General features: G+C 66.8%; 101 protein-coding genes and 3 pseudogenes (2 of these 104 running past the window's edge). 44 read left to right on the plus strand and 60 right to left on the minus strand.

Annotated elements, in window-relative coordinates:
- Window positions 1–619, plus strand: partial view of a 4-hydroxy-3-methylbut-2-enyl diphosphate reductase gene (gene ispH / locus KPB06_RS01045; protein ID WP_059581714.1) — the 3' portion only. It extends 323 nt beyond the left edge of the window; 619 of the gene's 942 nt are visible here — the last part of the coding sequence; its start codon lies beyond the left edge, outside the window; it ends in the stop codon at window positions 617–619.
- A 12-nt stretch (window positions 620–631) separates the two neighbouring features.
- The gene (hpnH, locus tag KPB06_RS01050; protein WP_006480287.1) at window positions 632–1792 is read left to right on the plus strand and encodes an adenosyl-hopene transferase HpnH; all 1161 of its coding nucleotides are present in this window, start codon (window positions 632–634) and stop codon (window positions 1790–1792) included.
- Window positions 1793–1940: 148 nt separating this feature from the next.
- Here the strand turns inward: hpnH and KPB06_RS01055 are convergent, their stop codons facing one another.
- From KPB06_RS01055 to KPB06_RS01070, 4 genes are all read right to left on the minus strand, one after another.
- Window positions 1941–2201 (minus strand): hypothetical protein, encoded by a 261-nt coding sequence (locus KPB06_RS01055; RefSeq protein ID WP_059581711.1) that lies wholly within the window; start codon window positions 2199–2201, stop codon window positions 1941–1943.
- Between the two features lie 182 nt (window positions 2202–2383).
- A complete protein-coding gene (locus tag KPB06_RS01060; protein WP_060011201.1) occupies window positions 2384–2863 on the minus strand; it encodes a hypothetical protein in 480 nt (159 codons plus the stop codon).
- 223 nt (window positions 2864–3086) lie between these two features.
- Window positions 3087–3464, minus strand: coding sequence for a hypothetical protein (locus KPB06_RS01065; protein ID WP_060011197.1), 378 nt, complete (start codon window positions 3462–3464; stop codon window positions 3087–3089).
- 136 nt (window positions 3465–3600) lie between these two features.
- Window positions 3601–3777, minus strand: coding sequence for a hypothetical protein (locus KPB06_RS01070; protein WP_155753852.1), 177 nt, complete (start codon window positions 3775–3777; stop codon window positions 3601–3603).
- A 175-nt stretch (window positions 3778–3952) separates the two neighbouring features.
- Here KPB06_RS01070 and KPB06_RS01075 point away from each other — a divergent pair, with 175 nt between their 5' ends.
- On the plus strand, window positions 3953–4306 hold the full coding sequence (locus KPB06_RS01075; protein WP_059581700.1) for a DOPA 4,5-dioxygenase family protein: 354 nt from the start codon (window positions 3953–3955) through the stop codon (window positions 4304–4306).
- A gap of 120 nt (window positions 4307–4426) precedes the next feature.
- A complete protein-coding gene (locus KPB06_RS01080; RefSeq protein WP_089465865.1) occupies window positions 4427–4852 on the plus strand; it encodes a nuclear transport factor 2 family protein in 426 nt (141 codons plus the stop codon).
- 58 nt (window positions 4853–4910) lie between these two features.
- On the opposite strand, the gene trhA is transcribed toward KPB06_RS01080, so the two are convergent.
- The 3 genes from trhA to KPB06_RS01095 form a co-directional block, all read right to left on the minus strand.
- Window positions 4911–5531, minus strand: coding sequence for a PAQR family membrane homeostasis protein TrhA (gene trhA, locus KPB06_RS01085; RefSeq protein ID WP_050013387.1), 621 nt, complete (start codon window positions 5529–5531; stop codon window positions 4911–4913).
- Window positions 5532–5736: 205 nt separating this feature from the next.
- The gene (locus KPB06_RS01090) at window positions 5737–5943 is read right to left on the minus strand and encodes a YbdD/YjiX family protein (protein ID WP_027781714.1); all 207 of its coding nucleotides are present in this window, start codon (window positions 5941–5943) and stop codon (window positions 5737–5739) included.
- Window positions 5944–5955: 12 nt separating this feature from the next.
- Window positions 5956–8034, minus strand: a complete 2079-nt coding sequence (locus tag KPB06_RS01095; protein ID WP_060011194.1) for a carbon starvation CstA family protein — start codon at window positions 8032–8034, stop codon at window positions 5956–5958.
- Between the two features lie 269 nt (window positions 8035–8303).
- Here KPB06_RS01095 and KPB06_RS01100 point away from each other — a divergent pair.
- The 8 genes and pseudogenes from KPB06_RS01100 to KPB06_RS01135 all read left to right on the plus strand — a co-directional run.
- Window positions 8304–8696, plus strand: a pseudogene (locus tag KPB06_RS01100) (diaminopimelate epimerase); the annotation flags it as partial.
- Between the two features lie 77 nt (window positions 8697–8773).
- Entirely contained in the window at window positions 8774–9658 is an 885-nt protein-coding gene (locus KPB06_RS01105) for an RNA polymerase sigma-70 factor (protein WP_059581688.1), read from the plus strand.
- A 192-nt stretch (window positions 9659–9850) separates the two neighbouring features.
- Window positions 9851–10330 (plus strand): carboxymuconolactone decarboxylase family protein, encoded by a 480-nt coding sequence (locus tag KPB06_RS01110; RefSeq protein ID WP_059581685.1) that lies wholly within the window; start codon window positions 9851–9853, stop codon window positions 10328–10330.
- A 73-nt stretch (window positions 10331–10403) separates the two neighbouring features.
- Window positions 10404–10808: a cupin domain-containing protein gene (locus tag KPB06_RS01115; protein WP_059644407.1), complete on the plus strand. Its 405-nt coding sequence runs from the start codon at window positions 10404–10406 to the stop codon at window positions 10806–10808.
- A gap of 109 nt (window positions 10809–10917) precedes the next feature.
- Window positions 10918–11931 carry a LysR family transcriptional regulator gene (locus KPB06_RS01120; protein WP_099318062.1) on the plus strand — a complete coding sequence of 338 codons (1014 nt, stop codon included), beginning with the start codon at window positions 10918–10920 and terminating at the stop codon, window positions 11929–11931.
- A gap of 205 nt (window positions 11932–12136) precedes the next feature.
- Window positions 12137–12892, plus strand: coding sequence for an SDR family oxidoreductase (locus KPB06_RS01125; RefSeq protein ID WP_104013300.1), 756 nt, complete (start codon window positions 12137–12139; stop codon window positions 12890–12892).
- A gap of 20 nt (window positions 12893–12912) precedes the next feature.
- The gene (locus KPB06_RS01130; RefSeq protein WP_060968205.1) at window positions 12913–13428 is read left to right on the plus strand and encodes an Ohr family peroxiredoxin; all 516 of its coding nucleotides are present in this window, start codon (window positions 12913–12915) and stop codon (window positions 13426–13428) included.
- 40 nt (window positions 13429–13468) lie between these two features.
- Window positions 13469–14221: an SDR family NAD(P)-dependent oxidoreductase gene (locus KPB06_RS01135; RefSeq protein ID WP_104013299.1), complete on the plus strand. Its 753-nt coding sequence runs from the start codon at window positions 13469–13471 to the stop codon at window positions 14219–14221.
- 61 nt (window positions 14222–14282) lie between these two features.
- On the opposite strand, the gene KPB06_RS01140 is transcribed toward KPB06_RS01135, so the two are convergent.
- Window positions 14283–14711 carry a PRC-barrel domain-containing protein gene (locus tag KPB06_RS01140; protein WP_059581669.1) on the minus strand — a complete coding sequence of 143 codons (429 nt, stop codon included), beginning with the start codon at window positions 14709–14711 and terminating at the stop codon, window positions 14283–14285.
- Between the two features lie 388 nt (window positions 14712–15099).
- Window positions 15100–16230 (minus strand): 3-deoxy-7-phosphoheptulonate synthase, encoded by a 1131-nt coding sequence (locus tag KPB06_RS01145; RefSeq protein ID WP_059581668.1) that lies wholly within the window; start codon window positions 16228–16230, stop codon window positions 15100–15102.
- A 352-nt stretch (window positions 16231–16582) separates the two neighbouring features.
- On the opposite strand from KPB06_RS01145, the gene KPB06_RS01150 reads away from it, so the two are divergent.
- A complete protein-coding gene (locus tag KPB06_RS01150) occupies window positions 16583–17137 on the plus strand; it encodes a hypothetical protein (RefSeq protein WP_059581666.1) in 555 nt (184 codons plus the stop codon).
- 158 nt (window positions 17138–17295) lie between these two features.
- On the opposite strand, the gene KPB06_RS01155 is transcribed toward KPB06_RS01150, so the two are convergent.
- Window positions 17296–18003 carry a YceH family protein gene (locus KPB06_RS01155; protein ID WP_059582182.1) on the minus strand — a complete coding sequence of 236 codons (708 nt, stop codon included), beginning with the start codon at window positions 18001–18003 and terminating at the stop codon, window positions 17296–17298.
- 405 nt (window positions 18004–18408) lie between these two features.
- On the opposite strand from KPB06_RS01155, the gene KPB06_RS01160 reads away from it, so the two are divergent.
- Window positions 18409–19170, plus strand: a complete 762-nt coding sequence (locus tag KPB06_RS01160; RefSeq protein WP_059581663.1) for an SDR family oxidoreductase — start codon at window positions 18409–18411, stop codon at window positions 19168–19170.
- Between the two features lie 17 nt (window positions 19171–19187).
- Here the strand turns inward: KPB06_RS01160 and KPB06_RS01165 are convergent, their stop codons facing one another.
- The 3 genes from KPB06_RS01165 to KPB06_RS01175 are packed head-to-tail and all read right to left on the minus strand — an operon-like array spanning window position 19188 to window position 21618.
- The gene (locus tag KPB06_RS01165) at window positions 19188–19892 is read right to left on the minus strand and encodes an MOSC domain-containing protein (protein ID WP_059581660.1); all 705 of its coding nucleotides are present in this window, start codon (window positions 19890–19892) and stop codon (window positions 19188–19190) included.
- Entirely contained in the window at window positions 19889–20785 is an 897-nt protein-coding gene (locus KPB06_RS01170) for a dihydrodipicolinate synthase family protein (RefSeq protein WP_060011192.1), read from the minus strand. The genes KPB06_RS01165 and KPB06_RS01170 overlap by 4 nt, the downstream gene beginning before the upstream one ends.
- Before the next feature lie 50 nt (window positions 20786–20835).
- Window positions 20836–21618 carry an aldolase gene (locus KPB06_RS01175; protein WP_059581648.1) on the minus strand — a complete coding sequence of 261 codons (783 nt, stop codon included), beginning with the start codon at window positions 21616–21618 and terminating at the stop codon, window positions 20836–20838.
- Between the two features lie 145 nt (window positions 21619–21763).
- Here KPB06_RS01175 and KPB06_RS01180 point away from each other — a divergent pair, with 145 nt between their 5' ends.
- Together KPB06_RS01180 and hutC are read left to right on the plus strand one after the other, a co-directional pair.
- Entirely contained in the window at window positions 21764–22306 is a 543-nt protein-coding gene (locus KPB06_RS01180) for a helix-turn-helix domain-containing protein (protein WP_059581646.1), read from the plus strand.
- A gap of 31 nt (window positions 22307–22337) precedes the next feature.
- Window positions 22338–23075 (plus strand): histidine utilization repressor, encoded by a 738-nt coding sequence (hutC, locus tag KPB06_RS01185; protein ID WP_059581643.1) that lies wholly within the window; start codon window positions 22338–22340, stop codon window positions 23073–23075.
- Between the two features lie 66 nt (window positions 23076–23141).
- On the opposite strand, the gene KPB06_RS01190 is transcribed toward hutC, so the two are convergent.
- From KPB06_RS01190 to KPB06_RS01205, 4 genes are all read right to left on the minus strand, one after another.
- Window positions 23142–23999 (minus strand): phytanoyl-CoA dioxygenase family protein, encoded by an 858-nt coding sequence (locus KPB06_RS01190; protein WP_059581640.1) that lies wholly within the window; start codon window positions 23997–23999, stop codon window positions 23142–23144.
- Between the two features lie 549 nt (window positions 24000–24548).
- Window positions 24549–24947: a PIN domain-containing protein gene (locus KPB06_RS01195; RefSeq protein WP_059581638.1), complete on the minus strand. Its 399-nt coding sequence runs from the start codon at window positions 24945–24947 to the stop codon at window positions 24549–24551.
- On the minus strand, window positions 24944–25189 hold the full coding sequence (locus KPB06_RS01200; RefSeq protein WP_059581635.1) for an AbrB/MazE/SpoVT family DNA-binding domain-containing protein: 246 nt from the start codon (window positions 25187–25189) through the stop codon (window positions 24944–24946). The genes KPB06_RS01195 and KPB06_RS01200 overlap by 4 nt, the downstream gene beginning before the upstream one ends.
- Before the next feature lie 25 nt (window positions 25190–25214).
- Window positions 25215–25628, minus strand: a complete 414-nt coding sequence (locus KPB06_RS01205; RefSeq protein ID WP_230951177.1) for a hypothetical protein — start codon at window positions 25626–25628, stop codon at window positions 25215–25217.
- Here KPB06_RS01205 and KPB06_RS01210 point away from each other — a divergent pair.
- The gene (locus KPB06_RS01210) at window positions 25606–26469 is read left to right on the plus strand and encodes a LysR family transcriptional regulator (RefSeq protein WP_059581630.1); all 864 of its coding nucleotides are present in this window, start codon (window positions 25606–25608) and stop codon (window positions 26467–26469) included. The genes KPB06_RS01205 and KPB06_RS01210 overlap by 23 nt on opposite strands.
- Before the next feature lie 328 nt (window positions 26470–26797).
- Here KPB06_RS01210 and KPB06_RS01215 read toward each other — a convergent pair whose 3' ends face one another.
- From KPB06_RS01215 to KPB06_RS01225, 3 genes are all read right to left on the minus strand, one after another.
- A complete protein-coding gene (locus tag KPB06_RS01215; protein ID WP_059581627.1) occupies window positions 26798–27271 on the minus strand; it encodes a nuclear transport factor 2 family protein in 474 nt (157 codons plus the stop codon).
- 54 nt (window positions 27272–27325) lie between these two features.
- On the minus strand, window positions 27326–28510 hold the full coding sequence (locus KPB06_RS01220) for an amidohydrolase family protein (protein ID WP_059581625.1): 1185 nt from the start codon (window positions 28508–28510) through the stop codon (window positions 27326–27328).
- A gap of 67 nt (window positions 28511–28577) precedes the next feature.
- Window positions 28578–29777, minus strand: a complete 1200-nt coding sequence (locus tag KPB06_RS01225) for an amidohydrolase family protein (protein WP_059581622.1) — start codon at window positions 29775–29777, stop codon at window positions 28578–28580.
- A gap of 464 nt (window positions 29778–30241) precedes the next feature.
- Between KPB06_RS01225 and KPB06_RS01230 the strand changes: the two genes are divergently transcribed.
- Entirely contained in the window at window positions 30242–30889 is a 648-nt protein-coding gene (locus KPB06_RS01230; RefSeq protein WP_059581620.1) for an outer membrane lipoprotein, read from the plus strand.
- A gap of 278 nt (window positions 30890–31167) precedes the next feature.
- Window positions 31168–31677, plus strand: a complete 510-nt coding sequence (locus KPB06_RS01235) for a GNAT family N-acetyltransferase (protein ID WP_059582180.1) — start codon at window positions 31168–31170, stop codon at window positions 31675–31677.
- 64 nt (window positions 31678–31741) lie between these two features.
- Here the strand turns inward: KPB06_RS01235 and KPB06_RS01240 are convergent, their stop codons facing one another.
- Both KPB06_RS01240 and KPB06_RS01245 read right to left on the minus strand, forming a co-directional pair.
- Entirely contained in the window at window positions 31742–33739 is a 1998-nt protein-coding gene (locus tag KPB06_RS01240; protein ID WP_059581617.1) for a glycoside hydrolase family 28 protein, read from the minus strand.
- Between the two features lie 261 nt (window positions 33740–34000).
- Window positions 34001–34576 carry a CS1 type fimbrial major subunit gene (locus tag KPB06_RS01245; protein ID WP_059581614.1) on the minus strand — a complete coding sequence of 192 codons (576 nt, stop codon included), beginning with the start codon at window positions 34574–34576 and terminating at the stop codon, window positions 34001–34003.
- Between the two features lie 481 nt (window positions 34577–35057).
- Here KPB06_RS01245 and KPB06_RS01250 point away from each other — a divergent pair, with 481 nt between their 5' ends.
- Window positions 35058–36419, plus strand: a complete 1362-nt coding sequence (locus tag KPB06_RS01250) for an aspartate aminotransferase family protein (RefSeq protein ID WP_059581612.1) — start codon at window positions 35058–35060, stop codon at window positions 36417–36419.
- A 127-nt stretch (window positions 36420–36546) separates the two neighbouring features.
- Here the strand turns inward: KPB06_RS01250 and KPB06_RS01255 are convergent, their stop codons facing one another.
- Together KPB06_RS01255 and KPB06_RS01260 are read right to left on the minus strand one after the other, a co-directional pair.
- Window positions 36547–37731, minus strand: a complete 1185-nt coding sequence (locus tag KPB06_RS01255) for a M20 aminoacylase family protein (protein ID WP_275905271.1) — start codon at window positions 37729–37731, stop codon at window positions 36547–36549.
- Between the two features lie 29 nt (window positions 37732–37760).
- Window positions 37761–38993 (minus strand): diaminopropionate ammonia-lyase, encoded by a 1233-nt coding sequence (locus tag KPB06_RS01260; RefSeq protein ID WP_099318077.1) that lies wholly within the window; start codon window positions 38991–38993, stop codon window positions 37761–37763.
- Between the two features lie 179 nt (window positions 38994–39172).
- On the opposite strand from KPB06_RS01260, the gene KPB06_RS01265 reads away from it, so the two are divergent.
- Complete coding sequence (locus KPB06_RS01265) at window positions 39173–39649, plus strand: Lrp/AsnC family transcriptional regulator (RefSeq protein ID WP_059581607.1); 477 nt, start codon at window positions 39173–39175, stop codon at window positions 39647–39649.
- A gap of 63 nt (window positions 39650–39712) precedes the next feature.
- On the opposite strand, the gene KPB06_RS01270 is transcribed toward KPB06_RS01265, so the two are convergent.
- The 14 genes from KPB06_RS01270 to KPB06_RS01335 form a co-directional block, all read right to left on the minus strand.
- Entirely contained in the window at window positions 39713–41437 is a 1725-nt protein-coding gene (locus KPB06_RS01270; RefSeq protein ID WP_124658171.1) for a tannase/feruloyl esterase family alpha/beta hydrolase, read from the minus strand.
- Window positions 41438–41470: 33 nt separating this feature from the next.
- Window positions 41471–42610, minus strand: coding sequence for a porin (locus tag KPB06_RS01275; RefSeq protein ID WP_060968189.1), 1140 nt, complete (start codon window positions 42608–42610; stop codon window positions 41471–41473).
- Window positions 42611–42678: 68 nt separating this feature from the next.
- Window positions 42679–43884: a 3-(3-hydroxy-phenyl)propionate transporter MhpT gene (gene mhpT, locus KPB06_RS01280; RefSeq protein WP_275905272.1), complete on the minus strand. Its 1206-nt coding sequence runs from the start codon at window positions 43882–43884 to the stop codon at window positions 42679–42681.
- A gap of 215 nt (window positions 43885–44099) precedes the next feature.
- Complete coding sequence (locus KPB06_RS01285; RefSeq protein ID WP_420831918.1) at window positions 44100–46019, minus strand: feruloyl-CoA synthase; 1920 nt, start codon at window positions 46017–46019, stop codon at window positions 44100–44102.
- Window positions 46016–47464 carry an aldehyde dehydrogenase gene (locus KPB06_RS01290; RefSeq protein ID WP_059581596.1) on the minus strand — a complete coding sequence of 483 codons (1449 nt, stop codon included), beginning with the start codon at window positions 47462–47464 and terminating at the stop codon, window positions 46016–46018. Before KPB06_RS01290 ends, KPB06_RS01285 begins: the two co-directional genes overlap by 4 nt.
- 70 nt (window positions 47465–47534) lie before the next feature.
- Entirely contained in the window at window positions 47535–48365 is an 831-nt protein-coding gene (locus KPB06_RS01295; RefSeq protein WP_059581593.1) for a p-hydroxycinnamoyl CoA hydratase/lyase, read from the minus strand.
- Between the two features lie 229 nt (window positions 48366–48594).
- Window positions 48595–49113 carry a MarR family winged helix-turn-helix transcriptional regulator gene (locus KPB06_RS01300; protein WP_059581591.1) on the minus strand — a complete coding sequence of 173 codons (519 nt, stop codon included), beginning with the start codon at window positions 49111–49113 and terminating at the stop codon, window positions 48595–48597.
- A gap of 104 nt (window positions 49114–49217) precedes the next feature.
- Window positions 49218–50126: an SMP-30/gluconolactonase/LRE family protein gene (locus KPB06_RS01305; protein WP_059581589.1), complete on the minus strand. Its 909-nt coding sequence runs from the start codon at window positions 50124–50126 to the stop codon at window positions 49218–49220.
- A gap of 50 nt (window positions 50127–50176) precedes the next feature.
- Window positions 50177–51202 (minus strand): L-arabinose ABC transporter permease AraH, encoded by a 1026-nt coding sequence (araH, locus tag KPB06_RS01310; protein WP_059581586.1) that lies wholly within the window; start codon window positions 51200–51202, stop codon window positions 50177–50179.
- 30 nt (window positions 51203–51232) lie between these two features.
- The gene (araG, locus tag KPB06_RS01315; RefSeq protein WP_275920320.1) at window positions 51233–52768 is read right to left on the minus strand and encodes an L-arabinose ABC transporter ATP-binding protein AraG; all 1536 of its coding nucleotides are present in this window, start codon (window positions 52766–52768) and stop codon (window positions 51233–51235) included.
- A gap of 20 nt (window positions 52769–52788) precedes the next feature.
- The gene (locus KPB06_RS01320) at window positions 52789–53802 is read right to left on the minus strand and encodes an arabinose ABC transporter substrate-binding protein (RefSeq protein ID WP_059581581.1); all 1014 of its coding nucleotides are present in this window, start codon (window positions 53800–53802) and stop codon (window positions 52789–52791) included.
- A 91-nt stretch (window positions 53803–53893) separates the two neighbouring features.
- Window positions 53894–54823 (minus strand): Gfo/Idh/MocA family protein, encoded by a 930-nt coding sequence (locus tag KPB06_RS01325; RefSeq protein WP_060968186.1) that lies wholly within the window; start codon window positions 54821–54823, stop codon window positions 53894–53896.
- Between the two features lie 25 nt (window positions 54824–54848).
- A complete protein-coding gene (locus KPB06_RS01330; protein WP_059581575.1) occupies window positions 54849–55778 on the minus strand; it encodes a dihydrodipicolinate synthase family protein in 930 nt (309 codons plus the stop codon).
- Window positions 55779–55893: 115 nt separating this feature from the next.
- On the minus strand, window positions 55894–57645 hold the full coding sequence (locus tag KPB06_RS01335; RefSeq protein ID WP_059581572.1) for an IlvD/Edd family dehydratase: 1752 nt from the start codon (window positions 57643–57645) through the stop codon (window positions 55894–55896).
- 114 nt (window positions 57646–57759) lie between these two features.
- Here KPB06_RS01335 and KPB06_RS01340 point away from each other — a divergent pair, with 114 nt between their 5' ends.
- Window positions 57760–58710 carry a LysR family transcriptional regulator gene (locus tag KPB06_RS01340; RefSeq protein WP_059581569.1) on the plus strand — a complete coding sequence of 317 codons (951 nt, stop codon included), beginning with the start codon at window positions 57760–57762 and terminating at the stop codon, window positions 58708–58710.
- A gap of 168 nt (window positions 58711–58878) precedes the next feature.
- On the opposite strand, the gene KPB06_RS01345 is transcribed toward KPB06_RS01340, so the two are convergent.
- The 6 genes and pseudogenes from KPB06_RS01345 to KPB06_RS01365 all read right to left on the minus strand — a co-directional run bounded on the left by KPB06_RS01345 (window position 58879) and on the right by KPB06_RS01365 (window position 73009).
- A complete protein-coding gene (locus KPB06_RS01345; RefSeq protein WP_059581566.1) occupies window positions 58879–60618 on the minus strand; it encodes a ShlB/FhaC/HecB family hemolysin secretion/activation protein in 1740 nt (579 codons plus the stop codon).
- Window positions 60619–61158: 540 nt separating this feature from the next.
- On the minus strand, window positions 61159–61503 hold the full coding sequence (locus KPB06_RS01350; protein WP_124658165.1) for a hypothetical protein: 345 nt from the start codon (window positions 61501–61503) through the stop codon (window positions 61159–61161).
- Window positions 61504–61913: 410 nt separating this feature from the next.
- Window positions 61914–62543 (minus strand): annotated as a pseudogene (locus KPB06_RS01355) (polymorphic toxin type 22 domain-containing protein); the annotation flags it as partial.
- Between the two features lie 216 nt (window positions 62544–62759).
- Window positions 62760–71522 carry a hemagglutinin repeat-containing protein gene (locus tag KPB06_RS01360; RefSeq protein WP_420831919.1) on the minus strand — a complete coding sequence of 2921 codons (8763 nt, stop codon included), beginning with the start codon at window positions 71520–71522 and terminating at the stop codon, window positions 62760–62762.
- Between the two features lie 17 nt (window positions 71523–71539).
- Window positions 71540–72094 carry a two-partner secretion domain-containing protein gene (locus KPB06_RS34525; protein ID WP_410469501.1) on the minus strand — a complete coding sequence of 185 codons (555 nt, stop codon included), beginning with the start codon at window positions 72092–72094 and terminating at the stop codon, window positions 71540–71542.
- A gap of 438 nt (window positions 72095–72532) precedes the next feature.
- On the minus strand, window positions 72533–73009 hold the full coding sequence (locus KPB06_RS01365; protein WP_060011291.1) for an OsmC family protein: 477 nt from the start codon (window positions 73007–73009) through the stop codon (window positions 72533–72535).
- A 130-nt stretch (window positions 73010–73139) separates the two neighbouring features.
- Between KPB06_RS01365 and KPB06_RS01370 the strand changes: the two genes are divergently transcribed.
- Window positions 73140–73781, plus strand: a complete 642-nt coding sequence (locus tag KPB06_RS01370; RefSeq protein ID WP_059581559.1) for a GntR family transcriptional regulator — start codon at window positions 73140–73142, stop codon at window positions 73779–73781.
- Window positions 73782–73807: 26 nt separating this feature from the next.
- On the opposite strand, the gene KPB06_RS01375 is transcribed toward KPB06_RS01370, so the two are convergent.
- Window positions 73808–74833, minus strand: a complete 1026-nt coding sequence (locus KPB06_RS01375; RefSeq protein ID WP_060011182.1) for a LacI family DNA-binding transcriptional regulator — start codon at window positions 74831–74833, stop codon at window positions 73808–73810.
- A 189-nt stretch (window positions 74834–75022) separates the two neighbouring features.
- On the opposite strand from KPB06_RS01375, the gene KPB06_RS01380 reads away from it, so the two are divergent.
- The 5 genes from KPB06_RS01380 to KPB06_RS01400 all read left to right on the plus strand — a co-directional run bounded on the left by KPB06_RS01380 (window position 75023) and on the right by KPB06_RS01400 (window position 81378).
- Window positions 75023–76180, plus strand: a complete 1158-nt coding sequence (locus KPB06_RS01380) for an ABC transporter ATP-binding protein (protein WP_060011180.1) — start codon at window positions 75023–75025, stop codon at window positions 76178–76180.
- 8 nt (window positions 76181–76188) lie between these two features.
- A complete protein-coding gene (locus KPB06_RS01385) occupies window positions 76189–78180 on the plus strand; it encodes a beta-galactosidase (protein ID WP_060011178.1) in 1992 nt (663 codons plus the stop codon).
- Between the two features lie 66 nt (window positions 78181–78246).
- Window positions 78247–79506: an ABC transporter substrate-binding protein gene (locus tag KPB06_RS01390; RefSeq protein ID WP_060011175.1), complete on the plus strand. Its 1260-nt coding sequence runs from the start codon at window positions 78247–78249 to the stop codon at window positions 79504–79506.
- Window positions 79507–79560: 54 nt separating this feature from the next.
- Window positions 79561–80505, plus strand: coding sequence for a carbohydrate ABC transporter permease (locus KPB06_RS01395; RefSeq protein ID WP_060011173.1), 945 nt, complete (start codon window positions 79561–79563; stop codon window positions 80503–80505).
- 21 nt (window positions 80506–80526) lie between these two features.
- Window positions 80527–81378: a carbohydrate ABC transporter permease gene (locus KPB06_RS01400; RefSeq protein ID WP_060011171.1), complete on the plus strand. Its 852-nt coding sequence runs from the start codon at window positions 80527–80529 to the stop codon at window positions 81376–81378.
- A 246-nt stretch (window positions 81379–81624) separates the two neighbouring features.
- On the opposite strand, the gene KPB06_RS01405 is transcribed toward KPB06_RS01400, so the two are convergent.
- Entirely contained in the window at window positions 81625–82008 is a 384-nt protein-coding gene (locus tag KPB06_RS01405; RefSeq protein ID WP_060011169.1) for a hypothetical protein, read from the minus strand.
- A 172-nt stretch (window positions 82009–82180) separates the two neighbouring features.
- On the minus strand, window positions 82181–83644 hold the full coding sequence (locus tag KPB06_RS01410) for a DEAD/DEAH box helicase (RefSeq protein WP_060011167.1): 1464 nt from the start codon (window positions 83642–83644) through the stop codon (window positions 82181–82183).
- Between the two features lie 51 nt (window positions 83645–83695).
- Here KPB06_RS01410 and KPB06_RS01415 point away from each other — a divergent pair.
- The 7 genes and pseudogenes from KPB06_RS01415 to KPB06_RS01445 form a co-directional block, all read left to right on the plus strand.
- Window positions 83696–84001, plus strand: a pseudogene (locus KPB06_RS01415) (hypothetical protein); the annotation flags it as partial.
- Between the two features lie 22 nt (window positions 84002–84023).
- A complete protein-coding gene (locus KPB06_RS01420; RefSeq protein WP_059581533.1) occupies window positions 84024–84428 on the plus strand; it encodes a GlcG/HbpS family heme-binding protein in 405 nt (134 codons plus the stop codon).
- A gap of 39 nt (window positions 84429–84467) precedes the next feature.
- Complete coding sequence (locus tag KPB06_RS01425) at window positions 84468–86642, plus strand: malate synthase G (RefSeq protein ID WP_059644537.1); 2175 nt, start codon at window positions 84468–84470, stop codon at window positions 86640–86642.
- A 573-nt stretch (window positions 86643–87215) separates the two neighbouring features.
- Complete coding sequence (locus KPB06_RS01430) at window positions 87216–88784, plus strand: sensor domain-containing diguanylate cyclase (protein WP_059581528.1); 1569 nt, start codon at window positions 87216–87218, stop codon at window positions 88782–88784.
- A 179-nt stretch (window positions 88785–88963) separates the two neighbouring features.
- The gene (locus KPB06_RS01435) at window positions 88964–90349 is read left to right on the plus strand and encodes a cache domain-containing protein (RefSeq protein WP_275905275.1); all 1386 of its coding nucleotides are present in this window, start codon (window positions 88964–88966) and stop codon (window positions 90347–90349) included.
- Window positions 90350–90380: 31 nt separating this feature from the next.
- Window positions 90381–91025 (plus strand): response regulator, encoded by a 645-nt coding sequence (locus KPB06_RS01440; RefSeq protein WP_060011164.1) that lies wholly within the window; start codon window positions 90381–90383, stop codon window positions 91023–91025.
- Between the two features lie 347 nt (window positions 91026–91372).
- Window positions 91373–91591, plus strand: coding sequence for a hypothetical protein (locus KPB06_RS01445; RefSeq protein WP_081059309.1), 219 nt, complete (start codon window positions 91373–91375; stop codon window positions 91589–91591).
- Between the two features lie 253 nt (window positions 91592–91844).
- Here the strand turns inward: KPB06_RS01445 and KPB06_RS01450 are convergent, their stop codons facing one another.
- Complete coding sequence (locus tag KPB06_RS01450) at window positions 91845–92441, minus strand: MlaC/ttg2D family ABC transporter substrate-binding protein (RefSeq protein ID WP_059581520.1); 597 nt, start codon at window positions 92439–92441, stop codon at window positions 91845–91847.
- A 327-nt stretch (window positions 92442–92768) separates the two neighbouring features.
- Here KPB06_RS01450 and hpnN point away from each other — a divergent pair, with 327 nt between their 5' ends.
- Both hpnN and KPB06_RS01460 read left to right on the plus strand, forming a co-directional pair.
- Complete coding sequence (gene hpnN, locus KPB06_RS01455; RefSeq protein ID WP_089465878.1) at window positions 92769–95402, plus strand: hopanoid transporter HpnN; 2634 nt, start codon at window positions 92769–92771, stop codon at window positions 95400–95402.
- Window positions 95395–96399, plus strand: a complete 1005-nt coding sequence (locus tag KPB06_RS01460; RefSeq protein ID WP_060011160.1) for an MlaA family lipoprotein — start codon at window positions 95395–95397, stop codon at window positions 96397–96399. The genes hpnN and KPB06_RS01460 overlap by 8 nt, the downstream gene beginning before the upstream one ends.
- 482 nt (window positions 96400–96881) lie before the next feature.
- Here the strand turns inward: KPB06_RS01460 and KPB06_RS01465 are convergent, their stop codons facing one another.
- From KPB06_RS01465 to KPB06_RS01495, 7 genes are all read right to left on the minus strand, one after another.
- Complete coding sequence (locus tag KPB06_RS01465; protein WP_124659136.1) at window positions 96882–97475, minus strand: peptidoglycan recognition protein family protein; 594 nt, start codon at window positions 97473–97475, stop codon at window positions 96882–96884.
- Between the two features lie 14 nt (window positions 97476–97489).
- Window positions 97490–97972 carry an Hcp family type VI secretion system effector gene (locus tag KPB06_RS01470; protein WP_060011158.1) on the minus strand — a complete coding sequence of 161 codons (483 nt, stop codon included), beginning with the start codon at window positions 97970–97972 and terminating at the stop codon, window positions 97490–97492.
- Window positions 97973–98468: 496 nt separating this feature from the next.
- Window positions 98469–99125 (minus strand): phosphorylase, encoded by a 657-nt coding sequence (locus KPB06_RS01475; RefSeq protein ID WP_059581508.1) that lies wholly within the window; start codon window positions 99123–99125, stop codon window positions 98469–98471.
- A gap of 54 nt (window positions 99126–99179) precedes the next feature.
- Complete coding sequence (gene shc, locus KPB06_RS01480; protein WP_059581505.1) at window positions 99180–101153, minus strand: squalene--hopene cyclase; 1974 nt, start codon at window positions 101151–101153, stop codon at window positions 99180–99182.
- 12 nt (window positions 101154–101165) lie between these two features.
- Window positions 101166–102419, minus strand: a complete 1254-nt coding sequence (hpnE, locus tag KPB06_RS01485) for a hydroxysqualene dehydroxylase HpnE (protein ID WP_059581501.1) — start codon at window positions 102417–102419, stop codon at window positions 101166–101168.
- Window positions 102420–102432: 13 nt separating this feature from the next.
- Entirely contained in the window at window positions 102433–103281 is an 849-nt protein-coding gene (gene hpnD / locus KPB06_RS01490) for a presqualene diphosphate synthase HpnD (protein ID WP_059581498.1), read from the minus strand.
- A gap of 258 nt (window positions 103282–103539) precedes the next feature.
- Window positions 103540–103872: a hypothetical protein gene (locus KPB06_RS01495; protein ID WP_059581495.1), complete on the minus strand. Its 333-nt coding sequence runs from the start codon at window positions 103870–103872 to the stop codon at window positions 103540–103542.
- A 205-nt stretch (window positions 103873–104077) separates the two neighbouring features.
- Between KPB06_RS01495 and KPB06_RS01500 the strand changes: the two genes are divergently transcribed.
- Window positions 104078–104962, plus strand: a complete 885-nt coding sequence (locus KPB06_RS01500; protein ID WP_104013290.1) for an alpha/beta fold hydrolase — start codon at window positions 104078–104080, stop codon at window positions 104960–104962.
- Window positions 104963–104977: 15 nt separating this feature from the next.
- Here the strand turns inward: KPB06_RS01500 and KPB06_RS01505 are convergent, their stop codons facing one another.
- Genes KPB06_RS01505 through KPB06_RS01515 form a run of 3 tightly spaced genes read right to left on the minus strand, consistent with a single transcriptional unit; the run spans window position 104978 to window position 106903 of the window.
- The gene (locus tag KPB06_RS01505; RefSeq protein WP_059581488.1) at window positions 104978–105919 is read right to left on the minus strand and encodes a GGDEF domain-containing protein; all 942 of its coding nucleotides are present in this window, start codon (window positions 105917–105919) and stop codon (window positions 104978–104980) included.
- The gene (locus KPB06_RS01510) at window positions 105916–106542 is read right to left on the minus strand and encodes a chemotaxis protein CheC (protein WP_059581485.1); all 627 of its coding nucleotides are present in this window, start codon (window positions 106540–106542) and stop codon (window positions 105916–105918) included. Before KPB06_RS01510 ends, KPB06_RS01505 begins: the two co-directional genes overlap by 4 nt.
- The gene (locus tag KPB06_RS01515) at window positions 106535–106903 is read right to left on the minus strand and encodes a response regulator (RefSeq protein WP_011548759.1); all 369 of its coding nucleotides are present in this window, start codon (window positions 106901–106903) and stop codon (window positions 106535–106537) included. The genes KPB06_RS01510 and KPB06_RS01515 overlap by 8 nt, the downstream gene beginning before the upstream one ends.
- A 473-nt stretch (window positions 106904–107376) precedes the next feature.
- On the opposite strand from KPB06_RS01515, the gene KPB06_RS01520 reads away from it, so the two are divergent.
- Window positions 107377–109626 carry a hybrid sensor histidine kinase/response regulator gene (locus KPB06_RS01520; protein ID WP_059581483.1) on the plus strand — a complete coding sequence of 750 codons (2250 nt, stop codon included), beginning with the start codon at window positions 107377–107379 and terminating at the stop codon, window positions 109624–109626.
- Window positions 109627–109694: 68 nt separating this feature from the next.
- Here KPB06_RS01520 and KPB06_RS01525 read toward each other — a convergent pair whose 3' ends face one another.
- On the minus strand, window positions 109695–110249 hold the full coding sequence (locus KPB06_RS01525) for an NADPH-dependent FMN reductase (protein WP_059581481.1): 555 nt from the start codon (window positions 110247–110249) through the stop codon (window positions 109695–109697).
- Window positions 110250–110618: 369 nt separating this feature from the next.
- Here KPB06_RS01525 and KPB06_RS01530 point away from each other — a divergent pair, with 369 nt between their 5' ends.
- Entirely contained in the window at window positions 110619–111218 is a 600-nt protein-coding gene (locus KPB06_RS01530; protein ID WP_059581479.1) for an RNA polymerase factor sigma-70, read from the plus strand.
- Window positions 111196–111411 (plus strand): zf-HC2 domain-containing protein, encoded by a 216-nt coding sequence (locus KPB06_RS01535; protein ID WP_081059312.1) that lies wholly within the window; start codon window positions 111196–111198, stop codon window positions 111409–111411. Before KPB06_RS01530 ends, KPB06_RS01535 begins: the two co-directional genes overlap by 23 nt.
- A gap of 148 nt (window positions 111412–111559) precedes the next feature.
- On the opposite strand, the gene arsC is transcribed toward KPB06_RS01535, so the two are convergent.
- Complete coding sequence (gene arsC, locus KPB06_RS01540) at window positions 111560–111916, minus strand: arsenate reductase (glutaredoxin) (protein ID WP_059582173.1); 357 nt, start codon at window positions 111914–111916, stop codon at window positions 111560–111562.
- A 136-nt stretch (window positions 111917–112052) separates the two neighbouring features.
- Between arsC and KPB06_RS01545 the strand changes: the two genes are divergently transcribed.
- From KPB06_RS01545 to KPB06_RS01555, 3 genes are all read left to right on the plus strand, one after another.
- Window positions 112053–112376 (plus strand): hypothetical protein, encoded by a 324-nt coding sequence (locus tag KPB06_RS01545; RefSeq protein WP_146075231.1) that lies wholly within the window; start codon window positions 112053–112055, stop codon window positions 112374–112376.
- A gap of 655 nt (window positions 112377–113031) precedes the next feature.
- Complete coding sequence (gene parA, locus KPB06_RS01550; protein ID WP_059581476.1) at window positions 113032–113694, plus strand: ParA family partition ATPase; 663 nt, start codon at window positions 113032–113034, stop codon at window positions 113692–113694.
- A 23-nt stretch (window positions 113695–113717) separates the two neighbouring features.
- Window positions 113718–114761: the 5' portion of a ParB/RepB/Spo0J family partition protein gene (locus KPB06_RS01555; RefSeq protein ID WP_060317669.1), read on the plus strand. Its footprint extends 18 nt past the window's final position; only the first 1044 of its 1062 coding nucleotides appear in the window; its start codon is at window positions 113718–113720; its stop codon lies off the right edge, out of view.

Genomic DNA, 114761 nt, shown 5'->3' on the forward strand with positions numbered 1-114761 from the left:
GTACGTCGCGGCGGGCCGCCGGCTGATCCTGATCGGCCACGCGGGCCACCCGGAAGTCGAGGGCACGATCGGCCAGATTCCGGCCGAGGTGATCCTCGTGCAGAGCGAGGCCGAAGTCGATACGCTGACGTTGCCCGTCGACACGCCGGTCGCGTACATCACGCAGACCACGCTGTCGGTGGACGACACGCGCGGCATCATCGAAGCGCTGCAGCGCCGGTTCACCGACCTCGTCGGCCCGGACACGCGCGACATCTGCTATGCCACGCAGAATCGCCAGGCCGCCGTGCGCGAGCTGAGCGAACAGGTTGACGTGCTGCTCGTCGTCGGTGCGACGAACAGCTCGAACTCGAACCGCCTGCGCGAGATCGGCACCGAAAGCGGTGTGCCGAGCTATCTCGTCGCCGACGGCTCGGAAGTGAAGGCCGAATGGTTCGCGGGCGTGCAGACGGTCGGCCTGACCGCCGGCGCGTCGGCGCCCGAGGAAATGGTCGAGGATGTAATCGGCGCGCTGCGCGCGCTGGGGCCCGTCGAGGTCGCGACGATGGCGGGCCGTGAAGAAAAAGTCGAATTCAAGTTGCCGGCGAAGCTCACGCAAGCTGTCGCCCGCGAAGTTTAAGGAGGACATCCCTTGTCTATTCCGCTGCTCCAGCAAGTCCGTGTCGGCGCCTACATCGTGCGCCAGCACCTGTCCGGCAACAAACGCTATCCGCTCGCGCTGATGCTCGAGCCGCTGTTCCGCTGCAACCTCGCGTGCAACGGCTGCGGCAAGATCGATTATCCGGATCCGATCCTGAACCAGCGTCTTTCCGTCGAGGAATGCCTGCAGGCCGTCGACGAGTGCGGCGCGCCCGTCGTGTCGATCGCCGGCGGCGAGCCGCTGCTCCACAAGGAGATGCCGGAAATCGTCAAGGGCATCATGAAGCGCAAGAAGTTCGTGTACCTGTGCACGAACGCGCTGCTGATGGAAAAGAAGATGGACGACTACCAGCCGAGCCCGTATTTCGTCTGGTCGGTCCACCTCGACGGCGACAAGGACATGCACGACCATTCCGTGTCGCAGGAAGGCGTGTACGACAAGGCGGTCGCGGCGATCAAGGAAGCGAAGCGCCGCGGCTTCCGCGTGAACATCAACTGCACGCTGTTCAACGATGCGATCCCCGAGCGCGTCGCGAAGTTCTTCGACACGCTGGGCCCGATCGGCGTCGACGGCATCACCGTGTCGCCGGGCTACGCGTACGAGCGCGCGCCGGATCAGCAGCACTTCCTGAACCGCGACAAGACGAAGAACCTGTTCCGCGAAATCCTGAAGCGCGGCGAAGGCGGCAAGCGCTGGTCGTTCAGCCAGTCGTCGCTGTTCCTCGACTTCCTGGCCGGCAACCAGACGTACAAGTGCACGCCGTGGGGCAACCCGGCGCGTACGGTGTTCGGCTGGCAGAAGCCGTGCTACCTGGTCGGCGAAGGTTACGTGAAGACCTTCAAGGAGCTGATGGAAACGACGGAGTGGGACAACTACGGCGTCGGCAACTACGAGAAGTGCGCGGACTGCATGGTCCACTGCGGCTTCGAGGCCACGGCCGTGATGGACACGATCTCGAACCCGCTGAAGGCGCTGCGCGTGAGCCGCAAGGGCATCAAGACCGACGGCCCGTTCGCACCGGACATCTCGATCGCGAAGCAGCGTCCGGCCGAGTACGTGTTCTCGCGCCACGTCGAGATCAAGCTCGAGGAAATCCAGCGCGCCGGCAAGGGCAAGCTGCAGAAGCCGGCGAAGTCGGCAACGGCCGCTTAAGCGCGTTTCGCCGCGCGGCGGTTCGCGCCTTCAGCGGCCACGCATCGAAGCAGCGCCACGGAGTTCGCTCCGTGGCGCTTTTGTTTTGTCGGACGCCGTGTGACGCGTGGCGCTTGCACGTGTACGTGCGGGGACGAACGTCCGTCGCCTAGCTTCGCGACTCCGCTGCGGCGATCAGTTGCCACGCGGTCGGCCCCGGATCGAGCAGCGGATCGGACGGCGGGTCGAGATCGTGCCGATGCGCTTCCTCCGACGGCAATCTCTGTGATTTCGCGATGCCGATTTCGTCGCCGCAGACGGTGCATCGGTAGATGCCCGCCACCGTCACCTCGCTGCCCGGCGGGAGATTCTCGCTGAATGCGCGGCCACTTCCGCACGTGAAGTAGCCGCCGCTCCTGTATAGCGCCATCGCTCCTCCTGACCGAAAACGAATGCGTTCGCGTCGACACGCATGATCGCGGCGTTCGCCGCGAACGTCGCGAACATGGATCGTCGTCGCCCGGCCACACCGGGTTCCAGTCATGTCATTAGACGGCGCGCGGCCGCGCGATGGAATCGGACACGTATGAAACGCGGCCGTCGGCCAGCCGTTCAATGCAGAATGGCCGGCTCCCGCATCTTCGTCGCGGCCTGCGCGACCAACCCCGGCTGTTCGGCGGAAGCGAACGTGCAGACATGACGCCACAGCTCTGCCAGCCGATGCCGCGTGAGCGTCGCGACGCACGCGTCGTTCGCGGCGAGCACGCGTTCGAGCACCGCGCATTCGTGGGCGTGCAGCGTCCATGCACCGCCTTGCGCGGCGCGCGCCGCGCTCGCGTCCAGCACGCGCTCCGCGTCGACGCACAGGGCGATGGTCGCATCGGGGGAGACCGCATCGTCGAGCGCGAGGAAGACCAGATACACGCTCGTGCGCAGCCGCATCAGCAGCGCTTCGCTACCGTGCTCGCCGCGCAGCGCGACCAGCGCCATGTGGCATTTCAGCGAGATGTCGCGTGCATGCGCGAGCGGCAGCGGCAGCAGCCATTCGCGCGTCAACGGCGGATGGCGCCGGCCTTTTCGGGCAACCTTCATGATTCGCCCTCGCTCGCGCATGCGTCGTTCGCCGCCGCCCCCGGCCACGCGCTGCGGCACACGCGCGCGCAGCGGCCCGCGTCGCGCAGGGCGTGCGCCCGACGTCGCACGCCGCGCACATCGGCGCGCCGTCGCGTCGCGCTCGCTTGCGGCAGCCTGCGTATCGCCAGCTCACGCAACACGCCGAACAATCGGTTCGGGCACGCCATGTCCGTCTCCCGCATCAAAACGTGTTGTCGCCCTTCAGGTAGTACGCGGTTTTCACGAAGAACGCCTTCACCGGATGGCCGCTCTGCGCGTCGCGGGCCGCCCGCGCTTCCATCGCGGCCTTCTCGTCGCGCCACCGGTCGGGCATCGGGTTGTTCACGCGCTCGAGCGCACGCTGCATCGCGAGCGGATAGTTCTGGTTGCCGGCCGTCGTCGCGCGATAGCCGGCGCGCGTCATCTGCATGAGCTGCGCATCGGTTTCGGCACGCGCCGCCGACCAGGTCAACGGCGCGGCATTCGGGGTGTCGGCGACGCCGATCGACTGCGCAAAGCTAACGGCCGGCAACGCAGCGAGTGCGCAAGAAAGAACGGCAACGGGAACGAGGGATCGCATAATGGCCTCCAGATGGTTGTCCCCGCATCGATCCAGCATCGATGCGTTGAAATCATCGTATGTCGGGCCGCATCCCGGTTGAATAGCCGAATCCGCAATTGTTATTTTCAGCCGCGCATTCGGCGCATGAGCCGCGTCATTCGCGAATCCATTCGAAACGGAATTTCTTTATTTCATTCAACGACCTGATCGGATTCTTACCGGTGATCCGGCTCGGCGCACATACCGCTCTTTCAATTTCCGAAATGACGTGTTGCCGGCGCGATGCCGGCCGGCGCGCCTGCAGACAAGGCTTTGGCGTGATGTCGCGCATGCGGATACCGCCGAAACGATTTCATCCGATCAGCCGATTCTTCTGATGCAGGACAAATCGTCCGCGTCGGCCTGCCGGATCGGGACACGACGCATGCCGCAAGGACGCGCGATAATCACGCATCGGCCGTTTCACACGGCATCTCAGGTGTTTTCATTTTTAATCGAATCTCTCCATGGTCGCTCTCGACATTACCGCCATCGACAGTTGGCACGCGCACGTCTATTTCGATGCGGCGAGCCGCGACGCGGCCTGGGCGTTTCGCCAGGTCGTCGACGCGCGGTTCGGCGCGGTCATCGAACTCGGCCGCTTTCACGAACGCCTCGTCGGCCCGCATCCGGCGTGGTCGTACCAGATCGCGTTCGGCGCCGCGCGATTCGACGACATCGTGCCCTGGCTCGTGCTGAACCACGGCGCGCTCGACATCTTCGTGCATCCGAATACCGGCGACGACCTGCGCGACCATCGCGATTGCGCGATGTGGATCGGCAAGTCGTATACGCTGAATCTCGACGCGCTGGCCGGCTAACGGCCGGCGCGCCCTGCCGCCTTCGCCGCGGCGAGGCATTCACGTTTCGGGTCGACGTGAAACGTCTGGTGGCGGCGCGCCTCTACAGTGGTTTCCGTGATCGACTTCCGGAAACCCGCGATGACACCCGCAGACACCCACGCCGACGCCCGACGCATCCATGAAGACTGGCACGCCGCCGTCGTCGCCCGCGACCTCGACGCGCTGATGTCGCTGTATGCCGACGACGCGGTGCTCGAAACGCCGCTCGTCGTCGCCACGCGGCCCGCGCACGGCACGGGCGTGCTGCGCGGCAAGGCCGCGATCGGCGCCTTCCTCGCGGCCGGCCTGCGCGATCCCGACAACGGGCTCGGGCGCTGGTACCGGACCGGGCTGTTCTTCTCGAACGGCCGCCAGCTCGTCTGGGAGTACCCGCGCGCAACGCCGGACGGCGACCAGGTGGATCTCGTCGAAGTGATGGATCTGCGCGACGGGCTGATCGCGCATCATCGCGTGTATTGGGGATGGGCCGGGTTCAACGCGCTGCGGGCCGCCTCGCGCCCGTAGCGCATGCTCGGGCCGGCTGGCCACGCGCGGACATCATCTGCCCGACGCTCCATGCCGCTCACGCGACATACATCGCGACACTGACGAACTGGCACAGGCTGCCGGCCAGCACGAAAAGGTGCCAGATACCGTGCCCGTGGCGGATGCGTTCGTCGTTGATGAAGAAGTAGATCCCCGCGCTGTAGATCACGCCACCGGCCACGAGCCACGCGGTGCCCACGGGCGGCAGCGCATGAATCAGCGGACGCACGGCGACGAGCGCGAGCCAGCCCATCAGCACGTACAGGATCATCGACAGCAGGCGCGTGCGGCGCCCGAGCGTCAGCTCCTGCACGATGCCGAACACGGCGAGCCCCCAGCTCACGCCGAACAGCGACCAGCCCCACGGGCCGCGCAGCGTGACCAGCGTGAACGGCGTGTAGCTGCCGGCGATCAGCAGGTAGATCGCGGCATGGTCGCATTTCTGCAGGATCGCCTTCAGGCGCGGGTTGCGCACGCTGTGATACGCCGTCGAGATCGCGTAGAGCAGGATCAGCATCGCGCCGTACACGCTGAAGCTCACGACCTTGTACGGGTCCCCTTCGAGCGCGCCCATCGTCACGAGCGCCACGAGGCCGGCTACCGACAGCACCGCGCCGACGAGATGGGAAATGCTGTTGAAACGCTCACCGACATGCACGACATGTTCTCCTGCGGTCCATCGGGAAAAGAGGGAGCCCTATGATACCGGCGGCCGGATAGCCCGTGCTGCGCCCGGGCAAACGGCGTGCGAGCGCCATGCGCCGCGCGCCGCCGGCCGGCGCAAAAAAAAGCGCCGCGACATCCATCGCGGCGCTTCCGTTTCGTCAACCGGACCGATTCGTCAGGTCATTGCAACGGCCGGTTCAGCAACACTTCCCTGCTCCCGACCCATACCGCGCGTTCTGGCGTTCGCGGAAGAATTCCTCGTAGGTCATCGGCTCGCGGTCCGGATGGGTTTCGCGCATGTGCGCGACGTAGGTGTCGTAGTCGGGCAGGCCGACCATCAGCCGCAACGCCTGCCCGAGGTAACGCCCCGCGCTACGCAGGTCGCTGCCGAGATCGGTAAACATCGCGGCCTCCCGTTATCGTCCGCTGCCGAGCGCCTGCGTGGCCGGCATCGCTTCGTACGGCGTCTCGCGCACGGTCGGCTTCGATTCGCGGCGCGCGCGCAGCACGGCGAGCAGGCCGTACACCGCGATGCTCACGACGACGAAGATGAACAGCCCGGCCAGCGCCGCATCGATGTAGTCGTTGAAGATGATCCGCTTCATCTGCGCGATCGACTTCGCCGGCGCGAGCACCTTGCCTTCGTCCACCGCGGCCTGCAGCTTCGCGGCGTGCGCGAGGAAGCTGACCTTCGGGTTCGCGTCGAAAATCTTCTGCCAGCCGGCCGTCAGCGTGCAGATCAGGAGCCACGCGGTCGGCACGATCGTCACCCACGCATAGCGCTCGCGCTTCATCTTGAACAGCACGACGGTGCCGAGCACCAGCGCGATCGCGGCGAGCATCTGGTTGGAGATGCCGAACAGCGGCCACAGCGTGTTGATGCCGCCGAGCGGATCGACCACGCCCTGGTACAGGAAGTAGCCCCACGCGGCCACGCACAGCCCGGTGGCGACCAGGTTCGCGGGCAGCGACTCGGTGCGCTTGAGCGCCGGGTGGAACGTGCCGAGCAGATCCTGCAGCATGAAGCGGCCCGCACGCGTGCCCGCGTCGACGGCCGTCAGGATGAACAGCGCCTCGAACAGGATCGCGAAGTGATACCAGAACGCCATCATCGCTTCGCCGCCGATCACCTGGTGCAGGATGTGCGCCATGCCGACGGCCAGCGTCGGCGCGCCGCCCGCGCGCGCGATGATCGTCGTTTCGCCGACGGCCTTCGCGGTTTGCGTGAGCATGTCGGGCGTCAGCACGAAGCCCCATTGCGTGACGGTGTTCGCGACCGCTTCCGGCGTCGAGCCGAGCACGGCCGCCGGCGCGTTCATCGCGAAGTAGATGCCCGGCTCAATCACGCACGCGGCGACCAGCGCCATGATCGCGACGAACGATTCCATCAGCATCGCGCCGTAACCGATGAAGCGCGCGTTGGTTTCGTTGTCGATCAGCTTCGGCGTCGTGCCCGACGAGATCAGCGCGTGGAAGCCCGATACGGCGCCGCACGCGATCGTGATGAACAGGAACGGGAACAGGTTGCCCGACCACACCGGGCCCGTGCCGTCGACGAACTTCGTCAGCGCGGGCATCTTCAGTTCCGGTGCGACGACCAGGATGCCGATCGCGAGGCCGAGGATCGTGCCGATCTTCAGGAACGTCGACAGGTAGTCGCGCGGCGCGAGCAGCAGCCACACCGGCAGCACCGATGCGACGAAGCCGTAGCCGATGAGAATCCACGTGAGCTGCGTGCCGCTGAACGTGAACCATGCGGCAACCGTGGGCGAGGCGGCCACGTTCTGGCCGAACGCGATCGCCGCCATCAGCCCGATGAAGCCGATGATCGACACTTCGCCGATGCGGCCCGGGCGGATGTAGCGCGTGTAGACGCCCATGAACAGCGCGATCGGAATCGTCGCGGCGACGGTGAACGTGCCCCACGGCGAATTCGTCAGCGCCTTCACGACGATCAGCGCGAGCACCGCGAGGATGATCACCATGATCAGGAACGCGCCGAACAGCGCGATCACGCCGGGCACCGTGCCGAGTTCCATCTTGACGAGGTCGCCGAGCGAGCGGCCGTCGCGGCGCGTCGAGATGAACAGCACGATGAAGTCCTGCACGGCGCCCGCGAACACGACGCCGGCCAGGATCCACAGCATGCCGGGCGTATAGCCCATCTGCGCGGCGAGCACGGGGCCGACCAGCGGCCCGGCGCCGGCGATCGCGGCGAAGTGATGGCCGAACAGCACGTACTTGTTGGTCGGCACGTAGTCGAGGCCGTCGTTGTACTTGACCGCCGGCGTCATCCGCAGCCCGTCGAGCTGCATGACCTTGCTGGCGATGAAACGGCTGTAGAAGCGATACGCGATCAGATACACGCAGACTGCGGCGATCACGATCCAGAGGGCACTGACGCGCTCGCCGTGCGCGAGTGCGATCGTGCCGAATGCGAACGCGCCGAGCAGCGCGACCGCGATCCAGAGCAGGGTACTGGAAGCCCGATTCATGGCGTCTCCTGGTCTCCAATGTGTTTTTGAGTGGATGCGGCCCGAAAGCCGAACCCGCGTGACGTCGATGCGTCGTGCCGCAGCCTCGCAGAAGCCGCGGCGATGGGCCGTAGTATTCCGCGCGACGGGGGCCGCTTACAAGCGGATAACTACGTATGAGGATCTACGTAGAATTACGTAGTTGCTGTCATATGCCCGCCGTCAGGCCACGATTGCTCCCGGCCGGCGAGCCACGTACAGTATTTGCCTGCCCCCATTCCGGAACCGCCATGCCGATTGCATTTCAGAAGATGAACGCGAATGGCGATGACTTCGTCATCGTCGACCTGCGTGGTCAAGGGCACGATCCCGCGCATCGCGTCGATCGCGACCTCGTGCGACGCATCGGCGGTCGGCATCGCGGCGTCGGCTCCAACCCGCTCGCGGTTGGGTCGGATTGCGACGATGCAGCCGCCCGCGTCGCGTTCCGGAACCCCGACGGCTCGGCGCTCGATACCTGCGGCAGCGCGACGCGCGGTGTCGCGTGGAAAAAGCTGATGCGGGGAACCGGCGCGGCGTCGGTCGTGCTGCGCACGAATCGCGGGCGCCTGCACTGTTCCCACGATACAGACGGGTTGATCGAGGTCGAAATGGGCGCGCCGCGGCTCGGCTGGCAGGACGTGACGGTTCGATGGAACGACGCCGGCAGCGTGTTCCTGAGCGGGCCCGTGACATTCGGGTTCAACGGGGCGTGGCTGTGATGACCGACGACGCACAAACCTTTCACGCGTTGCGCCCGCGCCTGCAGAAGATCGCGTACCGGATGCTCGGCTCGATCGCGGACGCCGAGGACATCGTGCAGGACGTGTGGCTGCGCTGGCACGACGCGGCGCGCGAGCGCATCGAGAACGCCGAGGCCTGGCTCGTCGCGGTCACGACGCGGACGTCGATCGACCGCCTGCGCGCGGCGAAGCTCCGGCGCGAGCACTACACGGGCATCTGGCTGCCCGAGCCGGAGCTCGGCGAATCGCCTGCCACGCCGGAGGAAATGACCGAGCGCGCGAACGACGTATCGGTCGCGTACTTGCTGCTGCTCGAACGGCTGACGCCGGAAGCGCGCGCGGCCTTCCTGCTGCGCGAAGTGTTCGATGCCGACTACGACGAGATTGCCGACGCAATCGGCAAATCCGAAGCCGCGTGCCGGCAGCTCGTCAGCCGCGCGAAGGCCCAGTTGCGCGACGACGACAGGCCGCGCCACGTCGTGCCGCGCGAAAAGCACCGGCAATTGCTGCAGAGCTTTTCGCACGCGCTCGCGCAAGGCGATTTCCCGTCGATCCAGGCGCTCCTCGCCGAAGACGCGATGCTGATCGGCGATGGCGGCGGCAAGGTTCAGAGTTTCCCGAAACCGCTGGTCGGCGGTCGCCGTATCGCTCAACTGTTCTATGCGACGTGGTTGCGCTGCGGCAGCGGTGTCGAGATGCGGCCGGTCGTGCTGAACGGCGAATGGGCGATGCTGCGCTTCATCGCAGGGCAACTCGAAGCGGCGATGTCGTTCGAGACCGACGGCGCGCGCATCGGCCGGATTCTCGTGCAGCGCAACCCCGACAAGCTCGCGCGGATCGCGGCCGCCTGCGCGGCCGGCTGACGCGCGCGTCCCCGCGCCGGAACCGGCCGCGCCCGCCGTCGAGCCCGGATTGATGCAGCGCGCGCAACACGATGCGTCCCTGTGCGTGGCTACCGCGTACCGGCGCACCCTCCTAAGATGATTTCGCGCGGCGCCCTGCCGCCCACGACACCCGCACCACGCGGGCCAGCCTCTTCGTCGCCAGGAGAAATCATGACGCAGCGTCTCAACTACATGCATCAATCGCCCGAGCTGTTCAAGCAGTTCCTCGAACTCAGCAATTTGCTGCGCGGCAGCGCGATCGAGGAATCGATCCGCGATCTCGTGTCGGCCCGTGCGTCGCAGCTCAACGGCTGCGCGTTCTGCCTCGACATGCACGTGAAGGAAGCGCGCCTTCACGGCGAGCGCGAGCTGCGCCTGCACCATCTGGCGACGTGGCGCGAATCGACGCTGTTCTCGCCGCGCGAGCGGGCCGCGCTGGCCTGGACCGAAATACTGACGAAACTCCCCGAGCACGGCGTGCCGGACGATGTCTACGATCGCGTGCGCGGCCAGTTCTCCGAGAAGGAATTGTCGGACCTGACGTTCGAAGTGATGGCGATCAACGGCTGGAACCGCGCGAACGTGGCGTTCCGCACCGCTCCGGGTTCGGCCGACAAGGCTTACGGCCTCGACAAGGCCAATCTCGCCTGACGCCCTCGCCCGGCCGCGGGCGCCCTTCTTCGCCGCCGGCGGCCTGCCGGCGGCGGTCACTGGAATACATCCCATGATTCGCTTGAAACATGCCGTCGCATCCGCGCTCCTGGTCGCGGCCGCCACCGCCGGCGCCGCCCATGCGGCGCCCTCGGCCATCGTCACGACGCTGATGACGAAGCCCCTCGACGACTATCCGGGCAAGGAAGCCCAGATGATCTCGGTCGAATACCCGCCCGGCGCGGTCGACCCGGTTCACCGCCACCACGCCGACGCGTTCGTCTATGTCGTCGAAGGCTCGATCGTGATGCAGGTGAAGGGCGGCGAGCCCGTCACGCTGAAACCGGGCCAGACCTTCTACGAGGGCCCGAACGACCTGCACACGGTCGGACGCAACGCGAGCCAGACCCGGCCCGCGAAGTTCATCGTGCTGCTGTTGAAGGACAAGGGCGCGCCCGTGCTCGTGCCGGAAAAATAGCCGGCTCGCACGCCGCCGCGACCTTTTTGAAAAAATGCGGCGGGCGGTGTCACAGGCGGCAGCGCTGAAACGTCTAGTCGCATACGGACACCACGATTCCAGCGCCACCATGCCCGACACCTCCATCCGCCGCCCCGATGCCGACGACCCGTTCGCGCGCAGCTTCTCGACCTGCTATGCCGGCGTGGTCACGTTCCTGGCCGTCGTCACCGAGGGCAGCTTCGCGCGCGCCGCCGACCGCCTCGGCGTCGGCCGCTCGTCGGTCAGCCGCCACGTGCAGCGGCTCGAGGACCGGCTCGACGCACGCCTGTTCCAGCGCACCACCCGCAGCATGTCGCTGACGCGCGAAGGCGAGCTTTTCTACGAAAACTGCCGGCCCGGCATCGAGCATCTGGCGCAGGCGCTCGAGGACATGCGCGAGCTGCGCAGCGGGCCGCCCAGCGGGCACCTGCGCATCGGCGCGACGCCGGGCTTCGGCCGCAAGGTCATCGCGCCGCTGCTGCGCGACTTCCATGCGCAGTATCCGGACATCACGCTCGAACTGCTGCTGAACGACCGGCCCGTCGATTTCTCCGCCGACCGCATCGACGTCGCGTTTCGCGACGGCCGCATGGAGGACAGCGCGATCGTCGCGCGCCGGCTGATTCCGATGCAGATGATCGTCTGCGCGTCGCCGTCGTACGCGCATCAGCACGGCTTGCCGCGCCACGTCGACGATCTCGAGCGGCATCGCTGCATCAACCTGCGCACCGCATCGGGCCGCGTGACGGAATGGGAATTCAGGATCGACGGCGTGACGCAGCAGCGCCAGATCGCCGCGCATCACACGTTCAACGACATCGATCTCGTCGTGCAGGCGGCGCTCGACGGGCTCGGCATCGCGCAGTTGCCCGCGTACCAGGTGTGCGACCTGCTCGCCGACGGCCGGCTGGTGAGCTGTCTCGGCCAGCACGCGCCGGACGACGGCGGCCACTATCTCTGTTACCTGAGCCGCAAGCACCTGCCCACGCGGATCCGCGTGTTCATCGACTACATGATCGAACAGACGCGTGCGCGCGAGCTGCAGTGCCCGACGACGATGACGACCATGACGACGACGGCGCCGCTGGAGGCGGTCGATTGATGCATTCGCGGCAACATGGTGAGGGCTTGCAGGACACTGGCGGATCGCGCGGCGCATGCCTACGATGCGGGCTGTTCGGCAGGCACGCGCATACGGCGCGGCGCCGCTCGGCAAGGCGGCGGCCCGATCGCGCGAACGCGATCGGCGCCGGTTTCGGCAGGTTCAAGCGGCGCGCATGTCGCGCGCCCGTTCAAGGAGAGCAATCGTGAAGATCGTCGTCATTGGTGGTACCGGCCTCATCGGCAGCAAGGTCGTCAGGAACCTGATCGCACGCGGCCACGACGCGGTGGCGGCAGCGCCGTCGACGGGCGTCGATACGATCACGGGTGCGGGGCTGGACGACGCGCTCGCCGGCGCGGAGGTCGTGGTCGATCTCGCGAATTCGCCGTCGTTCGAGGAAGCGGCCGTGAAGGCATTCTTCGAGGCGTCGGGACGCAACCTGTTCGCCGCGGAGCGTGCGGCCGGCGTGCGCCATCACGTCGCGTTGTCGGTGGTCGGCACCGACCGGTTGCAACAGAGCGCGTATTTCCGCGGCAAGATCGTTCAGGAAAACCTTATCCGCGAAGCGGGCGTGCCGTACACGATCGTGCGCTCGACGCAGTTCTTCGAATTCGTCGGCGCGATCGCGCAGGCTGGCGCGCAAGGCGACACGGTCCGCTTGACCACCGCGCACTTCCAGCCGATCGCGTCGGACGACGTCGCGGCCGCCGTGACCGATTTCGCGCTCGATGCGCCGCGCAACGGCATCGTCGAGATCGGCGGCCCCGAGCGCGTGCGGATCGCCGATCTGGTCGAACGTTTCCTGTCGGCCACGCACGACGCGCGCACGGTGACGCGGGATGCGGGCGCCGGCTACTTCGGCGCGGTGCTGCAGGACGACACGCTCGTGCCGGCGCCCGGCGCGCGCCTCGGCGCGACGACCTTCGACGCGTGGTTCCGGCAGCACGCGCTCGCGCGCTGACCACCGCCGGATCGCACACCATGACGCCACTGCGCCCGCCGCCGCTGTCGCTGCTCGACCGGTATCGCGGCCGAGAACCGCAGACGCTGTACTCGACGACGGTCACCGTCACGGGCGGCGAGGCCGAGCACGGCCGCGCATCGGGCGTCGCGCGTTCCGACGACGGGCGCCTGGATGTCGCGCTGCGCCTGCCGTCCGCGCTGGGCGGGCCCGGCGACGGCCCGAACCCGGAGCAACTGTTCGCCGCGAGCTATGCGGCGTGTTTTCACGGCGCGCTGAGCCTGCTGGCCGCACGGGCGGGCGTAGCGATCGCCGGCGCGTCGGTGTCCGCATCGATCGACTTCTGCCGCGATCCGATGGACGGGTTGTTCATGCTGAACGCGAACATTCGCGTGCGGCTGCCGGGCGTCGAACGCACGTTGGCGGAAGAACTCGTCCGCAATACGGAGCGTTTCTGTCCGTATACGAAGATGGCGCACGAGGGCATCAGCCACATCGTGGCGCTTGCGCCGGCGGACGATGCGCCCGAACGCTAGACGGCGTGAACGTTCCACCCATCGTCTTCACGAGGGAGTCATGCAGTCATTCGACAACAAGGTGGTCCTCATTACCGGCGGCGGCGCCGGCATCGGGCTGGCGGCGGCCGTCGCGTTCGCACGCGAAGGGGCGCGCGTCGTCATCACGGGCCGCCGCGAAGAGGCGCTTTCCGCCGCCGCGCGCAGCGCGCCGGGCATCGACTACGTGGTCGCGGACGCCGGCAATCCGGCCGACGCCACGCGCACGATCGACGAAACGGTCGCACTGGCGGGGCGGCTCGACGTGCTGGTCAACAATGCGGGCGCGGGAGCGATCCTGCCGCTCGAGTCGGCGACCTTCGACGCGATCAGCGCGATCTTCCGCGTCAATACGCTCGGGCCGTCGATGCTCGCGACTGCCGCGCTGCCGCATCTGAAAGCGGCGCGCGGCAGCATCGTCAACGTGTCGAGCACGTTCGGACACAAGGCAGCGGCGCTGTTGTCGCACTATGCGGCGAGCAAGGCCGCGCTCGAGCATCTGACGCGCTGCTGGGCGCTCGAGCTCGCATCGGCGGGCGTGCGCGTGAACGCCGTTGCGGCGGGCCCGACGGAAACGGACTTCCTGTCGGAACGGATGAAGCTGTCGGAAACCGACATCGAAGCGATCAAGGCGCAGGAGCGCGCGCGCATTCCGCTCGGCCGGCGTGGCGAGCCCGCGGACGTCGCGAGCTGGATCGTGTCGCTCGCGTCGCCGCAGGCGGCATGGATGACGGGGCAGGTAATCACGGTCGACGGCGGGCTCGACGCAACCTGACCGTCGCCGGAACGCGCGTCACCCGTCGCGACGGGCGACGCGTGACGCGCGAGATGGAGGATCAGTGCTTTTCGTCGACCTTCTTCGGCTTCGGCGGCGACGGCACCTTCGCGTACTGGAACGCCGGCGTGGCCTTCAGCGCCTCCTTCGTCGCGCCGGGCAGGTAGATGTTGCCGTTGCGCACGTCGAGCGACGCGATCGGCACCGCGACGTCATGCGCGGCCACGCCGAGGAAGCCGCCGGCCGACACGATCGCGGCGGACACCGAGCCGTCCGGCGCGACGATCAGGTCGCGCACCTTGCCGACCTTCTGGTTGTCGTCGTTGTATACGGTCTTGCCGAGCACGCTCTTCTTCACGCTCCAGCCTTCGAGCAGCGCCTGCGACTGCTCGACGGTCACGCTGATCGGCTGCGCGCCCGCGATCTGCGCGTGCGCGCTGACGCTCGAGGCGAGGACGGTTGCTGCGATGAGGGTCTTGTAGAACTTCATGTTTCATGCACTCCGGTGCGGTTGTTGTGGATTCCGGGCGCGAAGCGGGCGCAACGGCTGATCGGTGGGCACCCCGCGGATGGCCGTCCCGCGGATGGCCGTCCCGCGCTTCGTCGGTCGCGTGACGGCCGGCCGCACCGCCACTGCGCGTGTGCGTGGCGGACCGGCGTGGCCGGACTGCGGCGAGCAACACGTCTTTCATGGTAGCGGCATTCGCCGGATCGTGCGTTCACGATGCAACACGGCAGATGGGGCAAGCCGGATCCGGATCAACGATCGTGCGGACAAGTGGAGCGAGCGGCCCCGAAAAATGGCGCCGCGGCCTGCCGATCGGGACAACCTCACGAAACGCATACCCGGCCTTCGCGGCGCATCGGACCACGCGGCGTCACGCATTGCGCGAATACGTTCGCCGGTGCCGCACGGCGTCGGCCAGCACGTCGAGCACAGGCTCCGTCTGCGTCCAGCTCAGGCACGCATCGGTGATCGACACGCCGTACTTGAGCGGCACGCCGGGCTTCAGGTCCTGTCGGCCGGCTTCGAGATGGCTCTCCACCATCACGCCGACGATCCGATGCTCGCCCTGCCCCAACTGCCGCGCGAGATCCTGCGCCACCTCGATCTGCCGCTCGTGCGACTTGTTCGAGTTCGCATGCGAGCAATCGACCATCACCTGTTCGCGCAATCCGGCCTTGCGCAGCACCGCGCAGCTTGCTTCGACGTGCTCGGCGTCGTAGTTCGGCCCGTTCTTGCCGCCGCGCAGGATCACGTGCGCATCGTCGTTGCCGCGCGTCTCGAAGATCGCGGCCATCCCCATCTTCGTCATCCCCATGAACGCATGGCTCGCGGCCGCGGCGACGATCGCGTCCGACGCGACCTGCACGCCGCCGTCGGTGCCGTTCTTGAAACCGATCGGGCAGCTCAGCCCCGACGCCAGCTGACGGTGGCTCTGGCTCTCGGTGGTGCGCGCGCCGATCGCGCCCCACGCGATCAGGTCGGCGATGTACTGCGGGCTCAGCAGGTCGAGGAATTCGGTCGACGCCGGCAGGCCGAGCGCGTTGATGTCGAGCAACAGTTGCCGCGCGGCGCGCAGCCCTTCGTTGATGCGGAAGCTGCCATCCAGGCGCGGATCGTTGATGTAGCCCTTCCAGCCGACCGTCGTGCGCGGCTTCTCGAAGTAGACGCGCATCGTGATCAGCAGGTCGTCCTTCAACGCGTCGGCGGCCGCCTTCAGCCGGCGTGCGTAATCGAGCGCCTGGTCGTGATCGTGGATCGAGCACGGGCCGACGACGAGCAGCAGGCGGTCGTCGCGGCCGTGCAGGATGTCGCCGATCGCGCGGCGCGTGTCTTCGACGAGCGTCTGCGTGGCGGCCGGCACCGGCAGTTCGTCGAGCAGCAGCGCGGGCGAAATCAGCGGGCGCACCGCGCCGATGCGCACGTCGTCGATGCGCGTGGTGTCCTGCGTCGCGTCGGCGCTGCCTACCTCGCGATCGTGGGAAGGATTGTCGAGGTTCTGCATGGTGATTCTCCGGGGGACGTCTGTCTGGAATGATGGGCAGGCTCGATTATGGCACTCGCGCGAAACGGTAGCGGCTTGCGGCAGGGGAAGGCGGGCGAGCGCCGCCGCGGGAATGCGGCCGACGTCAAAACGAGGCAAAAAAGGCGTGTCGCAAGGGTTCGCCCGCGGTTCGCCGCGTTGCGCGGCGTGGTGACCAGCAAGCGGCCCGGCCGTTCGGCCGAGTGTTCGCGTGCGGGCGAAGTACCGTACGATCGCAATTGTCCGGTAGCGAAGCGGCCCGTCGGGTGACGTCCGCCGCTTCGCGTACCACTTGCCTGCGACCACGCGTTCCCTGCCCGACCGACACATCACGATGACCGTTTCCGAATTGCTCCGCGCCATCCGCCAACCCTATGCCGATCTGCTCGCGAAAGCAGCCACGCAACCGGCAGTCGTCGTCGAACCGGCCTACCGGCGGGACGATGGCACGCTGGCCACCGAAGGTCCGCTCGCGCTGCCGTGCCGCGCCGATACCATCGCCGCCGAAGGCGAATCGGCCGGCGAGCCCGCGATGGTCGACTCGGCCACGCAACTGGATTTCGAGCCGTTCGCGTTCGAGCTCGAAACGGCGGCCGTGTCGATCCGCCCGTTCGTCTGGGACTGGGCCGCGGTCGAAGCCGACGGTCTCGACGAAACCGCTGCCAACGATGCCTTCAAGACGTGGTTCCTCGCGTGGTTCGACGGGGACGACGAGAACACGCCAGCCGAGGATGGATTGCACGGTATCGTTCACTACCTGTCGGAACCGGTTCGCACGGAACAGGGCTGGCGCATCCACGCGGATCTCGGTTCCGCGCCGGAGACGGCCGTCGAGGATCTGCTGTTCCGGCTCGTCGATGCCGGCGCGACGCGGATCAGTGTCGGTTGACATGCATCTTCATCATTCACGCACCGTCATGAAAACCATCCTGTTGTCGCCCGTGATGCGCCCGTTGATCCGAAGCGCGTGTCGCTACCTCGTCCCCGGCGTCAAGCTGAAGTAACGCGGCGGTGCGCACGCCCCGCCGTCATCGCATCGGCAGACGATCAGCCTGCGTCGCCCGGCGCGTCGGCGTCGATGCCGAGTTCGCTCGCCATCCGCCGAACCAGCGCATTCAGTCGCGCCACTTCGTCCGCCAGGCGCTTCTGCTCGGCCTTCAGCGCTTCGAATTCGGAAGGCGGCACCGAATCCGCGCCGCCGGCATCCGCGCTCGCGAAGTCGGCCATGTTCACTTCGCCGCACATCAGGTGCATCCAGCGGTTCTCGCGCGCGCCCGGTGCACGCGGCAGGCGGACGACGAGCGGCTGCGCGCGCGCCGCGAGTTCGTCGAGGAACGCCTCGACCGACGAGATATCCGCGAAGCCGTGCAGGCGCGCGCTGTTCAGGCGCAACTCCGCGGCCGTCTGCGGGCCGCGCAGCAGCAGGATCGTCAGCAGCGCGATCGCCTGGCTCGGGATGCCGAGCACGCGGTTCATGTTGTGCTCGAAGCGCGGCACGCGGCTGCTGCTGCCTTCCATCACGAGGCTCAGGTGCTTCAGCCCGTCGAGCGCGGTCGTGACTTCGTCCTCGCTCACGTTCATCACGGGCGAGCGCGCGGTTTTCTGGTTGCAGCCGGCGGTCAGCGCGTTCAGCGACAGCGGATAGGTATCCGGCACCGTGTGCTGTTTCTCGACGAGCACGCCGAGAATGCGGGCCTCGAGGGGCGTGAGTTCGCGAAGGGCGCGGGGCGTGGGCGTATCCGGCGTGGTGTTCATGGGTGGCGTCGCAGCGTGCAGCAGGTGAAGGGAACGGTCGCGGCCCGCGCGGCATCGCGCACGGGCGAGCCATATGATAGCTCGCGGCGCGTGTCCCGGTGCCGCTCGCCGCCCCGGCGTGCGCACTTGCCGCAGCGGGCTTTCGTCGGACGTGGCGGTGCGCCCGATGGCACGCGGCGCCACGCGGCGATGCATGCGCGCGCCGCACCGCCGATTCATCGTCCACGCGCGCCCGGGCGTTTGCGCGATGCACATGCCGGCGCTACGATATGCGTTCATCCCGATACCCGCGGCGCCGCGCGCGACCGTCTTCGCACGCCACACCACGCATGACTCGCCGAACGCGCCGACGCCGTGCCGCGCGCCGCTCGTCACTCCTGCTCACCCCCTCACCGGTTCACCACCATGACTGCATCTTCTTCCGCACACGTGCGCGCCATCGTCACCGGACACACACGCGGCGTCGGCGCGGCGCTCGCCGAACAACTGCTGCAGGAAGGCATCGTCGTGCTCGGCGTGTCGCGCGGCCGTCATCCGTCGCTCGCGTCGCAAGCCGGCGACCGCTTCGCCGAAGTCGAACTCGATCTGTCGGACACGACGGCCGTCGCCACCTGGCTGGCCGGCGACACGCTGCGCGGCTTCGTCGACGGCGCGTCGCTCGTGCTGCTGTTCAACAACGCGGGCATCGTCGATCCGATCGGCCCGCTCGCCGCGCAGGACCCGACGATCGTCGCCCGCGCGGTCGGGCTGAACGTCGCCGCGCCGCTGATGCTGTCGGCCGCGCTCGTGCAAGCCGCATCGGCGTCGACCGAATGCCGGATCGTGCACCTGTCGAGCGGCGCGGCCCGCAACGCGTATGCGGGCTGGAGCGTCTACTGCGCGACCAAGGCCGCGCTCGATCACCATGCGCGCGCCGTCGCGCTCGATGCGAACGGCGCGCTGCGCATCTGCAGCGTCGCGCCGGGCGTCGTCGATACGGGCATGCAGGCCACGATCCGCGCGACCGGCGAAGATCGCTTCCCGATGCGCGGGAAATTCGACCAGTTGAAGTCGAGCGGTGCGCTCGCCACGCCCGAAGCGACCGCCCGACAACTGATCGGCTATGCGCTGAGCGACGCATTCGGTGCCGAGCCGACGGCCGACGTGCGCAACCTGCCGACGACGTAAGCGGCGGACGCGGCCCGTCATCCCTCGAGCCGCTTCGTCCAGTCTTCGACCTGCCGCTCCGTGCGGCGCCTGTCGAGCATCTTGCGCCAGCCGGGCGGCAGCAACGGCACGTCGCACAGCGCATCGAGCGCCGCCATGTCGAGCGTGCGCCGATACAGCACGTCGAGCACCGCCGACAGCGGCCATTGCGGGTAGCGGCGCTCAAGCAGCGCCAGCACATCGCCCGGCGCGACCCAGCCTTCCTGCAGCACGCGGTAATACCAGCCGGTCCGGCCGCTTTGCTGCACGAGCGCCGCCATGCGCGGATGATCGAAGCGCGCGTTGAGCTTCCAGCACGGCTGTCGCGACTGCGAGACCTGAAGCACCGCGCCGCCCAGCGTGAACACGTCGCCGAGACACACGTCGTGCTCGGTGATGCCGCGCGTCGACAGGTTCTCGCCGAACGCACCCGGCCGGGCGAGCACGTCGCGCGCGCCGATCTGCGCGGCCCACCACGCATAGTGATCGTGCGCATAGTGGTGGACGGCCTTGTCGGGGCCGCCGTGATGCCGCGTATCGGCCTGCGCGTCGCCGGCAAACCCGAGCGCGCCCAGCCACAGACGCGCCTCCGTCGGCTGCTTGTCGATCGCGCTCGCGTGCGGTGTGCCGGCAAGCGGCCGGCTCGCGCCGATCCGCACCGCGCCGATGGCGACCGCGATCGCCGGCCGTGCGCCGTCGCTCATGCCGCCACACCGTCCGGCAGCGTCGCGAGCAGGCGCTCGAGCTCGCGCGTGCGTGCCTCGCCGAGCGGCAGCAGCGGCCGCCTCGGTTCGCCCGCGTCGAAGCCGCGCAGCCTCAGCCCGGCCTTCACGGTCACCGGCAACCCGCCGTTGACGATGAACTGCAGCAACGGCAACTGCGCGTGAAAGACCGATCTGGCGCGCGCGAGATCGCCTGCGCGCATCGCATCGAACAACGCGAGCGGCAACGCGGCATTCAGGTTCGGCGCGGCCGTGCACCATCCGGCCGCGCCGGCGGCCAGCGCGGCAAGCGCCATCGGATTGCTGCCGTTGTAGAACGGGATCGTCTCGTCGCTCAATTGCGCGAGCCGATGCATCCGGCCGATGTCGCCGGTGCTTTCCTTGACCATCGTCACGTTGTCGACGGCCCGGCAGATCGTCACGATCAGGTCGGGCGACATGTCGACGCCGCTCGTCGCCGGGTTGTTGTACAGCATGACCGGGATGCCGATTGCGTCGCCGATCGCGCGATAGTGCGCGACGATCTCGTCGTTGCCGAGCTTCCAGTACGACACCGGCAGCACCATCACCGCATCGGCGCCGGCCTGTTCGGCGAAGCGGGCACGGCGCACCGCGCCCGCCGTGGTGAGATCGGAAATCCCGACGACGGTCGGCACGCGCCGGCGCACCGCGTCAATCGACGCGGCGGCGACGGCCTCCCATTCGGCGTCGGACAGGTACGCGCTTTCGCCGGTGCTGCCCAACGGCGCGATCGCGTGAACGCCGTCGGCGATCAGGCGTTCGATCAGCGCGTCGAGCGCTTTGAGATCGACGCCGCCGTCGGCGGAGAACGGCGTGACCGGGTAGGCAATGATGCCTTTCAGCAGGATGGACACGATGGGTATTCCTCAATGATGGTCTGACGGAGTTGAAGCGATGCGCCGATTCACGCGACGCAATCCCGATGCGTACGCAACGCGCGGCGCGCGTAGTAGTCGAACGTCACCGCATCGCGTTTCGGCTTCGAGATCCAGTCGTGCGCTTCACGCGCCAGCGCCGGCGGTACCGGCCTGATCTCGCCGGCCGACATCGCGAGCAGTTGCAGCTTCGCCGCGCGCTCGATCAGCAGCGCGAGGATGCAGGCCTCCTCGATCGTCTTGCCGACCACGAGCTGGCCGTGATGCGCGAGCAGGATCGCGCGCTTGTCGCCCAGCGCGTTCGAGATGATCTCGCCCTCCTCGTTGCCGACCGGCACGCCCGGCCAGTCCTTCAGGAACGCGCAATCGTCGTACAGCGGGCAGGTGTCCATGTGCGACACCACGAGCGGCTGCTCGAGCATAGACAGCGCCGCGACATGCGCCGGGTGCGTGTGGATGATGCAGTTCACGTCCGGGCGCTCGCGATAGATCCACGTATGGAACCGGTTGGCCGGGTTCGGAATGCCTTCGCCGTCGACGACGTCGAGATCCTCGTTGACGCGCAGCAGGTTCGCGGCCGAGATCTCGTCGAAGCCGAGCCCGAGCCGCTGCGTGTAGTACGTGCCGGCCGCGTCCGCGCGGCAGGTGATCTGCCCGGCCAGACCCGAGTCGTGGCCCGCGTCGAACAAGATCCGGCACGTGAGCGCGAGCTTTTGCCGCGCGGACCAGCCGCTGTCGCCCACCTCGTTTTCGAGCCGCCGCTCCGCCAGCGCGACCAGCGCTTCCTTCGTCAAATTCAGCGTTTCCGCCATGTTCGCCTCCTGAATGAACCGGGCCGGCCGCACCGCTCGCGACCGTCTCCCGGGTGTCCCACGCGATACGAATGACACACGATACACCTAATGACACTTTGTGTCATGCGTTACAATCGGTTTTTCGAAGGACACCTGGCGCACCATGACGATTCGCCTGAAACTGCTGAGAAAACAGAAGGGCTGGACGCTCGACGTGCTGGCCGACGAAACCGGTCTCACGAAGAGCTACCTGTCGAAGGTCGAACGCGGCCTGAGCATGCCGTCGATCGCGGTCGCGCTGAAGCTGTCGAAGGCGCTGAACGTCGACGTCGAGCAACTGTTCTCGGAAAGCCGCAACCGCGAGCTGATCACGGTCACGCGCGCCGGCGAGCGCACCGCGATGGGCGCGGCGGCCGACAGCCATGCGCACCGCTTCGAGAGCATCGCGGCCGGCGTCGCGCCGAAGAAGATGCTGCCGTTCGTCGTGCATCCGCCGCACGAATTCGTCGCGTCGACGTTCCGCGAGCACGAAGGCGAGGAATTCCTGTTCGTGCACAAGGGCCGCGTCGAAATCGAATTTCCGAACGAGACGGTGCAACTCAGGGCCGGCGATTCAGTCTATTTCAACGCGCTCATCCCGCACCGCACGCGCAGCCTCGGCACCGCGCAGGCGGAGATCCTGGTCATCGTCAGCCACGACGACTAGCCTCGTCACTTCTTCGCGCAAGGATCTTCCGATGGTCACCAAGGCCACCGCACCGTTCCAGCAGATCAAGACGCTCGTTCGCCAGAACGTCGAGTCCGGGGACTGGCGCCCCGGCGACCGCATTCCGTCCGAGCTCGATCTCGCCGCGCAGTTCGGCGTCGCGCGCATGACGGTCAACCGCGCGCTGCGCGAGCTGACCGAGGAAGGCGTGCTCAAGCGCATCGCGGGCGTCGGCACCTTCGTCGCCGAGGTGAAGCCGCAGTCGAACCTGCTGATGATCGCGCATATCCGCGACGAGATTCGCGCGCGCGGCCACGAGTACCGCTGCCGCGTGCTCAGCCAGTCGCGCGAGCCCGCGTCGTTCGACGTCGCGGCCGCGTTCGGCCTGCCGGTCAACACGCCGGTCTTTCACGTGGTGTGCGTGCACGAGGAAAACGGCCGCCCGATCCAGCTCGAGGACCGCTACGTGAACCCGGCCGCCGCGCCCGGCTTCATCGATCAGGATTTCCAGACCGAGCCGCCGTCCGAGTATCTGTACAACAACGTGTCGCACGACGAATTGGAAATCGAGCACGTCGTCGACGCATCGCTGCCGACCGGCGAACAGGCGCGGCTGCTCGACATGCGCGCCGACGAGCCGTGCCTCACGCTCACGCGCCGCACCTGGACCGACGGGCTGCCCGTCACGTTCGTGCACTTCCTGCATCCGGGCAACCGCTACCGGCTCGGGTCGCGCTTCAAGCCGGGCGCGGGGCGCCACCCGACCTGATCGCTTGTCGCACGCCCCAGACGCACGGCGGCCGTTTCGTCACGAAACGGCCGCCGCGTTCGTTATCTACACTGCTCCGATCGCACCCACCTGCCCCGCGTCGCGCGACCACACGACCGGAAACAACGGGTGATCGAGCGGCGCGCCATCGGCCAGTTGCGCCGCGAGCCCCGGGAAATCGGGCGAGGTTTTCCAGCGGCGCGGCGCGTGACGGATGTCGTCGCCGACGAAGCGCAGTGAAAACGCGCGCCGGCGGTTCTGCGTGCCGCCCGACGCATGCAGCGTGAGCATCCGGAAGCACACCATGTCGCCGGGTTCGAGCGCCCAGCGGCGGATCGGAAAGGCCGCGCGATCGGCTTCGATGTCGGGCAGGTCGGCGAGGCTGCCTTCCGGGAACCACTTCGCCTCCTTGTCCATGAACGTGCGCGGCATCAGCCACGGGCCGCGGTGCGAGCCGGCGACGAATTCCAGCGTCGATTCGAGCGGCACCGGGTCGACCGGAATCCACATGCTGACGTTGTCGTCGCCTTCGATGTTGTAGTACGGCTGATCCTGATGCCACGGCGTGCGCTGCCGCGTGCCGGGCTCCTTCACGAGCAGGTGGTCGTGATGCAGCCGCACGGTGTCCGTGCCCATCAGCGCGGCGGCGACAGACGGGGCCGGCGAGCGCGCGATGAAGTGGCGATACGCGTCGTTGTGCTGCCAGTTGCAGAAATCCTCGAAGAACCAGCCCGGATCGTCGGGCCGGCTCGCGACTTTCGCGCGTTCGCTCGGCTGCGCGAGGTTCGCGTCGATGCCGGCCCGCAGCGCGGCCACTTCGTCGGGGGAAAAGATGCCTTTGATGCAGACCGCGCCTTCCTCGCGGAACGCGGCGATCAGTTCGGGCGTCACGGCTTGCGCGACGCGATCCGGGATACTCGTCATGGTGTGCCTGTCGGTCGAATGAGTTGCGGGGCCACGGTGCCGAAGTCAGTTGCCTTGCGCCGTAGGTGTCGACACGAGCGGCGCGAACGCCGGCGCGGTAACGAGGAGCGTTGCGGTGCGGGTCATGGCGTGTCCTTGAAAGTCTCGACGCGGCGGGCGACGCCGGCGTCCGGTGGAGGCGCTGCGACGGGATGCCGGCGCTGGGCGCGAAAGACAGGGCTTCGATGAAACTGCGATGCAGTCTAGACTGCTCAATTTTCGAGCGCAAGCGGGGAAGAACGGGGGCGAAGCGAACCGAGGGCAAGCAGCGACCGGAGTGGTAGGACGGCGCTCGATCCACAGCGCCAATGCCGGGATATTCGGGTGTTTACCCTGTACCGCGCACGCTCGTCACGGAGATGTCCTTTTCGGATATCCGTGGCGCGGCGATGTCGATACGAATGATCGACGCGAAGGGGGTTCAGCGCGGTATTGACACTGCGCCCTATACCGCCTGGCAGGCCGCTTGGTACGGCCGCAGCGTATTGCGCCTTTCGGCGTGGGCGACGACTACTTGATCAACTGCATTCCGGCGACCTTCGAGGCCGTCACGTCGAATGTAGCCGTATATTCGCACTCGGCTGCGAACCCCGAGCGCTCAATCAGACAATCGGAGAAGTCCGCCTTCGCGGACGCCGCGAAAACACGAAGCGCCTTTCGCACCGTATCGGCACCTTCCACCATGAGTTCCTTCGTGCCGATCATCGAGTCGATGATGTCCCTCATCTGCTCGCGCTCGACGCCGTAGCAGCGCCCGAGCACCCACACGACCTCGACCAAGGCGACCTGTGAAACATACCCCGGCCGCTCAGCCGACAGGGACTCCATCAGCGCCGTCGCTTTCTTCGATTGCACGGCATCGTCCTGAGCGAAGTAGCGGACCAGCACGTTCGTATCCAGTCCGATCATCGCCTGGATGCTCCCTGCTCGGCGATGGCCCGATTCATGTCCTCGATCGACACCGGTTTCGCGGGCTTCTTCACGATTCCTTTGAGCGACGCAAGCGAGTGCGTGGCCGGAATGACTTCATACCGGCCCGTTGCCTCGTTGAAGCTGAATTCGATCCGGTCTCCAGACTTCAAACCAAGCTGATTGCGCACGTCCACGGGAATCGTGACCTGCCCCTTTGAAGTGATCGTTGCTGCCGTCATGATGACACCTCCTTGACTCCTTACTTTACGGTAAGGAAAGTCGCAAAGCAAGGGCCGTGCTGCCGTCTGTCCGCGCGCCGCGCTCGAGCAGCATCCGCCCTTCGCCCGCGTCGCCGCGGTCGGCCGCGCTGCGCATTCGGCCTTCCAGCGCGCCGCCGGCGGCGGCCACCGCCCACGTGAGCGCGGTCAATGCAAACGAGCCGATGATCGCGATCCGTTTGAAAAACATCCGGTTCCCTCCCGACGTGCCGGCGCTCGTCGACGCGCGGCCGATACGATGGGTCGAGCGCCCCGAGAACGCCGCGAAATACCGCGCCCAGGTCGGGCGAAACCGCGATTGCCCGCGCCGTCCGGTCATGTTAAAAATCGTCGCACGCATTTGGAAATGAAATGCTCTTATCCATATAAGTGCAGAAATGAATAGACCCCTGTTCGACATCGATCTGCTGCGCGCGCTCGTGATGGTCGCCGATTGCGGCAGTTTCACGACGGCGTCCGCACGGCTACATTCGACGCAGTCGACGGTCAGCCAGAAGGTGCGCCGGCTCGAGGAGATCGCCGGCCACCGCCTGCTCGACCGCGGCACGCGCGACGTGCGGCCGACCGACGCGGGCGTGACGGTGCTCAGCTACGCGCGGCGCATGCTCGCGCTGAACGACGAGATGCTGGAAGCGCTGTCGGGCGCGACGGTCGCGCTGACGATCCGGCTCGGCGTGCCCGACGATTTCGCGGCGGGCCGCACGACGCACGCGCTCGCGGCGTTCAAGCGCGAGCATCCGCAGGTCAAGCTCGAAGTGACGTGCGGGCTGAGCCGCGACATCAGCGCCGCGTACGATCGCGGGGAACTCGACCTCGTGTTGATCAAGCAGCGGCGCGACAGCCGCGAAGCCGTCGTGCGCTGGCCGGAGAAGCTGCGCTGGATCGACAGCGCGAAGCATCCGTCGATCGATCTCGACCCGGTGCCGCTCGTCGTGTTCCCGCCGCGCGGGCTCTATCGCGACGACATGATCAAGGCGATCGAGGAGCGCGGCCGCCGCTGGCGGATCAGCTTCACGACGTCGAGCCTGAGCGGCATCCAGGCGGCCGTCGCCGACGGGCTCGGCATCAGCGTGCTGCCCGCGCGCGTCGTGACGGACGAGCATGTGGTGCTGACCGCGAAGCAGGGCTTCGCGCCGATCGAGCACATGGACATCGCGATCCTGCACCGACCGACGGCCGACCCGATGGTCGGCGCGCTGACGAAGACGCTCGCGAAGATGCTGGAACTCGAAGGACGCTAGGGTCTGTTTACATACGGAACGCACATGCGAATGCGCGAAATCGCTCGTCCCCCAAGGGGACTTCCTTGCGGGGGCGCAGGCAAGGAGGAAGGAGCGCCGTTTGGCCGAGCCAAACAAGTGACGCGCAACGCCGCCATGCGGGCGATTTCGGGCATTCCCCTGGAATGATTTTTGAATTTGGGGTGGCCACGAGAATGGCCGCTCGCCGCGTTGTGCTCCTTGCGAATACGTCCAGTATTCGCGGCGTCGCACGCCTCGCGAGCGGCCGTTCTCGTGGCAACGCATGTGCGTTCCGTATGTAAACAGACCCTGGGCAACGCGGATCGCGTCAGAACATCGTGTTGCCGTTCGCCGCCTGCTCGGGCACCGGCTGGTTGACGTCCCAGTGTTCAACGATCTTGCCGTGTTCGAGCCGGAAGATGTCGATGATCGCGCTGCCGCGCGTGCCGGGTTCGCGCACCGCGTGCACGTGCAGGATCACGTAATCGCCGTCGACGAACGCGCGCTTGATCTCGCTGTGCGACTGCGGATATGTGTCGCGCAGAAACGCGACGAACTTGCGGAAACCGTCGCGGCCGTCGGCCGCGTTCGGATTGTGCTGCACGTAGCGATCGCCGACGTACGCGAGCGCGGCGTCCGCGTCCTTCTCGTTCAGCCCTTTTTCGTAGAACGCGAGCACCGCGCGCCGGTTGGCTTCCTGCTGCGCGTCGGCCGGGCCGGCCGCCACCGCATGCGCGGCGCTCGCGGCGAACAGGGCCGCCGCCATCCATCGTGCGGCCCGTGCCGCGGTCGTGCGTCGCATCGTGGTCTCCCGAAATCCGGCCGAAAACCCGATCATACCGGCGCGACGCGGCGCTCAGACCAGCGCGCCGTCGCGCGCGACGATCTTCCCGGACGATACGACGAGGCGCCGCACCGGCCGCGCGACGACGGCCTCGGCGAACGTCAGTGCATCGACGAGCACGACGTCCGCGCGATTGCCCGGCTGAAGCCCGTAATCCGCGAAGCCGCAGCCGCGTGCCGCGCCGTGCGTCACGCAGTCCAGCGCGACTTCGAGCGCATCGTCGCGGCGGAAATCGTTGCGCATGCCGATCAGCATCGCGCGTTCGAGCATGTCGGGCGAACCGTACGGCGTCCACGTATCGCGCACGCCGTCGTTGCCGCCGATCACGGTCACGCCCGCCGCACGGCACGCGGCCACTGGCGGCACCGGCACCGCCGCCGGCGCGGTCGTGACGATCGCGACGCCGAGCGCCGCCATCCGCGCGAGCAGCGCATCGCGCTCGCGTCCGGCGATATCGCCAAGGCAAAAGCCATGGCTGATCGCGACCTTCCCGTGCATCCCGTGCGCGGCCGTGCGCTGCAGGATCAGGTCGAGCGAGTACGCGCCCATCGAGCCGCGCTCGTGCAGATGGATATCGAGCCCGCGGCCGTGGCGCGCGGCGATCGCGAACAGCACGTCCACCGCCTCCACCGGATCGCCTTCGATCGCGCACGGATCGAGCCCGCCGAGCACGTCCGCGCCGGCGTCGAGCGCGTCGGACAGCAGCGCATCGGTGCCCGGCCGCTGGAGCACGCCCGATTGCGGAAACGCGACGATCTGGATCTCGACCTGCCCGCGCAGCGTCTCGCGCGTCGCGAGCACGCCGTGCAGATGGCGCAGCCCGGCTTCGGTATCGACGTCGACGTGCGTGCGGATGCGCGTCGTGCCGGCCGCGAGAAACGCGCGCGCCAGCGCCAGCGAGGCGGCGCCCGCGTCGTGGCCGCTCGTCGCGCGATAGTGGCGCTCGTTCTCGATGCGATCGACGAGGCGCGGCCCGACGTGGTTGCGATACCACGGCATCCCCCAGTGGGTCTTGTCGAGGTGCGTGTGGCCTTCGACGAGGCCGGGCAGCGCCAACGCGAGCGCGCCGTCCTCGATCGCGCAGCCGGCGGGCGCGTCGAGCGACGGACCGACGCGCGCGATACGATCGCCTTCGATCAGGATATCGACCGCGGCGTCGGCGCGCGTGCGCACATTGCGGATCAGCAGGTTCGTCATGTCGGCTCCGGTCGGGTCGGTCGGTGCAAGGCGGACACGGCGCGTGCCGCGCCGCCGGTCGGGCGGGTCAATGCGCGAAGCGCAGCGACGGCGTGAGCGGTGCGCCCGTATCGCTTTCGCCGCGGCGGAATACCCAGCGTTCGGCCGGCACGCCCGCGACGGCCGCCGCCGCATTCGGCGCGCGCACCGCGACGAAGCTCGCGTCGCAGCCGACCGCGATTCCGTAGTTCTCCTTTCCGATCACGCGAGCGCCGGCGTGCGTCGCCATGTCGAGCGCGATGCCGAGCGCTTCGTCGGTGTAGAAACCCGACCGGTAGCCGACCATCATCGCGCGCTGCAGCATGTCGCCGTTGCCGTACGGCCACCACGCGTCGCGGATGTTGTCGTTGCCCGCGAACACATGCACGCCCGCGTCGCGCAGCCGTCGCACCGGCGGGAACGCGCAGTCGCCCGGCGCATTCGTCAGGATCGACACGCCGGCTTCGGCCAGTGCCGCGGCGGCGCGTTGCACGTCGTCGTCGCTCACCTGGCCGAGCGCGTACGCATGGCTCACGTTCACGCGCCCGCCGAGCCCGGCCGCGCGCGTGCGCGCCGCGATCCGCAGCAGTTGCGCGATGCCCGTTTCGCCCGGCTCGTGCAGATGGATGTCGATCTTCGCGCCGCGCTTCTCGGCGATGCCGAACACGATGTCGAGCTGGCCGTCCGCGTCGCCGTCGAGCGTCGTCGGGTCGATCCCGCCGACCACGTCCGCGCCTTCGCGCACGGCTGCGTCGAGTATCTCGGCAGTGCCCGGGCACGTGATCACGCCGGCCTGCGGAAACGCGACCAGTTCGATGTCGACGATGCCGCGCCATCGTTCGCGCGCGGCCATCACGGCGTGCAGGTTCGACAGGCCGGTCGTCGCATCGACGTCGACGTGGCTGCGCATCGCGATCGTGCCGAACGCGGCGGCCTGCGCGATCAGCGCGTTCGCACGCTCGACGATCGGCGGCGCGGCCGCGAGCTGGCGCTTCTCGACCGCGAGCCGCTCGCGCAGCGAGCCGACCGGTTCGTGCGGCACCCAGCGATCGCCGACGAAGCTCTTGTCAAGATGGATATGGCCGTCGACGAAACCGGGCAGCACGACGCGGCCGTCGAGGTCGATCGTCTGCGCGCCGGGCGCGGCGGCGCAATCGGCGCCGATCGCGGCGAAGCGGCCGTCACGGACGACGAAGTTGACGGGCTGGCCGCCGGCGTCGACGGCGTTGAGGAAGAGTCGTTCGGTCATGGCTTGATAGGTGGAGCGGTCGCGGCGCGACACCGGCGCGGACAGGGGGAGGAACCGCGGCCGGCGCGGCGCGACCGTTGGCAGGGAATCCGGCCACGATATCGGACGCCGCTGCGCGAGGCCAATTAAATGTCGCGATGCCGCGCATTCGATTTCCCGATGCGCGGCGCGCAGGGCCACCGGGCCGGGCGCGGGACAGGTTACGCCGGCCGTGGAAACGGCTGGAATGTCGGCGGCCGCGCATGGGCCGCATCGCCCACCCACGGGTGCCGGGAAGCCGCGTCGCGCCGTTGCGCGCGGGGGCTTCGACGCGCCGCCCAGCCGGCGATTTACGCGGCAACAGACTTTACACGTTGTTACCCGGCCGCACCGGACGCGCATCCGCCCATTCCTTATACTCACGCCGAGTTCGCCACCCATGACGGGAATCCATCGGCGGACACGTTGCCGATGCAGGAAACATCATGATGCGCATGCCTTCCACGAAGACCGTTCTGTTCGCCTCGCTCGTCGCCGTGGCGGCGCTTCCGCTCACCGCCTGTGTCGCGCCGGGCTACTACGGCGCGCAGCCCGGCTATCCGCAGCAGCAATACGCGACGCCCGGCTATGCGCAGCCCGCGTATTCGCAACCGGGTTACGTGCAGCAGCAACCGGCGTATCCGAATCAGGCGCCGCAACCGTACGATCAATACGGCAACCCGTCGCAGTACGGATCGCAGCCTTACGACCAGTACGGCAATCAGCAACAGCAATACGCGAACCCGTACGGCACGCAGTACGGCACCGTGTCGAACATCCAGCCGGTCAGCAGCTCGGTCGGCCCGTCGGGCGTGGCCGGCACCGTCGTCGGTGCGCTGGTCGGCGGCCTCGTGGGCAACCAGTTCGGCCGCGGTCACGGCCGCGATGCGGCAACCGTGATCGGCGCGCTCGGCGGGGCGGTGGCCGGCAACCAGATCGGCCAGCAGATGGGCGCCGCGCAAGGCCCGAGCAGCTACCGGATCGACGTGCGGGTCAGCGACGGCTCGATGCGCTCGTTCGACGTGCAGTCGCCGGGCAACCTGCGTCCGGGCGACCGCGTGCAGATCAACGGCAATCAGCTGTCGCGCTATTGATGCCGCCGGCGGGCGCGTGAGCCGATCGCGCGCACGTCGTTTGTTTGACGTCGTGCGCCAGACCGGCGCGACGGCGCATGCGCTTGACGCGCGCCCTCCTTGATGGCGGTACGACGTACCGCCATCACTGTCTTGTCCGTTCACGATCGTGCGCGCCACGCGCGCGACGCACCGCACATCGCCACGCGGCATCCGGATTCCTATTAGGATAAGCACGATGCATCCCGCGACCGCGGCAGCGGTGCGCCGGCATGCACGCCCTCGACCGGAACACCCCGATGACGATCACGATCCGCCTGCTTGACGCCGCCGACGCGGCGCAGTTCCAGACCGTCCGCCTGCGTGCGGTCGACACCGCGCCCACGTCCTTCCTGCCGACGCTCGACGAAGAATCGCAGGTGCCGGTCGACGAATTCGCAAAGCGCCTCACGCCGACGCAGGTTCAGGCCGTGTTCGGCGCGTTCGACGGCGACACGCTCGTCGGCATCACCGGCGTACGCCGCGACGCGCGCACGAAGATCGCGCACAAGGCGACGATCTGGGGCGTGTACGTCGACGCCGCGTATCGCGGGCAACGCATCGCGCACGCGCTGCTCGACAGCGCGACCGCGCATGCGGCTCAGGCGTGGGGATGCAGCCAGTTGATGCTGTGCGTGAACGAGGTCAACCGTACCGCGGAGCGACTGTATGCGTCGCAGGGGTTCGTACGGTTCGGCACGGAGCCGCGCTCGATGTTCGTCGATGGACGCTTCTACGACGAGCACTACATGATCAAGACGCTGGCGTAACCTGATGGCGTTCGCGTGCGGGCACCGGCCGGTTGCACGCGAACGCCGCGGCGTGTTGCCTTTCTCACCGCTTGTCGGTGATCGTCGTGTCGACGACTTGCCCGGCGATCGTCACGTTCGTCAGCGCCATGGCGCTCACGTTGAACGCGTAGATCGGCCCCGGCGACGTGACCGTCGGCGTGCCTGACGCCACCGGCGTGCCGAAGTCGCAGTTGCTGATCGTCACGCCGGAAATCGGCTGCACGGCCGGCGCCGGCGGCGTACCGTTGTAGTCGAACGCGACTGGCCCCTGCGCGACGATCGCCTGGAAGCACGATGCGGTCACGCCGTTCAGCGTCACGTTGCTCGCCCTCACGTCGGCGATCGTCACGTTCTGTACGACCGGCGGCCGCGTGCGCACCGCGTCGTTCGCCGGCTGGTAGTCGCAGTCGAACGTGACGATGCCGCCCTGCGCGGCCGACGGGTTGCCGGCCGACGGCGTGACCACGCCGAGCGGCACGCTCGCGTTGATCGGACTGCCGGCGAGTAGCGCACTGCCGTAGCCGCCGCCCTTCAGCGTCACGCCGTTCGGCAGCGCGACGCCCTTCACGTGGAAATCCTTCACGTAGCCGCCGCGGTTCATGTTGGTCTTCACGCGAATCGCGATGTTCAGCGGATTGGTCTGCCAGTTTGCGTTCAGCATTGACAGGTTGGTCGCATAGATCTGCTCGACGCCGCCGCCCATCTCGCTGCCGAGCGTGATCCCGCCGTGCCCGCTGTTCATCGTGCAGTTGCGGATCAGGTGCCGCTTCGCGGGCCCGTATTCGGTGTCGCGGTCCTTGCCCGACTTGATCGCGATGCAGTCGTCGCCGGTGTTGAACGTGCAGTCCTCGCAGAGCACGTCGGTGCATGCATCCGGATCGAAGCCGTCGTTGTTCGGGCCGATGCTGTTGGTCGTCACGCCGCGGATCACGACGTTGCGGCTCGCGGTCGGATGATGCTGCCAGAACGGCGTGTTCTGCGTCTGGTAGTTCGCCATCAGCACGTTCGTGCAGCCGATGAATTCGACCATGCACGGCCGCAGGTAGTGGCCCAGTCCGAAAATCCGCTTCTCCACCGGCACGCCGGCCTCGGACAGCGCGGGCAGGTAGTTCTGGTCCTGCTGCCACGGCGTGACGGGCGACGTCAGCATCGCATAGAGCGCGTCGGGAATCGCGGGCGCGACGATCCGCAGGTCGACGTTGTTCGGGTTCGCGCCGTTCTGGGCCGGCACCGCCGCGCTCGCGCCGTATGCGCCGGACGTACCCTTGTAGGTCCACCAGCAGACGCTGTTCGCGCCGCTGCCGGAGAACGGCGTCATTGCCTGCCCGTTGAGCACCGACGTCGGACCTTCGCCGGTCAGCGCGATGTTCGTCGCGTTGCGTGCGTAGACGGGCGCGCCGTAGTTCAGGCAATCGTTCGCCTGCCAGCGGCTGTAATACAGCCGGCCGTTCGCGCCGCAATCGACAAGGCCGTCCTTCGCGTAGTCGGCCGGGTTCGGGCTGAAATAGATCGTGCAATTCGCGCTCAGGTGGAACGTGACGTTGCTCTGCAGCACGATCGGCCCCGCGCAATACCAGGTGCCCGCCGGCACGACGACCCGGCCGCCGCCTTCGCGCCGGCACGCGTCGATCGCCGCGAGAAACGCCGGGCGCGAATCGAATGCGCCGGGCGCGGTCGTCAGTTCGGAACCGGGGCTGACGGGCGATTTCGCGACCGGCCACGGCGACGTCTGCGCGACCGTCGCGCACGGGCGCGCGCCGTAGTGCGTCACGTCGAAGTCGCGACCGTGCCGCGCGAGCCGCGACACGTGCGCGAGCGACGCGGCGATGCGCGCCGCCGCGCCGTGCTCGCCCCATACGAGATCGACCGCCGACGCATGGGGCGTCGTGCCCGCCGCCAGCGCCCGGGTGGCCGTCAACGGCCCACCGAACATCGCGCCGCTGGCGAGTGCGCCGGTCCAGCCGATGAAGGCGCGGCGCGATACCCGTTTCGGGGCGGATGATCGGACGGGCGAAGACGAACGGCGGCGAGGGGCGGCCATGGGCACTCCTTCAGGGTAAGGGTATCGATGCGCCGGGCGGCGGATCATGATTTATACGTCGTCGTACTACATTGCGCAGTCTAGACGCGATCGATGGAAGACACGTATTTGTCGTTTACCCTGTTTTCTCTGACATTGTGTGCAGTATGTGTGCGCACACTCACCTCGCCTAACCAGCCTTTAGAGATATGTTGTCGTATGTTTATGCGCAACAACTTCAAATGGATCGCGCGGCCGACGATGTGCTCCGAGGCGATTTTCCTACTCGCCAGCTACCGCAGTCGGCGCCGTCGCCGGCTCGCGTCCCGCCGACGCAGCCGGCTCGAACACCAGCATCAGATCGCCGCGATAACTTCCGCGGGCCGGCGGCGCCACGCTCGCGGCCGGCGCTTGCGCGCTGACCTTCAGCATGCGGGTTTCGTCATAGCCGTCAAAGCCGTCGCGCCCCCGCGTCGTCGCCACGAGCGCGTGGGCGGCACCGGGCGCGATTTCCGCGCTGCTCGCCTTGCCCGTCAGCACGACCTTCGCATGGGCCATGTCGTCGCGACCGTTCGAGAACCGCAGCGGCTGCAACAACGTGACGTTGATATCGGGATTCGTCGTGCGTACGCGGATCGGCAGCGCCGCGGCGAACGTCTGCTGCTTGCCGTCCGTGTCGTTCAATTCGACCAGGCCGTATGCGGCATCGTCCGGCTGCGAAACGAACAGGATGTCGCCGATGTGCGCGGTCAGGCGGATTGTCTTGACGACCGCTTGCGGCGACGTCTGGCCCGCATGGGCGACCTCGATCAATGCAATGCTCACGGCGAGTGCGACGAGATGTCTGGAGGTCTTCATGGTGTGGTTTCGCATCCTGATGGTTAAAATCCGATCGTCGAAAAACGGCTCACTTCACGCACCCAACTCCCACCATTACGGAAAAAATCCGGAATTCCTTTATCTCGAAATTAGCCGGCAAGATTGTCGCGGAATTCAATGCACCACCCGTCCGTGCAATCGAACGGGCCGGCCGGTGCCGATCCCGACCGCGCCGAGGCCGCGTCGCCGGGCCCCACGCCTGAATGGCGTCGATGCCGCACTCGGCCTGCAACAACGATAGGTCGGGCGCAGGCGGATAAAAATCCATGCAAACCTTCACAACCCGTATCCGTTTCCGTTCACCAGCGCCATCTCAAAATCAAATGGAAATTGCCCGAAAATCGCGCTGCCGCGCGGGCCGCGTCGCGCCCGTCGCCCACCCGCCTCGGTAATTCCGCCTCTGTTCAGCCCCCCACCGCCCGCGCTATCGTTTCCCATCCCCACAGCCCAGGAGCTGCCTTTGCCTACCCGCCACGGAGTCGACCTCATCCGCGCCCGCGCGCTGTTCGATCGCGAGCGCCGCGCGTTCATCGAAGCCATGCCGGTTTCCCGCGCGCTGTCCGCGGAAGCGTCCGAGCATCTGCTGTTCGGCGTGCCGTTGCACTGGATGCAGGACTGGTCGACCCCGTTCTCGCTATACGTGAAGGAAGCGCGCGGCGCGACGTTCACCGACGTCGACGGCCATCGCTACGTCGATTTCTGCCTCGGCGATACGGGCGCGATGTTCGGCCATGCGCCCGAACCCGTCGCCCGCGCGCTCGTCGAGCAGGCCACGCGCGGCTACACGACGATGCTGCCGAGCGAGGACGCCGCGTGGGTGTCGCGCGAACTCGCGCGCCGCTTCAAGCTGCCGGTGTGGCAATTCGCGTTGAGCGCGAGCGACGCGAACCGCTTCGTGCTGCGCTGGGCGCGCGCGGCGACCGGCCGAAACACGATCGTCGTGTTCAACGGCTGCTATCACGGCACGGTCGACGACGTGTTCGTCGATCTCGTCGACGGCCGCCCGGTGCAGCGCGACAGCCTGCTCGGACAGTCGTACGATCTGCTCGCGAACACGCGCGTCGTCGAATTCAACGATCTGGCCGCGCTCGAAGCGGCGCTGAAGGACGGCGACGTCGCATGCGTGCTCGCCGAGCCCGCGATGACGAACATCGGCATGGTGCTGCCCGACGCGGGCTTCTGGGAGGCCGCGCGCGAACTGACGCGCCGCCACGGCACGCTGCTCGTGATCGACGAGACGCACACGATCAGCAGCGGCCCCGGCGGCTACGCGGTCGCGCACGGTCTCGAACCCGACATGCTGGTGGTCGGCAAGCCGATCGCGGGCGGCGTGCCGTGCGCGGTGTACGGGTTCAGCGCCGAATTCGCGGAGCGCGCGAAAGCGGCGAAGCTGAACGCGCCGCCCGGCCATTCGGGCATCGGCACGACGCTCACCGCGAACATGCTCGCGATGCACGCGATGCGCGCGACGCTCGCCGAAGTGGCGACCGACGCCGCGTATGCGCACATGTTCGCACTCGCCGCGCGGCTCGCGACGGGCCTCGAACAGGCGATCGCGAAACACGGGCTGCCGTGGTGCGTGACGCGCATCGGCGCGCGCACCGAGTTTCAGTTCGCGCCCGTGCCGCCGCGCAACGGCACGCTGGCCGGCGCGCAGCTCGACAGCGAACTCGAGCACATCGTGCACCTGTACCTGCTCAATCGCGGCGTGCTGATCACGCCGTTCCACAACATGATGCTCGTGTGCCCGCAAACGACGGCGGACGATGTCGACCGGCTCGTCGCGCAATTCGATGCGTGCCTGGGCGAACTGGCCGGTTGATCGAATACGACGACGGAGGATTCTCGGCGCGCCGGCAAGCCGGTGCGCTCGAGCATCGAGGTGTCGTCGATGACGAAGGGGTGCCGCACGCAGCGAACCGAATACGCAGCGACCCGCACCCGCCCCGCTACGCGGCCCGCAACGCGCGCCGCGCCACTTCCGCGAAATACCGCGCACCGATCGGCAAAATCTCGTCGTTGAAATCGTACGCCGCGTTGTGCAGCGGCACGCCGCCCTGCCCGGCCGCCTCGCCGTTGCCGATGAACACGAAGTTGCCCGGCACCGCCTGCAGGAACGCGCCGAAATCCTCCGAGATCATCATCGGCTGCACGTTGGCGTTCACCGCGTCGGCGCCCGCGACGTGCGCGGCGGCCCGCACGGCCGTGTCGACCCATTCCGGCGAGTTCACCGTCGGCGCGAACTCGTGCGTGTACTCGAACGTGCAGGCCGCGCCGTGCGTGCGGCAGATCCCTTCGGCGATCTCGGCCATCCGCGTCTCCAGCAGCGCCTGCACGTCGCGCGAATAGCTGCGCGTGTCGCCCTTGATCGTCACGGTCGACGGCAGCACGTTGCGCAGCCCGTCGGTGATGAATTCCGTGCACGACACCACCGCCTGCTGGCCCGGGTCGAGATTGCGCGACACGATCGTCTGCAGCGCGAGCACGATCTGCGCGCCGATCACGATCGGATCGATGCCCATGTGCGGCCGCGCCGCATGCGTGCCGCGCCCGTCGATCCGGATCACGAAATTGTCTTCGCTCGCCATGATGCCGCCCGCACGTGTCGAGAACGTGCCCGCGCGCATGCCCGGCATATTGTGTGCGCCGAAGATCGCGTCGACCGGAAAGCGTTCGAACAGCCCGTCGGCCATCATCGCCTTCGCGCCGCGGCCATGCTCTTCCGCCGGCTGGAAAATGAAGCGCACCGTGCCGTCGAAATCCTTGCGCTCGGCCAGCAGCCGCGCGGCGCCGAGCACCATCGACATGTGGCCGTCGTGACCGCACGCATGCATCTTGCCCGGCGTGCGCGATACGTGTTCGCGGCCCGGCGCGTGCTCGGCGATGTTCAGTGCGTCCATGTCCGCGCGGATGCCGATCGCGCGCCGGCCCGTGCCGGCCGTCAGGTTCGCGACGAGCCCCGTGCCGCCGATTCCGCGATGCACGGCGAGCCCGAGCGTCGTCAGGATCCGCGCGACGTAGTCCGACGTGTTCACTTCCTCGAATCCCGTCTCGGGATACTGGTGCAGATGGCGGCGCCACGTCTTCAATTGGCCCTGCAGCGTGCTTTCGTCGATTGTGTCGATCGTGTCCATTGCGTTCGCCTCGTCGGTCGTCATGTCGTTCAGGCCGCCACCGCCGCGCGGCTCAGCCAGTCGCGCTGGCGCGCGAGCACCGCGTCGGCCGTCTCGCCGACGCAATGCCGGTACACGGACGGCGCGGTCGCCCCTTCCGTGTTGATCGCCAGCACGCGCGCGCTCGCATCAAGCCCGACCTGCCGCGCGCGCGCCGGGTCGCGCATCAGCACGGCCAGCCCCGCGACGCCGGCCGCGCCCGACTCGCCGGCGACGAGCGGCACGTCGCGTTCGCTGCCGGCCGCGAGGGCGCGCATTGCCTGCACCGCGTCTTCGTCGTCGATCAGCATGAAGTGGTCGATGCACATCTCGAGGAAATCCCACGCGAGCGGCGATGCCTCGCCGCACGCGAGCCCCGCCATCACCGAATCGACGCTGCCGGTCGCCTTCGTCGCGCGCCCGGCCAGCGCGCTCTGGTACAGGCAATCGGCCTGGCGCGGCTCGACGACGACGAAGCGCGGCCGCTGCACGCCGTCGCGCTCCCACAGGTAGCTCGCGACGCCCGCGGCGAGGCCGCCCACGCCGCCCTGCAGGAACACGTGCGTGAACGGCCGCCCGTCGTCCTCCGCCGCCTGCGCGGCGGCTTCGGCGGCGATCACGCCGTAGCCCTGCATCACGTCGCGCGGAATCGCTTCGTAGCCGTCGTATGACGTATCCGACACGACGTACCAGCCGTTCGCCTGCGCGAGCTGCGCCGCGCAGACGACCGATTCGTCGTAGTTCCCGGCGATGCGCACGATCCGCGCGCCGTAGGCCGAGATCGCGCGTTCGCGCTCGGCGTCGACGTTCGCGTGCAACACGATCACGCAGCCGCAGCCGATCGCGCGCGCGGCGGCGGCCAGCGCGCGGCCGTGATTGCCGTCGGTCGCGCTGATCACCGTCAGGTCGGCCAGCTCGGACGCGTAGCGGCCCGTGACAAGCCCCTGCGGATCGAGCGCCTGCGTGCGCCGCAGCCGCTTCACGAGCCGCACCAGCGCGATCGGCGCACCGAGCGCCTTGAAGCTGCCGAGCGGCGAACGGCACGACTCGTCCTTCACGCTGACGCTCGCGACGCCGAGCCGCGCGGCGAGATCGGGCAGCGCACGCAACGGCGTGCGCGCATTGCCGACGAGCGGCCAGTGCGCGAGCCACGCACCGCTTTCGTCGGCCGACGCGATGTTCATCACGCGGCGCAGCGCGTTCGGGTAGGCGGTGCGCGACGCGCGCGGGTTGGCGATGAGCATGACGGAAGGCTCCGGATCGGGACCGCGCGGGCGGCGGTCGGGTGGGTCGGATCGGGCAGGCGCGAGTTGCGCTTGCGGTCGGTTGGGAAAATAATATTGCGCACGCCGGTCAACAAAATCGCCAAATCGACGGCGTCGACGCAAAAATTTCTCATTCTTTCGAGGCTTCACGCGCCATCATGACGACCCCTCTCGATGCGTTCGATCGCAAGCTGCTGATGGAAGTCCAGCGCGACGCGCAGACGCCGCAGGCCGAGCTCGGCGCGCGCGTCAACCTGTCGACCGCCGCCGTGAACCGGCGGCTGCGGCGCCTCGCGGAAGCCGGCGTGATCGAGCGCTATACGGCCGTCGTCGCGCCGGACAAGGTCGATCATCCGCTGACGATCGTCGTGAACGTGGAGGTCGAAAGCGAGCAGATCGACCAGCTCGACGCGATGAAGCGCGCGTTCGAGCGTTGCCCGCAGATCCAGCAGTGCTACTACGTGACGGGGGAATGGGATTTCGTGCTGATCCTCGCGGTGCGCAACATGGATCAGTACAACGCGCTCACGCGCGAGCTGTTCTTCGCGAACAACAACGTGAAGCGGTTCAAGACGCTCGTGAGCATGAGCCGCGTGAAGGTCGGGCTCGACGTGCCGGTCGATGCCGGCGAGTGAACGCAACGATGAAGCGGCCGGCGCGCGACTGCATGCACCGGCCGCTTCCCGTCGACGGCTACGTCAACGACAACTGAAGCTCGCCGCCGAATTCACGTCGCCCGCGCCGTTGTAGCGCGCGACCTGCGGATACGGACACAGCGGCCGCGTGCGCCCCGCGCCCCACGATGCGGGCACTTCCGCGTTCGGCACCGCGTTCGTCGCGTCGCGCGCGGTCGCCACGATCGCCGCCGGCGCCTGCCCTTGCTCGACCCATGCGACGAGCGGGGTCAGCATGTCGAACTGGTCGGCCGCCGGCCCGCCCGAGCAGTGGTTCATCCCCGGCACCGGATAGAAGCGTGCAAAGCTCGATGCGTCACCGCCGTTCGCCTGCGCGACCTGCGTGTACCAGTCGCGCGTGTCGTTGAACGAGAACACCGGGTCGCCCGTGCCGTGATAGACGAGCAACTTCGCGCCGCGCGCCTTCAGCGCGGCGAGGTTCGTCTCGTCGGGCGGCGTCATGAACGACCATGACGATTGCGTGTACGTGCCGTTCGTCGCGAAGATCGCCGGCGCGTCGTTGTCCATGTCGAAACCGAGCGCGAAGCCGGCGAGGTTCGCGAGCGTCGCGGCGGTTTTCGGCGGCGTCATGAACGTGAACGCCATCGCGGCCGGATCGAGCGCGATCGAATTCGACTGCTTCCACGCGGCCCAGCCGCTGCCGGCCACGCCCGGATCGTACGGAAAGCTCGCGTACAGCGCCGTGCCCGCGCTGTTGCGCGCGCCGGCGAACACGTTCGCCAGCGCGGTTTTCTGCGCGGGCGTCAGGCAGGCGCCCGTGCGCGTGCCGTTCGCGCAGGTCGGGATATCGGCGTCGATGCTGAAGTGCGCCTGGCACGCGGCGACGTCCTGCACCATCCCGTCGGCCGCGCCGTCGAGCGCGTCGCATTTGTCGAGGATCTTCGCGCCGACGAACTGGCGCTCCGCATCGTTGAAACCGCTGCGGATATCCGGCAACCCGTTCGAGCCCGTCGCCGACGCGATCTTCGCGAACTGCTGCGCGCCGTACATCTCGCCGATCGCCGCCTTCGGCAGATGGAAGCCCGGGTCGCCCGCGATGATGCCGTCGTAGTCGGCCGGGTTGCGCACCGCCGTGACCATCGCGTGGCGGCCGCCGTTCGAGCAGCCACCGAAATAGCTGCGATCGGGCGCCTTGCCGTACGCGAGCCGGATCACCTGCTTCGCCATCGGCGTGAGCGCATCGACGGCGCCGTAGCCGTAGTCGATCCGCGCCTGCGGATCGAGGCCGAACAGCGGATTCTGCGCGGCGCTGTGCCCGGAATCCGAGCTGATCACCGCGAAGCCCTGGTTCAGCGCATTGGTCAGCGGCCCGCCGCCGCCGATCTCGCCGGTCGCGGTCACGACGTTGCCGTCGAGCCCGCCGTTCGCCTGGTAGAAGAAGCGGCCGTTCCATGCTTTCGGCAGACGCATCTCGAAGCCGATCGCATAGGTGTTGCCGTCCACCGCGCTCACGCGCTGATTCATCTTGCCGGCGATCACGCAGTGCTCGGCGACCGGCTTGCCGGCCACCGTCAGCGCGCCGGCCGCCGCGGTCGTCACCGACGTGAACGACGTGTTCGCATACGCGAGCTTCGCGACGAGCGCGTCGCACGTTTGCGTCATCGCGGCCGGCGTCGCGGCGCTCAGGTGCGTGGGCGCGGCGCCGATCGAATCGTCGCCGCCGCACCCGGCGAGCATCGCGGCGGCGGACAGCGGCGCAATACAGAGGAATGCAGATTTCGTGTTCAAGATAACTCCCGTTCGGTTCGTCACGCCGGTGAATCAGAACATGTGCCGCACGCCGACCATCGCGCCGAGCTGCCCCATCCCCGCGCCGGGCGTCGTGCCGGGCCCGCCGCCGCTGACCGAGTAGCGCGCATGCGCGCTGTTCCACAGATACGACGACTGCGCGTAGACGGCCGTGCGCTTGGTGAACAGATAGGTCGCGCGCAGCGTGGCCATCGTCGCGCGCGTGTCGTGCGCGGTGTTGACGATCCGGTAGCCTTCGCCGTCGACGATGAAATCGGGCTTCACCGCATACGACGCGCCGACGAAGAACAGGTCCGAATGCGCACCGGGCGCGGCCGGCGAACCGGTCGACACGCGCCGCCCGATCCAGCCCGCGCCGATCTTCGCGCCGGCCGCTTGCGCATACGCGCTCACGTGCGTGCGCGCATCCTTGCCGCCGCTGCTCGTGAACGGGACGGGCGCCACGCCGTCGAAGAAGTTGGCGGCCGCGCCGGTGCCGCCGCGCTGTTCCTCGTACGATGCCGCCGCGCCGAAATACGCGCTGTCGTACTTGAGCATCACCGACCAGTTGCGACACTGCACCGCGTCGCCGGGCACCTGCCCCGCGCACGTGCCCTGCCCCGGCGAATTGCCGGTGCCCGCGCCGTCGCGGCCGAACGAATACGCGGCGCCGAGCGTCACGCCGCGATACGTGCCGACGTAGGTCACCGCGTTGTCGGCGCGGCCGTTCGGCACGTATGCGTCGAACGAGCCGAGCCCGTAGATGTCGGGGCCGATGATGTCCGCACCCTGCAGCGCGAGATAGGTCATCGTGTACTGGCGGCCGAACGCGAGCGTGCCGAAGCCGCTCTTCAGCCCGACGAACGCCTGCCGCCCGAACAGCCGGCCGCCCTGCCCGAGATCGCCGCCGCGCACGTTGAAGCCGCTTTCGAGCGTGAACACCGCCTGGTAGCCGCCGCCGAGATCCTCGGTGCCGCGCAGCCCCCAGCGCGACGGCAGTTCGCCCGTCACGCCCGGCATCCGCACCACGTGATCGCCGGCCGCATTCGCGTGCGACACGAACTCGACGCCCGTGTCGATGATCCCGTACAGCGTCACGCTCGACTGGGCGTGCGCGCCGGTCGCGGCCAGCGCGCATGCGCCGGCTGCCAGCAAGGCTTTGGTGTGCTTCATGATGAATGTCTCCAGACCTGTGTCGATATCGCGCTCTGTCGGCGCTGGTGGGTTGAAAGCAACGGAACTCAGTCGTGCGCCTGCGGCCGCCGGATCAGCACCAGCGCGGCGACGGCGGCGACCAGCGTGACGGGGATGCTCGCGCCGATCACGACGGGCGCGCTGCGGCCCGCGGCCAGCAGCGTCGCGGCCGCGAGCGGCCCGACGACGGAGCCGAGCCGGCCGACGGCGACCGCGGAGCCGACGCCGGTGCCGCGCATCGCGGTCGGGTAGTACATCGCCGCAAGCGCGTACAGCACCGACTGCCCGCCGACGACGAACATCCCGGCGGCGAACGCGGCCGCCGCGAGCGACGCGAAGCCGGGCGCGGCCGCGAGCGCGGCGAGCGACAGCACGATCCCGACGTACATGCCGCCGACCACGCGCGACGCGCGCATCCGGTCGAGCGCCGCGCCGATGCCGAGCGCGCCGAGCCCCGCGCCGACGTTGAACGCGATCTGCACGAGGCCGACGTGCGCGCGATCGAGCCCGCGCGCGGCCATCAGCGACGGCAGCCAGTTCAGCAGGAAGTACAGGACGATCAGCGTGCAGAAGTAGCTGACCCACAGCGCGACCGTCGACGTCGTGCGGCCGTCGCCGAACAGCGTGCGTGCGACGCTGATGCGCGCGGCCTGCGTGCCGGCGACGTCGAGATACGCGCGCGATTCCGGCAGGCACCACACGAGCAGCGGCACGAGCAGCAGCGGCCCCGCCCCGCCGACGTAGAAGATGTGCCGCCATTCGGTGTCGCCGGCGAGCAGCACGCCGATCAGCGATGCGATCACGCCGCCGAACGGAATCCCGCAGTACATCGTCGCGACCGCGCTGCTGCGCGAGCGCGGCTCGACCGCTTCGGACGACAGCGCGATCAGGTTCGGCATCGCGCCGCCGAGGCCGATGCCGGTCAGCACGCGCACGACGACGAGCATCGCGAACGTCGAGACCTGCGCGGTCGCGATCGACAGCAGCCCGAACAGCACGACCGATGCGATCAGCACGCGCTTGCGGCCGATCCGGTCGGCGAGCCGCCCGCCGAGCATCGCGCCCGGCAGCAGCCCGAAGGTGCCCGCGCTGAACGCGATACCCATCTGCGACACGCTCAATCCGAATTCGCGCGCCATCCGCGGCGCGGCGACGCCGACCGACTGCAGGTCGAGCCCTTCGAGAAGGGCGATCGCGAAACACAGCGCGAGCGTGGTCGCGACCGTGGATTTTTCGGCAACGTAAGTGTTCATGTCTCCATTCCCATGTCTTTGTGGTCGGTCGGCCCGGCAACGGCCGCCGCGCGCCGCCGCCGGCCAGTGGCGGTTCGGCGCGCGAGGTGTCGTATGAACGGCCGCCTTTATCAGGCAGCCTGATTCACTGGCCGCGAAAGTGCCTGCCGGTGTCGTGGCCGGCCGGTCGTTGTACCTGCGTGCTGCTTACCGCTGTAACTGCTCGCGCGTGCTGCTTACGCGTAAATCACGTCGGGATCGCGCCGCGCCGGGTCGTACAGCGCGTCGATCGTCGCCGCGCGATGCTTCTGCACGGCCGCCTGGTTCAGCGATCCCTTGTCGGTCACTTCGCCGAGATCGAGCGACGGCGGCGTGTCGATCAACCGAATCCTCGCGACGAACGTCGAACCGCCGCTCGCGTTCCGGTTCAGCGTGGCCAGCCACGCCGCGAACGCCGCACGCACGGCCGGCGCGCGCAGCACGTCGGTCACGGACGCATCGGCGGCGAGCCCCGCCAGCGCACGGCATGCATCGACGCGCGGAAACACCAGCAAGCCGATGTCGTCGCGATTGATTCCCGTCACGACCACGTCCTGCACGTACGGCGCGCCGCTCGACACCGCGTTCGCGCGCAACGGCCCGACGCTGACGAACGTGCCGCTGCTCAGCTTGAAATCCTCGGTCAGCCGCCCGTCGAACATCAGCCCGAGCTCCGGCCGCTCCGGATCGGCAAACACGCCCGCGTCGCCGCTGCGGTAGTAGCCTTCTTCGTCGAACACGTCGCGCGGATCGACATCGGCATGCCAGTAGCCGCGCATCACGTTCGGCCCCTTGAAGCGCAGTTCGTGCTTGCCGCCGCACGGCACGAGCTTCGCGTCGCAGCCGGGCGCGGGCAGCCCGATATAGCCCGCGCGCATCAGCGGCCCGGTCGTGAACAGGCACGACGGCGACGCCTCCGTCATCCCGAGGCCGGCCATGATCCGGATGCGCTCGCCGCAATGCGTTTCGGTCACGCGGTCGAGCCGGTCCCACGCGGCCTGCGACAGCCCCGCGCCGCCGAAGAAATACAGCTTCACGCGCGAGAAGAACGTGTCGCGCAGTTCGGCGTCGCGTTCGAGCGCGGTGGTCAGCTCCTCCCAGCCCTTCGGCACGTTGAAGTAGATCGTCGGCGCGATCTCGCGCAGGTTGCGCACGGTTTCGTCGAAGCGGCCGGGCATCGGGCGGCCATCGTCGATGTAGAGCGTGCCGCCGTTGTACAGCGCGATACCGAGGTTGTGACTGCCGCCGAACGTGTGATTCCACGGCAGCCAGTCGACCAGCACCGGCGGCTCGCGCGTGAGCTCGGGCATCGTCTGGCGCAGCATCTGCTGGTTGCTGCACAGCATCCGGTGCGTGGTCGGCACGGCCTTCGGCAGCTTCGTCGAGCCGGACGTGAACAGGATCTTCGCGAGATGGTCGGGGCCGACCGCCTCGTGGATCGCGTCGATCGTGCGCGGGACGGTGGCGAGCAGGCGCGACAGCGGCACCGCGCGGGCCTTTCCGTCCGCATCGGCATCGGCATCGGCATCGGCATCGCGCGCGACGATCAGCACCGCATCGGCCGGCAACGTCGCGTCGAGCGCACGCGCGAACGGCGCGCGTTCGGCGACGAACACGGCGCCCGGCTTCAGCACGCCGAGCGTGTGACGCAGCTTGCCGTAATCGGTCGACACCAGCGAATACGCGGGCGAGATCGGCGAGTACGGCACGCCGGCCAGCATCGCCGCGAACATCAGTTGCAGATGCTCGAGATCGTTGCCGGACAGCACCGCGAGCGGACGCTCGGCCGACAGCCCGAGATCGACGAGGCCCTGGCCGAGCGCGCGCGCGCGTTCGAGCATCCGCGCGTAGGTGATCTCGATCCAGTGCCCGTCGGCGCCGCGCCGCGCGGCCAGCACGCGGTCGGGGTGCGCCTGCGCGCCGCGCACGAGGCAGTCGGTGATGCGCGTCGGGTAATCGCCGAGCGGCTCGCGCGAGCGCAGGTACCAGGTGCCGTCGTCGGCGCGGCGAATCTCGGCCGCGCCGACCGCGACGGCGGCCGCGCGATAGCGTACGCCGCCAGCGTGTTGGCCAGCCTGAAGCGGCGCCTTCTCTGCATTCATCGTCGGCTCGCTCATATCGGATAGTGGCGCGGCGTGGTCTGCACGGTGATCCAGCGCAGCTCGGTGAATTCGGCGATCGACGCGCGGCTGCCGAAGCGGCCGTAGCCGCTCGCCTTCGTGCCGCCGAACGGCATCTGCGCCTCGTCGTGCACGGTCGGCCCGTTGACGTGGCAGATCCCCGATTCGATCCGGCGCGCGACCGCCATCGCGCGGGCGATATCGCGGCTGAACACGCTCGCCGACAAGCCGAACTCGCTGTCGTTCGCGAGCTCGACCGCTTCGTCGTCGCTGTCCGCGCGCAGGATCGCCACCACCGGCGCGAACGATTCCTCGCGATACAGGCGCATGTCGCGCGTGACGCCATCGACGATCGCGGGCTGCATCGTCGCGCCTTCCACGCGGCAGCCGAGCGGCAATTGCGCGCCCAGTGCACGCGCATCCTCGACCAGCGACGCCGCGCGCGCGGCGGCCGACGCATCGACCATCGTGCCGAGCGGATGGCCGGCCCGCGGATCGCCGGCAACCAGCGTGCGCGCCTTCGCGGCGAGCCGCTCGACGAGTGCATCGGCGATCGGCCGCGCGGCGATCACGCGCTCCGTCGACATGCAGATCTGCCCCTGGTTGAAGAATGCGCCGAATGCGATCGCGTCGACCGCCGCATCGAGATCGGCATCGTCGAGCACCAGCACCGGCGCCTTGCCGCCGAGTTCGAGCAGCACCGGTTTCAGGTGCGCGGCCGCGTGGCGCGCGATGATCCGGCCGACGTGCGTCGATCCGGTGAAGTTGATCCGCTTCACATGCGGATGCGCGATCATCCGCTCGACGAGCTCGGGCGCGTCGGCCGCCGCGTGCGTGATCACGTTCACCACGCCCGCGCCGAGCCCCGCTTCGTCCAGCACCGCGCCGATCAGCGCGTGCACGCCCGGGCACGCCTCGGACGCCTTCAGCACGACCGTGTTGCCGCACGCGAGCGGCATTGCGAGCGCTCGCGTGCCGAGGATCACCGGCGCGTTCCACGGCGCGATGCCGAGCACCACGCCGCACGGCACGCGCATCGCGAGCGCGAGATTGCCCGGTACGTCGGACGGGATCACGTCGCCGGCGATCTGCGTCGTCATCGACGCGGCCTCGCGCAGCATGTTCGCCGCGAGCGTCACGTTGAAGCCGATCCAGCCGGGCGTCGCGCCGGTTTCGGCCACGCCGGCCGCGACGAACGCGTCGATGCGCGCGTCCATCAGGTCGGCCGCCTTCAGCAGCAGCCGGCGGCGCTCGGTCGGCGCGAGCGCCGCCCATGCGGGGAACGCGCGGTGCGCGGCGTCGATCGCCGCGTCGGCATCGGCCAGGCCGGCCGCCGGTGCGCGCGATGCGAGCGCGCCCGTCGCGGGGTTGAAGCGGTCGAAGGTGCGGCCGTCGCGAGCGTTGCACCACTCGCCGCCGATCAGCATCCGTCTGTCGGTCATGTCGTCTCCTGCCCTGCCTGTCTCTTGCGGTTACGTCCGCGGTTATATCGGCGGCTGCGTTCGCGCCGTATCAACGCTTGTATGCCTGCAGGCCCGGCTTGATCGTCTTGTCGTCGAGGAACTGCTTCAGCCCCTGTTCACGGCCGCGCTCCGGGTCGCGCAACTGCGCCTGGTCGAGCTTCGCATACAGGTAATCCTCGCACTGCTCCCACGTGAGCTCGCGCGAACGCTTGAAGCCGTGTTTCGCCGCGCGCAGCACGACCGGGTTCTTGTCCATCAGCCGCGCGGCGAGCGCGATCGTCGCGTCGCGCAGCCCGGCGAGCGGCACGCTGCTGTTCACGAGGCCCATCTCGGCCGCTTCCGCGCCGGTGAACGTGTCGCCGGTCATGATGTAGTGCAGCGCGCGGCGATGCCCGACGGTGTCCGCCATCGCCTTGCTGACGAGGTTGCCCGGCGGGATGCCCCAGTTGATCTCCGACAGCCCGAACACCGCTTCGTCGGCCGCGATCGCGAGATCGCACGCGACGAGCGGCGAGAATCCGCCGCCGAAACACCAGCCGTTCACCATCGCGATCGTCGGCTTGTTGTACATCCGCAGGCGGCGCCACTGCCATTCCGACGCGTCGCGGCGCACTTTTTCCTGCAGCGCGTCGGAGCCGCCGTCGATCTCGCGGAAGTATTCCTTCAGATCCATGCCGGCCGTCCACGCGGCGCCCGCGCCGGTCAGCACCAGCACCTTCGCTTCGTCGTCGAATTCGACCGCGTCGAGGACTTCCAGCATCTCCCGGTTCAACGTCGGGCTCATGGCGTTGCGCTTCTCCGGGCGGTTCAGCGTCACCCACGCGATGCCGGCCTCCACTTTCAGTTCAACGGTCTGCCAGCGGTTGTCGTACTTGCTCATGTCTGTTCCTGTCGTTCGTTCCTGTGCGATTCGGTGCGCAGCATTCCTGCTGCGGACGACTTCATTTAATATCAGGCTACCTGATATTGCAAGCGGCACGAGCGCCGGTGTAAACCCGGAGCGGAAAGCGGGAAAACGGAGGAATCGGGGAACGGTCAGCCGCCGGGAGGCGGGGCAGCGAAGCGGACGCGCGCCGCCCGGGCCGCGCGTCGTGAAGGATCGGAGCCGATCAGCCGCGCAGGTTGCGCGAGAACAGTTCGAGCGCGCGCTGCACGTGCGCGGCGTCGTCGGCCGAAATGTCGCCGAGCATGCGCATTTCGAGCGGGCGCAGCACGGCTTCGCATTCACGCAGCATCGCCGCGCCGGCGTCGGTCAGCTTCAGCAGGATGATGCGGCCGTGCGACGGGTCGGCTTCACGCGTGACGAAGCCGCGGGCGGCCATCACGCTCATCACCTCGTTCGCCGATTGCGGCGTGATCCACGAACGTTCGGCCAGTTGCGCGTTCGACGATGCGCCGCGCGCCTCGAGCACCGACAGCGCCGTGTATTGCGCGAGCGTGATGCCGAGCGGTGCGAGCGCGTCGGTCATGTGACGGCGCAGCAGCCGGTCGAGGCCGCCGATCACGTAGGTCAGGCGCTGCTGCACGCGCGGCTTCGGCTTGTCGCCCGGGGCGCGGGCGGCGTCGTTCTTCGCGGCGGCTTTTGCAGCGGTTTTCGGGTTCGCGGGCTTGGTCGGGGTGGAACTCATGGTGCGGGCGGGATGGAATTGCGGGCCATCTTACCAGCACGCGAAACGTCGCTCTGTCCGGTTGTATGCGACACGCGCCCGGTACGCGCGGTCAGCCGCGACGGTCAGCCGTCCGACGGGCGCGTGCCCGCAAACCGCGTCGTCGGCAACCCCGCATAGCGCGTCTGCGCGACGAACACACCACCCGCGTGCGCATCGCCGGCCAGCGCGTCATCGCTCAGGTCAACACGCGCACTCGTCACATACAGCCTGCCTTCCCCATCGATCGCCACACAGCTCGGCTGCGCAGTCGGCACCGCCACGCGGTCCGTCTCGACACCGTCGGCCCCATAACGCACCACCCTTCGCCCGCCCCACTGCGCATTCCAAAGCCCGCCGTCGCGATCGACGATCGACCCGTCCGGATCGCCATCGGCATCGGTCAGCCGCGCGAACGGTCTCACGTTCGCGACATCGCCGCCCGCCCGGTAATCGCACACGAAAATCTCGCGCACCAGCGAATCGCAGAAATACATCTTCGTGCCGTCCGGCGAGAACCCGATGCTGTTCGCGATCGCGGCCGGCGGCAGCGCAAGCCGCTCCAGCGCGAGATCGGCATTGAGCCGATAAAACCCGCCGACCGCGCGCGGCGGATCGCCCCCCTCATCCTTCATCCCGAACACGAACGCGCCGAACGGATCGCAGCGTCCGTCGTTCAGCCGCGTCGGCAGTTCGGGCTCGACGTCGACGATCCGCGTGAACGTGCCGCTGCGCAGATCGAAGAACGCAAGATGCGTCGCGAGCCCGACGAGCAGCACATCCGGATCGTCGGTCAGCGCGAAGCACGCGAGCCGTTCGGGCATCGCCCATTGCACGAGGTCCGAACCGTCCGCGCGGCAGCACCACAGCTGCGCGCCTTCGATGTCCACCCAGTACAGCGCGTGCGTCCTGTCGCACCACGTCGCGCCTTCGCCGAGCGTGTTGCGGCTGTCGGCCAGCAGCGTCGCCGACGCGGCCGGATGAGTCTGTTGCATGCCGTCTCCCGATATTCGTCGTATTTGCAGGCGGCCGCGCGTGGTCGACATCAGATCTTCATCGCGCGCCGCTGGTTGCGACGATACTGGTCGAACAGCACCGCGAGCAACAGAATTCCGCCGCGTATCAGATATTGGTAAAAGGTCGGCACGTTCAACAGGCTCATCGCGTCCTGCACCGAGCCCATGATCAGCACGCCGACCAGCACGCCGGAGATCGTCGCGACGCCGCCCGTCAGCGACACGCCGCCGAGCACGCACGCGGAGATCACGCCGAGCTCGAGGCCGACCGACGTCTTCGGATCGCCGAGGCTCATCCGCGACGCAAGCATCACGCCCGCGAAGCCGGTCACGAGCCCCTGCAGCACGAACACCGTGATCTTGATGCGCATCACCGGCAGCCCCGCGAGCAGCGCGGCCTCGCCGTTGCCGCCGACGGCCAGCACGTTCTTGCCGAACACCGTCTTGCGCAGCAGGAAGCCGAACACGACGAAGCCGACGATGTTGCTCCAGATCGGAAACGAGATGCCGAGGAACGACCCACCGCCGAGATCGAAGAAGCGCTCCTCGGAGATCATCACCGCGTCGCCGTTCGACGTGATGAATGCGAGGCCGCGCACGACTTCCATCATCGCGAGCGTGACGATCAGCGAGTTGATCCGCCAGCGCGCGATCAGCACGCCGTTCACGAGCCCGACCGCGCCGCCGGCGAGCACGCCGGCCGCGATGCCGAGCACGACGCTGTGCGTCGCGGTGATCAGCGTCGACGCGACGACGCCGGAAAACGCGACGATCGACGCGACCGACAGGTCGACCTCGCCTAACGCGAGCACGAACATCATCGTCACCGCGATCGAGCCGATCAGCGTGACCGACAGCAGCAGGCCCTGGATGTTGCGCGGCGTGAGAAAGTCCGGCACGGTCAGCGACAGCACCGCGAACAGCACGAGAAACACCATCACGATGCCGGAACGGTTGATCAGCTGCCACACGCCGCCGCGCGGACGCGCGGGCGTGGCCGCGGCGGCGGCATCCGGGGATGGGGAGGTACGTTGGGGTTGCATTGCCTGGCTCATATCAGTTGCTTTCCGGTTGACTGCTCGCCGCTAGCGCGGCAGCGCGAGCTTGATCAGCGCGTCGGGCGTCGCGTGCGCCTTGTCGACCTCGCCCGCGATCCGTCCTTCCTTCATCACGATGATGCGGTCCGACACGCCGATCACCTCGGCCAGATCGCTCGACACGAGGATCACCGTGCGGCCCGCTTCCGCGAGTTCGTAGAACAGGTTGTAGATTTCCGCGCGCGCGCCGACGTCGATGCCGCGCGTCGGCTCGTCCATCAGGAACACGTCGATGCGCTCGGCCAGCCAGCGCGCGATCACGACCTTCTGCTGGTTGCCGCCCGACAGCGCGCCGATCGGCGTGTCGCCGTCGCGGGTCTTGATCGCGAGGCGTTCGATGTATTTCTGCGCGAGCTCGCGTTCCCGCCGCCCGTCGAGCAGCACGCGCGCCGGGCTGAAATGACGGCGCACGCTGATGTTCAGGTTGTCGGCCACCGACGCGATCGCGACGATGCCCTCCTGTTTCCGGTCTTCCGGGCACAGCGCGATGCCGGCGCGCACCGCGTCGCGCGGGCTGCCGAACGCGACCCGCTTGCCGTTCAGCTCGACGTGCCCCGCGCTCGGGCGCGCGGCGCCGTACAGCAGCTTCATCAGTTCCGAGCGGCCCGCGCCGACGAGCCCGAAGAAGCCGACGATCTCGCCGCGCCGCGCGGTGAACGACACGGGCTCGGCGAGCCCCGGCCCCGTCAACCCTTTCGCCTCGATCAGCACGTCGCCGGCCGTGCGAGGCCGGTAGCCGTACACGTCCTCGATCGAGCGGCCGACCATGCAGCCGATCAACCGGTCGCGGTCGAGATCGGCGACGGAATCGAACGTGTCGATGCGGCGGCCGTCGCGAAACACGGTCACGCGGTCGCACAGTTCGTACACTTCCTCCATCCGGTGCGTGACGTAGATGATCGCGCGGCCTTCCGCGCGCAGCGCGCGGATGATCCGGAACAGTTGCGTGGTCTCGCGCGCGGACAGCGAGCTCGTCGGCTCGTCGAACGCGATCACGCGTGCGTCGCGCATCAGCGCCTTGCCGATCTCGATCATCTGGCGCTGGCCGATCGACAGATACTTCACCGGAATACCCGGATCGATATGCTCGCCCAGCCGCTCCAGCGCATCGAGCGCGCGCGCGGCGAGCGCGCGCTCGTCGACCACGCCGGCCCGGCTCGGCAATTGTCCGAGCATCAGGTTCTCCGCGACCGTCAGTTCGGGCACCAGATGCAGCTCCTGGTAGATGATCGCGATACCGGCCTCGAGCGCCGCGCGGGTCGACGCGAAGCGCTGCACCGTGCCGTTCAGCGTCAGCGTGCCGGCCTGCGGCTGGTTCACGCCGGACAGCACCTTCAGCAGCGTCGATTTCCCCGCGCCGTTCTCGCCCATCAGCCCGTGCACTTCGCCCGCGCGCACCGACAGCGACACCGTGTCGAGCGCACGCACGCCCGGAAACGTCACGGTGATGCCGTCGAGCGCGAGCAGCGCGCCGCTCGGCGGCGTGCCCGCTTCGGCACCGTGGCCGGCGGACGCGGCCGTCATCGCGTTCTCGCCTCGCCCGCTCAGATGCCGAGCTCGGCGCGCACGGCCTGCCAGTTCGTGCGCGTCATCAGCTTGCCGCTCGTCTGCGTGTCGGCCGGCGGCACCTTGCCGTTGCGGATCCAGTCGACGAGGTTCTGCGTGCTGTCCTTGCCGTGGTTCGTCGAGCTGACCGCGATCGTCCCGTAGAAGCCGGTCGGCTCCTTCTTCTGGAATTCAGCGAACGCCTCGCCCGCACCGTTGATGCCGACGCCGATCACGTCGGCCGCCGGGATGTGCAGCTGTTCCGTCGCGCGCACCGCGCCGAGCACGGTTTCCTCGTTCAGCGCGTAGATCACCCATTTCTTCACGTTCGGATGGCGGGCGAGCACGGGTGCCGCCGCGCTGAAGCCGCCTTCGTCGTCGGTCGTCTTCTGCGGCGCGTCGAAGATGTTCTCCTTGCGGAAGCCGTTCGCGAGCAGCGCCTGCGTCGCGCCGTCGGTGCGCAGCTTCGCGGTCGGCAACTCGTAATTGGTGATCCGCAGCGCGCCGACTTCCTCGGGCTTCCAGCCGCGCCGCTTCATTTCGTCGGAGATCGCCTGGCCGACCTGGTTGCCGATCTTGGTCGCCGACATCCCGAGGTGCGGCACGTTCGGCAGCGGCTTGCCGCTCGAATCGACGAGCTGGTCGTCGACGGTCACGAACTTCATGTTGTAGCGCTTCGCGCGCGACGCGATCGCCGGCCCGAGGCGCACGTCCGGCGCGCAGATCACGAAGCCCTGGGCACCTTGCGAACCGAGATTGTCGATCGCGGCCAGCACCTTCTCGCCGTCCGGCGTGCCGATCTTCACGACCGAGAAGTTCTCCTTCTGGCCGAGCGCGGACGCCGCGTTCTGCTCGTTGATGAACCACGCCTGCTCGGGCATCTTCACGAGGAAGCCGATCTTCAGCGGCGCGTCGGCGTGCGCGGCGCCCTGCATGCCGAGCGGCGCGATGCACAGCGCGGCCAGCAGCGCGCGCAGGGTATGTCGACGGATCGTGTGAGTCGTGCGGTTCATGTGGTGTCTCCTTTGTGTCGGCCGATGCCGTGATGTGTGTCCGTAATCAATCGTTCGTCGTGCGCGCCCGAGGCCGCGCGCGCACGCAGGTTCAGCGGCCGAACGCGTCGGTCTGCACGCGTCGGCCGAACAGGAAGGCGTCGGCGACGAGCCGCAGCGGCCGCACGTCGACGTCGCTTTCGCCACGCGCGATCAGCGCACGAAAGTGCGCATACAGCGCCGGATACTCGCGTTCGGGCCCGATCTCGACCGGCTCGCCCGCGATCGACAATTGCGCGCCGCCGCGACTGATCGCGAGCACGCCGTCGGCCGTGTCGACCGCGATCTCCCATTGCTCGACCGGGCCGTGCCGCCAGTCGAATTCCGCGCGCACCGGCACGCCGTCGGTATCCGCGCAATCGAGTTCGGCCGCGATCGGCGTCTGCACGTCGCTCGGCACGATGAGCGTCGCCTCGCGCAGCACGAGCTCGCGCGGCAGGATCCGCGTGACGATCGACAGCGCGTTGATGCCCGGATCGAACACGCCGAGGCCGCCCGGTTCCCAGATCCACTGCTGCCCCGGATGCCAGCGCCGCACGTCTTCCTTCCAGCGCACCTGCACCGCGCGGATCGTGCGTGACGCAAGCCACGCACGCGCCGGTTCCACCGCGCTCGCGCAGCGCGAATGCCAGGTCGCGAACAGCGTGAGGCCGCGCTCGCGCGCCAGCGCGTCCAGCGCGGCCACTTCGCCGAGCGTCGCGCCCGGCGGCTTCTCGAGCATCACGTGCTTGCCGGCCTCGAGCGCGGCGCGCGCCTGCGCGTAGCGCACCTGCGGCGGCGCGCACAGCGACACGGCGTCGAGCTCGGGCTCGGCGGCGAGCAGCGCGTTCAGATCCGGATAATTGCGCACGCCGTTGACTTCCGCGTGACGGCTCGCGCAGGCAGTCAACGCGAAGCCCGGTTCGGCGGCGATCGCCGGCAAATGCTGGTCACGGGCGATCTTGCCGATCCCGATCACACCCAGCGAAATTGGATTGCTCATCGTGCGTCTCTCCTTCGCGAATCGCTCAGCGCGCCCAGCGCAGCACGAGCGGATCGAGCCGGCGCGCGATCGCGAGCAGCTCCGCGCGCGTGTCCGGGTGCAGTTCCGGCATCGGATGCCGCGGCCGCTCGCACGCGATCACGCCGCCGGCGCGCATCAGCGCCTTCGCGGTGAGGATCCCGGACTGGCGGTTCTCGTGATTGATCAGCGGCAGCCACGTCTGGTAATGCGCGAACGCATCGTCGTGCCGGCCTTCGCGGAACGCTTCGAGGATCGGCCGGATGCCGTCCGGAAAGCCGCCGCCCGTCATCGCGCCGGTCGCGCCCGCATGGAGATCGGCGAGCAGCGTGATCGCTTCCTCGCCGTCCCACGGCCCCTCGATCGCGTCGCCGCCGAGCCGGATCAGCTCGCGCAGCTTGTTCGCGGCGCCCGGCGTCTCGATCTTGAAGTACGCGACCTGTTCGATCTCGCGCGCCATCCGCGCGAGGAACGGCGCGGACAGCGGCGTGCCGCTCGCGGGCGCGTCCTGGATCATGATCGGGATGTCGATCGCATCCGACACGCGCGCATAGAACTCGAAGATCTGCGCCTCCGGCACGCGGAACGTCGCGCCGTGATACGGCGGCATCGCCATCACCATCGCCGCGCCGAGCTGCTGCGCGCGCAGACTGCGCGCCGCGCACACCTGCGTGCCGTAGTGCGACGTCGTGACGATCACCGGCACGCGGCCGGCGACGTGTTCGAGGATCGTGCGCGTGAGCACGTCGCGTTCGTCGTCGGTGATCGCGAACTGCTCGGAGAAGTTCGCGAGGATGCACAGGCCGTCCGACCCCGCATCGATCATGAAGTCGACCGCGCGCTTCTGGCTCGCGAGGTCGAGCTCGCCGGTGTCGGTAAACGTCGTCGGGACGACGGGGAAGATGCCGCGATAGCGCGGCGTGCTGCTCGATGTCATGGTTCGCGTCCTGCTTCGGCCCGGTTGTCGCCGGCCGTCATGCGTTCATGGTTTCATGAAGCGCGGGCCGGGAAGGCCCGCCATCGGCGGCGGCGCACGTCGCGCCGCCCGCCGCTCAATGCGAATGGCTCGGCACGTCCGCGCCGCGCGTGCCGACCAGGAAGTCGAGGTCGCACCCCTCGTCGGCCTGCAGCACGTGATCGATATACAGCCGCGCATAGCCGCCCTTGCCGAGCTGGCCGGCCACGCCGGGCGCCGCGGTCGGATCGACGTCCGACAGGCGGCGCTGCAGTTCTTCATCCGTGATGTCGAGATGCAGCGTGCCGGCCTCGCAGTCGAGCTCGATCCAGTCGCCGTTGCGCACGGCCGCGAGCGGGCCGCCCGCGGCCGCTTCCGGTGCGACGTGCAGCACGACCGTGCCGTACGCGGTGCCGCTCATCCGCGCATCCGAGATCCGCACCATGTCCTTCACGCCCTGGCGCAGCAGCTTCGGCGGCAGCCCCATGTTGCCGACCTCGGCCATGCCCGGATACCCGCGCGGCCCGCAATTCTTCAGCACCATCACCGAGCTCGCGTCGATGTCGAGCGCTTCGTCGTTGATCGTCGCCTTGTAGTGGTCGAGGTTCTCGAACACCACCGCGCGGCCGCGATGCTTGAGCAGTTCGGGGCTCGCCGCCGACGGCTTCAGCACCGCGCCGCGCGGCGCGAGATTGCCGCGCAGGATGCGGATGCCGCCGTCCTCGATCAGCGGCCGGTCGAGCGGGCGGATCACTTCTTCGTCGTAGTTCGGCGCTTCGCGCACGTTGTCCCACAGCGACTTGCCGTTGACCGTCAGCGCGTCCGGGTGCGGCAGCAGCCCGCCTTCGCCGAGCCGGCGCAGCACGGCCGGCAGCCCGCCCGCGTAATAGAACTCCTCCATCAGGAAGCGCCCCGACGGCATCAGGTCGACGATCGTCGGCGTGTCGCGGCCGATGCGCATCCAGTCTTCCAGCTCGAGCGGCACGCCGATGCGGCCGGCGATCGCCTTCAGGTGGATCACGGCGTTGGTCGAGCCGCCGATCGCCGCGTTCGTGCGGATCGCGTTCTCGAACGCCGCGCGCGTCAGGATCTTCGACAGCACGAGCCCTTCGAGCGCCATCTCGACGATCCGGATGCCCGACATGTGCGCGAGCACGTAGCGGCGCGAATCGACGGCCGGAATCGCCGCGTTGTGCGGCAGCGCGACGCCGAGCGCCTCGGCCATGCACGCCATCGTCGACGCGGTGCCCATCGTGTTGCAGGTGCCGGCCGAGCGCGACATGCCGGCTTCGGCGGACAGGAAGTGATGCACGTCGATCTCGCCGGCCTTCAGCGCTTCGTGCAACTGCCACACGGCCGTGCCCGAACCGATGTTCTTGCCTTCGAGCTTGCCGTTCAGCATCGGGCCGCCCGACACGACGATCGCCGGCACGTCGCAGCTCGCCGCGCCCATCAGCAGCGCGGGCGTCGTCTTGTCGCAGCCGGCGAGCAGCACGACCGCGTCGATCGGGTTGCCGCGGATCGCTTCCTCGACGTCCATCGATGCAAGATTGCGCGTGAGCATCGCCGACGGCCGCAGGTTCGATTCACCGTTCGAGAACACCGGGAACTCGACCGGGAAGCCGCCCGCTTCCGAGATCCCGCGCTTCACGTGCTCGGCGAGCTTGCGGAAGTGCGCGTTGCATGGCGTCAGTTCGGACCACGTGTTGCAGATGCCGATGATCGGCCGGCCGTCGAATTCGTGATCGGGAATGCCCTGGTTCTTCATCCAGCTTCGGTACATGAAGCCGTTCTTGTCGTTCGTGCCGAACCATTGAGCGGAGCGCAGCCTGGGTTTTGTTGCCGACATCGTCAGTCCTGTGGTGACGGGATACCGGCGCAGTCTAGGCAGAATTTTGATAACTGGCTAATGACGATTTAGGCGATTACGATATCGATTCCGATATCGATATAAACCCGTACGATGACCGAAGCCAGCCCGTGGGGCAACCGCGCCCGCCTGAAGACGCGCCAGTTGCTGCTGCTCGTCGCGCTCGCAGACGAAGGCAGCATTCACCGCGCGGCGGCCGCGCTGAACATGACGCAGCCGGCCGCGTCGAAGCTGCTGCGCGAGCTCGAGGAATCGATCGGCGCGGTGCTGTTCGAGCGCCTGCCGCGCGGGATGCGGCCGACGCTGTACGGCGACGCGCTGATCCGCCACGCGCGCGCGGCGCTCGGCAGCCTCGATCAGGCGCGCGAGGAACTGGCCGCGCTGAAGGCCGGCCATCTGGGCCACGTGGCGGTGGGCGCGATCACGTCGCCGGGCCTGCGGCTCGTGCCGCCGGCCGTGGCGGCGGTAAAGGGGACGCATGCGGGCCTGCACGTGTCGGTCGAGATCGATACCAGCAACGTGCTGCTCGAACACCTCGCGCAGGAAAAGATCGACATCGTGCTCGGCCGGCTGTCCGCCGAACACGACAAGCTGCGCCTGCGCTACGAGCCGCTGACCGGCGAGTCGGTGGCCGCCGTCGTGCGGCCCGGCCACCCGCTGCTCGCGCACGCGCCGCTGGCGCTCGCCGACGTGCAACGCGCCGCGTGGGTCGTGCCGCCGGCCGGCAGCGTGCTGCGCCACCGCTTCGAGCTCGTGTTCCAGCGCGCGAGCCTCGCGCCGCCGGCGAACCTCGTCGAAACCTCGGCGCTGCTGTTCATCACGCAACTGCTCGAACAGAGCGACATGATCGCGGTGCTCGCCGAGGACGTCGCGCACTACTACGCGCGGCACGGGATCGTCACGGTGCTGCCGCTGGAGATGGATTGCCGGATGGACGATTTCGGGATCATCACGCGCACCGACCGGCTGCATTCGCCGGCAGTGGCGGTGATGGTCGAGGCGATTCGGGCGGCGGCGGGGGAGGTTTACGGAGTGGGGTTGTGAGGCGGCGATTTCGGGCTTTGCCGCCGCAGCGCGGATAGCATGGTCGCCACACGTGGCCCTCCGACAAGAGAGCCATGCACCATACGATCGAAAAAGCCGTCAGTTCTCGATCCTCGCCGCCGTCGTCTCAAACGACGGCGGGCAAAGTAGCGGATTGCGCCCACTTCGTCAGAACTGTGCGGTGAGCTGAAAGCCAACGGTCACGCGTGCCGTAGGAAACCCGGACGGCTTGTAGATTGGCGTGCCGGCAAACAGGTCGTAACCGTAGGCACCCAAGCGAGTCGCGACGCTCCCCTTCACGCCGATCACGGCCCCTGCCAGTTGCGTGCCCACGAGTGTGACCGGCTGCGGGCCCCACACGCGGCCGTAGTCGATGCCCGCATACACCGCCTGCCCGGTTTGATCGATCGGCGCCTGCAGTTCATTGCGCCAGTAAAAACCACGGGAGGCGGCCAGCATCGTCTCCCCGTCGAAGCCGCGCACCGTGTAGCGGCTGCCGATCGTCATGTCGTCGATGTAGTACAGCGTGTTGCCCGTGAATTGGCCGTGGAGGGTCGTCACGTAACGAAACGGCTGCTGCGCGATCGCGAACGGCACCGACAGGTTCGCATCGAGCACCGCCATCTTGTAGCGGTAGGTCGGGCCGCCGTCGGCCGCCACGCTGTCGTCCTGTGCGCCGAACGCACCGACGCCCTGCCGGTACGCGAGCGTGCCGTCGAACTGCGCGTTGCCGAAGTAGTGCCGATCGGTCAGGCCGAACTCGACGAACGTGTTGTTGCGGCGCTGCTGCGGGATTTCGGTGTCTTCGATGAAGCTTTGCCCGAACCGGCGTGACAGCCGGAACTGCACGCCGAACACGTCGTTCTGACTGCGCGACAGCACACGGTTCAGCTTGAAGTCGACCGTCTTCGAGTTGCCGCTCGCGACGAACGTCTGGTTCACGCCGGCGATCTGCTGGTAGTACGTGTTCGTGTACGCCGACAGCGTCGCGGTCCAGTAGCCCCACGGGATCGAATAAAAGCCGTTCCAGCCGTGCGAGCCAAGCCGCTTGTCGCCTAGCTCGAGATCTTGGCTCACGCCGATGTTGAAAATATCGTTCAGGCCCAGCGGATTGTCGATGCCGAGGGACAAGTTGCCCTGCAGCCGTCCGGTCGCGCGCGTGCCCGAGTTGTCGATCGACGCGACGACGGTCCAGGGTTTGCCGCGCTGCACGTCGAGCACGACGTCGCTCTCGCCCGGCACGTCGGCCGGCACGATTTGCATCGACACGTCCTGGCTCGACACGCGCTTCATCTGCTCGAGGCCCTGCTCAAGGTCGCGCAAGTTCAGGAGCTCGCCGTCGCGGGTAGGAAAGGCCGTTTTCCAGGCGCCGTGCAGCCTCTCGTCGGCGACGCGCACGTGGCGAATCACGCCGGGGATCAGCGACAATTTAAGCATGCCGGTCGACAGATCCTGTTCGGGCAACAGCACGCGTGTCGTGACGTAGCCGCGTGCCAAGATCGCTTGCGACAGGCCCTTGACGAGGATATCGAGGCCCTGTTTGCCGACGCACTGACCGGCGTAGTAGTCGAGCCATTCGCGCACGAAGGCAAAACGATCCATGGGCAAAGCAGACGCTCCTTGCGCTTTCACGGAAGTGGGCAGTGCGTCGGGCACATCGATCGCGAAACGATCGATCCGGAAGCACGGCGACTCCGACAGCAGCGTCGGATACCCAGCGCTCGCTGTCACGCCTGAACGCACTCCGGGCGCGGAGACGGACCGTTCGCGTTCACGTGCCTCTTCTTGTTGTCGGGATTGTTGGTCGTTGCCCGGAATGATCGGACGCGAAGTCTCTTGCGCCGACACGCTAGTCGCGATAAGCAGTAGTACTGCCGCAGCAGAATTCCCCCGGCAAATAGTTCTCATATGTATTTCTAGATATGCGATCGCGTACTAGGACTGAGACGTACGTGCTATCAATGCATCACTTCCAATCAATTTGCATGGAATCTTCAGCCCGGTCTGCCCCGATTGATTTACACACCAACATCATGCAGATGCCGATTGAATCGAATTTCACAATGGCATCACGATCATTTTTCGCACAAAAGCCACCGTCGCGAAAATGCAAAATACAAGCCCAGATAGTGCGCCGCCCACCAAAATTAATCTGGCGTCGCCTCCCCCCATAAGAAACTGTCACCATAAAAATAAGCCGCCAAAATCATGACAAATACTTTGACGAATGCAAAGAATAAAAATCATAAAAATAAAAAATAATAAACCAAACATATTACAGACCCCAACCAACTCCACATCCTGCGCGCACTGAAATTTCATGATTGAATATCAGTTGATAAGCTAGTCAACGCGCCTCGCTTGTACGCAGCAATTTCTGGCACTTAGAAATACTCGCGGCGTCGAAAACCATCGCTATTGAACCATTCCTGTCAGTTGCCGGAGCAGTTACTGATGCAAAGGCACCGCCCTTACAAAACGATCGTTCGCCAGCCTCGTTTTTACCATCACCCATCCGCGCGCGAGCAATGTATTGCCGTAGATTCTCTGTAGATCAACGCTCCACGTTTTCCGCTCAATACTCAGCAGGAGATAAACTCTCGAAAACGTTGTTTTCCCATTATTATCATAACGAACAACGCGTCCGCCATCGTTAATAATCGCCTGCATATCGTCGCGCATCATCGCCAGCTGATCGAATAACTGAGTCTGCGTAGGATCAGCTTGACAGGATCGAACAAGGCTGATCACTGCCACCACAAAAATTGCAATTACCGAAAATTGCAACCACATTTTAAGTTTCACCAATAGGAACCCCCGACAGGCTTCGATACCGTTGCAAGTTCACAGATGTTCCGTAGGCGACACTCATACCGGACCCATTCGCGGACGAATAGTCCGGAGCCCGGAAGCCAGGGCCTGCCGGTTTTCCCGAGTTGCTCGACAAAGCGGCCTGCTCCCATATTGGCGTTGCTGGTCGGATCGCTGCTTGCAATCGCGCCGCTCAACTCGTTCAGCTTATCGACCGCTATTAATCTGATCAGTATGCCAAGCGCCTAATAAAACCATTTTCTTATCAGACGTCCGCCAATAAATGCGCAAGCAGCGGTTACACTAACCCAGTAAGCAATTTTTTGTCCACGCGTCATCTTGGCCCACTGATCCGGATTCGGTCCTCCGCCGACTGCAGCCATTTAAGCCTCCTATTTTCCATGCCCAGTTACTTCGGATGAATGGCCCCACGGCATTACGCCGAAGGAAATAGAACCCGGCTGACCAATACCAAATTCAACTGCGGTACTTCCGCCATAGGCGTGAGTTATTGCACCAATCACATTGACGCCAAATGGGGTAGGCACAGAAATGAACGCCTGATTTCCATCCCCTGTCAAGAAGCTTCTTGCTTTCGTCACGGTGTCTGCCCCGAGTATGTAGCCGATAGTCGAACTGACCCCGGGTCTGTACGACACCGAAGATGGGTTGGTCATGGAAACGCCTCCCGAAACATACGTCGAACCGTCGTACAGATTCACCGTACCACTTACGTTTCCAGAAAGCGCGCCCACATTGACCGTCATGTAGTCAGGTGCCAAACCGCGTCCTTGCTCGTTGACGCCCGCATAGCTGCCCGACGCATTCCCCTTGCTCTGGCTGAAGCTCGCGCTGGCGCCACCCTGACTGATGCTGAAACCGCCACCCGAACTCGACTGATGCGCCGCGCTCGACAACGTGTCCTGGACGCTCACAATGTTCAGATTCCCGCCCACATCGGCATTCACCTGATTGCCCTTCACGTTCGAGCCAATGATGTTCGTATCGCCATCGAGGATCATTTTTTTCGCACAAAAGCCACCGTCGCGAAGATACAAAAAACAAGCCCCAACAGAGTTCCGTTCACCAAAACGAATCTCGTATCGTTGCTCGCCCACAAGAAGCCACCGCCATAAAAATAGGCTACAAAAATCATTACAAATGCCTTTATGGAGGCAAAGCATATAAATGAAAGCAAGAAAGCCACTAAATACAAGGCAATCAATCTAAGCATTTCTTCACTTCCCAATTCGAGATTTGGCATCGTTTATCGCTTTCGTTCCTGCTTCAGCGCCGGCTGCACCACCGATACCAGCACCAATTGCAGGAACATTGTTCGGGTTAAACAGATTTTGTCCCGATGATCCCGACCAAACTCCAGTTCCGGACCAACCGAAGCTACCCATCCCGGATTTCGCCAACGCAGAAATTAGATTTTGCATGGCGAGCCCCGTCACATAGCCGATAGCCGCCGCACCTGCGTTCACTGCCGCGCCGGTTGCAATGCTGTCGTGTTTCCCGGAAATCGCATTGTTTGTGACAGTATCAAGAGCACCTGTTACAGAATTTATTACGACGTTCCCAAAGAACTTGGTATAGGTGCCGGCTCCGCCAGCCATTGCGGCATACCCAACATCGACTGGATTGACCGTGCCATTCTGAATGTACTGTGAAGTCGCATTTACACCACCAGTTAGGACGCCAATCCCAACAGGCGACGTCCACGCGCTGGATCCCAACGCTCCAGTTGAACCAAAAATTGGCGCGCCCGGGATAGCAGCTAACCCTGCAGCAATCTCTGGCGCCAACCCAGCAGTTACCAGCCCGCCGGCAATGACGAGTCCGGCCTTTAGATTAGCCACTGCGCCCGGCAACGCCTTCTGCTCCGGCGTCAGTGAACCATCCTTGTTCCCAGACAAGAACGGACTGTTGTACTCCGCCGGCGTCGCATGGAACAGTCCGCCACCATTCTGACTGATATAGGCGACCGCGGTTGCGTCCCCTCCCGGCCCCTTGCTTGCCGCCGCGTCCACCAAACGATAGCCGTTCGCCAGCAACATATTCCGCGCTTGTTCCACGGTGAGTGCTTTCCCGGTCTTTTCTTCATAGAACTTCGCGAAGTCCTTCGCCTTGTCCTTCGCCCACTGTCTTTCATCAGGGTGAAGCTGCCGGTTAAACCGATCAACGTTGTACCCCGAGAACGCTCCCGCTTCACCGCCCACAGCAGCGCCGGCACCCGTCGCAAGCGCGTTCGCCACGATGTTGCCCAGTGCCTGATTCATATTGGCGTTGCCGGTCGGATCGCTGCCTGCGATCGCGCTGCTCAGCTCGTTCAGCTTGCCCGACGCTATCGATGCAATCGCGGCACCGGCGGCACCGCCTACCGCATTACCGCCCGCCAGCCCTGTCACCAGCGCCGCACCGGCACCTTGCATCAGCGCGCGATTTGCTCCACCTTCCTTCCACGCGTCGACTCCCGCCTGATCACCGTTCGCGGCGGCGTCTTTCATCATCTTGTCCGCGTAGTCCCCGATCCGGCGCGACACCGCTTCGCCGGCCGCGCTGGCTGCGGCCATCATGTCCGCTTGATTGGCCAGCAGGTTCTGCATGTCGGGAAGTTTGGCGACCGTACCATTCGTGTCCGCCGTATCACGATTCAAGCTCGCCACATCGTGCTTCTGGTTCGCCGAATCGGTGATCGCGACTGTTCCGGCGCTGACGCCGCTCTTCGTCGTCGCGCTGTCGCTACCGCTGTCGTTTTGGCCAAGCATCGGCGCAGCGCCGCCTGCATTCTTGCCCGACGCGCTACCGTGCGTGCTGTAGTTCATCCCGCCGTCGCCGGTCGTCGCGCCCGCGCTGAAGCCGCTCGAGCTCGCGTCGTAGTGCGACTGGTTCTGGATGTCCGAGAACGAGAGGGAACCCGTCGTCAGCGAATTCTTCGCCGCATCCGCGCTACTCGCGATCAGCCCGCCTTTCAGGTCGGTATTGCCGGTGACGTTGATATTGAAGCCGCCATCACCCGCTTGGATCCCGGCTTGCTCGTTGACGCCCGCATAGCTGCCCGACGCGTTGCCCTTGCTCTGGCTGAAACTCGCACTGGCGCCGCCCTGACTGATGCTGAAGCCGCCGCCCGAACTCGACTGATGCGCCGCGCTCGTCAGCGTGTCTTGCACGCTCGCGATGTTCAGGTTCCCGCCCACATCGGCATTCACCTGGTTGCCGTTCACGTTCGAGCCGATGATGTTCGTATCACCGCCCGAAATGATCGTCACGCCGTTTGCCGCATTCACGTGACTGTTGTTCTGCGTGGCCAGATCGCTGTTGCCGTCGCCATTGGCTTTCGACATCGCCGCCGAGATACCAAAGCCGCCCGTGCCGACCGACACGCCCACGCTCGCACTCTTCGAGTCGTTCGTACTGCGCGTCGAATCGGTGTCCGTCGTATTGACGATATTGACCTGATTCTTCGCCGCCAGAATCACATCGCTCGCGTTCACGTTCGAGCCGGCGATCGTCACATTGCCGCTGCCCGGCTGAGCGTTGCCGGTTGCCGCAAATGCCACCGTTCCGCCGGCGTTCACATTCGAGCCGCGATTCGTCACGCTGTTCTCGGTAAACGCGCTCTTGCTATGGCTGCTGCCGACGCTGAGTTCGACCTTGAATTGGGGCGTCTGGCCTGCTCCCAGCGCGTTGACCACGTCGCCTGCAGCCACGTTCGCATCCCACGCCGCACTCGCCGCGGCCATCCCGTGCAGCGCTGCTGCACGGCCATCCTGGCTATTACTGGACGCACGCGATTGACCCACCGCATTCGACACCGCGTCGATTACCGGCGCCTTCAGCGCCAGCGTCAGGCCGCTCTTCGACACTTCCTGCGTCTCGCCGCGGTGGTTCTTGTCCTGCGCGGCGTCAATCGTAACGTTCGCGCCTGTCCCGCTGAGATTCTTCGCCGCGATCAGGTCGCTGCCGGTCACGTGCAGATCGTTGCCAGCCGCGATGCTCAGGTTGCCGTTCAGCGAGCCGATCGTGCTGGCGTTGTTCGACACCTCGGCGCTCTGGTTGGTTGTCTTCAGCGAACTGCTGCCCACCGACACCGACAGTCCGCCGCCCGACATCAGCCCGGATTCCTTCTTGTTGTAGTAGCTCGACGACTGCAAGGTATCCTGCGACGTCGTGACCGTTACGTTACGCGCTGCCGTGAGCGTCACGTCATTCGTTCCGACGATGGTGCTGCCCTGAACATTGACGTCCTTTCCACTGACGATGTTCACGCCGTCCGCTGATACCAGACTACCCTGATTCAGCGTCATCGTCTGGTCGATCCCGCTCGCGACCTTCACGCCGCTCACGACGTTGCTGTGGCTATGCGTCTCGTGTGAGTTCAGCTCATGCGTTTCGGTCGCTGCGCCGATATTCACGTCGCCGGCCGCCATCAGGTTCGCATTCCCCTTGTCGAGGCTAACCGTGCTGCCACGGATCGTGAGATCCTTGCCCGACGCAATCGTGACCGTGTCGCTGCCTTTAAGCGTCGTCCCGGTCAGCGCCTGATCCGACGTGTGCAGCGTCTCCGCGTAACTGCCGTGACTATCGCTGCCCGAACTGTTGCTGTTCACGGTCGACGTCGCGCTCGCTGCGCCGAGCGTGACGTTGCCCTTGGCTGCGATCGCCCCGCCTTGGCCGAGGTCGATCTGCGCACCCTTGGCGGTCAGATCTCCGCCGACGCCAATCAGTGAAGCACCGCCAACCTGCACAGTGCTGCCGGTGACCTTGTTGATGTCTGTATTCGACACGCCGTTCGCGCGCTGCACGATCTTGTGCTCGCCGGTCTGGACCGCGCCGAGATCCCAGTTGCCGCCGACATTCATCCCGAGATTGCCGCCGACCGACACGTTGCCCGCGTTCTGCTGGAAGTTGCCGCCCGTCGTGATCGACGCATTGCCCACCACGTCGAGTTTGGCGGTCGGCCCGAGCGTCGTCACCGCGCTCGTCGCGCCGTCCCGGCTCACGCGCGTGTTCGTCTTCGTCGCCGTATCGAGAACCAGGTCTTTCCCGGCATCCAGCTGCAGGCTGCCAGCCTTCACGTTGGCCGACGTCAGATCGATGTCGTTGTCGGTCTTCAGCGACATCAGCCCACCGCTTTGCAATGCGCCGAACGCGCTGTCGATCTGCTTGCCCTGGATCGCCAGCGTGTTGTCGGCCTTGATCGTGCCGCTGTTCGTGAACGACTGCGCATTCTGGAAATCGATGTTCGTCGCGCTGATCAGCGGGCCGTTGATATTCTGCTGATTCGCCTGCGCGAGATATACGACCGGCACCAGCACCGACTGGCCGTCGACCACGCGCGTCTCCATCATGATCACGTTGCCGGTCAGCTTCGACACCTGCTCGGCCGACAGGCTCGCACCCATGGGAAGATCGAGCGACCTCGACAGATCCGCGCCAGCCGTCATCAACGACTGATACATCGTCTGCAGGTCCGCGTACGGGCCGAGCACCGCCTTGCCGGTCAGCGCCGTCAGCTGGTTGCGTACGAGCTGCTGTTCATAGAAGCCGTCGCCGAGCCGCTTCGGGATATGCGTGAGGTCGACGCCGAGCTGTCCGAAGAAGTAGTCGCTCGAAATGAAGTTCTTCTGGTTCGTGAAAGCCGGGTTCGTCTCGATCACGTAGCTCGCGTTCGGCGCGGTGGTCGGCTTGAACAAGCCTCCTTGCGGAATGGTGAGGTTATTCAGGACGTTCAGCGCCGTTGCACTGGCGATGATCGGATCGACCGGCGCCGGCGGACCGCCGTGCACCGACGACGCCCCCGATTTCGCGCCGCTCGCGTTACCGCTCAGATTGGCGGGCGTGAGGCCCGGCACCGACTGTCCCGGCAACAAGCCGAGCGACGGAATCGATGTGTTGGCCGCCGTGTTGCTCACACTGACGCCCGTACCCGAGATCGTGCCGTTGGAACTCAGCGTCGAAAAATAGCCCGGCAGCGTGTAATCCTTGATCCATGCCGGTGCTGCCTGGGTGTAACCTCCCGGCCGCCCCGTCACGAACGGCGCATTGCCGAACGGCAGTTGCCAGTCGTGTTCAGTGTTGTCGTAGTTGTTGTAGTGGTATTGCCCCGAGTAGGACACCGTCACGCCCGGCAGTTTCTGCCCGGTCGCCGCCCAGCCGTCGGCGTCGTAGTGCCCCGGCACCTTGATGTCACCGACCGCCGCGATATTGCTCCAGTAGTTCTGCAGCGTGCCGACCGAAGATGCGTCGATCTTGCCGCCCGACACGATCTGCGCGGCCGGACTGATGTCGGTCACGGTCGTCGCCGTTGCGCTGTCCGCGTAGTACGTCGTCTTCTGGTAGTTGCTGTTCCACTGCCCGCTATGCGGCGGATCGGTCGGCACCCCACCCACGAAATCCAGAAAAAGTTCACGTACTGCGGGGTCGCGAAGGTCGACCCCGCCCACGTCCCGACCCGCGCAGGCATCCATGTACACCGCCACGCATCCGGACATGCTGATGCCGAACTGCGCGAGCAATGCCGGATCGATCTGGCTGGTGGACGTCTTCATCACGCGGCGCGTGCTCGTCACCTTGTCCGCGTGCAGTTCCATGTCGCCGCTGGACTGGATCAGCGCCGATACGTTATTGATCAGCGCGGCGTTCGTGTAATTGCCGCTGGCATCCTTGCCACCTCCAAGCACGACCTTGCCCATGCCAAAGATGGCCGTCGTCGCCATCGAATCGGTCGCAGTCGTGTCGTCGCGGTTTTCGATGTCGCGTGCGAGGATTTCGAGCGTGCCGTTGCTGTCGGATGCGCCGATCAGCGCGGTCGGGCCGAGGTTCGAGATCGTATTGACGGCGTTAAGCGACGCGCTGGCGCCCACGAGCGCACCCGTGTTCGTCAGATTGGCCGATTGCGTGTGCAGCAGGCCGCCAGCCGTCAACGTACCGACGTTGAAGATGTTGCCAGCGTTGACGCTCAGGTTGTTGACCGACTGCAGGTTCGCGTTGTTCGTGAAGGTGCCGGGCAGCGTGAAGGCGAGATCGTGGCCGACGTTGAACTGGGTGTCGGCCGCCGCAGTGTAGTCGCCCTGCAGGCTCACGTTGGCGTCGTGCGTTGCGCTGTACGTGCCGCCGCCCAGCAGCGTGGCCGCCGACACCGACAGATCGTGCGTCGAGCTGATCTGTCCGTTCGTATTCGTGATCGCGCCGGTCGTCGTGACGTCCACGTCGCCGTTCGAATTCGTGACGTTGCCGATGGTGCCGCCGCTGTTGTCCAACGTGCCGCCTTGAACATGCAGCGACGCGCCGCTGAGCTGGCCACCTTGCGTGTTACTGATCGACGCGGCGCTGACCGTCACATCGCCGTTGCCGGTAATCGCGCCCATGCCCGCTACGCCGCCGGCGTCGCTGTTGGCGATCTGGCTGCCGCCTTGCACGGTCATCTTGCCGGCACCGAGGTCGACAATGGCGCCGTCCGCGTTGTCGATCGAGGCCGATTGAATGGCGAGCGTGCTGGTGTCGCCTGCAACCGATTGCCCTGCCTGGATGTGGCCGCTTCGGTTCGACAGCGCCCCACCGTTCTTCAACGACAGCGACGCGTCTGATTGCAGCAGGCCCTGTGCGTTGTTCACGTCACCCGCAATGGTGGCGTTGATACCACGCTGCGCGGCAAGAATACCGCTCGCGTTGTTCCAGGAAGCCGCGTTGACGATAGCTTGTCCCTTCGTCACGATGGTGCCCGACGCGTTGTTCAGCGCGCGGGCGCCATTGCCCGGCGCAATCGTCAGCGTGCCGGTGCCGGCATGCGTAATGGTGCCGCCTGCGTTGTTCAACTCGGCCGGCTCAAGCGTCAGATCCGTGGCATTGGTCTGGATCACGCCGGCGGCCGAGTTGTCGAGCGTGCCGCTGACGTTCATCCCCATCGCTGACGATCCATACTGCGTGATCGTACCGCCGTGGTTCACGAGGTTCGCAGCCGTCAGCGCAAGCTGATTGGCTTCGAGCTTTCCGCCGCTGTTGTCGAGCGTCGAATCGGCGATGACAGACAGATTCGGCGCGACGATCGAGCCGCCCTGATTCGTCATGGAGCCCGTGCGGAGCGTCGCATTCGTGCCGGCACCGATCTGGCCGCCGTCGTTCGACAGCGTACCGCTGGTGACGCCGAGATCCGTGTTCGACAGCAGCTTGCCGCTCGCATTGTTCAGCGTGCCGGCGACGGTTGCCGTCAGTCCGTTCTGCGCGTTGATCGAGCCCGACGTGTTGTTCAGCGTGCCGGCTTGCGCGACCACGCGCCCGTTGCTCGCGATTGCGCCGCCGACGTTCGATACCGAGCCCGAACCATTGCCGAGCGTCAGCGTGCCGGTTCCAGCATGCGTGATCGTGCCGCCGTCGTTCACGAGTGCGGCAGGTGCGAGCGTCAGATCGGTACTGTTCGTTTGCAGCGTGCCGCCATTCGAGTTGTCGAGCGTGCCCGACACGTTCACGTTCATCGCGCCGGCGCCGGTCTGCGTGATGGTGCCGCTGTGATTCATGAGCTCGGTCGCGTTCAACGACACCTGGCTCGCCTGCACGGCACCCGCGCTATTGTCGAGGGTCGTGCCCGTCAGCGCGGCCGTCTGACCGACGATCGAGCCGCCGTTGTTGATCAGGCGCGCGCCCGCATCGACAGCCACCTTTTGCGCGGCCTGCAGCGTGCCGCTACCGTTGTCGACCGACTGGCCCGCGATACGTAAATTCGTGTTCGATGTGATCGTGCCGCGGTTGACAACGTTTGCGCCGCCGACCGACACATCGCCATTGCCGCCGATCACACCGCCTTGCGCGCCGTTCGCGGTAGGGCCCGCCGCATTGATCAATTGGCCGCTCGTCGTGACCGAGAGGCCGTCTGCGTTGAGCGACGTGATCCGCCCCGCCGTGTTGTCCAGTGACGCGCCGGCCACCGTCATGCCGGCCGCGCTTTGAATAGTGCCCTGGTTGTTCGCGATATCACCGCCACGCAGGTCGGCCGTGCTTTCGGATACGAGTTCGCCCGATTGGTTGGCGATCTGGCCGGCGACATTCACCGACAACGCGCTCTGTGACGAAACCTTGCCGCTCTGGTTCGAGAGGGCACCGCCGGTCAGCGTCGTGCTGCCGCCGCTCGACAGGTTGCCGTGATCGTTGATCATCGTGCCCGAAGCATTCGCGTGGACGTCGCCTTGCGCGCTCGTCGTTGCGTTCGACAGGTTCATGTCGCCGGCCGTCGCGTTCAGCGACAGATTGCCGTTCGCTGCCGTCTGGCCGCCGGCAAGATTCACGCTGCCGCCCGTCAGCGACGCGTTGCCGCCGGCCACATTCTGGCCGGTTGCGCTCAATTGGCCCGACGTCGAGACGTTCAGGTCGCCACCGCGGCCGACGGAGCCATCGTTGTTCACACCCGCGCCGAGCGTACCCGTCGAATTGACGGTGCCGGCGTTCACGGTCGTATTCTGTTGCGCCGCGAGTGTCCCGGTGTTCGTCAGATCGGCGACGGTATTCACCGACGCCGACTGTTGCGCGTACGTCGTGCCGCTGTTCTGGAGGCCACCGGCGGCCGATAGTGCGAGGTTGCCGCTCGCCGTGGTCTTGCCCGTGAGCACGAGCCGGCCGTTCGATTGCAGCGTCAGGTCACCGGCCTGCGCAGCGATCGTACCGGCATTGGCCACCCCGACACCGAACTCGTTGGACGCCAGGAAGATCCGATTACTATACATACCGCCTAACTGGCTCACGTCGATCGCGACTGACGGAGCGGGGCCGTCGCCGGCGATCGGCGTCGCGGCAAGCGTGTCGTGGTTGACCTGGGCCGCGCCGGCGATCACGTTCAGGTTCTTCGCGTAAACCGCCGCGTTCACCTGTACCGCGCGAGCAATAAGGTCCACCTGATCGGTACCGGTTGCGTTCAGGCCGGCGCCCGAGACGGTCACGAGCCCGCGGTTGACGTTGTAACCGGCGAGCGAACCATCGGCGCCGTAGTACGGCACGCCGGTCGTCAAGGTCGCGCGGCTGGTATTCAGGAGGTTCCGCCGTCCACGAAGATCCCGGACGGGTTAGCAAGGACGAGTTCGGCGCGGGCGCCTGCGATCTCCACGGCGCCGCGAATTTGGGACGGATTCGGACTGTTGACCTGGTTGACGATGATCCTCGCGGCCTGCCCGGCTCCGTAATTCGGGTTGCCGTTGATCCAGCCCGCCTGCTGCGTCTGAACCATCGTGGCCGAGTTGTTCAGGATCGCGCCAGCCTTTTGTACGTCGAACTGGTTGTAGGTGTTGACCGAGACGCCCGCATTCGACGGTCGCGCCACGTTGACTTGAGGTAAGCCGTTCGGCGTCTGGATCACGTGCGTGCTGGTGCCCGGCGTCGGAACGATCTGCGCATCGGACAAGGTGGGGAACATGCCAAGCGCAGCAACGCCCGCTGCTACGACGTGCACACCGGATATCGACGAGCGTCGACGTGCGCGCACCTCGGCTGTTGCGGATTTGCCCTCGGCGGTCGCCGTCTCCGCGACGGCCACCACGATACCCCGAAGCCTGGAATACACCAGGCGATGCGTATTTTTGTTCACTCTCGTTGACGCGGCCCGCGTCCATTCGTTGGATTATCGAGCGTGAGCGTACCAAAGCACTGGTAAATCACTGTCAACAATTGCTAAGCCGTTGAAGAAACACCACAAATTGTGAATTTCGGATGCGTCTGATTGACATGCGCCGTGGACATTTCCTGTCAGATACGTAAGGCATACTGACGGACAATCGGACTGACTTTTCGCATAAATTTTGTTTTCCGATTTCTCTCGCACGACTCCCGTCCGAAAATAATCGTTATCGTATGCAGTCAATTAAACAAGAGGCATTCGACATCGATGGCGCGCCCGTAGCCCACTCGGTCACAATAAACGGGCGTATATCGGAAGCACGACTCGCATCGCTATCCCGAGCGTCCATGCAGGCGCATTGATCTGCTCGAAAATGTCCGGCTACGAACGAGGACTGATTGCTCCGAGCTAGGCTGCCTCGACCTCGATCACCGGCTCGCAACGAATCGGAAAATTGACCGAATTCGCGATATAGCACTTCGCGTGCGCATCGTGATGCAGCCGCTCGGCGAGCGCGCGATCGTCGCCCGCCCGGATCATCACCCGCGGGCGCAGCACGATTTCGGTGAAGCGCCCGGCTTCGGCGCTATCGACCATCGTGCCTTCCGCGTGGTCGACATAGGCCAGCACGCGGATGCCGGCCTCGGCGCACAGATGCAGATACCAGAGCTCGTGGCATGCCGATGCCGACGCGAGCAGCAGATCTTCGGGGTTCCAGCGCGCGGCGTCGCCGCGGAACGCCGGGTCCGACGAACCGGGGATATCCGGCTTCGAACCGGCCCGGATCACATGATCGCGACCGTACTCGCGATAGCCGGACGTGCCGGTGCCGCGATTGCCCGTCCACTCCACCGCGACGCGATACCGGTGTTCGCCAGATGCCATTTCGCTCTCCATTGAGGTTGGTTGCCCCACCGGGCCGAACACCGTTGCGTGCAGCCCGTCGATGGTCGCCATTGTGGCACTGGATGGCCGTTTGGTATACCATTATTCCAAAATCAACGAACAGGCACGCATGGAAGCCAAACTCGACTCCACGGCGGACGCGATCGCCGCGTCGCTGCGCGACATGATCATCAACGGCGAACTGGCGGCCGGCGAGCGGCTCGTCGAGCGCGACCTGGCCGAGCGGTTCGGCATCAGCCGGATCCCGATGCGCGAGGCGATCCAGCGGCTGGAGCGCGAAGGTTTGCTCGATATCTTCCGGAATCGCGGCGCGGTCGTGCGGATGCTGAGCGCATCGGACGTGCAGGAAATCTATGATCTGCGCGTGCTGCTCGAAGGCGATGCAATCTACCGCAGCGTGAAGCGGCTCGACGACGAAACGCTCGCGCGCGCCGAACTCGTGCATCGGCTGCTCGGCGATGCAACCGCGCCGCGCCGGCAGGGCGAGCTGAACCGTGAATTCCACGCATTGCTGTATTCGTGCTGCGGCAACGCGCGGCAGTTGAAGTCGATCGCCGAACTGCGCGGCCAGGTCGAACGTTACGAGCGCCTGCAGGCCACGCTGCTCGCGGACACACCGTCGTTCCAGGTCGAGCACGAAGCGATTCTGCAGGCATGTCGCGAACGCAATGCACGCGCGGCACGCGCGATGACGGTCGCGCATCTCGAGTCGGCAAGAAACATCGTGCTGCGGCTCGTCGAAGGCGGCTGAGGCGGCGCACGACCGCCCGCGCCTCGCTATGCCGCGTGCGGTACCGGCCCCGTCGTCCCGCGCACCGCCAGCGTCGGCGGTGACGCGACCCGCACGCGCGATGCGTCTCCACCCTGCCCGCCCGCCTCGCGCAGCGTATTGAGCAATTCGACCGCGAGGCCGGCCGCCTCGGCGGTCGGGATCGCGACGGTCGTCAGCGTGGGCCGCGTGTCGCGGGCGAGATGGATGTCGGTGATGCCGACGATCGACAGATCGTCGGGCACGCGCCGGCCGCGATCGGCGGCCGCATGCATCGCGCCGATCGCCGGCAGGTCGTTGGTCGCGACGAGCGCGGTCAACCGCGGGTGCGCATCGAGCAGCCGGCCCGCCGCACGCAGTCCGCCTTCGATCGAATCATGCTCGGCCGCGACGATCGATGCGTCGAGCCCCGCGTCGCGCATCACGTCGACGAAGCCGTCGTAGCGCGCCGCCTGCACGCCGCTCGCCGCACCGCCGACGATCACGCCGATCTTCTCGTGACCGAGCTCGAGCAGATGCCGCGTCGCGATCCGTCCGGCCTCGCGGAAATCGATCGCCACGCACGGCAGGCCGTCGGGCGGCGCGTCGGGCCGCTCCCACAGGCACAGCACGACCGGCACGCCGCGCCGCGCGACGTCGAGCAGATCCGGCAGGTGCAGGTTCGCATTGGTCACGAGAATCCCCTCGGAGACCGTGCCGGCGATCTGGTCGAGATACGCGCGCCCCTGCAACGGGTCTTCATTCGTATTGCAGACGATCAGGAACTGCCCGTTGCGGCGCACCGCGCGCTCGACCGCCAGTGCGAACTCCGGATAGAACGGGTTCGCGATACTCGATACCATCAGCGCGACCGTCGGCGCACGGCCTTCGGCCAGCGCCCGCGCGGCGAGATGCGGCCGGTAGCCGAGCGCGTCGACCGCTTCGAGCACGCGCGCCCGCGTCGCGTCGCCGACCCGGCCGCGGCCGCGCAGCACGTTCGACACCGTCGCGGCCGTCACGCCGGCGCGGCGCGCCACTTCTTCCAGTGTTGCCATCGTTTGCCCACTATATGAGACGTCGATCCAGTATTTGCTTCGCTCACCGAAGCGGCGCACTATCGCCGCACACCTTGCCGCCCGACCGACGGGCGCGACTCGGCCGCGATCGCATCGCCTCTTTTTTTGATCGCGGTGATTAAGCGCTTAATCAAGCAGGATGGCGCATTAAAACATGGAGCGGAGACAATGGCGAGCATCTCGATGCGGCGCGTGCAGAAAGCCTATGGCGAGCACGCGCCGGTCATTCGCGACGTCGATCTGGAGATCGGCGCGCACGAGTTCTGCGTGTTTCTCGGGCCGTCCGGGTGCGGGAAATCGACGCTGCTGCGCATGATCGCCGGGCTCGAGGATCTGAGCGCGGGCGAGCTGTCGATCGACGGCCGCCGCGTCGACGACGTGCCGGCCGCCGAGCGCGGCGTCGCGATGGTGTTCCAGAGCTACGCGCTGTTTCCGCACATGACGGTGTACGAGAACATGGCGTTCGGGTTGAAGCTCGCGCGCGTGCCGAAGGCCGAGATCGACCGGAAGGTGCGCGACGCCGCGCGCATCCTGCAGCTCGACACGCTGCTCGAGCGCAAGCCGAAGGCGCTGTCGGGCGGCCAACGGCAACGCGTCGCGATCGGCCGCGCGATCGTGCGCGAGCCCGGCGTGTTCCTGTTCGACGAGCCGCTGTCGAACCTCGACGCGGCGCTGCGCGGCCAGACCCGCATCGAGATCGCGCGGCTGCATCGGCAATTCGAGCGCGCGAGCGTCGTCTACGTGACGCACGACCAGACCGAGGCGATGACGCTCGCCGACAAGATCGTGCTGCTGCACGCCGGTGCGGATACCGCGCGGCACGGCAGCATCGCGCAAGTGGGCGCGCCGCTCGACCTCTACCACCATCCGGCCAGCCGCTTCGTCGCCGGCTTCATCGGCTCGCCGCGCATGAATTTCCTGCCGGCCGTCGTGGCCGCGTGCGACGCGCATCGCACGACCGTCACGCTCGTGCCGTCCGGCGAAACCTTCGTGCTGCCGCGAGACGGCTCGGCGCTGGGCGCCGGCGCCGCCGTCACGCTCGGCATCCGCCCCGAGCACCTGACGCTCGGCGCCGCGCCCGACGCGACGACGCTCGCGCGCGACGTCGCGCTCGTCGAACGCCTGGGCGAACAGACCTACGTGCACCTCGACCAGCCCGGCCAGCCCAACGCCACGCCGCTGATCGCGAAGGTGCCCGGGGACGCGCAGGTCCGCACCGGCGAACGCGTGCACGTGCACGCGCCGGCCGCGGCCTGCCACCTGTTCACCGAAGACGGCCGCGCGGTGCCCGCGCGCGCCGACGTTCACGTTCACCACTACGCATAAGGATCGGCATGCGCCTCGGAGTCTGCTACTACCCGGAACACTGGCCGGAATCGATGTGGGCCGACGATGCCCGCCGGATGAAAGCGCTCGGCATCGAGCAGGTGCGGATCGCCGAATTCGCGTGGAGCCGCATCGAGCCGTCTCCCGGCGAATACGACTGGGGCTGGCTCGACCGTGCGGTCGACGTGCTCGGCGCGGCCGGCCTCGAGATCGTGATGTGCACGCCGACCGCCACGCCGCCGAAATGGCTGGTCGACCGCCATCCCGACATTCTCGCGATCGGCGCCGACGGCCGGCCGCGCGCGTTCGGCTCACGCCGCCACTACGATTTCTCGTCGCCGACCTATCTCGAAGCGTCGCGCCAGATCTGCACGGCGGTTGCCGAACGCTACGGCCGCCACCCGGCCGTGCGCTACTGGCAGACCGACAACGAGCTGGGCTGCCACCAGACGGTCGTCAGCTATTCGCCGGCCGCGCTCGTGCGCTTCCGTGCATGGCTGAAGGCGCGCTACGGCACGATCGATGCGCTGAACCGCGCGTGGGGCACCGTGTTCTGGAGCATGGAGTATCGCCATTTCGACGAAGTGGACGCGCCCGTGGGCACCGTGACCGAAGCCCATCCGTCGCATCGCCTCGACTACCGGCGCTTCGCGTCCGACGAGCTCGCGCGCTATCACCGGATGCAGGTCGACGTGATCCGCGCGCATTCGCCGGGCCGGCCGGTCGCGCACAACTTCATGCAGCTGTTCACCGAGTTCGATCACTACGAGGTCGCGCGCGACCTCGACATCGCGACGTGGGACAGCTACCCGCTCGGCGCGCTCGAGGAACAATGGTTCGCGCCCGACGTGAAGGCGCGCTGGCTGCGCACCGGCCATCCGGATTTCGCATCGTTCAATCACGACCTGTACCGCGGCATGTCGAAGCGGCCGTTCTGGGTGATGGAACAGCAACCGGGCCCCGTGAACTGGGCGCACTGGAACCCCGCGCCGCTGCCGGGCATGGTGCGGCTGTGGAGCTGGGAAGCGTTCGCGCACGGCGCGGGCTGCGTGTCGTACTTCCGCTGGCGGCAGGCGCCGTTCGCGCAGGAGCAGATGCATGCGGGCCTGCACACGCCCGACGACAGGCTCGACGAAGGCGGGCGCGAAGCGCAGCGCGTCGCGCGAGAAATCGCCGCCGTGCTCGACGCCGGCCCGGATGCCGACGCGAACGGTGCGGTGCGTGCGCCCGTCGCGCTCGTGTTCGACTATGAAGCGAAGTGGCTGTTCGAAGTGCAGCCGCAGGGCGCCGATTTCCACTACCCGCGTTTCGCGTTCGAGTACTACTCGGCGCTGCGCTCGCTCGGCCTCGACGTCGACATCGTGTCCGCGCATGCACCGCTCGACGGCTATCGGCTCGTCGTCGTGCCGCCGCTGCCGATCGTCCCGGACGATTTCGCGTCGCGGCTCGCCGCATCGGGTGCGCACGCGGTGTTCGGCCCGCGCACCGGCTCGAAAACCGCCGACCTGCAGATTCCGCCGGCGCTGCCGCCCGGCCCGCTCGCGTCGATCCTGCCGGTGCGTGTGTGGCGCGTCGAATCGCTGCGGCCGAACCTGACCGAACGGATCGACGGCACGCTACGCGACGGGTCGCCGCTCACGGGCGCGGCGCGCCACTGGCGCGACTTCGTCGAGCTGCACGACGACACGCGCAGCGTCGTGCACGCGCGCTTCGCCGACGGCCATCCGGCCTGCCTATCGCACGGTACGCTGCATTACTGGGCCGCGCTGTTCGACGATGCGACCACCGTGCGCCTGTTCGCCGATATCGCGGCCGAAGCCGGCCTGGCCCCGACGCCGCTCGGCGACGCCGTGCGCGTGAGCCGCCGCGGCGGCCTGACCTACGTCTTCAACTACGGCGACACACCGCACGCGATCGACGCGGTACCGCCGTCGGCGTTCGTGCTCGGCGCCGCGCAGGTCGAGCCGCAAGGCATCGCCGTGTATCGAAGCCGTTCGTAGCAACCGCCCCGGCGCGAAGACGCGCCGGTCACGCACAAACAACGACACACAGGACTGGAGACACTCATGACCCATCGCCCCCTTCGCGTCGCTGCCCGCCTGGCGACCGTCGCCGCCATCGCATCCGCATCGTTCGGCGCCGCGGCGCCCGCCGATGCCGGCACGCTGACGATCAACATCGCGTTCAAGGGCGCGAGCCAGCGCGCCGTGTGGCAGTCGACGATCGAAGCGTTCCACAAGGCCCATCCCGACATCGACGTGAAGCCGACCTTCGTCGACGAGGAAGCGTACAAGGTGCAGCTCCCCGCGTGGCTCACGACCGTCGCGCCGGACGTCGTGAACTGGCACGCGGGCGAGCGGATGGCGTACTACGCGAAGCGCGGGCTGTTCGAGGACCTGAGCGGCGACTGGACGAAAAACGGCTGGGACGCGATGTACGCGTCGACGCGCAGCGCCTCGTCGTACAACGGCAAGCAATACGCGGCGCCGACCGTCTACTACTCGTGGGGGCTGTTCTACCGCAAGGACCTGTTCCGCAAGGTCGGCATCGCCGACGAGCCGAAGACGTGGGACCAGTTTCTCGATGCGTGCAGGAAGCTGAAGGCGGCCGGCATCACGCCGATCGCGATCGGCGGTCGCGACGCGTGGACGCTCGCCGGCTGGTTCGACTATCTCGACCTGCGCCTGAACGGCAACGCGTTCCACCAGCAGCTGATGGCCGGCGACGTGCCGTACACCGACCCGCGCGTGAAGAAGGTCTACACGACGTGGAAATCGCTGATCGATGCCGGCTACTTCATCGACAACGCGCTGTCCTACGATCTCGACGGCGCGCAGCCGTTCCTGTTCCAGGGCAAGGCCGCGATGATGCTGATGGGCACCTTCATCGCGGCGGGTTTCCCGCCCAACGTGAAACCGGAAATGGGCTACTACCGCTTCCCGATCATCGACCCGAAGGTGCCGACCGCCGAGGACGGCCCGGTCGAATCGCTGCACATCCCGACCAAGGCGAAGAACAAGGCCGACGCGCACACGTTCCTCGCATTCGTCGAAACGCCCGAGATCGGCGCGAAGCTCGCCGAAGGGCTCGGCTCGCTGTCGGCCAACAGCAAGTCGCCCGAGCCGGCCGATCCGATCTCGCGCATCGGCTTCCGGATCCTCGCCGACACGAAGGGCGGCGTCGCGCAGTTCTACGACCGCGACATGACCAAGGAAATGGCCGACGAGGGGATGAAGGGCATGCAGCAGTTCGTCGCGAATCCCGCGCAGCTCGATACGGTGCTCGCGCAACTCGAACAGACCCGCAAGCGGATCTACAAGAAGTGACCGCGTGACCCAACCGGCGGCCGCGGGCCGCCGTGTCCGTTCAGGAGGCTTGCCGTGTCCAGTCCGACCACGTCCACCCCGCGCGACGGCACCGCGCCGCCGTCGCGCGGCTCGTCCGCCAGCGCATTGCGCGCGCGCCGCCCGTCGCCCGCCGTGCGGCGGCAACGGCGCGCCGCGTGGCTCTTTCTCGCGCCGGCCTGCGCGATGGTTGCCGTCTATGTGATCTGGCCGATCCTGTCGACGCTGTCGCTGAGCCTGTACAACTGGGACGGGATGACCGAGCGCACCTTCGTCGGCCTCGCGAACTACGCGGAGCTGCTGCATGCGCCGACGTTCTACACGGCGCTGCGCAACAACGTGATCTGGCTCCTGCTGTTCATGCTCGCGCCGCCGCTCGGCCTCGCGCTCGCGCTGTACCTGAACCAGGCGGTCGGCGGCATCCGGCTCGTGAAGTCGCTGTTCTTCGCGCCGTTCGTGCTGTCGGGCGTGGTGGTCGGCCTGATCTTCTCGTGGTTCTACGATCCGACCTTCGGCCTGCTCGCGCTGCTCGCCGGGCATGGGATCCCGGTGCTCGGCGACGCGCGCTACGCGACGTTCGGCATCGTATTCGCCGCGCTGTGGCCGCAAACGGCGTACTGCATGATCCTGTACCTGACCGGCCTCACGTCGGTCAACCCGGAACAGATCGAGGCCGCGCGGATGGAAGGCGCGCGCGGCTTCGCGCTGCTGTGGCACGTCGTGCTGCCGCAACTGCGGCCGACCACGTTCATGGCGATCGTCGTCACCGTGATCGGCGCGCTGCGCAGCTTCGACCTGATCTCGGTGATGACGGGCGGCGGCCCGTTCGAAAGCTCGACCGTGCTCGCGTATTACATGTACGACCAGGCGATCAAGTACTACCGGCTCGGCTATTCCGCGTCGATCGCCGTCGTGCTGTTCGCGATCATGCTCGTCTACATCGTGTTCCAGTTGCGCCGCATGCTGCGCAACGAACAGTGACCTTTCGGGAGTTCACTCATCATGTTTCCGACACCCGTTGCCCACTGGAAGCCGATATCGCGCCGGCTGTACAAGCTGTCGCTGCCCGTCGCGCTCGTGATCTGGCTGCTGCCGATGATCGCGGTATTCATCACGTCGGTGCGCTCGACCGAGGAACTCGTCGAAGGCCACTACTGGGGCTGGCCGCGGCACTTCTCGATGATCGAGAACTATCGCGACGCGCTGACCACGTCGCCGATGCTGCATTACTTCTGGAACAGCGTGCAGATCACCGTGCCGTCCGTCATCGGCTCGATCGCGCTCGCGGCGATGGCCGGCTTCGCGCTCGCGACCTACCGGTTTCGCGGCAATACCGCGCTGTTCGGCACGTTCGTCGCCGGCAACTTCGTGCCGGTGCAGGTGCTGATGATTCCGGTGCGCGACCTGTCGCTGCGGCTCGGCGTATTCAATACCGTCGAAGCGCTGATCCTGTTCCACGTCGCGTTTCAGACGGGGTTCTGCACGCTGTTCCTGCGCAACTTCATCAAGCAGCTGCCGTTCGAGCTGATCGAGGCGGCGCGCATCGAGGGCGCGGGCGAATGGACGGTGTTCTGGCGCATCGTGCTGCCGCTGATCCGGCCGGCGCTGGCCGCGCTCGCGATTCTGGTGTTCACGTTCGTGTGGAACGATTATTTCTGGGCGCTGTGTCTCACCCAGGGCGACGAGGCGGCGCCGATCACGGCGGGCGTCGCGGCGCTGAAGGGGCAATGGACGACGTCGTGGAATCTCGTATCGGCCGGGTCGATTCTCGCCGCGCTGCCGTCGGTCGCGATGTTCTTCGCGATGCAGAAGCATTTCGTCGCGGGGCTCACGTTCGGCGCGACGAAAGGCTGAGCGCGCGCCGATCGCGTTTTCGGATCTCCCCCTCCGCATCGTGAGGTTGCCCGCTTCGGCGGGCTTTTTTCATGCGTCGCGGGTTCGGTGGATCTCGTTTGGCAACCCTGGCCCGCCGTTCAGCTTCAACACCGTCCACGAATCGGATGAGCGAGAAGACCGATATGAACGGCGAGCGTCCGATACGTGGTGCGGAGCCGACCTTCACAACGGCGCGCCCAACGTACCGGCGAATGACAGGCCCGGTCAGAGATCTCCGCGCACTTCACCCGTTCCCAGCGCGTTCCGCTGCCGGTTGACTTCCGCCCACAGTTCATCGCTGTCGTCGTCGCGCAGCACGACCATCCAGTCCAGTTGATCGTCGGTCACGCCGAAGTACTCCAGAATTTCCCGCCGAACCCCATCGATGAACTGCGCGTATTCCGGCGTGGCCTGCGCTCGCGCGTGCAGGGCGTCGTATTCCGCATCGTCCACGCCGCCGCCGTGCTCGTCGATATAGCGCGAGATCCACTGGTCTCGTTCGTGGTCGTAATCGGCTTCGGCGCGCATCGCTTGCACGGCCGTGTAGAAATCCAGTTGGGCAAACGCGGCGATCGCCGCCGTTGTCGCCTCGTCGAATGTCGTCGTCATTCCATCTCTCACTTCAGTCATCGCACATCATCGGTCACGCCGCGAAGCTTCTATCGCGGGCGGTTTCAGGTCGCTCACGAGAAACCCGGCAGCGCTGTTCCGAACCACCCGTATGCGTTCACGGCATCGGACAGCTCGATCGTATCGGGCACGTCGAAAGCGAAGGATCGGGCTATCTGGACGGTTTGCCAGGTTTGCCGCGACCACCCGCAGTTTTGCCCGCAGTTTTGCCCGCAGCCTTTCCCGCCGCCGGCTTGCCCGCCGGCTTGCCGCGCGGCTTGTGCACGCTGAACGGGCTGCCGACGGTGTAGTCCGTTCCCGTGCCGACGGCTGGCTTCGCATGCTGCGCCGCGGGCTTGCGCTTGCCTTCGCTCCCTTGCGTAGGCGGCTTCTTGCCCGGCGCCTGCCTGGCGACCGGCACGGCTTGCGGCACTTTGGGCTTCTTCGGCTTTTTGGGTTTCTTGATGATCTGACCCGTCGCGCTGGTTTCCGGCACGCGGTGTTCGGCTTCGAAACCCGGCTCTTCTTCCCGACGCAGCGTCTGCCGGATCAGCGCTTCGATCGCGGCCAGTTGCGGCGCTTCATCGGCGCACACGAGGGACACGGCCACGCCGCTCGCGCCCGCTCGGCCGGTACGGCCGATACGGTGCACGTAGTCTTGCGCGACGATCGGCAGATCGACGTTGATCACCAGCGGCAGATCGTCGATATCCAGCCCGCGCGCCGCCACATCGGTGGCGACCAGCATCTGCACTTCACCCGTCTTGAAGCGCTCCAGCGCACGCAAACGCGCGGGTTGCGGCTTGTCGCCGTGGATCGTATCGACCGCATAGCCGGCTTTCTCCAGCATGAGCGCCAGATAATCGACGCCATTGCGGGTCTTGACGAACACCAGCGCGTGTTCCCACTTGTTTTGGGCCACCAGGTGCATGAAGAGCTCTGGCTTGTTCCGCTTGTCGACCGTCACCACCCACTGCTTGATCTTGCTGGCCGCGGCGTTGGGCGGGCTGACGCTGATATCGACCGGGCTGCGCAGAATGCCGGCCGCCATCTTGCGGATTTCGTCCGAAAACGTGGCCGAGAACAGCAGCGTCTGGCGCCTGGCGGGCAACGCGGCAAAGACCGCGTCGAGTTCGCGCGCGAAGCCGAGATCGAGCATGCGGTCGGCTTCATCGAGCACGAGCGTCTGCACCTGATCGAACTGCACGGCGTTCTGGCGATTGAGGTCCAGCAAACGGCCGGGCGTCGCCACGAGCACGTCGACGCCCTTGCGCAGCTTCATCATCTGCGGATTGATGCTCACGCCGCCGTAGGCGGCCAGAAATCGCAGATCGAGGCCTTTGCCGTACTCGACGAAGCTTTGCAGCACCTGCTCGGCCAGTTCACGTGTCGGCACCAGCACCAGCACGCGCGCACGGTTGCTGGATACCGCCGGGCCGTGTTGCGCCAGCCGTTGCAAGAGCGGCAGCGCGAAACCGGCCGTCTTGCCGGTGCCGGTCTGTGCGGCGGCCATGACGTCCTTGCCGCCGAGCACGGCGGGAATCGCCTTGGCCTGCACCGGCGTGGGTGTCTGGTAATTGAGGCCCTGCAGATTACGCAGCAACGGCTCGATCAGGCCAAGCGAGGCAAAAGACATGGACGTGTTCCGGGCTAAAACCGCAATTCTAGCGGTTACCGCGCCGGCCAAGCCCCGCCCGCTCAGGTCCGGCCGTCGAGCCGCAACGTCGACGCGTGGTGGCCCGCGATCGAAGCCGGTGCGGCAGCGATCGCCGCCGACCGCAAGCGGCTGCGGCAAGTTCATGAAGGAATACGGCGGCCTGTCGCGCTCCGACCCCGTCCGTGCGGAGAAGGCGCGCGGGCGTCGGCGCGCTCGCGCGCACGGCCGGACCTGATTGTCACCGCCAACGTCGGCTGCCAGACTCATCGGAATGGCGCGAGCCGCACACCCGTGCGCCACTGGATCGAGCGCGTCGACAACCGGCTGGTCGACTGACCGCCTATTCCCGAGGAACGCCATGCAAACGAAACCCGAACTCGAACTGGCCGATGCCGAGCGCATGCTCGCCGCGGCCCGCGCGGAAGCGGAACGCCACGGCTGGGCCGTGTCGATCGCCGTCGTCGACGACGGCGGCCACCTGCTCGCGTTCGCGCGGCTGAACGGCGCATCGCCGGCCAGCAGCTGCATCGCGCAGGACAAGGCGCGCGCGGCGGCGCTCGGCCGTCGCGAGACGAAGGCGTATGAGGATATGATCAACGGTGGCCGCACCGCGTTTCTGAGCGCGCCGCTGACGGGCTTGCTCGAAGGCGGCGTGCCGGTCACGGTCGGCGGCCGGATCGCGGGCGCGATCGGCGTGTCTGGCGTAAAGTCCGAACAGGACGCGCAGATCGCCCGCGCCGGCACACAGAGCGTCGCGGAATAACCAGCCAAACCGCGCGCATTTTCCCCGGGAGGATTCACGATGATCGACCAAGCAGGACTGCAAGTCGCGCCAGCGCTGAGCCAGTTCATTGAAAACGAAGCGCTGCCGGGCACCGGCATCGACAAGGCCGCGTTCTGGAGCGGTTTCTCGGCCCTGGTGCACGACCTCGCGCCGCGCAACCGCGAGCTGCTCGCCGAACGCGACCGCCTGCAGCAGGAACTCGACGCGTGGCATCGCGCGCACCCCGGCCCGGTACGCGACCATGCCGCGTATCGCGCATTCCTCGAACAAATCGGCTACCTCGTGCCGGTCCCGTCGAACGTCACGGCAGCCACCGCGAACGTCGACAGCGAGATCGCCACGCAGGCCGGCCCGCAGCTCGTCGTGCCGCTGTCGAACGCGCGCTATGCACTGAACGCCGCGAACGCGCGCTGGGGCAGCCTGTACGACGCGCTGTACGGCACCGACGCGCTGCCGGAAGACGGCGGCGCCGAACGCACCGCGGCCTACAACCCGACGCGCGGCCAGCGCGTGATCGACTACGCGCGCGACGTGCTCGACAACGCCGCGCCGCTCGCGAGCGGCTCGCACCGCGACGCGCTGCGCTACCGCGTGCAGGACGGCCAGCTCGCGGTGGAAACCGCGAAGGGCGACGTCGGGCTCGCGCAGCCGGCGCAGTTCGTCGGCTACCAGGGCGCGGCCGGTGCGCCGTCCGCGATCCTGCTCAAGCACAACGGCCTGCACCTCGAGATCCAGATCGATGCATCCACGCCGATCGGCCGCGCCGATCTCGCGAACGTGAAGGACGTCGTGCTCGAAGCCGCGGTCAGCACGATCATCGACTGCGAGGATTCGGTCGCGGCGGTCGACGCGGACGACAAGGTCCAGCTCTACCGCAACTGGCTCGGCCTGATGCAGGGCACGCTGGTCGAGGAAGTCGCGAAGGGCGGCAAGACCTTCACGCGCCGGCTGAACGCCGATCGCGAGTACACGACGCCCGCCGGCGGCACGCTGTCGCTGCACGGCCGCTCGCTGCTGTTCGTGCGCAACGTCGGCCACCTGATGACCAACGGCGCGGTGCTCGACCGCGACGGCAACGAGATTCCGGAAGGCATCCTCGACGGCGTCGTCACGACGCTGTGCGCGCTGCACGACCTGAAGGCGAAGCGCAACTCGCGCACGGGCTCGATCTACATCGTGAAGCCGAAGATGCACGGCCCGGCCGAAGTCGCGTTCGCCGACACGCTGTTCGCGCGCATCGAGGATCTGTACGGCCTGCCGCGCAACACGCTGAAGATGGGCATCATGGACGAGGAACGCCGCACCAGCGTGAACCTCGCCGCATGTATCGCCGCCGCCGCCGCGCGCGTCGCGTTCATCAACACCGGCTTCCTCGATCGCACCGGCGACGAGATGCACACCGCGATGGAAGCGGGCCCGATGATCCGCAAGGGCGACATGAAATCGTCGGCGTGGATCCAGTCGTACGAGCGCAACAACGTGCTCGCGGGCCTGTCGGCCGGCCTGCGCGGCCGCGCGCAGATCGGCAAGGGCATGTGGGCGATGCCGGACCTGATGCACGCGATGCTCGAGCAGAAGATCGCGCATCCGCGCGCCGGCGCGAACACCGCCTGGGTGCCGTCGCCGACCGCGGCGACGCTGCACGCGCTGCACTACCACCTCGTTGACGTGCAGGCCGTCCAGCAGGCACTCGAGAAAACGCCGTACGCGAGCGAGCGCGACGCGCTGCTCGAAGGGCTGCTGACCGTGCCGGTCGTCGAGCGCGCCGCGTGGAGCGAGGCCGAGATCCTGAGCGAGGTCGAGAACAACGCGCAGGGCATCCTCGGCTACGTCGTGCGCTGGGTCGAACAGGGCGTGGGCTGCTCGAAGGTGCCGGACATCCACGACGTCGGCCTGATGGAAGATCGCGCGACGCTGCGCATCTCGAGCCAGCACATCGCGAACTGGCTGCGCCACGGCGTGATCACCGAGGCGTTCGTGCTCGACGTGTTCAAGCGGATGGCTCGCGTCGTCGACCAGCAGAACGCCGGCGATCCGAACTATCGTCCGATGGCGCCCGATTACGACCGGTCGACCGCGTTCAAGGCCGCGTGCGCGCTCGCGCTGCAAGGCACGTCGCAGCCGAGCGGCTATACCGAGCCGCTGCTGCACCGGTTCCGGCTCGCGTTCAAGGCGCAGCAGCACGGCGCATGAACCTGCGCATGCGGGCTCGTCCCGCATGCCGGGCGCCGCATGCCGGTGGTACACCGGCCTTGCGAAACGGGCGGCCCTCGCGGCTGCCCGTTTTCACATGGGTATTCACCCGACCGTTGAAACCGATAATCGGCGCATATCGCGCGCTTTCGCGTGCGACGCCCGCCCGCCGTTAATCCGCCGATCCGCCGGTATCCGCGGCCGGAAGCCGCGCGAACGTTCCCGCCGCACCGCAATGCCTTGCTCAGCAACGATCCGCCCGATATTTGCAAGCGCGGGATTACCCCATAATTTGACCCCGATCAACCGGTCGCAACATTTTCCGCGCACGCAAACACGCGCGTTATACTCCGTGGCATTCGCATCGCGCGATTTGTCAGATCGTCGAATTGCAGCCGATGTTACCTGTGAATATCGGGTTTATCTGGCCGCGATTGTCGATAATCGGTGCCCGTTTTCTCCGCTGGACGGAAGGCATGCACGGGCAGGGCTGCGCACCGGGTCGCCACCGGTAGCCATACGAACAATCGCATCGGCACGCCGCCCGGCGACGATGCCCCCGATCCACGGACCATGGCCGAAACCAACTACGCAATGCCCAGCGAATCCGGCGTGACGAGCCGTATCGCCGCTCATCTGCGCCGGTTGTTGCTGCCGCACCTGATCTTCTACACGGGGCTGCTGATCGCGCTGATCCTGCTGCTCCTGTGCGCGATCGTGCTGTACGAAGGCCGTATCGACGCGCGCGACCGCTCGCGCAGCATGCAGCAGAACCTCGCGCTGATGGCGGCGTGGGACATCGAACGCAACATCGAGATCTATTCGCTGTCGCTGCAGGCGGTCGTCGACGGCGCGAACGACCCCGAGGTCGCCAGGCTGCCGATGCCGCTGCGCCGCCAGGTGCTGTTCGACCGCTCGACGACGGCCAAGTACCTCGGCGGCATCTACGTGCTCGACGCGAAAGGCGACATCGCGGTCGACGGCATGAGCGACGTGCCGCGCAAGGCCAACTTCGGCAACGAGCCGTACTTCGCCGTGCACCGCGACCGCCCCGACGTCGGCCTGTACGTCAGCCCCCCGTATCATTCGCGGCTGCGCGGCGGCTCGCCGAGCATCGCGCTCAGCCGGCGGATCACGCGGCCCGACGGGTCGTTCGGCGGCGTCGCGGTGATGTCGATCCGGCTCGAATATTTCCAGAACCTGTTCTCGCGCCTGTCGCTCGGCGATCGCGGCTCGGTCGCGCTGATCAACACGGACGGCAGGATGGTCGCGCGCGAGCCGTACGACCCCAGGATCGTCGGCCGCGACATCAGCCGCGCGAGTACGTTCCGGCAATTCATGACCGCCAGCGAAGGCAGCTTCGCCGACACCGCGTCGATCGACGGCGTGCGGCGCCTGTACGTGTTCCGGCACCTCGATCACCTGCCGCTCATCGTCATGGTCGCGCGCTCGGAAGCGGACACCTACGCCGCGTGGTACGACCGTGCGATCCCGATCGGCTCCGCGATGGTGGCGCTTGCGATCGGCTTCGTCGGCCTGTCGCTGCTGCTCGACGTGCAACTGCGCAAACGCCATCGCGCCGAAACCGAGCTGCAGGCGCTCGCGCGCACCGATGGCCTGACGGGCCTCGACAACCGCCGGATGCTCGACGTCACGCTCGCGCGCGAATGGCGGCGCGCCGCGCGCTCGCAACATCCGCTGTCGCTGCTGTTCATCGACGTCGATTACTTCAAGCACTACAACGACACGCAGGGTCACCAGGCCGGCGACGACGCGCTCGCCGCGGTCGGCCACTGCATCGCCGGCTGCCTGCGCCGCCCGGCCGACTATGCGGCGCGCTACGGCGGCGAGGAATTCGTCGTGGTGCTGCCGGATATCGATAGCGACGGCGCGGCGACGATCGCCGAAACGATCCGCACCGGCATCCTCGATCTCGGCATCCGGCACGACGCCGGCACGGTCGGCCGGCTGACCGTGAGCATCGGCGTGACGACCAGTTATCCCGAACGCGACGACAACATCCAGGCCGCGCTGAAGCTCGCCGACGATGCGCTGTATCGGGCGAAGGAAGGCGGGCGCAACCGCGTCGTCGTGCAGACGGCGGCCACGCCGCCCGTCGATCTCGAATCGCGGCGGGCCTGAGCGTACGGGCAGCGGCGAGGCAGCCGCCGCCCGCCTGCAAAATCGCCGACAATATCGGCTCGATACGCCGCCGCGCGGCCGATGCGCCCGGCCGGCCCGCGCCTGTCGGCAGCGCCCCGGCCGCGCCTAGCCGGCCGCGCCTGGCCGGCCGCGCCGCTTCACGGCCGCTTCGCACCACCATGAGACTCAAGGCAAAGATCTTCCTTCTGGCCATCGTGCCGTTTCTGCTCACGATCGCCGGCATCGGCTTCGGTGTGCGCCACCAGGCGACGTCGCTCGCGCGCACGCAGCACGCGACGATCCAGGCCGCGTACCTGTCGAGCAAGGAAGTCGAGCTGAAACACTACGTCGAGCTCGCGACGAGCGCGATCATGCCGCTCTACGACGCGAGCGGCCGCAATGCGCGCGACGACGCGCTGCTGCGCACGCAGGCGCTCGCGATGCTGCAGAAGATGGATTTCGGCCCTGACGGCTATTTCTTCGTCTACGACCTGCACGGCAATTCGCTGATGCATCCGCGCGAGCCCGAGCGCGTCGGCCACAACTTCTGGTCGATGCGAGACCCGCAAGGCGCGCTCACCATCCAGAAGCTGATCGGCGCGGCGTCGCAGGGCGGCGGCTACGTGCGCTACGCCTGGCAGCGGCCGTCGACGGGCCGCGTCGCGCCGAAGCTCGGCTACGTCGTCGCGCTCGAGCGCTGGGGCTGGATGGTCGGCACCGGCATCTATCTCGACGACGTCGACACCGCGCTGCAGCGCATCGACGCGCGCGCGTCCGCGAACATCGAGCGCACGATGAGCTGGCTGACCGCGATCGCGCTCACCGGCGCGGCGGCGATCGCCGTGTGCGCGTTGGTGCTGAACGTCAGCGAGTCGCGCAGCGCCGACGCGAAGCTGAAGCTGCTCGCGCAGCGCGTCGTCGAATCGCAGGAGCAGGAACGCGCGCGGCTGTCGCGCGAGCTGCACGACGGGATCAGCCAGATGATGGTGTCCGCGAAGCTGATGCTCGAATCCGCGCTCGCGCGCTTCGAGCGCGGCGCGTCGCGCATGCCGGAAGCCGAGCAGGCGCTCGCGTCGGGCGTCGGGCGGCTCGGCGACACGCTGCGCGAAGTCCGGCGCATCTCGCATGCGCTGCGGCCGTCGATGCTGGACGATCTCGGCCTCGCGGCCGCGCTCGAACAGCTCGTGCGCGAGCTCGGCGCCGAAAGCGGCATCGACATCGGCTATACGCAGGTCGCGCACAGCGGCACGCGGCCGCTGCCCGAAGCCGTCAATACCGCGCTGTTCCGGATCGCGCAGGAAGCGCTCAGCAACATCGTGCATCATGCGCGGGCGTCGCGCGCGGCCGTCACGCTGGACGTCGGCGCGCAATCCGTCACGCTGACCATCGCCGACAACGGCTGCGGCTTCGACGCCGAACGCTCGCAGGCTGACGCGAGCCGCGGCATCGGCCTGCGCAACATGCGCGAACGCCTCGACGCGCTCGGCGGCACGCTGACGATCACGTCGCAGGTCGGCCACACCGTCGTGGCCGCGCGCGTGCCGCTGCGGCGTGCCGCCGCCTGAGCACGCGCACCCTAACCGGAGACTTTTGCCCATGAGCGCCCCCGATACCGCCCGGCCCGCCGCGCGACTGCTGCTCGTCGACGATCACCCGCTCGTGCGCGACGGCTTGCGGATGCGGCTCGAAGCCGCCGACCTGTCGGTGGTCGGCGAGGCCGGCAACGCGGACGAGGCGCTCGCGCTCGCCGCGTCGCTCGAACCCGATCTCGCGCTGATGGACGTCGGCATGAACGGAATGAACGGCATCACGCTCGCGGGCGTGTTCCACGAGCGTTTTCCGGGCATTCGCGTGCTGATGCTGTCGATGCACGACAACGTCGAGTACGTGACGCAGGCGGTGCGCGCCGGCGCGAGCGGCTATCTGCTGAAGGATTCGCCGGCGAGCGAGATCGTGCGCGCGATCGGGGCGGTTCTGGCCGGCCAGACGTTCTTCAGCGAAGGGCTCGCCGCACGGATGATCCAGGCCAGCGCGACGGCGTCGCCGCTGGACCGGTTGACGCCGCGCGAACGCGACATCCTCGACATGTTGGCCGAAGGGCTGTCGAGCAAGCAGATCGCGCAGCAGACGGGGCTGTCGGTACGCACGGTCGAGACGCATCGGCTCAACCTGAAGCGCAAGCTGGAGATCGAAGGGCAGGCCGAGCTGATCAAGTTCGCGGTCGAGCATCGGCGACGGTAAGGTGACACCGGGGCGGCTTGCACCCCCGCGCCAAGACCGTCGCGCGAACGGCCACAAACCCGCAGCGCGCAATACGCCAGCGCGTCTGCCTTGCGCCACTCGCAATTCGCTCGTCCGATTTCATACTTGTCCAATCGCCCCCTCGCTGGATAGATGACACTATTCCGGTGGCCACGACATTCGAATCGAATGCCGGTGGCACGCGAACGGCCATCTACGTGCCCTACCGCCTTCAATTGCATTTGAAAATGCATCCCGAAATATTCGACGCGGAAAATCCGGCGCGTGCAATGTATGCGCGCAAAGGGCTCGCGTGTACTCGCCGCCGATATAGCTGAGGTCGCAACGTGAAACTGGGTTCGTACGCGTGGTGGAAGGACCGGTTACTGCTTTTGCTGGTTGCGTTTTTGTGCGCCGGGCTGGCGAGCGCGTTTGCCCGAATGTCGGGAAAGAATGCACCGACGATCATCCTGGCAATTACCGTCTTCGCACTGCTTATCGATAACCGCAGGCTTCGCAAGGCGCTGCGGCAAGTCACCGACGAAAATCGACGACGCGAGCCGTGAGCGGGGCATGCCGCACGGCGGCCATTCATGCCATGGCGAGGCAGCCTGCTGGATGACGGAACCTGCCGTCCGGCGCTTTGCCGAACGGATTGTCACCGCAAACTCGCAGCGTCCGGCCCGGCATCGATCGGCTTGCGCCGAGGCGGGCGGATATTGCCCGGCCACGGCGCAATGTGAAACGCCCCGGCAGCATCCGCGACCGGGGCGTCATGGTTTGCGAGCCACATTTCAGTCGCGCATCGCGCGGCAGCCGTCAATTCGTCCGCGAGTTGTGCTTCTGCAGATACGCGATCAGGCCGTCGATCCCGCCCGCCGCGAGCTGGCTCTTGAACTGGCCCTGGTAGACCTGGATCAGCCACGCACCCGACATGTCGATGTCGTAGATCTTCCAGTCGTTGCCGACCTTGCCGAGACGATAGCCGACCGACTGGCTGTCGCCGGGCGTCGTCACCGTCGACTGCACGAGCGCGTCGGCGCCCGATGCGCCGCCCGGCTTGAACGAGAACTTCGCGTCCTGGTTGCCGAGCTGCGCGAGCGACGCGGCGTAGGTGCGCGTCATCAGCAGCCTGAACTGCTTGTACAGCTCCTGCTGCTGTTGCGGCGTGGCCTGCTTCCATGCGTCGCCGACCGCGATGCGGGTCGTGCGCTCGAAGTTCGTCACGGGCAGGAAGCGCTGCTCGACGACTTGCGTGATTTTCGCCATGTCACCGCCGCGCGCGGCCGGATCGGCCTTCATCGCATTGACGGTGCCCTCGACCGCCGTGCGGACGACATCGACCGGCGCGCTCTGCGCGAAAGCGGAAACCGACACGGCGGCCGCCGCGACGAAAGCAAACAGATGACGTTTCATACGAATTTCGCACTCGATGGAAAAAAACGGCCGGCTCTTTGCATCGGCCGGTGGAGCAAAGTATACCGGGCCCGACGCCCCGGTGCCGCCCGGTGACCGACTGTTACCTTTCAGCGCCGTTTGTCACAGGCGCTCGGCCGCATGTCGGCGCGTCGCCGCGCCCCATTATGTAAATATCCCCATACAAATGAACCGACCGCGCACTCCGATTGCGACGCCGGAAGCAAATATCCTTCCCGCCCCGAATCTCCCCACCGTCACGACCGTCGCCGCGCCGCGCCGGTATACTTGGCTACTTTGCCCTAGCCAGCCGCTCCCCACCGCCACATGGTGACCTCTCTCATCGTCCGACTCGTTGCGTGGTCGGTGCGCCGCCCCGTCTGGGTCGTCGTCCTGTCGCTCGTCATCGCCGCCTTCAGCGGCGTCTACGTCGCGCAGCATTTCAAGATCAACACCGACATCAGCAAGCTCGTCGATGCGGAACCGCAATGGGCCGCGCTCAGCCAGGCCGTCGACAAGGCGTTCCCGCAACGCAACGGCACGATCCTCGCGGTCGTCGAGGCGCCCGCGCCGGAATTCGCGACTGCCGCCGCGCATGCGCTGGCCGAAGCGCTGCGGAAGGATGCCGCCGCCGGCCGCATCGGCCCGGTCGCGGAACCGGGCGGCGGGCCGTTCTTCGAGCACAACGGGCTGCTGTTCCTGTCGCCGCAGGAAGTCTCCGATACGACCGCCCAGCTCGCGAGCGCGCGCCCGCTCGTCAACGAACTCGCGAAGAACCCGAGCCTCACCGGGCTCGCCACCACGCTGTCCACCACGCTCGGCCAGCCGCTCCTGACCGGCCAGGTGAAGCTGCCCGCGATGGCGAAGCTGCTCGCGCGCAGCGCCGCGACGGTCGACGACGTGCTGGCCGGCAAGCCGGCCGCGTTCTCGTGGCGCGCGCTGGTCGACAACGATGCCGCGCGGCAGCCCGCGCGCGCGTTCGTCACCGTGCAGCCGGTGGTCAACTACGGCGCGCTGAAGGCCGGCGCGGCAACGAGCCAGGTGATCCGCGACGCGGCCCGGTCGCTCGATCTCGACAAGCGCTACGGCGCGGCCGTGCGCCTGACCGGCGAACAGCCGCTCGCCGACGACGAATTCGCGTCGGTCGAAGACGGCGCCGCGCTCAACGGCGTGCTCACGCTGCTCGCCGTACTCGTGATCCTGTGGCTCGCGCTGCGCTCGAAGCGGATGATCGGCTCGGTGCTCGTCACGCTGTTCGTCGGCCTCGTCGTGACGGCCGCGCTCGGCCTCGCGATGGTTGGCTCGCTGAACATGATCTCGGTCGCGTTCATGGTGCTGTTCGTCGGCCTCGGCGTCGATTTCTCGATCCAGTACGGCGTGAAGTACCGCGAGGAACGCTTCCGCGATCAACGCATCGATCACGCGCTGATCGGCGCCGCGCACTCGATGGGCATGCCGCTCGCGCTGGCCACCACAGCGGTCGCGGCGAGCTTCTTCTCGTTCATTCCCACGGCCTATCGCGGCGTGTCCGAGCTCGGCCTGATCGCGGGCGTCGGGATGTTCGTCGCGCTGCTGACCACGCTCACGCTGCTGCCCGCGCTGCTGCGCCTGTTCGCGCCGCCGGGCGAATCGAAGACGCCGGGCTTCCCGTGGCTCGCGCCGGTCGACGATTATCTCGATCGCCATCGCAAGCCGATCCTGATCGGCACGCTGGCGGTCGTGATCGGCGCGCTGCCGCTGCTCGCGTTCCTGCATTTCGACTTCAACCCGCTGCACCTGAAGGATCCGAACAGCGAATCGATGGCGACGCTGCTCGCGCTCAAGGATTCGCCGGAAGCCGCCGTCAACGACGTCACGCTGCTCGCGCCGTCGCTTGCCGAAGCCGACGCGGCCGCGAAGCGCCTCGACGCGCTGCCCGAAGTGGGCCGCACGACCACGCTGTCGACCTTCATCCCCGCCGACCAGCCGGCCAAGCGCGCGGCGATCGCCGCGGCCGCGAGCGAGCTGCTGCCCGCACTGACGCAGCCGGCCGCGCCGCCCGCGACCGACGCGCAGCGCGTGGCCGCGCTCAAGCGCGTGTCGGACCTGTTGAGCTATGCGGCCGAAGATCACCCGGGCCCGGGCGCGGCCGCCGCGCAGCACCTGTCCGCGTCGCTCGCGAAGCTCGCCGCCGCCGACAGCGCGACGCGCGACCGTGCCGAACGGGCGTTCTCCGATACGCTGCGCATCGCGCTGAACCAGCTCGCCGCGCTGCTGCAGCCGCAGGACATCACGCGCGAATCGCTGCCGCCGCAGGTCGTGCGCGACTGGGTCGCGCCGGACGGCCATGCGCTCGTGCAGATCTCGCCGAAGGTGCCGAAGGGCGTCGACCCGAACGACGACACGATGCTGCGCCGTTTCGCGAAGGCCGTGAAGGCCGCGGAGCCGGGCGCGACCGGCGGGCCGATCTCGATCCTGCATTCGGCCGACACGATCATCAACGCGTTCCTGCATGCGGCGCTGTGGTCGATCATCTCGATCACGATCCTGCTGTGGGTCACGCTGCGCCGCTTCGGCGACGTGCTGCGCACGCTGGTGCCGCTGCTCGTGTCGGGCATCGTGACACTCGAGATGTGCGTCGTGCTCGGCATGTCGCTGAACTTCGCGAACATCATCGCGCTGCCGCTGATGCTCGGCGTCGGCGTCGCGTTCAAGGTGTATTTCGTGATGGCGTGGCGCGCGGGGCAGACGGGGCTGCTGCATTCGAGCCTCACGCACGCCGTGCTGTTCAGCGCCGCGACGACGGCGACCGCCTTCGGCAGCCTGTGGCTGTCGCACCATCCGGGCACGTCGAGCATGGGCAAGCTGCTCGCGCTGGCCCTGACCTGCACGCTGATCGGTGCCGTGGTGTTCCAGCCCGTCCTGATGGGCAAACCGCGCGTCAAGCGCGCCAAGAACCAATCGCAAGGAATCAATGAATAAGGTGCGAATCATTGCGGCGACCGTCGCCGCCAGCGCGATGCTGACCGGCTGCGCGACGGGACCGAACCGCAATCCCAACGACCCGCTCGAGCCGATGAACCGGGCGATGTACAAGTTCAACGACACGGTCGACACGAACATCGCCCAGCCGATCGCGAAGGGTTACCAGAAAGTCACGCCGACGCCGGTGCGCACCGCGATCAGCAACTTCTTCTCGAACCTCGGCGATCTCGGCAACATGGCGAACAACCTGCTGCAGTTGCGCATCACCGATGCGACGCAGGATCTGATGCGCGTGGCGATGAACTCGCTGTTCGGCGTCGCCGGCCTGATCGACATCGCGACGCCGGCCGGGCTGCCGAAGCATCACCAGGATTTCGGGCTGACGATGGCGCGCTGGGGCATGCCGTCCGGCCCGTACCTCGTGCTGCCGGTGTTCGGGCCGAGCACGATCCGCGACGGCGTCGGCCGCGCGGTGGACGTGCGCTTCAACCTGCTGAACTACATCGAGCCGGCCGCGCGCAATCCGATGTACATCGCGCAGTTCATCAGCGCGCGCTCGGACCTGCTCGGCGCGACCGACCTGCTGAAGCAGGCCGCGCTCGATCCGTATTCGTTCGTGCGCGACGCGTACCTGCAGCAGCGCAAGTCGCTCACGTATCGCGGCCAGTCGGCATCGGCCGCGGCGCCGAACTACAACGAGCCGGGCGAAGCGGGCGCCGTGCCGGCCGCGACGCCGGGCGTGCCGGGGCTGCCGAACTACGAGGATCCGGGCGATGCGGGCGGCACATCGGGTGCCACGCCGAACAACGCGCCGGCGGCACCTGGATTGCCGCAGTACGACGATCCCGGCGCGGACAGTGCGATGCCGGCGAGTACGCCTGCTGCGGCACCGGCGGCGGCATCGTCGGGCGCCACCGCGGCGCCGGCCGCCAACGGCGCGCCGATCGCGCCGGCGATGCCGACGCTGCCCGCGAGCGGTCCGGCCGCGCAGTAACGCCGCAACGGCGGCCGCGCACAAACGAAGAGCGCTGCGTGATGCAGCGCTCTTTTTTTTCACACCGGGCCTGGCAACCTAGCATTCCCCAACGTCGCCCAGCCCATAAGTACAAGCAAACGGGTCGTACCATTTATTGTTTTTATAAAACAGCGTTACTGCATCGCCTCTGGTGAAGATAAATGTAGCAACGCCACTTGAAGATAGATCCCACTTCCCCGAACTGCCGTCATCGAATTTCAAAGTTCCCGCCGCATAACACGAAGAATACCGTTCGTGAGAAAACATATATCCCTCGACCGGATATGCCCTCGTGAAGAAATTCCTGATCTGCCTGACCGTGGGTCGAAATCTCTTACAGACCTCCAACGCATCAGCCTCTCTGCTCTTCCCGGATTCGAGAATCTCGATATCCCTCACCCCTCTCGCCTGCGACGAGGAACAGAACAAGAAAATACATACAAGAAAAAAATACCTACACATCAATCCCATTTTGCAGTTCCCGCTTCAGTTTCCCTCTTGTACGACACCTCAGGATGCCTGTATATCTCGGAAAAAGATATTCCCAATGTTTCGCAAAGCTCCTTTACGAGCCACCTCAATGAATCATTTTGCCTGTCATTTACCACTTCGTATATTTTCGTTTCTCTATCCATTCGACCGACGATTTCTATCCCAATAGAGTCCGCATTTCCCGGATACCTATCCGGAAAACCCTTCCCATACTCCACCCCCGATAATTTTGCATATTTCCCTGCCATGCCAGACACCCTTTTAAATTCGGATGGACTACACTTTCTTTCCATAAGACACCGAGATTTGAGCAACCCGACATGGTTGGTTCTCTTGTACACTGAAGCGGTTTGATATATGGCTCCACTCTTGTCTATCAGGAAGTGCGCTCCATTTGCCCCACTTGCTGCATAGCTATTAAACGTACTATCAGCCGTGGTCCCGTCAGTTTGGTGAACAACGATTCCATTCACCTTTGCCATCGCGCTTCGCTCAATTGTCGAAAAAATCCTGACCTCGATGCGCTCCGCATCGACATGGCCTTGTTTTGAAATAAACAGCATTGCGCCCCCTGTCGTTAAATAGTCATGTTGGCCTTGATGTCGTAGCCCATGCTCACCGTTCCGCCATTTCCTCCCCGCGAGTTCTGAACCAGATATTCCTGTCTCACTTGGGAGAAGGATAGTCGAACCGCCTCGCGCGGAATTCTCATATTGGTGGTACTAACCTGACTAACCTTGGTAACAAGTACGTCCTCCATCGTGACCCTGAGGTATCCGAGCGGCGTACCGCCGGCTTTGCGCATAACCAGCACCGCACGCTCAATATGCCTTCCTGTCAGGCAGCACTGGATAAGATTCGGTGTGGCACGGTCGATGTAGTGCTCGAAAGTCAGGTCGTCGACGATACTTCTGCCTGCTCCGCCACCACTTCCCATATGCATATTGGATTGCTGACTCACCGACCAATCCCACGTCAGCACTTCAATTTCATTCGAGTGATCTGCATCGAGCGATTCGCCCGCTATGCCCGCCAGCTTCAAGAAAATGTCTTGCGCCATTCGCCTCTCTCGCTCGGTAAATAAGAAAACCAAATCAATTCGAACGATGAAAGATGGGGCCCGACGCGTCAATCAGACAAAATCGAAAAGCAGGATCCAATTGCGTCGACGCACAGCCCACCGGAATGAGTCCGTGGGCACGCGCTTATACCGGGATGAACCTGGAGCAAAGGAAGCTCACCGGGGTATTGACTGCCGATGAGCGACGGGATATCGGATGGTTGAGCGCCGACGGGTTACACAATGGCAAATAGTGCCCACCATACCGACGCACAAGCGCGAACACACTCTGCGTACGATGCCCGCGCGATTCCCGTTCGAGATTCGGGAATCTCATACGGACGGCTGTTCCGGAGACACCCACTCCGCTGCGGCTGCCATGCCGGTGCAGGCGCGCGCCGACTTCATGCGCTCGCGGCTGCGGCGCGGCAACGACAGCGCGTCGGTTCCGCGCGATCGAATGGGGAAGAAAGAAGTAAAGCGCGGCGAACGCCGCTCAGACGATCCGCATCGCGCCTGCCCGCTCGAACGCGTGGCGCGCCTGGATCAGCGTCGTGCGCGCCGCGCGCGCGTCGCTGGCGACCTGCAGCAAGGGGCCGAGCTGCGACGGCTGCTTCAGCAGTTCGCGCAGGATCGGCAGGATCGCCGTGCTGCCGTCGTCGCGCAGGCCGGCCGTCGCCGCACGCGGCAGCGTGCGCCACGCCGGATCGACGATCGCGCGGCACACCGCGAACGGCACGCCGCGCGCGGCCGCGAACGCGGCGGCGATGTGCGACTCCATGTCGACGGCCAGTGCACCCTTCGCATGATGCAGCGACGCCTTGTCCTGTTCGCTGACGACCGGCGCACCGACGGCCGCGATCGTGCCGCGCGTGACGCGCGCCCACACCGGCGTGTCGTGCAGCGCGGCGACGAGCCGCGTGCTCCAGCCCGCATCGGTCTCCACGCGGCCGAACGGCCCGTCGATCGCGTTCGCGATCACGAGCGCGCCGGGCGTCAGGTCGGGCGCGAGCCCTCCCGCCGTGCCGAAGCTCACGATGCCCGCGCAACCGCGCGCGGTCGCTTCGGTCAGCGCGCGCTCGAGCCGGTCGGCCCGCGCGGCGAACACGGCCTCGACGCCTTCACCGCGCGCGATGCGCGCCTCGAACGCCATCCCGGTAACCGCGATGACGGGCAACGTGCCATTGTGCTGCGTCGTCGGCACGCGTTACATCCCGACCGTCACGCGCGTCGCATTGGCGCGCTTCAGGTTGCGGTAGCGCGCGAGCGCCCACAGCGGGAAGAACTTGCGATAGCCGTGGTAGCGCAGGTAGAACACGCGCGGGAAGCCCGTCGCCGTGAAGCGCGTCTCGTCCCACAGGCCCTCTTCGTTCTGCTGGGCAACCAGGTAGTCGACGCCGCGCGCAACGGCCGGGTTGTTCACTTCGCCGGCCGCCATCAGGCCGAGCAGCGCCCAGGCCGTCTGCGACGCCGTGCTCGGCGCCTGCTCGTAGCCGCGGTAGTTCAGCTTGTAGCTGTCGCCGTCCTCGCCCCAGCCGCCGTCCTTGTTCTGGATCGACAGCAGCCACTGCGCCCCGCGCTTCATGCGCGGATCGTCCGGCGTCAGGCCGGCCGCGTTCAGCGAGCACAGTGCGGTCCACGTGCCGTACACGTAGTTCATCCCCCAGCGGCCGTACCAGCTACCGTCCGGCTCCTGCTCCTTGAGCATGTAGTCGAGCGCACGGCGCGCCGGCTCGCTGTTCAGCGGCGTCTCGCCGAGCTGCGCCAGCATCGACAGGCAGCGGCCCGACACGTCGGCCGTCGGCGGATCGAGCAGCGCGCCGTGATCGGAAAACGGGATGTTGTTCAGGTAGTACTGCGTGTTTTCCGGTTCGAACGCGCCCCAGCCGCCGTCGCTGCTTTGCATGCCGACGACCCATTCGCGCGCACGCGCCATCGATTCGCGATACGTGTCCGACTGCGTGAGCTTCTGCGCGCGATCCATCGCCATCACGACCACGGCCGTATCGTCGACGTCCGGGTAGTGCGCGTTCGCGTACTGGAACGCCCAGCCGCCGGGCCGCACGTTCGGGCGGCGCGAGATCCAGTCGCCGCGCACGTCGAGGATCTGCAGCGGACGCAGCCATTCGAGGCCGCGCAGCACGGCTGCCTGCGCACGCGCGTCGCCGGTCTCGAGCAACGCATGCGCGACGAGCGACGTGTCCCATACGGGCGACAGGCACGGCTGGCAATACGCTTCGTCGTCGTGCACGACGAGCAGCTTCTCGACCGACTTGCGCGCGAGCGCGCGGTTCGGATGATCTTCCGCGTAACCGAGCACGTCGTACATCATCACCGCGTTGGCCATCGCCGGATAGATCGCGCCGAGGCCGTCCTCGCCGTTCAGGCGCTCGTCGACGAACGACACGGCCTGACGGATCGCGCGTTCGCGCGTATAGCTCGGGAACAGGCCGTCGACCGCGCGCAACGCATGGTCGACCACGCGGAAGAACGCGAACCAGCCCGGGCTCTGGTGGCCCTGGCGCGGCAGCAGCCCGGCGTTGACGGGCGGGTCGATGAACAGCTCGTCAATGCGCACGCCGCGCGGGTTCTTCGCGAGCGGACGCTTCGCGTTCAGCACGAGCAGCGGCACGATCACGGTGCGCGCCCAGTACGACACCTTCGACAGGTGGAACGGGAACCACTGCGGCAGCAGCATGATCTCGACCGGCATCATCGGCACCGCGCGCCACGGGATCGCACCGTACAGCGCGAGCTGGATGCGCGTGAACACGTTCGACATCTCGGCGCCGCCCATCGCATGGATCGCGCGGCGCGCGCGCTGCATGTGCTCGGCATTCTCGTCGTCGCCGATCACCTTCAGCGCGAAATACGCCTTCACGCTCGCGCTGATGTTCGGCGCGCCGTCGGTGAACAGCGGCCAGCCGCCGTCGGCCTGCTGGATACGGCGCAGATACTTGCCGATCTTCTGTTCGAGCTCGAGGTTAGGCGTCTCGCCCAGATAGTGGACGAGCAGCACGTATTCGGCGGGAATCGTCGAATCCGCTTCGAGTTCGTAGACCCAGTGTCCGTCCGGTTGCTGCGCGGCGAGCAGCGCGTCGGTCGCACGCGCGACAGCCGCGTCGACGCCGGCCGGCACGGCGCCGGCGGACAAGGTAGCCATTTCGGTGAGATCGTTCATCGGTCCCTCTGTTTATTGCGTCTGGAGCACGTCCGCGGCCAGCTGGCCGGAACGGATCGCGCCCTCGATCGTGGCGGGCAAGCCGGTGGCAATCCAGTCGCCCGCGAGTACAAGATTGGTCCAGCGCGTACGCACGGCCGGACGTTTCATTTCCTGCGACGGCACCGCCGCAAAGCCCGCGCGCGGCTCGACGACGAGCTGCCACGCGGGAATGGCTTGCGGGTTCGCGCCGGTCACGCGCGCGACGTCTTCCCAGATGCGCCGCGCGAGCGTGTCGCGCGGCAAGTCGAGCCAGCGCCCCGCATCGCGGATCGTCGCCACGAGCTGGCCGTCGCCGGTACGCACCGCGTCGACGACGCCGTTGACGACGGTCGTCTGCAACGGATTGCCGGCCGACGATTCGACCGCGAAATACGCGGTCACGACCGCGCTGAACGTGTCGGGCGCGGTGAGTTCGGGCACGAGCGGCCGCGCGACCTCGGGCGGCACGGCCAGCACGACCGCGTCGCCCGGCGCGAGATCGATGCGCTCGCCGCCGACCGACACCGCGTCGACCGCATTGCCGTGCGCGCCGAATTCGAACGCATCGAGCCGCGAATTCAGGCGGATCTGCGCGCCGCCGTACTGCAGCATCCGCAGCGCCGGTTCGACGAACGCGCTGCCGAGCCCGCGGCGCGCGACGAGCGGACGGCAGCCGGGGCCGCCCGCGGCGAACGTGCCGCACAGCGCGGCGCGCGCGAGCTCGGCGCTCGCGTGGCGCGGCTCGATATTCAGCACCCCGAGGAAAAACGGTCGCAGCCAGCGATCCCACAGCACGCCGTCGCATCGCATCGTCTGCGCAAGCGAGCGGCCCGTGCGGGCGAACGCGAGCGGAGCCAGCGCGAGGTAGTCGAGCGGCGTCGTGCCCGGCGCGCGCGACGCGGCATCGAACAGCCACGACGGCCAACGGCCGTTGCCGAAGCGTAGCGTCCAGCGCTGCTGCGACGCGATGTCCATGACCGGGAATTCCGCCAGCGCGGGCCCCGCGAGCTGATCGGCCGCGCCGATCGCGCGCAGGTAGCGCTGCGTCGCCGGCTGCCCCGCAAAAACCGTGTGCAACCCGCTGTCGAGCGTCGTGTTCAGCGTCCCGTCGAACCACGAGCGGCAGCGGCCGCCCGCGTGCGCGTGCGCGTCGTGCAGCACGATGCGCCGCCCGCGACGTTGCAGCTCGACCGCGGCCGACAGGCCCGCGAGTCCTGCGCCGATCACGTGGACGGTTCTGGGCATCGCGTCGGTCGACTCAGAACAGCGCGTAGCGCGCGGCGATCATCAGCATGCGCGCCTTCGGCTTGCGCAGCGGTGCGCGCGGCGCGGCAAAGCCGCGTGCGATCGCGGCGTCGAGAATGCAGCGATACGCGCCCGACATGATGCGCGGCGCCTTCACCTGCGCACGCGGACAGGTGTCCATCACCGCGTCGGCCTGGCGGAAGTGCTCGAGCGCGCGCTCGACGAGCGTTGCACACACGCGCGGCAACGCCGGATCGCGCACGATCGTCGCCGGATCGGTGATCGCGATGCCTTCGCGCGCGAGCAGTTCGCGCGGCAGGTAGCAGCGGTTGATCGCCGCGTCGTCGTCGATGTCGCGCAGGATGTTCGTCAGTTGCAGCGCACGGCCGAGGTGGTGCGACAGCGTGATCCCTTCGGCTTCCGGCATCCCGAAAATCCTCACCGACAGCCGGCCGGCCGCGCTCGCCACGCGATCGCAGAAGAGGTCGAGCGTCGGCTCGTCGGGCGCGCAGATGTCTTCCACGGCGTCCATCGCCATCCCGTCGATCATCGCGTGGAAATCGGCGCGCTGCAGGTTGAACGCGCGGATCTCGCGATCGAGCGCGGCCAGGTGGCGCGGCGGGCGGCCGGCGAAGCATGCGTCGATGTCCGCGCGCCAGCGATCGAGGCCCGCGTTGCGCTCGGCGCGCGGCAGGTCGCTGTCGGCGATATCGTCGACCGCGCGGCAAAACGCGTAGACCTGGAACATCGCATCGCGCTGCGCGGCCGGCAGGATGCGCATCGCCAGATAGAAAGAACTGCCCGATGTGACGGCAGCGGCGTCGGTTTCTTGTTCGTCCACGACGGAATGGGAAACGGCCAAGACGAGCTCCACGGAGACACCCACGCGGGGCGATTGAAGAAGCCATGCCCGGCTGGGATGGTCAGGGCGTCGAATGCGAGCGAGATATGCGAACGATCGACGCAGACAGGCACAAATTACCGGCCGGAAGCCGGAATTGGCCGAAAGTATAGCAATCTTTGAAGGTCGATGGCGGACACGCGCCAGGTCTGGCGGGGTGTCGAGCGCCGCCGCGAGGGCGGTGCGGCCGGCCTTCGCGAAGGGATGCCGCGCGGCGCGTCAGCCGTAGACGATGTCGCGCTGCAGGTCGAGCGCGATGAGCCCCATTTCACGCGTGAGCTGCAGCATCGAGCGGCGCTCGAGGCGCGAGCCCATGAAGCTCGTCACGCGCCCGTCGGGCTCGGCGGTGAACTGGAACACCGCGCCGCCCGTGCCGAACCACGCGCCGGGCACGTCGGGCGATTCCTGCCAGTCGATCTGCTCGAACACGCGCGCGATGCCCGCGCGCACCAGTTCACCGGGGCCGATCGGCGGCGCGATGTCGCCCAAGTCGTCGAGCGAATAGGGGCCAGGTTTGTCCGGCTTCCGATAGAAGAGGTAGTCGACGTTCATGGGGTGCAATCGCAGGCAAACCGACAAATTAGCGCGCTTCGGCGCAAATTCAAATCAGATCAGGACGAAATGTGGCCTGTACGAGACAAATGGCCTGTATCGCGACGGCCGGTGCGAACCGGCGCTGGCTCGGGCCCGGCGTTCATGCCGGGCGGCGCGCGGCTTCGTCTAAGATGAACACCTTTCTCGAAAAAACACGGACACCATGGAGACGAACGACACCGCCACCCCTCAGTCCGATCATCCCGTTTTCGTGCTCGTGCACGGCGCATGGCATGGCGCGTGGTGCTATGCCCACGTGGCGGCCGCGCTCGCCGCGCGCGGCTACCTGTCGATCGCGCGCGACCTGCCCGCGCACGGCATCCATGCACGCTTTCCCGCGTCGTATCTCGCGCGGCCGCTCGACAAGGACGCGTTCGGCGCCGAGCCGTCGCCGGTCGCGAACACGACGCTCGACGACTACGCGACGCAGGTGATGCAGGCCGTCGACGACGCGTACGCGCTCGGCCGCGGCAAGGTCGTGCTGGTCGGGCACAGCATGGGCGGCCTCGCGATCACGGCGGCCGCCGAACGCGCGCCGGAGAAGATCGCGAAGATCGTCTATCTGGCGGCCTTCATGCCCGCGTCGGGCGTACCGGGCCTCGACTACGTGCGCGCGCCGGAAAACAACGGCGAGCTGCTCGGCCCGCTGATGCTCGCGAGCCCGCGCGTGGCCGGCGCGCTGCGCATCGATCCGCACAGCGGCGATGCCGCGTATCGCGAATTGATGAAGCGCGCGCTGTACGAAGACGTGCCGCAGGCCGACTTCGATGCGGTCGCGAACCTGATGAGTTGCGACGTGCCGGCCGCGCCGTTCGCGACCGCGATCCCGACGACTGCCACACGCTGGGGCGCGATCGACCGTCACTACGTCAAGTGCCTCGCCGATCGCGTGATCCTGCCCGCGCTGCAGCAGCGCTTCATCGACGAAGCCGACGCGTTCGCGCCCGGCAACCCGACCCACGTGCACCAGCTCGACAGCAGCCACTCGCCGTTCGTGTCGCAGCCGGCCGTGCTGGCCGGCGTGCTCGCCGACATCGCGAAAAGCTGAGCGGGGCGGGCGCGGTCAGTCGGCGTACGCGACCGACCGATCGCGCCCGAGCCGCTTCGCGCGATAGAGTGCGGCGTCGGCCTCGTTCACGAGCACGTCGCAGGTCGACGCGCCGGCTTTCGCGCACGCGCCGCCGACGCTCGCCGTGACCGGCACGCTGACGCCCTCGGCGTCGACCGGCACGCTGCCGATCGCCTCGCGCACCTTGTCGGCCACCCGCATCGCCTCGTCGAGATTCGTGCACGGCAGCAGCAGCGCGAATTCCTCGCCGCCGAAACGGCCGAACGTATCCTGCGCGCGCACGATCGACGCGACGCGGCGCGCCGTCTCGCGCAGCACGGCGTCGCCCACCGCATGCCCGAAGCGGTCGTTGATCGTCTTGAAGTGGTCGAGGTCGAACAGCAGCACCGACAGGTCGCCGCCGTAGCGCTGCCAGCGCGCGAATTCGTCACCGAGCCGCACCTCGAAAAAGCGCCGGTTCGCGATGCCGGTCAGCCCGTCGAGATTCGCGTGTTCGCGCAGCTTCGCGACCGCTTCCTCGCGCTCCCGTTGCATCACGCTCACATGTGTGACGTCCGAGATCGTCACGCATACGGCCTCGACGTCACGGCCGCGCGTGAGCGGCATGAACGTGCAGTCCTGCTGCATGTAGTCGACGCCGCCCGTGATCGGCCGGTCGTGCTCGAAGCGGAACAGGTAGGGCCGCTGCTCCCACGAGCTGAACGCGAAGCTGCCGAGCTGGAACACGCTCTCGAGCTTGCGCGACAGCCATGCGCGCGGCAGATCCGGAAAGCGGTCGAACAGGTTGCGGCCGATCACGTCGGCGGCGGGAATGCCGCTGTGGTCCTGCATGAAGCGATTCCACATCAGGACGGTCATCGAACGGTCGAGCACGAACAGGCCGAAGCCGACCCGCTCGATCACGAGGTCGCTCAGCGACGGGGCGGCGGCCGTCATAGCGCGGACAGCAACGCGTCGAGCGCGTCGCCCATCAGCCGGATCGAATCCTCGGCCATCAGCATCACGAAATGCGCGCGGAACGTGTGGTCCTCGAGCCCGAAGTTCACCTCGAGCAGCAGCGCGACGCTCCACCCCAGTTCGTTCGGCTGGAAGACGTCGTCGAACGACACGTTCGCGCCGAGCAGCCCCGGCGGAAAGAACACGGGCTTGCGGCCGAGTTCGTCGAGGATCGACGCGACGCAGGCGCCCATCAGCACGTTCGCGACGTCGAACACGAGCTCGTCCGGCGTCGCCATCCCGCCGTACACGCCGTCGCCGAACGTGCGGTCGACGACCGACATGAGCCGCGCGACACCCGCCGTGCGGCACAGCACGATCGCCTCGCCCTTGATGTCGGAACGGAAGCCCTGGCGCACGGCGGTCACGTTGTCGTGAATGCCTGTCATCTCGCGCAGCGCGTCGCTCGCGTCGGCCGCTTTCACGACGCGCACGCGCGGCACCGACAGCTCGATGAAATGTCCGAGCAGCAACGCCAGCCGCGCGGCGGCGCGGCCCATTGCAAGGTTGGCGATCTCCTGCAACGCGTCGCGTTGCTCCGCCGTGAACACCGATTCAGGCATACAACCCATACTCCTTGAGAATGGGCAGCAATGCCTCCGACGTCACGGGCTTGGCAACGAATGCGATCGCGCCCAATTCACGCACGCGTGCTTGCGCCTGCGGCTGGATATCGGCGGATACCACGATCACGAACGTGTTCAGATCTTCGTGGCGCAGTGTTTCCAGGACCTGATATCCGCTCATGTCGGGCATCGTCAGGTCCAGAAACATCACGGAAGCTTTGCCGTCACGATAGAGCGCCAAGGCCTCGCGACCATTCGCTGCATACGCGACGTCAACGTCCCAATCCCCCGGCAGCGCCTTTGTCAGCAGTTTGCGAGCGAGCAGCGAATCGTCGGCAATTACAATCGGCAAAGGCATGGGGCGATGCGGTATACGGAATGGTCTCTCTCGCGTTAACGACCGCGCGGCGCACTTCTTTAGGTGCCATGCGTTTCGGGCGCGGGCAACCGCCTTGCGGCCGCGCACGGGGCGCCGCGACGCAGGTGCGCGCGACGCACCGCGCGGCAATCGCCGGCGGGCGCATGTATCTGTCATAGGGAAAGCAAGGCGCGATTCTCGGAGTAAACCGGAGGCGATGCAACTCGCCATATTCACCATTTCGAACAGAATCGATCCGATCGCGCGCCATTCCGAAAACAGGCGCGACCATTTTCGAGATAAGCACGCAAAATTTTTCCTTGTGTACGTTTGCGCTGCCGGATTCGTCGCGTTTTCAATCTGACGGTTTACCTCTGTCACATACGACAGGATTGCGCCCGTACGGCGCCGCGCGGCGGGCCGCCGCAACTCGTTTATGATGGCAGACACCTCCGCTTCACCCGCTTTCCTCGATGACGTCCGAACGGCCTGCCGACTCCCGCGCTCCCGCCCCCGCTCCCGCCGATGACTGGCAGGACGACGGCAGCTACGCGTCCGGCGCGCCCGAGCACGATTTCGCGGTACGCCGCGTGACGCTGATCGTGCTGCTCGTCGCGGCGATCGTGCTGCCGTGCATCTACGTGGCGGTGATGGCGTACAACGACCTGAAGGCGCGCGAGGCCGCGGCGAGCGACGTGACGATGCGCACCGTGCGCGTCGCCGAGGAGCATGCGCTCAAGGTGTTCGACCTGAGCGAAACGCTCGATGCGCGCATCGTCGATCTCGTGCAGGACATGGACGACGCAGCCGTGCGCAGCAGGGAATCGGACATCCACGAAGCGCTGAACACCATCGGCGGCGGCTATCCGCAGGTGGCCGCCGTGTCGATCTTCGGCGCGAGCGGAATGCTGCTCGCCAACAGCCTGTACTATCCGGCGCCGTACGCGTCGATCGCGAACCGCGACGACTTCGCCGGCATCCGCGACGGCAAGGTCATCGAACACATCTCGCGGCTGATGATGGGGCCGCTCAAGCTCGAGAACATTCCCGTATTCAACACGGGCGTCGCGCGACGCCATAGCGACGGTTCGTTCGCCGGCATGGTGTCGATCGCACTGAAGTCGTCGTATTTCAACGCGTTCTACCGCGACCTGCTCGGCGGCGCGAGCACGCCGATGACGATGGCGCTCGCGCGCTCGGACGGCGCGGTGATCGCGTCGTATCCGCCGCCGCCGTCGCTCGCGCACACCGATCGCTCGGTCACGTTCGGCAATGCGCACAACGATCCGCGCGCGGGCGTCGTGCGCGTGCGCCACGACGGCGCGAGCAGCGAGATTGTCGCGTATCGCCAGGTCGGCAGCTACCCGGTCTTCGTGACCTGCGCATACCGCACGTCGGCGATCTGGCATGAATGGTACGAACACCTGAGCGTGCTGTTCATCTCGATGTTCGCGCCGTCGGTCGCGCTGTGGTCCGTGATCTGGCTGTCGCTCAAGCGGCTGAAGGCGGAAGAGGAGGCGTGGGACCGCTGGCAGGCCGAAGCGTCGATGCGGCGCTCGATCGAATCGGCGTACCGGCAGTCGCGCAAGATGCAGGCGCTCGGCAATCTCGTCGGCAGCGTCGCGCACGACTTCAACAACCTGCTGATGATCATCTCCAGCAACGTGCAGATCGCGCGGCGGCGCGGCGTCCAGCATCTCGACAAGGAGCTCGGCGCGATCGAACGCGCGCTGAAGAACGGGCAGTCGCTCACGCGCCAACTGCTCGGCGTCGCGCGCAAGCAGCCGCTGCACAACGAGACGATCGACATCGGGCAATGGCTCGGCACGTGCCGCGAACTGCTGAAGACGTCGCTGGGGTCGAAGTCGTCGCTGGTCGTCGCGATCGAGCCGGGCGTCTGGCCGATTCGCGTCGACGTCGCGGAGCTCGAGCTCGCGGTGATCAACCTCGCGGTCAATGCGCGCGATGCGATGGCGACCGGCGGACGCTTCACGGTCGGTGCGCGCAACGTCACGCTGCGCCGCGAGGACGGCTTCCCGCTGACGGGCGAGTTCGTGCAGATCTCGCTCGACGACACGGGTTCGGGCATGGCGCCCGACGTGCTCGCCCGCGCATTCGAACCGCTGTTCACGACGAAGGCGCAGGGAATGGGGACGGGGCTCGGCCTGCCGCAGGTATTCGCGTTCTGCGAACGCTCGGGCGGCCTCGCGACGATCGACAGCGCGGTCGGCGCGGGTACGTCGGTGCGTCTGTACCTGCCGCGCGCGCGCGCCGAGGACGTCGTCGCACGGCCGGCGGCCGGCGCGCACGATGCGGGGAACGGCACGCTCGCCGGCCTGCACGTGCTGCTCGTCGAGGACAACGGCGAAGTCGCGGCCGGCACCGAAGCGCTGCTGTCGCTGCTCGGTCATCGCGTGACCTATGCGCCCACCGCCGACGACGCGTTGCGCCTGATCGAGGGCGCCGCGGCGAACGACGCGTTCGACCTCGTGATTTCGGACATCCACATGCCGGGCCGCATGAACGGCATCGATCTGGCCGAAGCGGTCGAGAAGCGACCGGGGAAGCTGCCGGTGATTCTCGTCACGGGCTATGCGGAGGAGCTCGACCGCACGCGCACCGTCAACGTCCGCGTGCTGTCGAAGCCGTTCGATATCGCGCTGCTCGACGAGATCCTGCTGGGCATCCGCGAAGCGCGCGACGCACGACACGCCGGCGCGTGACCGGCCACGTGCGGGCCGGCGCCGGCGCGACTGCGTGAACCGGCGCGGCGGCGATCAGGCCAACGACGTCACGCCGATTTCAGCAGGCGCACCCAGCCCGCGTAGCGATCGACGAAGCCCTGCAGGAACTTGCGCGTGTCCTCGCTGACGATCTGCCCCTGGTCGTCGATGCGCGCCGGGTCGTGCTTGATGAACATCTCGGGCTGACCGAGCGTCTTCACGTCGAGGTACGCGAGCACGTTGCGCAGGTGCTGCTGCGCGAGTGCGGTGCCCGTCGCGCCCGGCGACGTGCCGAGCACCGCGCCCGGCTTGCCCGACCACGAATTGGAACCCCACGGGCGCGAGCCCCAGTCGAGCGCATTCTTCAGCACGCCCGGAATCGACCGGTTGTACTCGGGCGTGACGAACAGCAACGCGTCGGCGGCTTCGATCGACTGCTTGAAGCGCTTCGCGACTTCCGGGAAATTCGCGTCGTAGTCCTGGCTGTACAGCGGCAGCTCGCCGATCTCGACGAACTCGAACGAAAAATCGGCGGGGGCGAGCGAGATCACGGCGTGCGCGAGCGCACGGTTCGTCGAAGCGCTGCGCAGGCTGCCGACGACGACCGCAATTCGATAGGACATGGCATTCTCCTTCCGGTAAGTGAGGAATCGGAGCGATTGCTTCCGAATGGGCGACAAAGGTCTGTTTATAGGCAAGCCAGCCCGCGAGCCGTCCGACGGGGCCATCCGGCCGACTTTCCACAAGGTTTTCCACAGAAATTGTGGATAACTCGACCGTTATGTTCCGACGTTACAGTTTGCCCGCCGCGCGGCGCCTTCGACGTGCGAGACGAGGGTTCGGCAAGCATAGCGCAGCGCGGCGGCCGGCTTCATGAAATCGCGACGGAACATGGCGTTGCAGGGCGGCACCGCAACCAGTAAGCTGCTCGCACCGCGATGCGCCCGTTCCGTGACGCATGCGCGATCGCTTCGAAACACGACAACCCACACATGCCGTCCGCATACGACGACCCCGCCTATCTCGCACAACTGCGGCACGATCTGCTGCGCTTCGCACGACTCCAGCTTCGCGATGCCGACGCGGCCGAAGACGCCGTGCAGGAAGCGCTGGCCGCCGCGTGGTCGCATGCCGGCGAGTTCGCGGGGCTATCGGCCCACAAGACGTGGGTGTTCGCCATCCTGCGCAACAAGCTGATCGACGTGCTGCGCGCGCGGCAGCGGATGGTGAGCCTGACCGCGCTCGATGCGGAGCTCGACGGCGAATCCGTGCTCGATCGCGAACTGTTCAAGGACAACGGGCACTGGGCCGCGCATGCGAAACCGCGACCGTGGCCGAAACCCGAGACGCTGTTGCAGCAACAGCAGTTCTGGATGCTGTTCCAGGTGTGCCTCGACCATCTGCCGGAGCAGATCGGACGCGTGTTCATGATGCGCGAATTTCTCGACGTCGAGATTCCGGACATCTGCAGCGAATTGACGCTGACGACGAATCATTGCAGCGTGCTGCTGTACCGTGCACGCACGCGCCTGCGAACCTGCCTGAGCGAAAAAGGACTGACGACCGAAGATGCTGCCGGGGAAATGTACTGACGTGACACGACTGCTGTCGGATGCGCTCGACCGGCCTCTGACACTGCACGAGCGCCTGCAGGTGCGTGTGCATCTGCCGACCTGCAGCGGATGCCGCGCCTATCGCGGGCAGATCGCGCTGTTGCGGACGGCCGCGAAAGCGGCCGCGGGGCGGGAGCCGGATGATGATGACGGGCCGTCCGGTGGCGGCTAGGGCGTGTTCACGCCCGAGGCGCCGCGATGTCGGCGTATCGTTCCGGTGACGGCTAGCAGGCGGCCTGGAGGTTGCGTCGGCCTGGATGCCGTTGCGCGTGCCGGGCTGGGCCGCATTGATGCAATAAGAAAAATACGCCGGACAAGAATTATTTGAACAACGCCTTCACCGACTCGGGCGGTCGACCGATAGCCGCCTTGCCGCGATACACGACGATGGGGCGCTGCAGCAGGATCGGATGAGCGACGATCGCCGCGTAGGCTTCGGCGTCGGTCAGATCAGCGCGGGCCAGATTCAGCGTCTTGTACGGCTCCTCACCGTCGCGCAGCATGTCGCGGACCGGCCGGCCGAGCTGCTGATGCATCGTTTCCAGTTCCTCGACGGTCGGCGGCGTCTTCAGATACTCGACGACGGTCAACGGCGTGCCGGCGGTATTCAGCGACTCGACCAACGCAAGCGTCTCGCGGGACTTCGAGCATCGGGGGTTGTGGTAGATCGTGATCATCATTCAAGCCTGGGTGGGGGAGCCCTGTATTGTAGCCACTCTGCATTGAGGGGCTTGGTGGCGTGGTTCAGCCGAGACCGGGGTGGCGTTCCTTTCGACAAGTGGCTGAGACGGTTTGGTTTAGCAACGCGCTGTGATGGAAGAGCGTGTCTCCGGTGTTCGAAAACGCTTCAAAGAGCCGTTGTTTATGCGCATAAAGCTAGAACATCTGGTGCGCAGGATTCGCGGACTGCAATTTGCCCAGCAATGTGTCGCACAGGTTATCTCCGATGGTGGGGGCGTGATGGCCCGGCGCGTCGAGTGGTTTATGCGCATAAAGCCAGCGATTTTTGGCCGAGGCGACGCGCGGCTCCGGGCGTGGACGTATGCGACACAAGGCGGCAGAGGGCGATCGCTGTATCAATCAGCCACTCAGCGCGACATCATCGGCGGCCTGCCTGGGGCAGGTTTATGCGCATAATGCCGGCGATTGTCGGGCGACGCACGGCTTGACTCGGGCCTTGGGCGATGCCGACACGAGACGGCACCGGGCGATCGCTGCAAACGACAGACCGTCCCGACACGACATCATGGGTCGCCTGATTCGGTGAGGTGTCGGCTGCGGCCCTTCATCGCGGATCATCGTTGCGTCTGGTTTATGCGCATAAACGCTGCGGGCCGACAGAATGTCACCCTGAGGCATGCCCGTTCACGGAGGCGACTCAGGGTCGCGCATTCGCCTCGGAGCGCGCAGATCGCTCGCTCGCAGATGCCCGACACGCACGCTCCCCACAGAGTTCATCGCTTCGCCCACTGCGGAGTTTATGCGCACAAACTCCCCGGCTCGCCGACAGTCCTATCCGCCCCGGAAAGGGCAGAGCAACGCGATATCCCCGTGACGAACAGGTGCCCGGCGATGTAGCGCGTGAAGACCATCCCACCACGCAGCCCATCACCCCTCTATCTCAGCTTCGCCACCTCCAACACACCGCCCCAACGAGCTCGCCATCTTCGCCACTTCGTTTATGCGCATAAACCGATCGTCCGAATGGCCAATGCGTCGTTGTCGACCGACAATTTCATTGAAATTCAAATATCGTCCTGTAGAATTCCAACGACCAAAACAGGAGTGAAAATTGGCCGCGGAAATTATTGCAGTCACTCAACAAAAAGGTGGCGTCGGCAAAAGCACGATTGCCATGCATCTCGGCGCCGCGTTCCATGAAAAAGGGAAGCGCGTCCTCGTCATCGATGCTGACCGTCAAAACACGCTGGTTCACTGGTCGAGCGCATCCGGCGACAGCGAAAACGGCATCCCGTTTCCGGTCGTCAATCTTGCCGAAGCCGACGGCCAGATCCATCGCGAGATCAAGAAGTTCATCAACGATTACGACATCATCGTCGTGGACTGCCCGCCGTCGATCACCGAGAAAGTCTCGGGTGTCGTCCTGCTGGCCGCATCGATTGCCGTGATCCCGACATCGTCGTCGCCGGCCGATTACTGGTCGAGCGTCGGGCTGGTCAAACTGATTCAGCAGGCGCAGGTGATGAACGAAGACCTCCGCGCGGTCTTCCTGCTGAACAAGACCGAAGAGAAACGCATGCTGACCCGCGAGCTCAAGCGTGCGCTCGAGGAACTCGGCTTTCCGTTGCTGAAGACGCAGATCCCGACTCGGGAAGCGTACAAGCAGGCGATGGCGCTCGGTCAGACCGTGCTGCAAATGAACGATCGTGGCGGCAAGCTGGCCGCCTCCGAAATTCGCGCATGTGCCGACGAAATCGTCGCCATGCTGCCCTGACTTTATGCGCACAAAGGAGTCACATGAAACCCTCCCAATTTGCCAAAGGATTCCAAGCGCGCCCGGATATCACGACGAGCGAGAAGCGCACGGCGCTCGATCGGCTCAATGCGATCGACGGCATCGTCAAGTCCGAGACGCCGCCCCCGGCGTCGACCAAATCCACGAAGAAGGACATCGCACCGCCGCCTGCTCCGGAATTCACGATCGACCCGTCGATCGACGAATCGCAGCAATATCGCGCGTGGCGTCTCGAGAATCGCTATGCCCCGGGGCAGGTGATCGAGTTGCCGTTGAAGGCGATCAAACATAGCCCGTTCAACCCGCGGCACTTCTATCTGAAATCGTCGATTGCCGAACTCGCGGTGAACCTTGCGAAGCAAGGGCAGCAGCAAGCGATCCACGTGATTCCGGATTACGACAACCCGGGCACGTATTTCGTCAGCGATGGTGGCCGCCGCGTGCGGGCGCTGAAGGAAGCGAACAAGGAGTCGGTCAAGGCGATCGTGATCGACGTGCCGATCGGCATCCAGAGCTACAAGCTCGGCTATGACCTCAACGTTCAGCGCGATTCGCAGACGGTGTTCGACAATGCCGTCGTGTGGCGCCGCTTCCTCGACGACAAGCATTTCCAGAGCCAGAAAGAACTCGCCGAGCATCTCGGCCTCGACGAATCGACGGTGGCCGTCGCACTGTCGATCGGCAAATTGCCGGAAGCGATCATGCAGGAAATGGTCGCGCGCCCCGATCGCTTCGGATCGAACATGGCGTATCAGGTCGGCCGCTATCACAACGCGCGCGGCACCGAGGCGACGCTGCGGCTGATCAACAAGATCGTGTCGGACGACCTCAGCACGCGCCAGGTGTCGGACATCGTCAAGGGCCGCGTCGCGGCACAGGAGACGCCGAAGGCCGCGGGCCGTCAGCGCTACGCGCAGCGTCTCGAGATCAAGCTCGGCGGCAAGTCGGTCGGCGATCTGAAATCGTATGGCGAAGACCGCATCGAACTGCGCCTGCGCGGCCTGCCGAAGGACAAGCGCGACGCGATCCTCGAGCAACTCGAGCGG

This window comes from Burkholderia semiarida (assembly GCF_029268935.1).
GTDB lineage: Bacteria > Pseudomonadota > Gammaproteobacteria > Burkholderiales > Burkholderiaceae > Burkholderia > Burkholderia semiarida.

Bases quoted from the DNA above. Each gene is read 5' to 3' on its own strand.
- KPB06_RS01055 (WP_059581711.1), bottom strand. From the start codon at position 2,201: ATGGCGCTATACAGGAGCGGCGGCTACTTCACGTGCGGAAGTGGCCGC.
- KPB06_RS01060 (WP_060011201.1), bottom strand. From the start codon at position 2,863: ATGAAGGTTGCCCGAAAAGGCCGGCGCCATCCGCCGTTGACGCGCGAA.
- KPB06_RS01065 (WP_060011197.1), bottom strand. From the start codon at position 3,464: ATGCGATCCCTCGTTCCCGTTGCCGTTCTTTCTTGCGCACTCGCTGCG.
- KPB06_RS01070 (WP_155753852.1), bottom strand. From the start codon at position 3,777: ATGCGCGACATCACGCCAAAGCCTTGTCTGCAGGCGCGCCGGCCGGCA.
- KPB06_RS01075 (WP_059581700.1), top strand. From the start codon at position 3,953: ATGGTCGCTCTCGACATTACCGCCATCGACAGTTGGCACGCGCACGTC.
- KPB06_RS01080 (WP_089465865.1), top strand. From the start codon at position 4,427: ATGACACCCGCAGACACCCACGCCGACGCCCGACGCATCCATGAAGAC.
- KPB06_RS01090 (WP_027781714.1), bottom strand. From the start codon at position 5,943: ATGTTTACCGATCTCGGCAGCGACCTGCGTAGCGCGGGGCGTTACCTC.
- KPB06_RS01095 (WP_060011194.1), bottom strand. From the start codon at position 8,034: ATGAATCGGGCTTCCAGTACCCTGCTCTGGATCGCGGTCGCGCTGCTC.
- KPB06_RS01105 (WP_059581688.1), top strand. From the start codon at position 8,774: ATGACCGACGACGCACAAACCTTTCACGCGTTGCGCCCGCGCCTGCAG.
- KPB06_RS01110 (WP_059581685.1), top strand. From the start codon at position 9,851: ATGACGCAGCGTCTCAACTACATGCATCAATCGCCCGAGCTGTTCAAG.
- KPB06_RS01115 (WP_059644407.1), top strand. From the start codon at position 10,404: ATGATTCGCTTGAAACATGCCGTCGCATCCGCGCTCCTGGTCGCGGCC.
- KPB06_RS01120 (WP_099318062.1), top strand. From the start codon at position 10,918: ATGCCCGACACCTCCATCCGCCGCCCCGATGCCGACGACCCGTTCGCG.
- KPB06_RS01130 (WP_060968205.1), top strand. From the start codon at position 12,913: ATGACGCCACTGCGCCCGCCGCCGCTGTCGCTGCTCGACCGGTATCGC.
- KPB06_RS01135 (WP_104013299.1), top strand. From the start codon at position 13,469: ATGCAGTCATTCGACAACAAGGTGGTCCTCATTACCGGCGGCGGCGCC.
- KPB06_RS01140 (WP_059581669.1), bottom strand. From the start codon at position 14,711: ATGAAGTTCTACAAGACCCTCATCGCAGCAACCGTCCTCGCCTCGAGC.
- KPB06_RS01145 (WP_059581668.1), bottom strand. From the start codon at position 16,230: ATGCAGAACCTCGACAATCCTTCCCACGATCGCGAGGTAGGCAGCGCC.
- KPB06_RS01150 (WP_059581666.1), top strand. From the start codon at position 16,583: ATGACCGTTTCCGAATTGCTCCGCGCCATCCGCCAACCCTATGCCGAT.
- KPB06_RS01155 (WP_059582182.1), bottom strand. From the start codon at position 18,003: ATGAACACCACGCCGGATACGCCCACGCCCCGCGCCCTTCGCGAACTC.
- KPB06_RS01160 (WP_059581663.1), top strand. From the start codon at position 18,409: ATGACTGCATCTTCTTCCGCACACGTGCGCGCCATCGTCACCGGACAC.
- KPB06_RS01165 (WP_059581660.1), bottom strand. From the start codon at position 19,892: ATGAGCGACGGCGCACGGCCGGCGATCGCGGTCGCCATCGGCGCGGTG.
- KPB06_RS01175 (WP_059581648.1), bottom strand. From the start codon at position 21,618: ATGGCGGAAACGCTGAATTTGACGAAGGAAGCGCTGGTCGCGCTGGCG.
- KPB06_RS01180 (WP_059581646.1), top strand. From the start codon at position 21,764: ATGACGATTCGCCTGAAACTGCTGAGAAAACAGAAGGGCTGGACGCTC.
- hutC (WP_059581643.1), top strand. From the start codon at position 22,338: ATGGTCACCAAGGCCACCGCACCGTTCCAGCAGATCAAGACGCTCGTT.
- KPB06_RS01190 (WP_059581640.1), bottom strand. From the start codon at position 23,999: ATGACGAGTATCCCGGATCGCGTCGCGCAAGCCGTGACGCCCGAACTG.
- KPB06_RS01195 (WP_059581638.1), bottom strand. From the start codon at position 24,947: ATGATCGGACTGGATACGAACGTGCTGGTCCGCTACTTCGCTCAGGAC.
- KPB06_RS01200 (WP_059581635.1), bottom strand. From the start codon at position 25,189: ATGACGGCAGCAACGATCACTTCAAAGGGGCAGGTCACGATTCCCGTG.
- KPB06_RS01210 (WP_059581630.1), top strand. From the start codon at position 25,606: ATGAATAGACCCCTGTTCGACATCGATCTGCTGCGCGCGCTCGTGATG.
- KPB06_RS01205 (WP_230951177.1), bottom strand. From the start codon at position 25,628: ATGTCGAACAGGGGTCTATTCATTTCTGCACTTATATGGATAAGAGCA.
- KPB06_RS01215 (WP_059581627.1), bottom strand. From the start codon at position 27,271: ATGCGACGCACGACCGCGGCACGGGCCGCACGATGGATGGCGGCGGCC.
- KPB06_RS01220 (WP_059581625.1), bottom strand. From the start codon at position 28,510: ATGACGAACCTGCTGATCCGCAATGTGCGCACGCGCGCCGACGCCGCG.
- KPB06_RS01225 (WP_059581622.1), bottom strand. From the start codon at position 29,777: ATGACCGAACGACTCTTCCTCAACGCCGTCGACGCCGGCGGCCAGCCC.
- KPB06_RS01230 (WP_059581620.1), top strand. From the start codon at position 30,242: ATGATGCGCATGCCTTCCACGAAGACCGTTCTGTTCGCCTCGCTCGTC.
- KPB06_RS01235 (WP_059582180.1), top strand. From the start codon at position 31,168: ATGACGATCACGATCCGCCTGCTTGACGCCGCCGACGCGGCGCAGTTC.
- KPB06_RS01240 (WP_059581617.1), bottom strand. From the start codon at position 33,739: ATGGCCGCCCCTCGCCGCCGTTCGTCTTCGCCCGTCCGATCATCCGCC.
- KPB06_RS01245 (WP_059581614.1), bottom strand. From the start codon at position 34,576: ATGAAGACCTCCAGACATCTCGTCGCACTCGCCGTGAGCATTGCATTG.
- KPB06_RS01255 (WP_275905271.1), bottom strand. From the start codon at position 37,731: ATGGACACGATCGACACAATCGACGAAAGCACGCTGCAGGGCCAATTG.
- KPB06_RS01260 (WP_099318077.1), bottom strand. From the start codon at position 38,993: ATGCTCATCGCCAACCCGCGCGCGTCGCGCACCGCCTACCCGAACGCG.
- KPB06_RS01265 (WP_059581607.1), top strand. From the start codon at position 39,173: ATGACGACCCCTCTCGATGCGTTCGATCGCAAGCTGCTGATGGAAGTC.
- KPB06_RS01275 (WP_060968189.1), bottom strand. From the start codon at position 42,610: ATGAAGCACACCAAAGCCTTGCTGGCAGCCGGCGCATGCGCGCTGGCC.
- mhpT (WP_275905272.1), bottom strand. From the start codon at position 43,884: ATGAACACTTACGTTGCCGAAAAATCCACGGTCGCGACCACGCTCGCG.
- KPB06_RS01285 (WP_420831918.1), bottom strand. From the start codon at position 46,019: ATGAGCGAGCCGACGATGAATGCAGAGAAGGCGCCGCTTCAGGCTGGC.
- KPB06_RS01290 (WP_059581596.1), bottom strand. From the start codon at position 47,464: ATGACCGACAGACGGATGCTGATCGGCGGCGAGTGGTGCAACGCTCGC.
- KPB06_RS01295 (WP_059581593.1), bottom strand. From the start codon at position 48,365: ATGAGCAAGTACGACAACCGCTGGCAGACCGTTGAACTGAAAGTGGAG.
- KPB06_RS01300 (WP_059581591.1), bottom strand. From the start codon at position 49,113: ATGAGTTCCACCCCGACCAAGCCCGCGAACCCGAAAACCGCTGCAAAA.
- KPB06_RS01305 (WP_059581589.1), bottom strand. From the start codon at position 50,126: ATGCAACAGACTCATCCGGCCGCGTCGGCGACGCTGCTGGCCGACAGC.
- araH (WP_059581586.1), bottom strand. From the start codon at position 51,202: ATGAGCCAGGCAATGCAACCCCAACGTACCTCCCCATCCCCGGATGCC.
- araG (WP_275920320.1), bottom strand. From the start codon at position 52,768: ATGACGGCCGCGTCCGCCGGCCACGGTGCCGAAGCGGGCACGCCGCCG.
- KPB06_RS01320 (WP_059581581.1), bottom strand. From the start codon at position 53,802: ATGAACCGCACGACTCACACGATCCGTCGACATACCCTGCGCGCGCTG.
- KPB06_RS01325 (WP_060968186.1), bottom strand. From the start codon at position 54,823: ATGAGCAATCCAATTTCGCTGGGTGTGATCGGGATCGGCAAGATCGCC.
- KPB06_RS01330 (WP_059581575.1), bottom strand. From the start codon at position 55,778: ATGACATCGAGCAGCACGCCGCGCTATCGCGGCATCTTCCCCGTCGTC.
- KPB06_RS01335 (WP_059581572.1), bottom strand. From the start codon at position 57,645: ATGTCGGCAACAAAACCCAGGCTGCGCTCCGCTCAATGGTTCGGCACG.
- KPB06_RS01340 (WP_059581569.1), top strand. From the start codon at position 57,760: ATGACCGAAGCCAGCCCGTGGGGCAACCGCGCCCGCCTGAAGACGCGC.
- KPB06_RS01345 (WP_059581566.1), bottom strand. From the start codon at position 60,618: ATGAGAACTATTTGCCGGGGGAATTCTGCTGCGGCAGTACTACTGCTT.
- KPB06_RS01350 (WP_124658165.1), bottom strand. From the start codon at position 61,503: ATGTGGTTGCAATTTTCGGTAATTGCAATTTTTGTGGTGGCAGTGATC.
- KPB06_RS01365 (WP_060011291.1), bottom strand. From the start codon at position 73,009: ATGGCATCTGGCGAACACCGGTATCGCGTCGCGGTGGAGTGGACGGGC.
- KPB06_RS01370 (WP_059581559.1), top strand. From the start codon at position 73,140: ATGGAAGCCAAACTCGACTCCACGGCGGACGCGATCGCCGCGTCGCTG.
- KPB06_RS01375 (WP_060011182.1), bottom strand. From the start codon at position 74,833: ATGGCAACACTGGAAGAAGTGGCGCGCCGCGCCGGCGTGACGGCCGCG.
- KPB06_RS01380 (WP_060011180.1), top strand. From the start codon at position 75,023: ATGGCGAGCATCTCGATGCGGCGCGTGCAGAAAGCCTATGGCGAGCAC.
- KPB06_RS01385 (WP_060011178.1), top strand. From the start codon at position 76,189: ATGCGCCTCGGAGTCTGCTACTACCCGGAACACTGGCCGGAATCGATG.
- KPB06_RS01390 (WP_060011175.1), top strand. From the start codon at position 78,247: ATGACCCATCGCCCCCTTCGCGTCGCTGCCCGCCTGGCGACCGTCGCC.
- KPB06_RS01400 (WP_060011171.1), top strand. From the start codon at position 80,527: ATGTTTCCGACACCCGTTGCCCACTGGAAGCCGATATCGCGCCGGCTG.
- KPB06_RS01405 (WP_060011169.1), bottom strand. From the start codon at position 82,008: ATGACGACGACATTCGACGAGGCGACAACGGCGGCGATCGCCGCGTTT.
- KPB06_RS01410 (WP_060011167.1), bottom strand. From the start codon at position 83,644: ATGTCTTTTGCCTCGCTTGGCCTGATCGAGCCGTTGCTGCGTAATCTG.
- KPB06_RS01420 (WP_059581533.1), top strand. From the start codon at position 84,024: ATGCAAACGAAACCCGAACTCGAACTGGCCGATGCCGAGCGCATGCTC.
- KPB06_RS01425 (WP_059644537.1), top strand. From the start codon at position 84,468: ATGATCGACCAAGCAGGACTGCAAGTCGCGCCAGCGCTGAGCCAGTTC.
- KPB06_RS01430 (WP_059581528.1), top strand. From the start codon at position 87,216: ATGGCCGAAACCAACTACGCAATGCCCAGCGAATCCGGCGTGACGAGC.
- KPB06_RS01435 (WP_275905275.1), top strand. From the start codon at position 88,964: ATGAGACTCAAGGCAAAGATCTTCCTTCTGGCCATCGTGCCGTTTCTG.
- KPB06_RS01440 (WP_060011164.1), top strand. From the start codon at position 90,381: ATGAGCGCCCCCGATACCGCCCGGCCCGCCGCGCGACTGCTGCTCGTC.
- KPB06_RS01450 (WP_059581520.1), bottom strand. From the start codon at position 92,441: ATGAAACGTCATCTGTTTGCTTTCGTCGCGGCGGCCGCCGTGTCGGTT.
- hpnN (WP_089465878.1), top strand. From the start codon at position 92,769: ATGGTGACCTCTCTCATCGTCCGACTCGTTGCGTGGTCGGTGCGCCGC.
- KPB06_RS01460 (WP_060011160.1), top strand. From the start codon at position 95,395: ATGAATAAGGTGCGAATCATTGCGGCGACCGTCGCCGCCAGCGCGATG.
- KPB06_RS01465 (WP_124659136.1), bottom strand. From the start codon at position 97,475: ATGCTGTTTATTTCAAAACAAGGCCATGTCGATGCGGAGCGCATCGAG.
- KPB06_RS01470 (WP_060011158.1), bottom strand. From the start codon at position 97,972: ATGGCGCAAGACATTTTCTTGAAGCTGGCGGGCATAGCGGGCGAATCG.
- KPB06_RS01475 (WP_059581508.1), bottom strand. From the start codon at position 99,125: ATGGCGTTCGAGGCGCGCATCGCGCGCGGTGAAGGCGTCGAGGCCGTG.
- shc (WP_059581505.1), bottom strand. From the start codon at position 101,153: ATGAACGATCTCACCGAAATGGCTACCTTGTCCGCCGGCGCCGTGCCG.
- hpnE (WP_059581501.1), bottom strand. From the start codon at position 102,419: ATGCCCAGAACCGTCCACGTGATCGGCGCAGGACTCGCGGGCCTGTCG.
- KPB06_RS01495 (WP_059581495.1), bottom strand. From the start codon at position 103,872: ATGAACGTCGACTACCTCTTCTATCGGAAGCCGGACAAACCTGGCCCC.
- KPB06_RS01500 (WP_104013290.1), top strand. From the start codon at position 104,078: ATGGAGACGAACGACACCGCCACCCCTCAGTCCGATCATCCCGTTTTC.
- KPB06_RS01505 (WP_059581488.1), bottom strand. From the start codon at position 105,919: ATGACGGCCGCCGCCCCGTCGCTGAGCGACCTCGTGATCGAGCGGGTC.
- KPB06_RS01510 (WP_059581485.1), bottom strand. From the start codon at position 106,542: ATGCCTGAATCGGTGTTCACGGCGGAGCAACGCGACGCGTTGCAGGAG.
- KPB06_RS01515 (WP_011548759.1), bottom strand. From the start codon at position 106,903: ATGCCTTTGCCGATTGTAATTGCCGACGATTCGCTGCTCGCTCGCAAA.
- KPB06_RS01520 (WP_059581483.1), top strand. From the start codon at position 107,377: ATGACGTCCGAACGGCCTGCCGACTCCCGCGCTCCCGCCCCCGCTCCC.
- KPB06_RS01525 (WP_059581481.1), bottom strand. From the start codon at position 110,249: ATGTCCTATCGAATTGCGGTCGTCGTCGGCAGCCTGCGCAGCGCTTCG.
- KPB06_RS01530 (WP_059581479.1), top strand. From the start codon at position 110,619: ATGCCGTCCGCATACGACGACCCCGCCTATCTCGCACAACTGCGGCAC.
- KPB06_RS01535 (WP_081059312.1), top strand. From the start codon at position 111,196: ATGCTGCCGGGGAAATGTACTGACGTGACACGACTGCTGTCGGATGCG.
- arsC (WP_059582173.1), bottom strand. From the start codon at position 111,916: ATGATCACGATCTACCACAACCCCCGATGCTCGAAGTCCCGCGAGACG.
- KPB06_RS01545 (WP_146075231.1), top strand. From the start codon at position 112,053: ATGGAAGAGCGTGTCTCCGGTGTTCGAAAACGCTTCAAAGAGCCGTTG.